Raw genomic sequence first — 93,333 nt, 5'->3', positions numbered from 1 at the left:
GAAAAGAAAATCCTGCATTTTTCACAGGACATATAAGCTGCCATACACTTCGGCACACAAAAGCAATGCATTTGCTTCAAGCCGGAGTTATACTCCATCATATAAGGGATATTCTTGGACATTCTTCTGTTATGACAACAGAAATATATGCACGTTCAGACTCAAAGCAAAAAAGAGAGGCAATAGAAAGAGCTTATTTACGACTAAGCCCCAATATTGAATCGGAAAATCTATGGGAAAAGGACAAGGGATTACTTGAAGAGTTGATGAGCTTCCGATAAAAATCTTATTTCATCCGTTCGCCAGTCAATACAAAGACGAGCGGATGAAATTTATTATGTAAAGAAAAAGCGTTAAGCAAATCCTCTAATTGATTGTAATATAGGATTTTTAAAAAGAGAAAAGCTGTTATCTAAACATAATGTATAGCTACGCATAATGTTGTACTTACATTTTAAACGAAGTAAAAAAAAGCGGTTGTAATGGCTTCACCGATGATGAAGTTTACTCAATGGCAGTACATTATTATCCAAAGTATATTTTTATCCGAAGTGTACAATTTATCATCATTGATATATAGCTAATTAACTTATTTACTTGTTAGATTGACTTTTGATAATGATAAGCTAATAATATAGAAACTGTCTATCCATTGAGGATGATTGATATGATTTACCTGATTGCGAAATAAAACTTCGTGATTAAGTGTTATCTTTGGTAATATCTTCAAAATCAAATCATCATGAGAGAATATTCAAAGAAATCCGAAAGTCAATCTCGTACACTGGATAGTAATCCCAAAGCATCCAGACAAGCGCCTATTGATGTGATTCTTCAACGATATAAAGAACGAAATATACAGCGATATGAAGAGGATGAAGAATTGATACAAGCCAAACTTGAGACAGCACAGCGTGAAAAAATAGACGAAGACGAGCTATTGCAAGGAAAGTTTGAATCTGTTCCTACAAGGGAACAAAAATCTATGCAGCGAGAGGAAAAGCCAAATAACACGGGGCTTCCCGACAACCTGAAAACTGGTATAGAAAACCTTTCGGGTTATAGCATGGATGATGTGCAGGTACATTACAATTCATCTAAGCCTGCACAATTGCAAGCCCTCGCTTATGCACAAGGAACGGATATTCATGTTGCACCAGGACAGGAACAGCACTTACCTCATGAGGCATGGCATGTAGTACAGCAAAAGCAAGGGCGGGTACAACCCACTGTGCAATTGCATGGAGTAAATGTGAATGATAATGAGGGATTGGAGAAGGAGGCTGATGTGATGGGAATTCAAGCTAATACAACACAAATGCAAAAAAACGATAGTTTATCTTATGGCAATATTGCAAACAGCACTCTTCAAAGACAAATCCAAATTTCAGGCTCACCTGAATATATTGCAAAAGTCTTATATCAAATAAATATTCTTCTGGATGAGAATTGGAAAGGCATAATACAAGGTGAAGAAACTCTTGAAATGGAAGATGCATACTTGGATAGAATTGAGGAGTTCATTTCTATTGGAGAGACCCCTGCCGCTAAGTTATTCCGGAGAAGAATTGCAAGTTTAGACAGCGCAGAATACGCAGAATGGGGCATGCAAACCATAATACAAGAAACAGATAAAGCATCTTCTACAGATGGAATGAGTACGGTCAGTTGGAATTCGGAAGAAAAAATGATTTGTTACACGAAAAATGGATTTGAAATAAATCCACCTGAAATTTTACTTGCTCACGAAATAGGACATGCCGATGGGTTTCTTTCAGGTGAAACAAATAGTGCATATAAGAAGGGTGATAAAAATGGTATGTTACCATATATATACTCTGAATCTCTTCAAATAGATGAATCTGCTGAAGAATTAAGAAATACTGGAATATCATCATCGAAACCAGATTCTACATTAGACAACCCTTTTTCTGAAAATGAAATAAGAGACTCGAAAGGTTTATCTAAGAGGTTAATATATAGTAAATTAATCAGTTGGTGGGTAAAAGAAGATACATTGACATTAGATCCTCCTGTAAATAAGGATATTTTAAAGTATTACAAAGAAAAGATTGGACTATTAGGAGTCAAAGAAATTGTCGAGAAAGAAATTCTTGAAGATTCGTCTCTGAATGCTAATAAAAAGCAGGGAATTATCGAAATAATAATCAATTATATCACAACAGAAGGAGCCGAAAGTAAAATAGTTGCCCTAAGCGAAATTCCAGATGATACTACCTCTCTACAAAGCGAGGATAGTACCCAGTTAAAAGAAGAAACAATTTCTAATCCGACATCAAAACCTATCCAATTTGATGATTGGACACTTAAAGGTACAGAAATCCCAAGAGAACCAGGTGGTTTTAACAAAGGAATCAGCGTTGAAGCTGATGCGAAATTATGTACAAGAATTGATCAATTAATTATAAGAGTACGAGAAGCAATAGATGGTGAGAAAAGCGTTTTATTGTATTTAGCAGTTGGAACCGCAAATAAATCTGCAAATGGGACAAATTTCAGTGGAGCTCTTGAACTTTTGGCTATAAGACAACAACAGAAACCTTCAATTATTGATACTGCACAAGAAAAAGGATATACAACTATTGTTCTCAATATTGATGATTTTAGCAGTTCAGAGAGTGATGAGAAATTTGATGGACTTTTTCCTATGTCAGGTAAAACTACAGATGAAAAAGAAGCTCAATCAATAGGAAAACTTAAAGAATTATTCGGTTTAGTATATTCAACAGAAGGTAAAACAACAGAAGGTAAAACAATAAAAGGGCAAGTTATTTTAGTTAATGCCGTTGAAGATACTAAACCTGCAAAAAGTGATACAGATACTTCTTTAGATCATTCGAAATTTAGAGGATACCTGGGTTTTACATCTTTGTTTCCTGGTCGTGATAAAAAGGATCAATTCACCTACGCGACATCCTATCTTGCTCAATATCAAAATTTTGATTTATATAAACCAACAGGACACTCAGTAATGGGATATCTTTATAAATCAGGAATTAGCCTAAGCCAATTAAGTGACTTAACTTTGGAATAATAACAACCATTATAGAAAGGAATCACAAAATGTTTCATTGTTTCGAAATGCTTTCCCCCTCAAATTATCTTCCTATTCCAAAAAATTATGGCTTAGAAAACCCAAATATACAAATCTGATAAATTTGCCCAACTGTCAGATTAAGTCTTAGCTATTACATCTGAACGGAAGAAAAGAAGCAAAAGACCAAAGTGAAAATCTATTTTCTTATTATGACATCCTCTATTTCTCCTTTCTCTACTCGAGCTTGGATAGGATCATCAACTAATATAGTTTTATATTCAATTTCAATTTTAGGCTTAACTATGATTGTTAATTCTCCCTCCTCCTTAAAATCACGGGCAATTAGCTTCCATATAAGAGGAATAGTATACTCTTGCGATAAAGGCTTGATATAAATATTATCTGAACGATCAATGTCATCCCCAACCAAAATTGGGTTATGCGGAATCATTTTTCCAGACATGGAATCCGATGACAATAATGTATTTGACTTTTTGAAAATATCAGTATTTAATCCGATGATGTTTTTTCTATTTGTGTCCTGTAAATCTTGTAAAACTGCACCAAAATTGAAATATAATTTATAATCTTCTATTGTTTCACTTCCAGTATTATGAATCAATAAACGTATACTTGCATAGCTTAGGTTAATTTCACACTCACTATATGTTAAACTAGAGGCAAATTGCATAGGAGAAATTGCATTTCTCAACTTGAGAGCTTGTTGCATTGGGATTATGAGATTCTTTGCATATGAAGAATTCTGAAATTCATCAAAAACTGCTTTATCTCTATAGTAAGTTGTTGTTGTTTTAAACTTTGGAGATAGAATTATTTCTTTTGAACCATTTTCAAAAGAGATCGCGATACTCTTATTTGATTTGAACTTTTGATTTTTGATATACCAATCATGAGTCGCTTTATTTTCATCAATTAATTCTACAATGTCTTCCCATGAAAAAAGATGAATTTCAAAAAGACCTTTACTTTGATGCTCTATATTTTTCATTCTAATAAACTCTTCTATTTTAGCATCTTTCACAGCAGTTGTGGCAAAATACAACTTTCTTAGAGGAGGCAAGAACTCTTTAGCTTTTGTAATTTCTTCAATAATTTCTTTTTCATCGAACTGCTTATTTGTATATTCATCTTTCCCTTTACATTGGATACCATAATAACCAATCTCACTAAAAGGGACTCCATATATATCAACACCATTCTGATTTTGTCCAGCCCTACCGTTTTTCTTAATTTCGGGACACATCCATATTTCACCCCAAAGTTTTTTACAAAGGGATTCGAAATCTTGCCAATTAGATGGTCTACGCAATGATTGAGATGCTTCCATATTTTAACAAATAACAAAAGAGATTAATTTATAAGTATATAGATTATCAATTATATTACTTCTTTGCTAGGAACCAATGGCAAAGAATCCTCCCAATTTACAACTATGTCACGCATTTTGTGTTTATCATTAAAATTACGTGATATATTCCTTATTAAATTACTATAATCATCGGAACCATTTTTAAACTGCCTGTAATAAACCTTGAGAGACACACAATTATTATGTTCAAACAGGGTATTTAATAAAGTCCTGTCTGAATTTCCGCATGAATGCCCCATAACAAAAACCTGATATATCCCAGATTCAATAAACTTTAACAGGGTTCTGTAATTTCGTGTCTGATGGTATTTTATAGATTTAATATTCTCCAAAAAATGGTTATCCTGTAATTTTTCTATCTCTGAGTAGCTATTATCTAGTTCATCACCATATCCAAATATTATGGGATTCTTGTTGCAGTTTAATTCTCCATGAATATTGATAAATTCATAATATGCTTCATCGTTTGTGTATAGCATTTCTGCCGTTTTCGTATAATTAAAGTTTAATAATAATGTATTTGGAAGGCAATAACGTTCCTTGAAAGAATTTCTTTTAATTTTTTTTCAATGAAATATATTTGGGATTCATCTTCAGTATTACATAAATTATATTGAGGATCATTCTTCTTATCCTCTTCGAATTCCATAGGATTGTCAAAACGGTAAATATCAGAAAAGATAGAATTAACAAATTCCTTTCGTTTAGATGTTGCAACATCTTCAATTTCAATCAAGCTTGAAAAAGCTTTCTGTATAGATTCATGTTTTTGTATTTTTTCGTTTTCAACGATACTTATCAAATACTCCTCCAACAGTTTTGTGATAGCAGAGAATTCTTCATTTAGCTTAATAACCTTTTCATTTCGTTTTATCCGGTCTTCCTCCGAAAGAAGCTTTTTCAACGTATCATAATACTCGTTTTCAATATCTAACCAGCTTGTTAAGTAGCATTGAGTGGTTATATGTTCAAAAAACTTATTCTCGAAATGTACAATAATTCTTTTTGTTTTAAACATTTCGTGGTATTCTTCAATTAGTCGAAGTAAATTATTATAAGGATTTTCATCCTCACACAGAAAAACAGATTTCTTATCAGAGATTGAAGTCTCATTCCTACTTTTCACTTCAATACGCACGTAGCCATCCGAATAAGGTCTAATTACCGTATCAATGCCATATGTTAATCCAATTTGATCTATTATTTGATTAGTGAAATTACTCCAATAATCATCTATAAACTCTCGATATCCTGTTTTTAGATTGTGTGCCCTATCAAATCCATTACCAATGATTATAATTCTATTCATGCTTAAATTTTTAATATAAAGATAAAATACCATTACTTCTTTAAGAACACAGGTATTGTTTTGGTTTGTAAGTAATAAGCAGCAATGGTTCGGTGGCGACCATCCTTAAATATATAAGAGTCGTTATTTCTTATTATTGTGGGAGGATCAACATCTAACCTTCTATTCCATCTTTCCAAGATATTCAGGATTCGACTATTACTTCGGACATCATCCTTGAAAATATTATTCAAATCAAAGCATCTTCCCAAATTGGTTACTTCTATTAGTTTTATTATATCTGCATTATATACAATATCGTTTTTCTCAGGTATATATGCCCATAATGGCTTTAAGTTACCAATAGGAGCTAGACTATATTTTGCCAGCCATTTCTTGTAAATATCACTTTTTGCATCTAACCCCTCTCTATCAAGTCCTTTGCACTCCATACAGTAGGGATAAACGTGGCTAGATAAACCTTTTTGTCCACAGATATGACAATAGCACCCTTTATTCATTAGGTAACTATATTGACTTCTACATTTACAACAAAAAACATCATCTATATTCTGAGGGATGATTTCTGCGCACATTATGCAATATCCTTTTCCTCCCTTACTTAGCATACTCATAAATATTCAATTACGCCTGTAATAAATCAAACTCTTTCTGAAATTGCTTTTTCAGGAGCTTTTTTAATTTTGGAATTTCATTGATTATTTCCTCGTCATATACAGAGATCGAGTTTTCTATTGATTTGGCCCAAGGCTCACTGCCTCTTGCTGTTTCCATAAATTTCATGGAATTATAGGATTTCCAAACCTTATCAAACCGATTTTTAATATCATTTATAAGGGTAATAGTATCATCTTCAAAGATTATTTCATTTTCTTGGTAATATTGAAATAGAGAAGTGTAATCACGATAAGCTTCATTTTCCAACTCTTCTTCTGGTTTTCTTTCTCCAATAGTAATAGGTCTCATGAGAATTTCAATGGAGTATTCTGCTTTTACTAATCTCCGATATACTTCACGTATGATATCAAGCCTATCTGTATATACCTTAGAAAAGCGGTAAATACTTTTTTCTTTATATAAGGATATCTGTTGCTCAAATATCTTTTTAAACAGATAAATAATAATTCCAGAGATACCTGTGGCACCAACTGCAAAGAAGCCTATATTTTCAAAGACATTTACCCAATTCATCTTGAACTCATCTAATTGTTATTTGTAATAAAAATACAAAAAAGCCAGAGAATTTATATTCTCCAGCTTTCTTTATTTTTTAGATACAGCAACTATTCCATTTCTTTGCCCCATAATTCAACATCACTTTTAGCCGTCACCAACGAATGAATAATATTTATCCAAGTGAACACATATGAAATAACCATCATTGTCATCATTCTTTGTCTCCTTCCGAATTATCATTATTAAATGAAAATGAAAGCTGATAAGTATTCTGATAATTATCCTCAAAGTAAATATCAATCACCTGCTGATCTTCCGACTTAGAAGTATAATATAGCCGAAACGTTTCTTTATTCAGTTCGTAAGTATCATTCGGTAAAAATACCGTTCCATCATCCATTCTTAATTCCCCTTTACCATCCGGTTGAAAATACCGCAGATAATATTTCGCATTATCGTATCTGACAGACCGTTCCAACTGACAGCGAATCTCAGCAGTCTCTCCAACCTTTAACTTTTTCGGCACAGGTAAGTGAGTAACCTTGAATTCATAACCTTGGCGAATATCAATATCGTCGCTACAGGCACATGCGATACATGCAATCAGTATCGTGTAAATTATATATGATGCTATTCTTCTCATGTCTATTTCTATTGTTTACTTTTGTTTCAAATTTGAATGTTATGTTTATTTTCGTTCTAACCTATCAGAAACCACTTAGTGAGGTTGAAAAGTATCTGGGTATGCACCGCACTTACCTGGATATAAATTATAAAGAAGGCTATTTCATCGCTTCAGGACGACAAGACCCCCGTACCGGAGGAGTTATCCTGTGCAGAGCTGCAACAAAAGAGCTTGCTTTGGAAATTATGAAAGCCGATCCGTTCTATATCAATAAGGTTGCAACATATGATATCATCGAATTTCTTCCTACCAAATATGCTGATGGTTTTGACCGATTTATCTAATTGATAATTATCTTAATTCCCATACCTATTTGCGTGTGGAATTTATTTATATCCGATCCGAGCAATACCCGCTCCCGTGCATTGAGCAGTAACACAAGCCGATCAGTCAGGTACGTTTCTATCTCAAAGCTGACCGCACCGCCATATAAGAAATTATCCTCTGTTGTGATGCTTGCCCCATCAGAGAGCAGCTCTTTACCCCAATTAATCGTTTCATAACCTGTAACAGCGGAAAGCCCCACTGAGAAGAATACTGTTTTACCTGGATCAGATAAGAATTTCAGATAATAACCACCTTCGGCTGTTATTTGAGATATGGGTATCAGCTTATCTTTATACTCATAAGACTTTTGCAGATATTCACCACCGAAAGTCCATCGGTTGCCATTCTTGGTATAAGTAGATAAAGCAATGCTGGAAAAGAATGCCTGTCCGTCTTTCTTTTCCGGATTAAATCCATCCACAAAACCACCTGTTACCTGAATACCCTTTTGTCCGGGTAAGTAACGTTGGGCATGAGCCTGCCCAATAAGGACAACGCTCAATATGAATATTAAAGCTATTTTATATCTATACATTTTGTTATTGTATTCGTGTGTAATAAAAGAGTCAATGACCCTGACCTTATTTAATCTTTAGCTCATTAATCTGCTCTGCCCGTATCAGGTCATCGTTCTCTATGACAAAGGTTTGATTGCGTCCACCGTTCTTTTCAAAGAGTTCAATAACCAATTGCTTATCATTCGGGATCGTTATCTTATCAATGGTAAAGACGGTTCGTTCTGTCTGATTAGCTCCAACCTGAGAAATGAAATTGTAAGCCCGAAGCGGATAGATAACCGTTTCCTGAACAGCCGTCTGTTTTACCATCTTCTTATCGATTATCTTGAATCGGATAAAATCAACATCAAAAGGAACATTCGTTGAATTTTTGATCTGTGTATGCAGATACAAAAGTCCATTGTGACTGTAAATACCTTTAAGTAGATACTGGATACCGAAACGTTTCGAGCCGATATGTTTTATAATTCGTTTATCGTTCTGATAAATGGATCGATTAATCAGATAAACGATGCGGGGCGATTCACTACCGAGTTCCTTCAAATAAATCTCCATCGAGTTATTAGGTCTATTCGTGGCTATACCATCGTGCATAAAGTCTTTCATTTCAATGTTTAGCTTCTCTGGCTCATCGGCATATTTAATATTGAAAGTATAGTAGCTGCCTTCTTCGGTTATTACAGCCATATTTGTCTCGGTTTCAAAACTGCGAACAGCTGCCTTTATTCGTAATACATTCTCCGAGCTTCCCGCTTTTCCTGCAATAATATTATTTGATCCCAAGTCCACATACCGAATCGCAGCAGGGAAGATAACATGCACGGTCTTCTCAAAAGTCACATCTAAACCATATGGCGGAATCATTCGATCAAAGGTTATTTTCTTGGAAAGCCCTTCATAATAATCCCCATAAGTAGGTTTCAATACCTGTTGCAGATCTTCCTGCATATCTTTTGACGTTGTTTCATTCTGTGCATGAGCCACAATTGTTGTCAGCACCAATACTAATGCAATAATATATTTCTTCATTGTTTTATTTCTCTGATTAATAAATACTTGTTTTTATTCAGTTGCAAACTCTTTACTGTTTGGGCATCAGCATGATCCGATAGCCCGATTTAAGGGTAACCTTGACCTGTCGTATTTTTTTCTGCATATATGCCGATACACCCTGTATGGCTCCCTTACTGAGATCGGATGCCAGTTGTGCTCCTGTACTCTGAGTCATCGTAAAACTTGTACCTACGCTATTTCCCATATTGGCTACAATTTCTTTGGCTGCATTCATCTCCAGTGATCCCGGTATATGAATACCTTTCTGTCCATCTGTATCGTAAGTGACCATTTCTACAGGAATGATTGTCCCATCATACTCGATAGAGGATATCAGTATATCCAACCGCTCACCTTGAATTTTGGCAATACCTGTCAGAATCGTGTTTTCGGGAATAAGAGTAGTTCCTGCCACTAATGGTTCGGTTAGTCGCAAACGGGTAGTTTGTCCATCAATTATCGTCTGGTCATCGTGGATAACTGCAGAGATGGTATTTTTACTACTTACTCCTATTTCTCCGTCCATTGTATTGAAGCCTGTGTTTCGTGGTTGGTCATACAGTTGATACAACTCTTCGTTATTGATATTCTGAACCAGTGATGAAACCGTATTCTTTTGCATCTGACGAACTGGGCTGATTATTGTCTTTCCATTTTTAGAAGAGTTATCTTTCCCATAATTATCAATCTTGCTTTTCAATGAATTGGAATTGTTTGATGGTGGATCGGATTGTGTCTGTGGCATATACTTGGCTGCCATCTCATAGGATTTTTCCATCAGGAGCAGTTGTTCATCGACAGCCGACTGTTTATTATCCTTATCCTGCATTTTGGCTTCCAGTTCTTCGAGTTTCTTTTTCATCTCTTCCTTTTCCGGATCGTCTTTGGGCTTTTCATAGAAATTTCCCAATGTCCGATTGATGTCTCTGTAGGCCGATACCGAATTATTAATCGGAGCTTTCTCTTTCTTAATAGCCTGCTGAGGCTCATCATCCAAATTAATGGTTACCTGTTCAGTTTTGGAACTTTCCAGCATATCGGCATAACCCTGTAAGGATTGCATCCGCTCTTTCTGACGTTCTTTCATTTGTTCCTGTTCGTAGGCATCTTGTTTATCTCCAATGATACCGTCTCCTTTGGGATCAGGTATATCGGCATTGAAGCACATACCTATCTGCTCTTTGGCTTTTTCTTTCTCCGATGGAGAGACAATCAGCCAAATACATCCTGCACAAACAATTGCCATCAATGCGAAAATCGCATATTTCTTCAGCTTTTGTTTTTGCTCTTCACTTAGTTTTGGTTTATCTGCCATATGATTGATCTGTTTTATTGTTAGTACTATCCGAAACATCAATATCTGAGTCCGGAATATCCGAATCAAATATTGCATCTGTCGGTTTGGTCTTTTCCAGTTCCAATTGTTTGATATGCTCTATCTTTAGCTGATCCCTGCGTTCCAGTTCCCTTCCCCAATTACTGATTGCCGTAAAAGTGAAATACAGGTTCAGTATTGTAAAGAATAAAAGTATAATGACAATTACAGTTAGTCTCTTATCAGGAGTAATTTCCCCACAGAGGTCTTTTAGCTTATCTTCCAGCCAGTAACCAAGTTCTTTAATTCGCTCTTTCATAGCTCAGCATCTTATCTGTCCAATACCCTTAAATCCTTATTTTCCCGTATCTCAAAAGCTTCGATACTAAACCCGTGCGGATTATTATCCGAACGGACAGAGTTCAGCATTTTACAGGTTGTCACAAGGCTTCGTTCGGTAATATTACTCTCTCTGATAATCATCTGACGGGCATAAGTAATAACCTGATAGGGGTAGACATCGAGATTACAGGAAATACTATCGACCTGTATGGTTTGATTGATATTCCCTGAGATGATCCGATTGTAATATCCCTTCTCTGATAAGTCTTTGTAATAATTGAAGGCTGACTTATCCGACAAGAGCAATGCCCGTTGGATATTACTTTCAATAGCAGACTTATCGGGAGAGAGCGTAAAGAACAATTCGTGAAAACGCCTGACATGTTCACGGGCTTCAACCGGTCTGTTTTGAGACAAGTCCTGAGAAAGTGCGAGCATCAAAGATTTTCCGTTATCCAAGACATATATCTTCTGGCGTTGTGCTTCTGCAAAATTGTAGGCACTCCAAATGGAGTAACCTGCAACAGCTGCACACAAACAGAGAAAGACAATGCCGAAGATGCGAAGTTGCTTAAAGCTCGATTCGATATTTTTTAGTGATTTGAATTCCATTTTTCTTTTTTTAATGTGCCAATTGTTGTTGATTAATATTTATGTAAGTAATAATAGGGAGCGGTGGCTCACCGCCCTTTTAATCGTCCTACAATATTTCCCGCAGCAGCACCTCCGGCACCACCAGCCATTGCTCCGGCTTTGGTTGCTGTATTATTGACATTCTTACCGAAATTGCCCATACCACCTGCAGATATAATCCATCCCGCAACAGTAGGTATCGTGAAATAACCGACAATACCGATAATGAGAAATACGATGTAAATGGCATCGGAACTATCCAGTGAGAAATTCGGATCGGTCTGCATCCGTTCAATATCCGATTGGAGCATCAGGGATTGAAGCCTTGCCAGTATTGTACTAAACAGATCGGAAACAGGCAGCCACAGGTAAACCGATATGTATCGTGTGATCCACTGTGTGAGTGTCGATTGAAAGCCATCCCAGACAGATATGGCAAAAGCCAGTGGTCCGAGAATAGAAAGGACAATCAGAAAGAAGGTACGTATCACATCAATAATTAATGCAGCAGCCTTAAAGACTATTTCCAATATCTCCCGAAAAGCTTCCCGTATCCACTTCTTTGCATTATACAATCCACGTTCAATATACATTCCTGCTATTTCTCCTACATCGGTAATTCCCAGTTGATCCAGCTTCTCTTCAAAGATCTCGTTATCTACTAAGTAGGCTGTCTCCGGATTACGCCTCATGGATTCGTATTCCAGCTTGTCTTTCATCTCCGCATATTTCTGCATATCCAGTGTTTCGGATTGCAGCATCCCGTTTGTACCTTGTACGACAGGACTCATAATACTGTTAATCGTTCCAAGCACTATAGATGGAAAGAACATAATACAAAGACCGATGGCAAAGGGACGAAGCAGAGGATAGACATCGATAGGTTCGGCTCTAGACAGGGATTGCCAAACTCTATATGCCACATAGAATAAGGCTCCCAATCCTGCTATTCCTTTAGCTATACCAATCATATTGCCACATAGGGGCATCATCTGATCATAAAGCGTCCGCAGGGTTTGATGAAATTGATCGAAATCCATGTTTTTTCTTATTTAGGATGTTACCAATAACGATCCGAAGGATTACCATACAAAGCATTCACACGGGCTGTTTCACCTTTTTTCTTGGCTCGCAAATAGGAAACACCGATATTCTTATTTGTATAGTACCGAACCAGATTACGGTAATCGAGCATTGCATCATAGCAGGAATTAACCACATCGATACGGTCTTTATCGGAAAGAGAAAGTGTACTGATATTAACCACTCCTTTTAGTTCGCTCAAAACGTCATTGCTTTGTTCCAACAAGCGGGTATATCCGTTGGCTATGGCATTGAGCTCTTCAATGGAGTAATTGGGATCGGACAGCATCTTTTGAAAACTGTGTACATAGATATCGGATATTTCGCCTACCATCAGAATGGTTCTTTGTACCTTCTTGGCATCTTTGACCAAGCCATTTACAGCTTTGAGTGCATCGTAGTATTGTTTACCCTGATTATACACCTTTTGAACTTCCTGAAAATTTTTGACCATATTACTGGCTGTCGTTGATGTCTGCACGATCTGTTTACTGGTATTGACAATACTCTGGGTGAAGTTACTCGGGTCCCATACCGTCCACTGAGCTGATATATTTGAAGTGAAAAGCACAAGGCTCACGCACAACATGAAGATTTTTATTTTCATATAACAATTATATTAAATGATGTAGATTGAATAAATAAGAGAGAGGTAACAGAGTAAGAACACTAATTCCTATTGTGTTCTTACTCCCTGTATGAGATTAGTCGGTAATGATTAGGTTTGCCGAAATACCACCTGTCCAATCCGAGATATTTACATTTCCAATCTTTAGACTTGAACCGCTGATTGTTACCGTATAGGTATTTTTAGTTCCACCTTTCCAAGCTGTGTTTGCAGGAACTTTCCATGTATAGATCCGTTCATCGATCGTAAACTTAAAAACAACATCTCCTTCAGCACCTGTTGAACTTACAGGAAGGACAAATACTTTCAGAAATTCGGCTTCCGATTGGGAAGGCTTTTCAGGAATAGTCAAAAGCGGATGAACATCCGAATAAGTTTGCAAGGTAGCAGGTCTATTCTTTCCTTCCGTATTCTTGATAATACCGGTTGAGATATCCATTGTCCCTTCGTTGTATATTATCGTTTTCTTATCGGTATTAGCTATTTCAATACGGGTAAGTTTTCCAGACCATGGATAATTGAACTTACTGATGTTAAACTGTACCAAAGCCATTGCATGCTTCATGGTCAGGCTTACTGCCGGATTATCCTTATTGATGGCAGATTGTCCCGGAGTATGCGTTCCGTACATGTAATCCTGTTGTGTTGCGTGATCCACAAAAACTGACCTGCCATCGGTATTGTTACTACTGTACGGATAATAAGCATAGACTGTAGCGTTATCCCCTGTAAGCCTGATCTCAGGTGTTTGATTCCATATTCCATTCCTAAAAACAGATAATGCATTGTCATTTTCTTTATACGAATTATTGTTATCACCCAGACTACCCGATGTAACAAACAAACCGATATTTGTTCCTTCAGGAAATGCGGATACAACTGATGCTTTTGTACCGCCAACATCTATTGCCGTGATGCCTGCCTGAATCTTTAAGACGGCATCTCTGCCACTTGGAGTTACCGGATCATCATCGTTACTACAACTGTTAAGACTAAATAGAGAGACAGCAATGGCTGTCAGAAAAAAGGACTTTTTCATATAATTTATTTTTTACGTTTGAGATTAATTTAAAATTGTCGATAAGCCTGCTTACTGAAGCGACTTATCCGAAGTGATTAGCTTGATAGCCTGTTCAATATCCCCGCCTAACTTTTCCGAGAGTTTTTGCACCAGCAATTTTTCTGTCTCTTCGGTAGTGTAAGTGTAATACTCGGAAGGACTGACTTCTGTAGCATAAACTGCCGATTGCATACCGCCTAATCCAATCCAGACTTCTTTGTAGATACGGCTTGGATTGTTAGACATATTGATGGAAAGTATCTGAGCTTTTTCTTTTTCGGTCAAGCCTAATAAAGCCTGTATCGAATCAAATTTGTTCATATACTTCCGCTGATCGAGCAGTATCTTACAATCGGAGTTATTAATGATCGCTTCCTTCACAATGGGTGATGAGATAATATCATCCACTTCCTGTGTAACAACGATGGCTTCTCCAAAAAACTTCCGAACAGTTTTATACAAATACTTCAGATATTCAGCCATATTGGGAGACGAAAGAGCTTTCCATGCCTCTTCCACAATCAGTTGTTTTCGGATACCTTTCAACCGACGCATTTTATTTATAAATGCTTCCATAATAATGATAGTCACTACAGGAAATAGGTCGCGATTCTCCTTAATAGCATCAATTTCGAAGACAATAAAGCGTTTGTTCAATAAATCCAGTTCCTTGTCAGAGTTTAGCAGAAAGTCAAAACGACCGCCCCGATAATACTGACGGAGCGTAGTCAGCATATTGTCGATGTTAAAATCGAATTTGCTGACCTCAATCTCTCTTTTCGCTAATGCAGTCTTGTACTCATCCCGCATAAACTCATAGAAGGTGTTGAAACTCGGAACAATATTCCGGTCAGTCTGAATCTTTTTAATGTATTCATCGACAGCACTACCCAGTTCTCCACTTTCTGTCTTGGATATCTTATCGTCTTCGCTTTTCCAAAGCGTCAGTAGCAAGGTTTTCAAGCTATCTTTTTTCTCTACATCGAATTGGTTATCGTCTGTATAGAATGGATTGAAAGAGATCGGCTTTTCTTCGGTATATGTAAAGTAAATTCCGTCTTCTCCTTTGGTTTTACTGCGGATCATTTCACACAAACCCTGATAAGAATTTCCTGTATCTACTAATACAACATGCGTGCCCTGTTCCCAATACTGGCGAACGAGATGGTTCATAAAGAAGGATTTTCCACTACCTGAAGGACCCAGCACAAACTTGTTTCGGTTGGTGATAATTCCTTTCTTCATGGGTAAGTCTGATATATCCACATGAAGCGGCTTACCTGTTACACGATCCACCATCTTGATACCAAATGGCGAAGGTGAACTCTTGTAGTTTGTTTCCTCCACAAAGAAGCATAAAGCTTGCTCTATAAAAGTATAGAAAGCTTCTTCCGATGGAAAATCACCCTGATTACCGGGAATACCTGCCCAAAACAGAGTCGGTGTATCGACTGTATTGTGTCGGGGCTTGCATTCCATCAGTGCTAACTGGCTACCGACATCGTTTTTGATTCGTGAAAGCTCTTCCTTATCTTCACTCCAGGCCATTACATTAACATGGCAACGGACAGATGTTAAGCCAAAACTATGAGCATCATTCAGGTAATCTTCGATCCATTGCTTGTTTATCTGATTACTTCTGCTATAACGGGATAAAGAGTGCATATTTCTGGCTTGTCTTTCAAAACGTTTCAGGTTCTCTGCATGATCATCAATAAAGATATACTGATTGACAATGTGGTTACAGGTCAAGAGTACTCCGATGGGTGCAGAAAAAGACAAACGGCAATCACTTCGATCCGTAGATAGTCTTTCATATCGGGTATCTGTCTCTACTTTACCCGGAAGATCATTCACATCAGAAAGCGTATGTAAACACAAATATTTATCACCGATTTTCATTTCACCTGGACCGAGTGACATATCCTGTAAGCAGGTGGTGTCATTCTGAGACAAGGAGAAATATTTTTCGATAATGCCTGCCTGATCTGCTGTTCCTACAATCTCATCAGTTGTTAGCCTGATCAGTTTGATAAATCCGCTATCGTTGATAATCCGTTCAAACTGGCTGACTGATTCCAGAAACTTCTGAGCCATCTCGCGATCCTGCATTTCTTTGGGAACGATGAAGCCACGGGTAAGAGCCGTAAAGCTGCTTTGTTGTCTGGCTCGTTCTTTGGTTGTCTTAGTCAGAAAGAGATAACAGGTGTGATTTAAGAAAGGACGTTCATTGAAATGACGCTCGAAACTGCGGGATAGAAAACTGATGTCTTCTTTCTGCAATTCGGGTTTGTAATCCTCTTCGATAAACCAATCCTGTTTACAGACAATCGAATAGTTGGGTAATACCTTCATAGCTTTTGCCCAGGCTGCATGGATTGCTTCATACTCAGGAGAAGTGACCGTAAAGAGTTCGGGCAGTTCTACCCTATAGGCTACTGTTATATCCGCATCTTTACTCAGGATACAGTCATGCTCAACTGCCAGTATGGGAAACTTGCTTTCCAGTGTAGCTGCACTTAGTGTATTCCTCATACAATATCCTCCTTTCTTTTGACATGACTAATGAGCTGTATGATCCGTTTGCGATTGATAATATAGCGGGGATGGTTACGGATAGCTTGTAACTTCATGAGCCCATGCTCTCCGTATTTGTCATTCAAGTGGAATGTTGCCCAGACCAATGTTCCGGCTGTAACTACTCCAAATCCGATACAGATAACCTGACTGATCCCGATCATATACATTATCACAAAGACAATAAATACAGTCAGTAGTCCACCTGCGAAAATAAAGAGATACTGACTTTTGAGTCCCCGAAATTCTGCTGGTTTGCCAATTCCTTTGTTGATTGAATATTCTGCCATTCTTCTCGTTATTAAAAGTAAAATAAGAGAGTTTGAGACTCTTATAAGAAGAATGAGCGAAGGATGGTGGCAGCAACAATCAGGAAAATACAGGCTCCGAACCACGAAGCGGCAGTCTTAGATGTGTCGGGATCACCTGAGCTGAACTTGGAGTACACCTTTACACCTCCGATCAGCCCTACAACAGCACCGATAGCATAGATCAGTTTGGTCGCTGGATCAAAGTAAGAGGTTACCATGTTTGTCGCATCGGTGATTCCCTGCATACCGTTTCCCTGAGCGAATGCAGAGGCTGATGCAGCCATTAGTATGGCTACAAAAAATAAAACTTTTTTGTACATAAAATTGATTTTAAGCTATGGGGAGTGGATAGTTCCCCATAGCGGGTTAAACTTGTAACGTTGGAAATTAGTGGCGGTCGAAGACCGTTTTATTAAAGATATTCTACAACTTTCTATCTCATAAGCAACCTCCTTTCTTTTACTGGTTATTATCTGACCTTAGAAATAATCGTCTGCTTTAAAATTTTTATACTCATCCGATTCATTTAGATGAAAAGCAAGCCCTGACTCAACATTCTGCGGATTCTCTTCGGCATGTTGTTGAAGACGGAGTCCGATGAGTGATGTTATCCTGACAGATAATTCTTTCTTTGCAGAAACCATCTTATCCACCAGTACCGTATCCCGGTTATCATACAAAACCTGTCCGGCTTTCTGTTCCTCTTCTTTGGTCGCAGTTTTGCTGTTTATAACCTTTACGGTATTCATCATTACCTCATAATCCATCCCTCCGGCTGTATAGACTTCTCCTTTTGTATAAGCAGCAATTTCGTCTTCCTCTTCATGATCAATTACTGTTTCTGTCGGATCGGCATCTATCACTAAGTCCTTCGGATCAGGCTCGCTTTCATCCTTTGACGAATCAAATATAGACGCTTTTTTCTGTGGATTATCTGATTCTAAAGAACTGTCATTCAATGTCATCATTTGTCTGATATCGGGCATACTTTTACCAACCCGTCCGACTCTTTTTTCTCTTTTCTGAGACTTTGCAATCTCTGATTTATAATCAGAAGAATTCTTCTTTATGGTTATCTTGTAATCTGACAGTTTAATTAGGATAATTCCCACAAGGCATAGGATAATAAGTAATTCTATCATCGTCTAGTCGATTAAATCGGTTCGGTCCTGTTTATACAATGTGTTTATCTCATCCTTGTATTTTTCAAGATGATGCTTCAGTACGTTATCAATATAACCACCCACTGATACGTCGTCTCCGGCTATCTGTTTTACGATCCGCATAATCGTTTGATATACCGATCTGCTGATATATGCACCCTGACGTAGCCGTATTTCATTACGGCATAGAAAAGTAGCTTCATAATCATCTGTACTGCTATTGCTTCGCTTATTCCGCTTACTACTATTCTCTTTAGGCTTTACTACTTCTTCGATATTTTCTTCGATCTCTTCTTCTTTTTTGGGTGGAGCTTTGCCTTCCTTTTGTTCTCCGATTGATGCCAAAAGAAAATCTTCATCAATTTCGTATTCGTTTTCCTTTTTAGCCATTAGCACCTCCTTTCACGATAGATAGAAATTCATCTGTAACCTGATCCAATTGGCTGCCTTTTATCAACCTCTTATCGGCAGGGAGTAATGTAGAGCGGAAGATCGGTTTATGTTCTGTTGTTATTTCATGACGAAAACGTTTGGTATCAGGAACAAAAGATCTCATGACCTGTAAACCCAATTCAGCTATTACTAATTCGTAGACTCCATACAGATGGTTACTTTCTCTTCCATCGACCATATTCCAGAGTAAGTGCAAACTTTTGATATTTCCTTTGCCTGTGGTTATAATCTGTTCATTGATCAGTCCGGCATATTCCAGTGAACTTTCCAGAACCATGCGGTCAGCAGTAATGGGTGTTATAATATGATCCATTTGAGCAAGGGTACTTAATACTCCTTTGGCATTCATTGTTCCGGGTAAGTCAAAGAAGATAAAATCCAAGGGAACTTCTGCTTCATGAATAATTCTTTCTGCTGTTTCTATTGCTTCAGTAGTCCTGCTCACTTCAATCGGATAAGCCTTTTTGTTCAGGCTCTTACATTGCTTATAAAAGAGTGATTTGTAATACGAATCTTCTGTTACAGACTGTTTATCCCGCAATCGCATACCATTAATACTGTATTGCGGATAGTCACAATCTACAATAGCTACATTGTAACCTTGTGAATAATGCAGATAGCTGGATAATAATACAGTCAAAGCTGTTTTTCCGGCTCCTCCCTTTTGGGTGGAGATAGCGATAAATAATGTTTTTCCTTTCATGTGATACTGTTTTAAATAAGTAATTCAATAATTCATTCGATCAATCAGGAATCAGAGAGTTCGTTCAGCTATTCACGAGTTACATAAGGATGTCATTACTTACTGAATGATGTAAATATGAAGTTCGTGAACTCCATATCAAATGAGTTATAGCCTGACGTCATGACTTAGTGAAGTCATTCATTCAAGAAGCCATAATGTCTGTCATTGTGGTCGTAGTGAAAGGCTTCATACATTCACTATACAGATCACTGCTGAGCAGATTATATACATCTTTCATTAAATAGTTTTTGAATGACAGAACTCTCCAATTCGTTAATTGATTCACACAAAAGAACATTGAAAATAGATAACCAATAGCGGTTTAAAAAGAACTGTCATCTAATGACATCTAGTGTCACCATTTGTCCGATAAGTCTATGATAACCTTTTGATTAATGGACTCTACCTTTGTAGCGTGATAATAATCTTCCGGATTTTGAATTGGCTAATTGTCGTTTCCGAAATTAGCTTCTCGGGCAATCCATCGGAGGATGGATTTTGGTATTCGTCAGAATACGGCAAGGTATGTTTTGAGCTGCCCGAAATACTTTCCGGCTGCTCAAAACCCTTGCCCCTTACAGGGGAGAAAATCATTCCGAAGTCATGATTTTGTTCATTAAATATTTATATAGTTATGATACCAGATAATCAATCAAACAGACGAAAAGGTGGCAGGAATCCCAAAGAGAAGCCTGCTGTATTTCGCTATTCTATCCGCATGAATGTAGATGAGAATAATAAATTTTTGTCCTTATTTGAACAGTCAGGAGAAGCAGTAAAAGCACATTTTATAACCTCCTGCATTTTCAACAGACCTATAAAAGTGGTCAAAATTGATAAAGGTGTACAGGATTATTATATGCGGATGACAACTTTCTTCGGACAGTACCGTGCTATCGGAACAAATTATAACCAGATAGTAAAGGCTTTGAAATCGAATTTTACAGAGAAGAAAGCGTTGGCTTTTCTCTATAAACTGGAAAAAGCAACACTTGAATTAGTCATTTTACAAAAACAGATGATGGAACTAACAGATGAGTTCGAGCGAAAATACAGGCATTTATGGTTGCAAAAATAAGTAAGGGAAGCTCATTACAGGGAGCATTGTTGTATAACCAGGAGAAGGTAAAAGAGCTACAAGCGAAGGTCCTTTTCAGTAATCGGATCATATTAAATCGGGATGGTTCACTGAATATGTATCTAGCTTATCAGTCGTTTACACCATATCTGAATGCAAATAAGAATACAGAAAAACCAGTCCTGCATATATCGATTAATCCTCATCCCGATGATATCGTTTCAGATGAAATGTATAGTGATATTGCACAAACCTATATGCGAAAAATGGGTTTAGGAGACCAACCTTATATTGTCTATAAGCATGAGGATTTAGAGCGAAAACACATTCATATCGTGACAGTAAATATAGATGGGAACGGAAGAAAGATTGGAGATTCTAATAATTTCTACCAGTCAAAGAAAATCACCCGTGAATTGGAAAAAGCTTATAACCTGCATACTGCTGAGAAAAAGAAACAGCTAGTAGAACTACCACAGATCAAACACATAGATTATAAATCAGGAGACATTAAGAAACAGATAGCTAATATTTCAAAAGCTCTCATAAAGAATTATCGTTTCCAATCCGTAAATGAGTTCCGTACTCTATTATCCCTTTATGGGGTAACAGTAGAGGACGTAAAGGGCGAAATTAAGGGAAAGAATTATTCAGGTCTGGTATATTCTGCCATAGATGAGAAAGGAGAAAAGGTTGGGAATCCGATAAAGTCTTCTGTGATTGGAAAAAGTGTTGGATATAATGCCTTACAAAGCCGACTGGAGTATTCAACTAAGTATATGAAAGAACACATGGTATTTGAGTCCCCGAAATTGATTGTCGGTTCGGCAATAGGTAACTATACCGATAAGCAGACTTTTTTGAATGACTTGGCTAAAAATAATATCAATGCAGTATTTCGCGAAAATATGAAGGGTCGTATCTATGGGGTAACATTTATAGATCATGAGAGCAGATGTGTTTTCAATGGCTCAAAAATGGGAAAGGAGTTCTCCGCTAATATCTTTAATGAGCTATTTAAAGATGATACTACAAATAAACATTCGCTAATCATAAATCCGACAGATAATACTACCAAAGAATCTGAAGCTGATAAACCAATCAACAGCTTTACCGAAAACGCCGAATATAACAGTAAACAAGAAGATTCGACAGTAGATCTTTCTTTATTGGAACAGCATGGAACAGACTATGCAGAAGAGGCTTTTACTCGCAGAATGGAAAATGAAGAGAAGAAGAGAAAACGAGCAAAGTTCAAAGGATTATAATAATAACTAAAATATAATTATATGCAAAACGAAGACGACTTGAGAGGACTCGCTAAAGTAATGGAATTCATGCGAGCCATTAGTATTTTATTTGTGGTTATCCATATATATTGGTTCTGTTATCAATCCATTTGGGAGATGGACATTAATATCGGCGTTGTAGATAAAATTCTGCTCAATTTTCAGAATACAGCAGGGCTATTTTCACACAATCTGTGGACAAAGCTATTCGCAGTGGTATTTCTGGCTCTATCCTGTTTAGGTACAAAAGGAGTAAAAGAGGAAAAAATTACATGGAACAAAATCTATGTATTCCTGTTCTTTGGGTTTATCTTTTTCTTTCTCAATTGGTGGATATTAGCTCTCCCTCTGCCATTAGTAGCCAACACAGCCTTGTATATATTCACAATGACAGTTGGCTATATTTTGCTACTGATGGGTGGATTGTGGATGAGTCGCTTACTGAAAACGAATCTGATGGAAGACGTTTTTAATATGGAGAACGAAAGTTTTATGCAGGAAACGCAGCTCATGGAAAATGAATATTCCGTTAATCTGCCTACATTATTTCAGTATCAGAAAAAGCAACACAAGGGTTGGATCAATGTGGTCAATCCATTTCGGGCAACGATTGTTTTGGGTACTCCCGGTAGTGGAAAGTCATTTGCGGTAGTCAATAATTATATAGACCAACAGATTAGCAAAGGCTTTGCCCTGTACTGTTATGATTTCAAATATCCCGATTTATCGACTATTGCCTACAATAAGATGTTACAGTATGCAGATAGATATGATGTTGATCCTCAATTTTACGTTATCAATTTTGATAACCCAGAGCGTAGCCACCGTTGCAATCCAATTGCTCCCGAATTTATGACGGACATATCAGATGCCTATGAATCAGCCTACACGATAATGTTGAACTTAAATAAAACATGGATTCAAAAGCAAGGCGACTTCTTTGTTGAATCTCCAATTATTCTGTTAGCTGCCATTATCTGGTATCTGAAATTATACGATGGCGGTAGATATTGCACCTTTCCTCATGCTATTGAATTTTTGAATAAACCGTATAAAGAAATATTTCCTATTTTGACATCCTATCCGCAATTAGAAAACTATCTTTCTCCTTTCATGGATGCATGGCATGGTAATGCACAGGAGCAGTTGCAGGGTCAGATTGCCAGTGCTAAGATACCATTATCAAGAATGATTTCTCCACAACTCTATTGGGTCATGTCGGGTAACGATTTTACATTAGATATCAATAATCCCGATGCACCTAAAATATTATGTGTTGGAAATAATCCTGATAGACAGAATATTTATGGGGCAGCTTTGGGGTTATATAATTCTCGTATTGTAAAGTTGATAAATAAAAAAGGCTTGCTTAAATCGTCTGTTATTATTGATGAGTTGCCAACGATCTACTTTCGGGGATTGGATAATCTGATAGCAACTGCCCGAAGCAACAAGGTAGCTGTTTGTCTGGGCTTTCAGGATATATCTCAATTGACTCGTGATTATGGACGTGAAGAAGCTGATGTTGTAATGAATACGGTTGGGAATATATTTTCAGGACAAGTTGTTGGTGATACTGCAAAAAATCTCTCAGATCGATTCGGGAAAGTATTGCAGAAGCGCCAATCGATGACTATCAATAAACAGGATAAGTCGACTACTATTAATACTCAATTAGATTCATTAATCCCTGCGTCTAAGATTTCAACACTCACTCAGGGCATGTTTGTCGGCTCTGTTTCTGACAATTTTGATGAACGAATTGAACAGAAGATGTTTCATGCTCAGATTGTTGTAGATACAGAAAAGGTATCTGCTGAAACTAAGGAGTTCAAACAGATACCTGTCGTTATGGATTTTCAAGAGGTTTATGATAAACCAATGAAAGATGTTATTGAGAACAATTACTACACTATTAAGAAAGATGTTACTAAAATTGTAGAAATTGAAATGGAGCGAATTATGAAAGACCCGAAGCTGAGTAAGTTGGTAAAGAAATAAGTTTCAATAATAATTTATCAGTTCTTTTACAGATTTATTGAGAATTTTTCTTTTTCATACATTAATAATTTATCTGACTCTTGAAGGGATTTGGCTTTTATATAAGCCAACACTTCGTCTTGTCCGATCTCTCTCGGAATATATCTTTCTAACTTTCTTATAGCACTAGTTGGAATACCATATTCTAAAAGAATAGTTAAGTTTTCAGGAATAAAATCATTTTCGAGAGTATTTGCATAGACTAAATAGTTTCCAGGCTTTAATTGATTGTCTATACAAACTATTTCTTGTAAAGAAGTCATTACAGATAGCCATTTAGGCACTTTATATTGAAACCAATGTTTCATTATTTGAAATATCTTTTGGATAGCCTCATTTAGTATATCATAATCTGTTTTGCTAGCGTTTTTATTATTCTTTTTGTCATATTTAAATGTATCATTAATTATAGAATTAATACTTCTTTCTATTCCATAATTAAAAGTCATATATGTTAACCGATTTGCTGTCATTGGTCTAGTTGTCTCTCCATCTAGAATGAGATTATTCCAAGCAAGGGAAAGAACATATTCTAGCTGTTTATATGTCGGAAAATTAGTCCAAGATAACAGACCATAATTTTGAGAAATTTCTTTTCTTAAAATTGAAAGTATATTTTTCTGGCCGTTAACACTTAATCCATTAAGTTTTATTACTTCTTTTTCTCTTAATGGTATTTTTTGTATTTCTAAAAATTGATTGGTGTTTTTATTCAGTACATGACTTTCGGATAATTGTATAAGAACTTCATCTTTTATTGGGTTTTGTTGATAAAAAGGTATGTCTATTATAATATCTTCCTTTTTAGGAGGAGGGTTGAAATTGTATATTTTACCTATATAATGCTCCATCATTCTACCAGCTCTCCCTTTTATATTTGAATAGTCAAAATAATCGACATCATTAGGGCCTTTCTTATCATCAAAATAAATAATATTTTTAGCACTTGTATTTACTCCTTCTATTATAGTAGATGTACAGAATAGGTATTTTATTAGTCCCTCATTAAAATAATCAATGATGGAAGTTGTAATATGTTTTTGTAAAGCACCATCATGTATTCCGATACCATATTGTAAGTTCTGTATTAATGACCATTTTGTAGAGATATTTTCTTCAATCCACTCTACTAAAGAATAATTAACCTTTACTGGAGATATACTTTTCTCTATTAAATAAGTCGTGAATTTATTGGCCAAAGACCGAACTTTAGGAGGAGCTGAACAATAAATAATTGTTTGTTCATCATTTAATGATAGCAATAAATCAAAAAGAGTCCGTTCTTTAAATTCTTTCTTTTTCCCGCTGGCTCCAAATTTCCCATCATAGTCTTTATAAATATTAAATTCACGTGTATCTACTAATGAATAATTACTTTTGTAAAAAATTGCATTATATTTCTTTGAAAAACCATCGCTAATTTTATCGATATTTGGTCCAAGTAGGTAAAATTTAGGACTAAATTTTTCTAGAATATGGTAGAATGCATTATTTAGAGATGCAGATCTTTCATCATCTCTCAGACCACTAAGTTTATAGAATTCATCTATAACAAGAAAATCTATTTTGGGGAAAAATTTATACTCATTTACACGTTCTGCTGTAAATAAATAGATATTCTTTTTTATTGTAGAAGGCTCTTGAGATGTCCTTATTATAAGCTTATATTTATCTCTATATTTTTGTAATTTTCTCCTTGTTTCATCGAGTAAAGCTAGTGTTGGTTGTATAACAACAATATTATTATATTTAGCTGATGCAACCACTTCTTCAATAAGAAGACTTTTTCCAAAACTTGTAGGTGCACTTACTATAACATTCTTATCACTATCTAATAATTCAAGCAGCTCAAATTGTTTATCATGGAAATATTTTTGAGGGATATATTCGGATAAATGTAATTCTTTTCTTATAGTACCAGATAGATTTTTTAAAATAATAGATTCCTTATTTTTTTCCAAATATGGATAAAATCCAGCAACTTCAATTATGTCTGTCCATAATTCAATTGTTTCTGTTGGTATTTTGTCCCAATTATTTAGAATATTAATAACCAGCCGATATCCATTTTCATCATATTTACTAATCAGATTATTTGCTAGTTGTGCATATTTGAAGCTTTCTGCTACAGATATATTTATCGCATGTTGATTATCCTCTAGAGATTTAATAATAAGATCAATATTATTATGCATTTTGTTGATTATATAGTTTTTGATGCAATAATTTAACCAAATCTTTTTTAGAAGGTATCGGAAACAGAATTAATACAATATTCAAATTAGATTTTACAATTTCCCCTTTTTCAGCTGGAATATTATTCAACTTATCGTCCAGAATTTTTCTTAGATTTTCCATTTCCTCATCGTAAGTTTTTTCAAAGTCTGGATGAGTATCATCTGTAAATTTTTTGAATATTTCAGATTCATATGTACATATTAAAGGGATTGTTACAGAGTCAATAAAATCTTGTATTTTATGGGTTCCAGAACCAACTTTTTCAAGAATATCTATCCAATAATCTTTTTGTTTAAGATAATTCGTAAACTCTTCTTTTGTATTCATATCTTCATAAGAATCTAGAAGCGGAAAAGCATTCTTTTTTTTAGATATTAAAATACATTCGCGTTGTAAAAAATCCCTATTAAAATGTTCTTTAATATCATTTACTAAGTCATTTATTCCAAATTCTCCAGCTTTACCTGTTTTACGATAATAAAGTTTAGATTCTCCTAGAAAAATAGATGATTTCTTGCTATCTATTAAATCTGATCCAATATGTATTGAATCAAAACCATGTACAGTAACCCCATCAGAATCTTTGAAAAAAATCTTTGATAATAGAGGAACTGTGTTAAAATAATCTCGTAAGATAAGGTGTAAAATTAATTCTCCGAATTCACCTCTTTTAAGATATTTGTTCTTTGCATCCAGTTCATCATCATCTAACATCGAATCTTCATCAACATATGTCCATTTTACTTCTTTGAATTCTTTTACGTTATATAATGCTTTAGCTGCTTCTTTCAAGATTCTACGATTGTAGGATTTTAAAATTCCAGAATGGTAACCAAATGCAAAATCAACTAAAGTATCCATTAAAATTTCAGCGAATTGCGACGTTTGGCAAAGACCTAAATCAAATCCAATATAGAATGTTTTAAGTTTTGATTTCGTGACTTTAGATACTAAGATATCATTACTGTTAAATTTCATAGTAATTCTTTACTTAAACATGTTCATCATAAGATAGATGCAACAAATATACAAATAATTCTCTCCAACTCAGACAAATGATGACACCAGATGTCATCAGATGACAGTTCTTTTATAATCAATTATATAGCGATCTTTTCATTCTAAATTAGTGAAGCATTGCTATTGATGCATCACTAATTTTAGTTTTATGAATGAAAAAGTAAATGACCAAGAAATTCTGCTAGTCACAGAAAAAAATAGTAACAACCTGAATGTTGTCAGCGGTATTAATGAAGACGGTACACCTAAAACGGTTAAAGCAACCAAAGAGAATGAACCCGCTTTCCTAAAAATCGACAAGAATGCCGATGTATTAGAAAACTTCTTCAAAAACTTCCTGAGCCAGAGTAAAGATCCTACACATTTTCATTTCTTTAAAATCCCGTTAGAGTTGTTTGAGAGTATTACGCCTGTTCTCAAAGAAATGCTGAAAGATCCTGATAATCCATCCAATAAAGAAGCATTAGATGCCTACAAAATCTTACCTGAAGCTTTTGCTCCAAAAGAATATCAAGCGCTGGATGAATCCCGAATTAATTGGGATCAGTTGGCAGAATTAGGTATCACCAAAGAAAAACTCGAAAAATCAGGTAGCTTAGAGCCGATGTTCAACTGGCAAAAATCCCCTGTACTGCTTACTATCAAAACCGAAGCTCTGGGAGAAGCCGTCTATTCCGATGCCCGTTTGTCTTTCAGAGAAGATGCGGAGGGTAATATCAAACTGCGTATTCACAATATACGTAATGCACCCGAACTCAATTATCCTTTTATGGGAGCAACATTCACAAAAGAAGATAAAGAGAATCTTCGCCAAACAGGTAATGCAGGAAGACTGATTGAGATTGAACCCAAAGAAGGTATGAAGATGAATGCTTTTGTCTCCATAGATAAACTGACCAATGAACTGGTAGCCCTTCGTGCCGACAGGATAAAAATACCGGATGAATTTAAAGGGATCAAACTAAGCGAGGAACAGAAGAAAGATTTGGCAGAAGGAAAAGGTGTTTATTTAGAAGATATGAAATCGAAGAAAGACACTCTGTTCAGTGGTACGGTTCAGATTAATGCCGACAGAAGAGGTCTTGAAATACATTTTGGGAATACCCCCAGGCAAAGCCAATCCCAACACCAATCCGAAAGCCAGCAAGAAGCCCCAAAGTCATTCCGCAAGAAAGAACTAACCGAAGATCAGCAGGCGAGCCTGAATGAAGGAAAAACCGTTTATGTCAGTGGTCTGACTGATCGCAACGGAAAAAACTACAATGGCTACATTACGTGGAAACCCGAAACGGGTAAAACCGACTTCATGTTTGCTACCGATTACAAGAAAGCATTGGAACAAGGTACAGTTAAGCCCGATAACCGCCATAAGGTTCAGATTGCCGTTAATTCGGAAGGAAAAACCAATGAAGCGACCAAGAAAGTAAGAGAGCCGTTAGAGCAAGGGCAGACCGTACCAACCGAAAAACAGAAAGAAAAGCAGGAGAATAAACAGGAACAGGAAGAGTCCCAGCAACAATCCCGGGGAATAAGAAGATAACAGATAAATCCCTATATTTACCGCTGATTTCTACAACTTTACTTCATAGGCTGCTTTGTATCGGGAGGTACTTTGGCCAGCTTGTAACTTTGAGAAATTAGTGGAGGCTCTCGGGGAAAGGAAAACCCGGGAGCCGTTCTGCTTTTATAAGCAATCCCCTATACTACATTATTAAAAACGGTCTACCGACCTCCACTAATTTCCACCACAATGAAAGCTAAAAATAACCGGCAGGAGTTGTCCTATTACGGACTACTTCTTCATTCCTATCTTCAGGAAAGCCATCCCGACAAAACAGAAGATTCCCAATTCATTAAAACAAGAGCAGATATTGCAGCTGAAGCCTATTCCAATGCAATAAAAGACGGTTACTCTCACGACCGGGCCGAAGAAATGGCTTGTAAAGCTTTATATGAAGGGCTTTTATTCTCCAAATTCGATACCGTCCGTTCGATTCTTTTAGAGGAATTTTCCTATATCCCCGAAAGCGAAGTCTTTCAGAAAACAATGTTACTACTCCCTCTCTGTGAAGAAGTCTTTACAGAATATACCCTGCATGATGAGTTTGCGTATTCTGCCGAATACAATCTACTCTATACGGAACTGGTTGGATTAATAGATATATGGGAGGATGAACATGAGCTATAATAAAAAGGCTCATCTGAGAGCCAATATCGATGCAGTTAAGGTCGTTTTTACCCTTGAAAAAGAACAACGCCCAGCTACCGAAATCGAGCAGGATATATTAATGGAATATACCGGATTCGGAGGCCTCAAATGTGTACTTAATCCTGTCAATAGTCTGGCAGATACAGCATCATGGGCAAAATCTGAACTGGAGTTATTTCCGATGGTCGCCGAACTGCATCGGGTAATCAGGGATAATACCGATTCTGCTATAGAGTATAAGCAATATATCAATAGTATAAAGAACTCGGTACTGACAGCTTTCTATACTCCGCCTTTAGTTGTTCAGGCTCTAGCCGATACATTCAGTGATAACGATGTACAGATAAATACCCTGTTGGACCCATCAGCAGGCATGGGTGGTTTTTCCTCTGCTTTTTCTTTCCGCTACCTCAAAGCTGATATCATTAATTTTGAAAAGGATCTTCTGACTGGTAAAATATTATCTCATATCAATCCTGATGATAAAGTTATTGTAGATGGCTTTGAAACTATTGAGAGCCGATATAATAATCATTTTGATGTGGTTACTTCCAATATTCCTTTTGGAGAGATGAGTGTATTCGATGCAGAATTTATGAAAACAGATAAACTGCATAGGGATTCTACTCGGGCCATTCACAATTATTTCTTTCTGAAAGGAGTTGAAACATTGCGTGAAGGAGGATTGATGGCATTTATTACCTCTCAGGGTGTATTAAACTCACCAAACAATCAAGCCGTAAGGCAATGGCTAATGAATAATACCAATCTGGTATCAGCTATCCGTTTACCGAATAACCTCTTTGTAGAAAATGCAGGAACAGAAGTCGGTAGCGATTTAATCGTTCTGCAAAAGAATACACTAAAGCAAGAACTAACCCGTCAAGAGAAAAAGTTCCTGACAACCTATGAGCTTTCATCGGGTATAACAATCAACAGCAGCTTTGAAAATCTACAACGAATAGTCCATACCAAAGGATTTAGAGATACCGATCCTTATGGAAAACCGGCACAGGTATTCTTACATGAAGGAGGAATGGAAGCTATTTCTTCTGATTTAAAGCAGATGTTAAATACCGATTTTAAACTGAATCTCGATCTGAACTTATACTATAAGTATTCATCACAAAATCAAAAGGCTGTTCAGAATACATCTGCAATAAATAACAAGTCTCAAGTAGCAGAAGAAAAAGCTAAAGTTAAAGTTATTGAGCTGAATGTATCACAACCAACCATGTCTTTATATGATTTGTTTGGGTTTACAGAAGCCGAGCGTACACAGATTAAACCGAACAAAAGAAAACGCACACCTCAACCCAATCAGAAACCTGTACAGTTAAGTTTGTTTTCCTCCAATGAGAGACAAAAGCCTGAACCCAGCCCCGAACAAGTTGTCAGAGAAGAGCAACCAAAACCACCGATGGAACTTCGACCCTTCTCCGGCATATTGGAAGAATACCATAAGCAAGGCTCATTAGTCAAAGATGACGGGCAGATCGGCTATCTGAAAGATCGTTACAGGACAGATGCTGTGTTTCAGCCCTTGGATCTGCCGACAATACAGCAATCAAAGGTTGACAGGTATATCCAATTACGGGATGCGTATCATAAGTTGTACGACTATGAAGCCAAGAATCTGACTGAAGAACCTGATTTACGAAAAGACCTGAATACCTCCTATGATTCTTTTTTCAGGCTCTATGGAAATCTGAACGATAAGAAGAATCTGGATATAATCAAGATGGATTCTTCCGGAACAGCGATTCTTGCATTAGAACGCAGGATAGACGGAAGATTGCAAAAGGCGGATATATTTCAGAGACCTGTAAGTTTTAATCCTGATGAGATAAAACATACAGAAACCTCTCGTGAAGCTTTAGTTGCATCATTAAACAAATATGGAGAGATTCATCTGGATTATATGCTCTCGCTATTGGATAATAAAAAGCGGGAAGAGGTTTTAAATGATCTGGAAGGGCAGATCTATTTCAATCCGATGATCCAAAACTTTGAGATACGGGATAAGTTTATTTCAGGAAATGTAATTGAAAAAGCAGAGCAAGTCAAAAATTATCTCACGAATCACCCGAATGATCCGGCATCACAAACCGCCCTTAAAGTATTAGAAGAATCTATTCCACAACCAATCCGCTATGCGGAACTTGATTTTAACTTCGGAGAACGCTGGATACCGATGCAAACCTATCGGGATTATGCCAGTACACTTTTTGAAACCAATGTAAATATTGAATATTATGCCTCTCGTGATGATTTTACTGTCAATTCCGAACGAAGTAACCTGATTATTAATGAAAAGTTTGCTATACAAAGTGAAAAGCAGCTTTTCACAGGCATCCATCTGATGAAGCATGCACTGCTTAACACAACTCCGAATATCACCAAGACAATTGAAGTATTGGATGAGAACGGAGAACGCAAAAGTATAAAAGTCGCAGACCCAGAAGCAATCCAATTAGCAAATTCCAAAATAGACGAGATACGAAACGGTTTTACCGACTGGCTCAACAACCAGTCTCCCGAATTTCAAAATAAGTTAGCAGATCTATATAATAAAAAATTCAACTGTTATGTCCGTCCTGAATACGATGGTTCACACCAGACATTCCCTGATCTTGACCTGAAAGCTTTAGGTATTGTCGATTTATATCCGAGTCAGAAGGACTGTATATGGATGCAAAAACTCATAGGCGGAGGCATAGCTGATCACGAAGTAGGTGGAGGAAAGACACTTATTATGTGTATTGCAGCCTATGAAATGAAACGATTAGGGTTAGCTAACAAACCGATGATATTAGGGCTAAAAGCCAATGTACACGAAATAGCTCATACCTTTAGAACAGCATATCCAAATGCAAAGATTCTCTATCCGGGAAAGGAAGACTTTACACCAAGTAAACGGGTAAAGATCTTCAATGATATAAAGAACAACAACTGGGATGCCGTTATCCTGACGCACGATCAATTTGGAAAGCTACCCCAATCTCCTGAAATGCAGCAACAGATATTCCAAACAGAACTGGATTCGGTCGAAGAGAATCTTCGTGTTATCGAACAGATTGAAGGTAAATCCGCTTCCAAACGCATGTTACGGGGATTGGAAATAAGAAAACAGAATCTGGAGGTAAAGCTGAGTGTGCTTGCCGATACGATAAAGAACCGCACGGATGATGTGGTAGATTTCAAAATGATGGGAATCGACCATTTGTTTGTAGACGAATCTCATCAATTTAAGAACCTGACTTTTACCACTCGACATGATCGTGTTGCAGGCTTAGGTAATCCTGAGGGAAGCCAACGAGCCTTGAATATGCTCTTTGCCGTTCGTACGATACAGGAGCGTACAGGTAAAGACTTAGGAGCTACATTCCTTTCGGGGACGACCATATCCAACTCCCTGACAGAATTATATCTGTTATTCAAATATCTTCGTCCGAAAGAATTGGAAAATCAGGGTATCAATTCTTTTGATGCATGGGCAGCAATCTATGCCAAAAAAACAACCGATTATGAATTTTCTGTTACCAACCAGATCGTACAGAAAGAACGTTTCCGTTATTTTATTAAAGTCCCTGAACTGGCGAACTTTTATGCAGAGATTACTGATTTTCGGACAGCAAAAGATATTGGCATAGACCGTCCCGAAAAGAATGAGATACTGTACAATATCCCACCAACACCGCAGCAGGAAATATTTATTCAAAAACTAATGGAATTTGCTAAAACAGGAGATGCGACATTACTAGGCCGAGTTCCACTGACTGAAAAAGAAGATAAAGCAAAGATGCTGATTGCGACCGACTATGCCCGTAAGATGTCATTGGATATGCGTATGATTAATCAGGCATATGGTGACCATGTCGATAACAAAGCATCTCATTGTGCAGCTAAAATAGCAGAGTATTACAATAAATATGAATCCAATAAAGGAACACAATTTGTATTCTCTGATTTAGGCACATATAAACCCAATGAATGGAATCCGTATTCAGAGATTAAGCGAAAGCTGGTAGAGGATCATGGTATTCCCGGACATGAGATACGCTTTATTCAGGAAGCTAAAACAGATAATGCCCGTAAAACATTGATTGAAGGAATGAATGAAGGGCGTATCCGAGTATTGTTTGGTTCTACTTCGATGTTGGGAACAGGAGTAAACGCTCAGCAAAGAGCTGTAGCTATCCATCATTTGGATACACCGTGGCGACCATCTGACTTGCAACAACGGGACGGGCGTGCTATTCGTAAAGGAAATGAAATCGCTAAACTATATGCAGATAACAAAGTCGATGTGGTTATCTATGCAGTTGAGAAAAGCCTTGATTCCTATAAGTTCAATCTGTTACAGAATAAACAGACATTTATCAATCAGCTAAAGAATAATAGTCTGGGCAGTCGTACTATTGATGAGGGCAGCATGGATGAAAGTGCAGGCATGAATTTCTCGGAGTATGTGGCTATTCTTTCAGGTAATACCGATTTATTGGAGAAAGCCAAGCTGGAGAAAAAGATCAATGCTTTGGAAAGTGAGAAGAAAGCATTTGTCAAGAGTAAATCTTCAGCGACTTTCAAATATGAGGATAGTACCCGAACCATCGAAGGAAATACCCAAATGATAAACCGCATGACAAAAGACTGGGATGCATTCAGTAATCGTGCTCAGACAGATAATGAGGGGAATAAACTGAATCCTGTAAAATTGGAAGGGATAAATTCATCTGATCTGAAAATTATCGGAGAAAAGTTAAATCACTTATCGGATAATGCCCGCACCAATAACGAGTATTTCACCATAGGTACACTCTATGATTTTAAACTTCTTGTAAAGACAGAGGACAGTCAAAAAGAAGGTTCGATCTTTAAAGATAACCGATTTTTTATAGAAGGGGAGGGTGGAATAAAGTACAACTACAATAACGGACATATCGCTACTGATCCGAAACTAGCCGCTATGAATTTTCTGAATGCTTTGGAGCGTATTCCTAAATTGATTGAGAAATACCACACCGATAATGAAAAACTATCTAAAGATCTACCCATACTAAAAGAAGTTATTGATTCTTCTTTCAAAAAAGAACCTCTATTAAAAGAATTGAAAACAGAATTGGTCGCTTTGGATCGACAAATTCAGCTTACTCTGACAACCAAAGATGAACCGAAAGAAGTTCAAAAAGTTACTCCTGTACAGTCTGTTGATTCTGTAAATAATGTTCGCTCAGGGAAACCAATGAGTATTAAGGAGATTATTGATGCAAACAGGGATCGTATATTGATCGGAAAAGTAGGTTCTGATACTAATAAGAAAGAAGAACAAATTTCTAGAGGAATTAAAATATAGAAATAATTAATTATACGATCGTATATTTTGGTTAATAAACTATTCTCTTATACTAATTTTGTATATTAGTGTCGGTAAATTAAAAATCTTATTTTATGCTGTCGAAAACTACAAATTTAGAAACTATACGTATAGTTGAAACATGGACTACTGCTGAATTAGAGCGGTTTGCTATTACAATGGATATTCCTTTGCAATCTCAACATAATGGATTAAACCTATCTAAGAGTATGAAAGCGAATCAAATACTTATAGCTTTAAATGATAATCAAATAACGGGTCCATATAGTGGAGATTTGCAAAAGGATGCTATAAAATACGTTTTTGATAAATTTGAATCAGAAAGGGATTCTACGACAAGTTCATCTCTAAGATATGACCCATTCTCTTTAACCGATTTAGTAGAAGAGGATAGCGATAATGAAAACATGGATGAATTATTTAATGAAGCGTATACAAGCTTAAGTATGAATTTGAAAAGAGATGGCTTTAAAATTAACAATGGAATAGTCGTATCCTTATTACCCGAAGAATTATTAGTAACAAATACAGAAAATGAATTGATCCGATTATTAGACCATTTTAATTTTTCAACATCAAAAGCTCATCTTGTACAAGCAATAAGTAATCATTCAAGTTCGAATTGGGCTGCAGCTAATGGACAATTTAGAACCTTTATTGAATCTTTATTGATTGAGATCGCACATAATTTAAACTCAACATCAACTTGCACTGATTTTGGTAGTGCACAAAATGAACTAAGCAATTTAAATCCGCCTTTTTTATTAAGAACTTTAAATGAAGTCTCAATATCGACAAATCCATTAGACAAATCGTATGTTGCTGGTTTGTGGAAAAGATTACACCCTACAGGTTCTCATCCAGGTATCTCAGATGAAGAAGATTCTACATTTAGATATCACACAGTTAGTGTATTTGCAAGATATCTATTAGCTCGTTTAGAGACTAGAATACCATAAAAGTATATTAAAAAAGAACCCTCGATATCCTCATGATAGAGAGGTTTTTTTAGTTATGAAATACAACATTGCTACTCGCTCTTACAATATTTTTTTCTTTTGCCATTTATCCTTATCTGTAAGTTTATCTTTGCCTCCGAAGTATTGATCTACAAAGATTTTGACATCCGATTCCCTATAATAGTTCCGCTTACAGATTGTTTTGAAAGGGAGTAATCCTAAATTGCGATAACGTTGTAAGGTACGTGGGGTGATTTTAAGGAAAAGGCATAAATCCTGATTATCAAGTAAACGCTCTCCCAATACACCACTGTTCTCAGAAACCAGGAGCTTATCAACTTTTTCATCTATGCGTTTGAGAAGCCTGACCAGTCCCTTTATATTGGATTCGAATATTTCATCGTCTATCATCATAACCTTACTTTTTAGGTTTGTTTCTTTTCCTGCGTTCAATATACTGTTGATGGCTATTTATCAGATCAGAAAGTGCTTCTTCACCGGTTTTAACCAAGTGTTCCTGTAGAATACGCTTTATTTCTCCTATAGTATAATAGGTTTTTCCTGACAGAATCGAATATGAGATAAGTTGATTGGAGCGAAGGCGTTGCAGAGTCCGTTCGCTTATCCGTAGAAAGGTACATACTTCATAACTATCGACCCATACTTCGTCCAATTCTTTAGATGTACTGGACGTATCATTATTTCGGATGTAGTCGGTAATCGAATCAATCTTTCTGATTAATTCTTTAAATGCTTCTGAATCTATTGTTATAACTTCCATATCATATTTGTTTGAAACAAAGGTCTGATATTTAGAAGTTTTAAAAGCCCAAGTTGGGATAACTATTTTCAGATAAGTGCCTAGTTTACTAATAGATAAGGTCCTTCATTTAATTATTTTAATTTATTTGAAAGAGAATCTGTGGTATAAGGTTTCAGTGAAGTATTTTATATTGTTGATGGCTATTTTCAGGACTGTTTCATGTAGAAAAGTATGAAAAAATAAATACCCAAGCTTGGGATAAACTTGGGTAATTGGAATTTTATTTTTATAGTATTTAAAGCTCAATATCTCGATGATATTCAACCTGTAATACATTATTACTGTATGAATGGGTGTTGTCTAACTTCCAAGTCAATTCCTTAGCTATATTGGGAAATAAAGGAATTCCTGATCCAAGCATCATAGGTATGATTGTAATTATCATTTCATCTATTAAATCATTGTCAAGAAGCATGGAAATAATTTCACCTCCACCTACGATCCAGATGTCTTTACCTTCTTGTTTTTTGATCTCTGATAAAGCTTCTATTATATTCTCAGAAACGAAATGAATATCCTCTTTCGGATTATTCATCTTATTTCGGGTAATTATATAGGATATCTTGTCCTTATATGGATAGATTACATCCATATTTAGAATATCCCGATAAGTTCTACCACCCATAATCACAGTATCAACAGAATTGAAGAATTCATCATACCCATAGTTTAATTCAGGTGTAATTGGATATGCTGAAAGCCAGTCTAGTCCGCCGCCTATATCAGCAATATATCCATCAATAGATGTGGCAATATATAATTTTATTTTTCTCATATTCAGTATGTTTTAGGTATATAATATACAAAAAAAAGCGTGGATCTCACAAGCTTCTACATAGAGGTACTGGCATACCCACAAGCGAAACAGGCGAATCCACGCTATACAACTGCATAGCATGAACATTGCATCTGTTGGTCTCGCTTAATTTTGAAAAGTGCCAGTTTCCTATGTAGAGACGTTACAGCGAACGTTATGTTATATATGTCAAGAAGTATTCAGAATACTCCTGCTTTTCTTTTTATTCATACAAATATAAGTTATTATTTCGATTCATTTATTGTCCAATTCGTTCATTCTTTCTTCGAGAAGCTTGATCAATTTATCTAAAAATAAAGTTCGGCTGCCTTTGCGCTCTCGTATTTCAAGAAATGTATGATAGAAGTCTCCTAAGTTGATATTAAAAACAGTTTCAATGTATTCCGCTAGCTCTTTAATATTTGTATTTCCATTGTTAAAACATCCTGCACTATCCCAAGCATAAATCTGTTCAACAAGCTCAGCTTTTTTTGCGGTCCAGGTTAGTTTTGTCTTAGGTAAACTTAGACCTTCAGGGATACTTTGCTGTAGATTACTTATATTCAATAGCTTATTGTTTATATAAACTGTTAATCTTTCATTAGCAATCATTTTTGCAACTTTGAAATCGAAACTTGTTGAAAATTTTGTATCTCTTTCAAAATAGAAACAATCCAAAATTAGCTGAATATCTGGTTTTCCTCTCAAAAAATAGTATTTATCAAGATGGGTACTTCCGGAACGGTAGTATTGATAAAAATCAGCATTATTATCAAAGAAATACTTAATTCTAGCTAATATTCCTTCTAAATAGTTCTTCTTATCTAAATTACTTCCCGTAGGCATTCTCATTTCTAAGTTATATACTTTTCGATAATATATCAGGATACTAAATAATTGAGGCTTAGTTTCCTTGAAAAAAGTAATTTCATCTTGTTGATCATCGAATTTATAATTTGAGACAAACTCTTTTAATTTATCAAATGTAGATTCCAATAAGGAAATAATACTAATTGATTTCTGAAAGATATTATTTTCTTCAGATTCGATTAGTAGAATCTCTTTGTTAATGCTTTCTTTTATATCTTTAATAAATTGCTTCATAGTACTAGTTTTACTCATATGTTTTTTGAAGAGTATAATATTCGCAAAACCTTTGAAAATAAAGAATGTAAATATTGTTAACTCCGATAGTATTCCATAACAGAGTCATATCCTATACAAAATATCTTTTCAGCATGTTCTAAATCAAACATAGTATACTCTTTTAATGTTGGTTCAATTAATATATCACAAGATATTTTATCTATTTCTATATTAGAATTCACTAAGTATTGAAGTGATCTTTCGGCTACTCCCTTGAACGAGTTAGAAAACTCTTTTTTGTAGATTGTATTTAAATTAACTGCAACTAATTGCTTGCAATATGGCCTTATCACTGTTGTCGGTAAATTCTTTAGTAATCCTCCATCAACATAATGGATACCGTCTATCACAACCGGGGTGAAGATAATTGGGACAGAGCATGATGCTATTACTGGTTCTATAAGTTTCCCTCTCGAGAAGCTGGCTATTTCTCCATTATCAAAATCCGTTGTAACAACATGCAGAGGAATCCTTAAATCTTCAAAGGATTTAGCTCTTATATATTTCTTTAATAAATTGGAGAGATGTGTCATTTTTGATATACCGCTATAGGGTATTGTAAAATCAACGAATTCTCTTTTCTTTTTAGATGTAAAGATCTTCATAACTTCTTCCGGGGTATAACCGTCAGCGATAAATACCCCCACTAATGCTCCGGCACTGGTTCCTGAAATAATATCCGGATTACCTCCCTTTTCAATTAGAGCCTGAATAACCCCTAAATGGGCAAAACCTTTCGCTCCACCCCCACTTAAAGCCAGGCCTAAATCATATTTCTTTTCCATATCTTTTAGCATTATAATAGACTTGCGACAAATCCACCTGATAGAGATCCTGCACAACAGTTGGTCCACATTTCTGCTGACATGGGATAGGTTCCCCAATAGCAGCCCCAGAAATACCAATGTAAGTATCCCAATATCAAACCTATAAGCATGGCGAGTAAAGTTGCCTTATTTTGAATTATTAAAGCCTGTAACCTTTTCATTATTTCTTGTTTTATGGTTGACTCCAATAAAAACCTGAGATATTCAGCATTTCAGCTTTTTGCCTTATATTTATATTCTTCCGGATTTCTCTTGCAAAAATATTATTGATAGTATGTCCTGGGCGGTTTGCTACTATTTCTCCTTTTATAAAATAACCGACTAGTGCAATGTCCCCTATTATATCTAATAATTTATGCCTGGCAGGCTCATCCGGAGTTCTCAGTGAAGTATTCATCACATATCCGAGATGATTTGCATGCCTTTTCTTTACACATAACATATCACAAAGTTTATCTAGTTTCTTTTGTTCCATAATCTGATCATAAATAATAATGGCATTATCCATATCCCCTCCTTTTATGAGGTTCTTATCTATCAAAGATTCTATTTCTCTGACAAAAACGAAGGTTCTGGCAGAAGCAAAATCTTTTATGAATGAAGATAATCCCGGCAGATATGCTTCTTGCTGTTTTAATAATACCGAGTCAAAAGAAATACTGCTTTTAATACTGAACGAGTCACTGGGCCTCAAGATCAGTGAGGCTCCTGTAACTTCATCTCTTACCTTTATTCTTTTTCGAGGGAAACTAATATATATCCTTCTTGCATTTTGAATAGTAATTCCTGTTTCTAATATTTTTTGTACAAAAGAAATTGAACTGCCATCCATTATCGGAAATTCAGGTGCGTCCACATCGATCAGACAGTTGTCTATTTCGCAGGCATATAAGGCTGCCAATGCGTGTTCTACTGTTCCAATTTGTATTGTTGCGGAGCCTATTACAGTACTTCTTTCCGTGGAGACTACATTTTCGGCAACAGCATCGAGAATGGGACCTCCCGGTAAATCGATACGTCTGATCTTATAACCATGATCTTCCGGAGCAGGATTAAATTTTATTTTCACATTAAGCCCTGAATGTAATCCTTTCCCCATTAGGGTAAAGCTGTTTTTTAATGTTCGTTGTTTTATAATCATTTCTTTATCTTTTAATTATCCTTTCTTAAGTAAGCATGCCCCACAGGAATATCCTCCGCCAAAGACTGAAATACAAACTAAATCTCCGGTCTTTAATTGCTCGTAGTGTTGAGCTAATACCAGTAAGGTGCTGGCGGATCCCGTGTTACCTAGTTCCTGTATATTCGACATTGTTTTATTTTCCGGTATATTTAATTGTTTAATCACATTTTCTAAAATTCGGCTATTGGCCTGATGCCCGATAAAGTATGCCAGATCTGAAATATCGTATCTATTCTTACTGGTAATTTCTTCTACACTTTTAGCCATATATTTACACGCCTGTAAAAAAACATCCCGGCCTATAGGCATCTGCAGCTTCCCTCTCTTCAGATTCAGTGTAATGGCTTGCGTACCCATTCCGATATGCCCCAAACCTTGAGAGGTTACATCTAATACTTGTATTTCTTCATTAGAAAAACGATCCTTTGAGAAAAAATACGCGACGGCTCCGTCTCCCCACAAATGTCCCGATATCTTGTCGGAGTCATCCGAATAAGAAGAATTCTTCTCTGCACAGACAAGTAGAGCTTTGGATGCTTTACCCGATATAAAAAAAGATTGTATTATTTCTATGGCATTGATAGACGAAGAGCAGGCTGATGAAACATAGAATACCTTAGCCAGGTTTATATTATATACGCGTTGGATGATATGCCCGGTTGTGACTACCGTATCAGTTGGTGTATAAGAGGCAAAAACAACCAGGTCTACGTCTTCAATAGGATAAGGCAACCTGGGCAATGCATGCTTTACGGCTGTAAAACACATAAACTCCGATGTTTCTTTTTCAGACGCCCTTGCCCGGGAACGTATGCCTGTACGTTGGCGAATCCACTCATCGGTAAGCCCGTTGGTTTGAGTGAAATACTCATTATTAATTCTTTTTGTCGGAATATAGTATCCCACAGCATTTATATACATATTTGTTCTTTTTATAGACTGTTTTTACTTTCGTTTTGCTTGATGCTTAACTTCAGGATGCTTAAATAAAAACATTTTCCAGAATAAGACATTATAAGAATATATCAGAAAAAAACATGGAGCTGTATGGTATCCACAGAGCCATGAGTATGTTTCTGCGATGTTTCGTATGTCTTGTTTGTTTAACTTTAAACGTCTGAAACTTCTGCACCGGGAAATAATATTACATTTACCCAATCTCATACGGTTCAAGTCTACAAGTAAAAACTGATATTTTCCTGCTTTTTCCCTATACAATATATTGCCTGGAGAATAATCCTTATGAAGAATATTATTATTGTGTAAATTAGCAGTAAATTGAATGAAATCTCTCAGTAACCTGTCATTTATGATTTCTGATCCATAGCCTAATATATTGCGGATTGTTCCATCTGTATTCTCATGTATAGAAATATAATAGGACTCTTCAAAAAGATAACCTTTAAATATTTCAATATAAGCAATCGGGTCAGGTGTTCCAATACCTTTTGTTTTTAAATATATAGCATGATCGTAAGAGCGCTTAGCCTTTGAGTCTCGCAGATAACAATAGGCAAATTTATTTATCAATGAAGGTACTTTAAAACTCTTGACATTTATTGCAAGGCCCTTGTAATTATACTTCTTTATTACGTTCCTATCCACATAAAGTATTTCTCCGGATTCTTTAAAAATACCAGGTATCGATAAAACAAACTCATCCAATATTTTATATTTCGGATTAATATGAATATTTGTTTTCATTTTATATCACGTTCATAGATCATTTTCAGATTATATGCAGGTATAACACCCATAATCCGCTTGTATTCTTTTCCGTTTCTAAATAAAACTATACTAGGTACCCCCGATATATTATATTTATCTACGGCTTTTATTTCATTATCCACATTGATAGCATAAAAAGGAATAGTTTCATCTTTACTCATGGCCAAATGGTTCAGTTTATACTCCATATTTTTGCAAACATCAGAGTTTGAAATATAAAAAAGTACGATGCATGTTTTCCCGGAGATACTATCCGAAATATTATCCGGTGTAAGATGTATCAAATACGAATTATCAACGGACATGTTATTTTCATCAAGCTGACTATTTCCTACAAAGTAGCATACCGCGATAAGTATGGCTAATGCTAATACAAAATATATAGGTTTGATCCGCATGATGTTTATATTATAACCGGAAGGGAGAACCGGGCTTTTTTAGTGTATAGGTATAGGTATGATGGTTCTTGTCCAGCCCTCCTCCGGTCAGATTATGTATGAAAAAAGTTAACGTCCCGTTACTTGTAAATATTCAATTCGTTTTTTCTGATAATCGGCATACGATTCCACATATTTATCCCGGTTTTGCTGCAATAGTGTCTGGGCATCCAATACATCCGTGAGTGTTACCGTTCCTACTTTATAGTAGTTGCTGTTTAGACGTAAATTCTCAGTTGCCTGCTCTACTCCGTCTTTTGCCAGCAAAATCTGTTTATAAGCATTATCCAGTTCATTTTTTACATTCTGCATTTGCAACAATAGTTTCTCTTCTGTATCACTTTTATTGTTCACGGCTATCTGTTCTTGTATTTTCTGTCGTTTTATGGCATGTGACCCTCCCCACCAACCGGATATAGGAATACTGACAGAAGCAAAGGCCATACTATTATCTCTCCATTTATCAACAATGTTTTCGCCATAATAAGAAGCACCAATTGCAATAGTAGGCAAATATTCTCCCCATTTCATTTTTGTCTGTAATTTTGTCGCTTCTATATTTTTATCAAGAAGTTTACTCTCCATTCTGTCCGTTAAAGCCGTTTTATGATCCACATAATAATTTACAGGAGACTCTAGACTCTCTATATCCGGCGTAGCAATCTTAAACTGATCAGCTTCTATCAGATCCAGATTCATCTCTTGGCATAAAGACATCTTTACCAATTTTATCCCGTTTTCCAGATTGATACGTGCACTTTTCACCTCATTCTTTTTTAATTTTACTTTCAGTACATCATTATGTGTTATCAGTCCTGTTTTATAAGAAAGTTCTACATCCTTTAACAAGGTATCTAACTGTGTATCTATTATATCCAGAGTTTGGCCTTTCTCATACAAGGATACCAGTTGCCAATACAGACTTTCTGTATTCAATAGAACTTCGTTTTCTGAAAGTTTAGCCTGAAACCGGCTGACCTCAGTACCTAGATTTGCTAGTTTATTTCCGATTATAATCCGGCCACCAGTAAATATGGGCTGTGTAACGGTTATTCCTGTTTGAAATCCTTTATCGAACAAGCCTAATGACATTCCGGCAAGATTCATCGAAACTAATGGGTCTTTGGGTAGTATCCCCGTTCCTGATGCACTAATAGAAGGGAAGTAATTTGTAAGAGCTTCTTTTTTTAATTGTTCAGAAGCTTGGATTTCCAGCCGGCTGTTTTTCAGCTTACGATTATTCTCTATCGCAATCCTCTTACAATCTTCCAATCCGTACTGACTCTGAGCCTTTATTTGTAAAGAACAGGAAAAAAGAACAAGACCTAGTATCGCTTGTATATAATATATTTTCATAATTTTTCTATTTCCGGGTTAAGTTTATTATCAGCACCTCTGTAACTATACCAATATATCAATGGCAACATGGTCAGGATAAAAATCATAGAGATCATTGTTCCGAAACAAATTACCGTACCCATCGGACACCAAAGGGGACTTTTACTGATAATCATCGGAATAACCCCCATTGAGGCAGCAGCAGAGGTTAAGAATATTGGGCGCATCCGTCGTTTTCCGGCTTGTATACAAGCTTCTAAGACCGAGTGTCCTTCTTTATACCTTAATTCTTCAATATAGTCGTACATAATAATACCGTTACGAACAATAATACCGATCAGGCTGATAACTCCAAGTACGGCTGTCACACTGAAATCCATCCCCAAAATTTTCAATCCGAGCGTAGCTCCGAATATGCTGAGCAGGGTTGAGCCTAATATCAGTATAGTTAGTTTTATCTTTCTGAAATGGAACACGAGTATGAAGAAAATAATAAAGATTGAGCCTAATAATCCCTTTGCAATTTTAGGGATGGTCTCGTCATTGAAATCTTTCACCCCTCCGTACGATATACTGATATTGTTCGACAGAGATTTGTTCACTTGCATATCATTGACCAATTCCTCAACCCTTGATTGGACCTTACTGACTTTTTCGCCTCGTTTAAGATCCACATAAACAGACAATGTCCTTATTCCGTTTCGGTGAGCTATCTGTCCTTCGTTCCAATCAGTGGAAATATTTGCTATCTGTCTTAAAGGTACTGCCGGAGAGACAAGCCCCGATACATATTCGTTGGCTACATCTTCGGCTACAGGATCTTTCTTTTCCCACGCCGACTTCAGCACTACCGGTACAGAATAATCCCCTTCCCAAACCGTTGTAATAGGCATTCCCCCAAACCGCGAAGCCAGCCCTAGTCCCAGCATGGTTTCATTAACCCCCAATCGGTTTGATTCAACCGGGTCAAGCGTGATATTAACCCCCGGCAACATTTCTTCAAAGTTGGTATATACACGCAAAGGTTCGTCCATTTTCTTTAGCTCTATCATCAGACTGTCTGCAAAATATTTCAAATCACGAATACTATCTCCTGATATCCGGACCTCAATGTCTGCATCGACTCCTAACTGATAATCTAATTGTTTGAATTTGACAAAGGCATTGGGATAATGATAAGCATATTTTGAAGCATATTCGTCCAGTATATCTTCGGTATCGCTATTAAACTCCGTATTTACAATGAACTGGGCAAAATTAGTTCCTCCCAGTTTTGGGGCGTATACTGTATGAAAACGGGGAGAGCCCATTCCCATAAATGTAGTTACTGATAGTACTCGTTCATCCTTTTGGAGTATCGCTTCCATATCTTTGGCTATCGTTTCTGTCTGTTCCAGGGAGCTGCCTTGAGGCAGATATATTTCTACGGCAAATTGGTTCCGCTCGGCTACAGGCATCAGCTTTAAAGGTAAGGTAAGGGCGAATGCAATACCTCCGACAATGGAAGCAATCCCTATACAGAGTGTCAATTTCGGATATTTGAATACTTTCTCTATCAGCCGGTTATAACCGGATTGTATCTTGCCAAGCAACGATTTTTTATGCGGTTTATCCGGATCTTGTACTGCATCACTTTTTAATCCTTTTTTGATAAAAAAGTAGAGCATATAAGGAATTAACATAATAGCGACACCAAGGGATACGCTCAAAGTGACGAGTACCGTCCATGGAAAAGTGACGACAAAATCATATATCTGTCCGCTGAATGTCAATAGAAAAGGAAAAAATGTAATACTGATAGCCAGTGTTGCGGAAAAGATTGCCTTGGCATATTCCTTAGCACTGGATATGGCTGCTTCCCAACGGGAAATACCGTGATCCAGCTTTTCGAGATAACTGTCGACAATTACAATCGAATTATCAACAATCATACCTAAGACGACTACCAGGGCAGCCAGAGTAACGGTATTCAACTCGATACCGAATGCGAACATTAAGCCTATAGAGATAAAAATAGTTATTGGAATAGAGGATGCGGCAACTCCGGCTACCCGTAATGGCAAAAGTGTCATTGTAACCAATATTACGGCGATAATGGCAATTAATAATTCTTTCAGGAAGGTATTGGTTGAAGCATCTACGACTTGTGGTTGGTCTGCAATCCTGTTAATACGGATATCATCAGGGATTGTTTTCTCGAAATCTGTAATAACCGCATCTACATCTTTACCGTATTGAACAATGTTATATCCGTTACGCATTTCTGTTGATAAGATCAGGCAGTTTTTACCATTATTGGTCGTATAGCTTTCCGGTGACGGATATTCCCTGACAACCCGTGCCACATCCTTTAAGCGGATATGGTTTCCCTGTATATCTGAATAAACGATCTGCTCCTCAATATCGGTTTCCGACTGGTAAGGACGAGTAATGTGAATGGGAACCACCATCTCATCATTGTCCACTTTTCCCGATGCAGTGATGAAGCCTTTTGTCAGTAATGTTTGATATAAATTCAGGATATTAATGCCGTAACTGGCAACTTTTTCTTTTTCTATATAGATGCTTATTTGTTCCTTCTGCACTCCGTAACGGCGTAGATTTGAAACCGATTCCACAGAACGTAGTTTATCTTCGAGGCTTTCCATATAGACCTGTAGTTGCCTGTGGTTTTTAGTCTCGGATTCCATCGTTATAAGCAAGGCTGATGTATCTCCAAAGTCATCATTTGCAATTAAAGCTATGACTCCACCGGGCAATTGCATTTTAAATAGTGATAAGCCATGTTTTATTTTAGACCAGACCTCATCCTTATTATTGACATTGTCATTAAGTTCCACAAAGACATAGGTAATTCCGTCTTTGGAATAAGAGTAAGTTTTCGACTTTTTTACTTCCTTGAAAGTAAACAGATAACGTTCCAATGGTTTAGTCAGTTGCTGCTCTACTTCTGCCGATGTTGCACCCGGATATACCCCGACAACGACTCCCTGGCGTATTGTGAATATAGGAAACTCCTGTTTAGGCATTACTTTCAGAGCCACAATACCGAATACTACCAGTATGCTGACTATCAGTATAACGATCTTATTGTATTTCATAGTCCAGGCTATGAGACCTTTTTCTTCCTTCATAATCTATCTTTCTATTGTTTTTCAGATACAGTAACTATCGAGTTTGGGCTTATATTCTGGTAACCTTCGGTAATCAGAATATCCCCTTTTTGAAGGCCTTGTTCGATAATTACTCCGTTACCTATCAATTTACCTGGGATAATTTCCCGGTATACCGCTTTATCTTGTGCATCTTTTAGCCAGACGAAATGTTTTCCGGAAGCATCAGACTGGATTGATTTCAAAGGGACAATGATCAGATCATCGGCTGTATCTCCATTGGATAAATAAGCTTTGCAAACCATCCCCGGCATAATCTGTAAATTTTTATTGAGGATTTGTACCTTAATATCATACGTGTGAGATATGGGATGTGCAGATATTCCTTTTTCAACAATCTTTCCTCCAACAATCTGATTGTTCAATGCTGAGATCTTAACAGAACATGTTTGTCCTAGCTTTATCGCGGATATTTCTTTTTCAGGTATTGCAACTTTTATTTTGACCGTATTTATAGTCACCATATTATACACGGGAGATCCCGGAAATATATTAGCTCCTGCATCTGAATATCGCTTTGCAATGACTCCCGAGAAGGGAGCATACAGGTTGCAGTCCGAGAGACTTTTCCGGGCAATACGTTCAGCCGATTGAGCCTGAGTTAAAGCTGTTTTAACTTCGATGTATTTAATTTCAGGCAAACTATTGTTCTCATGCAATACCGTTAGCCTGTTATAAGCATCCTGTGCCTGGTTCAATGTGGCTTTAGATGCATCATACATACTTTGCAAAGAGGTTGTATTTAATCGAGCCAAGAGCTGTCCTTTTTGGACAAATTGCCCTTCCTGAAAGTATACCTGCTCTATATTACCTGCTGTCTGAAAGCTTATATCCACCGCATTCTCACCTTCAACAGAGCCTATATACTCTTGTTTATAATTACTGTTCTCTGAACTTATTTCCTGTATCTTTACAGGTATCTTCCGTTCTTCTTTTTTATCCTCTTTATTCACAGAGCAAGATATCACTCCAATGAGCAGCAAGCAATAGAAACATTGTTTTAAAACCAGTTTTTTCATACCTTAAATATGTTCTTATTATTATTTAATTTCAATGGCAAAGTTCTGTTTATTCCAATAAAAAGTTTTTATCAAAATTTAGGAAAACATGTTCAAAATTTTGTATTTCCCCAGTCGAGCCTAACTTTATTTATAACCAATTAAATCATAAGCCTTTCATAAAATACTGAACATCAAACCTATCCTGTTAAGTTTACTCGGTCGATCTGTTTGATGTCAGACTATTTAATACTGATGTCTTCTCAAAATAAGGTTGATTCCTTTTGTTATACTCGTAAATACTATTTCTTGTTGCAGTTCTTCCTTTTTGTATCAATTCTTTTGCTTTGTAGAACTCAAAAGTTCCGGCTGAATTTATTGGAATATCGATTATGATATCCGGCTTATTTAATTCAATAGTATTATTCGCATTCTTTTGAAGCATCAAACCAACAACCCTATTAATAATTGAGATATATCCCTGACTTTGTTCATTGCTTTTAGGGATAAAAGCAACAATCCTTTTTTTTATACTAATACTGATATTATATATATTCAGAAGCCTGCGAATATGAAAATCGTCATCCGGCTTATTCTCACCTATTTCTTGTTCATTTTTGATTGTTTCTTTTTCGAATCCATATAAATTGACTACAACAAGTATATCTCCTTCCTTTCGTTCTATCTGACTGATAGGGAGAGGATTCAAAACACCGCCGTCAACTAAAATCCTATTTTTTTCATCGACTGAAGTTATGATGGTTGGTATAGCAATTGAAGCTCTTATAGCCTTATAAAAACTTCCTGTTGTGAATGCTATTTCTTTATTATTAACAATATCGGTAGCCATTGCTACAAAAGGAATGTTCATATCTTCAATAAGCACGTCCTGGATATTCCGCTCCAGCTTCTTGAACACTTTATTAGCCTTGAGTACGCCACAATTACTCAATGTGAAATCCATCAAGTTAAAAACATCCAGCCGATTCAATGTACATATCCAGTCTGAAAATTCTTTTAATCTGCCCATTGCATGCATACCGCCCACAAAAGCTCCTATTGAAGACCCTGAAACAGAAGTTATAGTATAACCGTGTTTTTCTAATTCTTCAATTACACCAATATGAATCAATCCTCGGGCTCCTCCGCTTGACAGGACTAATGCTACTTTTTTTCCCATTAAAAATCTATTGAAACAAATCAGACGTTGTTATTATTTGCTTAATCTTTTGTCAAGTGCAAAATTTTCAGGATATTTCCCCTTGACATCTTTATACATATTATTAATTTTCAGCATAGCTTCATTAAAATTACCGATGTCTTCAATGATTCCTTTAACGCCAATTTCTTTTTTTGTATAATCCATATATCCGACAACAATCGGAACTTTTGCTTTGGTTGCCATATAATAAAAACCTTTTTTCCAGCGATCGGTTTTAGCCAATTGTCCTTCAGGTGATATGAGTATATGTAACTCCGGGCTGTCAAGAAATAGTTCAACAATCTGATTAATATATTTGCTGCTCCCATCAACCGGGATAGAGCCGTAAGCTCTAAAAAAGTATTTTAACGGAAACCTGAACAATTCTTTTTTTGATAAAAATTTGTAATGAACTCCTACCTTCATCATATAAAGTTTCCCAAACAGACCATCATAATAGCTGGTATGGGGAGCAAATATTAGTACACTCTTTTTGAAATCAGGAAAGTCTCCTATTATTTTCCATCCAAAGACATTGACTAAAATAAGTCTGGCAATTCTTTTCATCTTATTTCTTTTTCTGCACTAGTTATATAAAACCATCTAACTTTTATTGGGTTTTCTGTATTCTCGAGGGCTTAACCCTGTCCTTTTTTTGAAGAAGAAGCGAAAACAATTTGAATCCCGGAAGTTTAGTTTTCTTGAAATTGAAGTAATTGTCGCATTGGTTTCAGTTAATAAAGACTTGGCTTGCTGTAATATAAGCTCATCCAGCCATTCGGATATAGATTTTCCACTGGTTTCTTTAATTATTTTTGACAGATAGGCCGGAGTATAGGATAACTTTTCTGCATAAAATGAGGGCTCCCGTATTGGATAATATTGAATAAGCAATTTCCGGAAGCGAAGAAAAATAGCTTCATTCTCGGCAAGAGGAGTTGCAGATTCCTCATTTTTAATATATAAATCCTGGATTGCATATATCAAAGCATATAACATTTTTTTAGTCATCTCTATATGGTATGGATGATCTATCTTTATATATGGCTTAATTATAAAAGATCCGAATTCCAGTATATCTGTGGCTTCTTCTCTGTGAATCGAAAAAGATGGAGTAGAATTGAACCTTTCGATTCCTTCTACTTCTGAGAGAAATGCGTTAAGAACATCCCTGCTGAAGGTTACATGTAAAAATACGGTCAATAAATCCTGGCTTTTTTCAAGTACAAAAAGCTTCCTGTCTGGTAGGATTATACATATCGAATAAGGGTTAAGTATATACTGTTTCTTATCGATTTTTAGTTGAAGATTACCGTTTACACATAGAATAAACAAAATACCCTGGGAAATTGTAATTATCTTTTTTTCTATATTTTCTTTATGATTTATATTTATAACTGCACTTTTTTTTATATCCGGAAAATCCAATATCCGAAAAATTTCGGATACAGGGTAGACACTTGCTCCTGTATTGGTTATAAACCCGGATTGGAGTTGTATTTGTGATGTTGTATTCGCCATATTCAAATAAGTTGAATTTTATTAATAGTCACACTCTGTTTAATTGTCAAAAAATGATGATTTGTTTATTCCCAGCATCTTTTTTATCCAATGGCTATTCATTTCGGCGCGGCTTTCCATAAAAAGGTCGAAAACAAATATTTCTTTGATAGCTGCACTTTGCAAAGAAAGACTGCCTAATAAATAAGGGAAGACGCATAAACAAATGATATGGACAAATAAATCATAAGGAGATTGCTCGTCTCGCAGATTTCTTAATACATCGTCCTCCATCATTTTAAAATATTGATTCAGTAATGATTCTCTGGAATTCGTATATTCCTGATATTGTACAAAAAAGACAGAGGAAGGTAACTCACCCCCTAAATGCTTAAGATAAAATTGATTCACTTTTTCCGGATTATTCTCTATGTCATTAAGTATATACAGAGGTAGGTTACGGTTACCTGAGAGCATCTTATTAGAAAAAGCGCATATAAGGTCTATTTTTTGTTCGAAATTTGTATTCGGGTTATTGATTATATCCTTGACGCCTTCCAGAAGTTTTATTGTTGAATCTTTCATGACCGCCTCGAAAAGAGATTCTTTACTCTCAAAATATATGTTTATTACGGATGTGTCGATATTAACGGCATCCGCAAGATCTTCAATTCTTGTCATTTTCAGTCCTTTCTGGTGAAAGACTTCACGTGCAATATCTATTATTTTATTTTTTATGCTATCATTATATTCCATGAGCTGATTTTTTATATACATGAAATTTCCATATAATTAGTAGTACCTTTCATTGAATGAATTTACAAGTTCGACATAGGTTATGTCTTCCCGGATCAGAAACTTAATTTTATGTTCCCTTGCCAACCATCCCAATGCATAGAAAATCATTACATCTTTGTAATTTGTTAACTCACCAATCTCTCTAAGGGAAAGTTGTTCCTGCTCTGATAATATCTGCCAGATTACTCCGGCATTGATTCCAATATCATTTTTCAACATACGCTTGTAAATTTAAATGTCTCTTAAACCTGTTTGTTTTATAATTGATATCGATTATATATTTGTTGATTTCATATCTGGCACAAAGGTCGGATATTTAGATAAATAACTAATATTCATTTTTTGTGCATATATGTTCAAAATCTTGTTTTATTTAATATCTTCGTATTTTATTAAGAGATACATTCTAATTAATATGAATGAGATGAAATATGCAAAAATATCCATGGAGGATATTGTATGTCAAAATTCAATACCGGGGATACAGAATTTTATCATATCAGAAGAAAAAATATATGTTAAGAACTCTTCTGTCAATTTTCAAAATTCGTTCTTCGATCTGAAGTATCCGCATGTTTGCGAAGGGATTGGTTTTGCTATTTGTACAAAAGGAAAAGCAAGGGTCAGGATTAACCTTCGCGAATACCAATTAGAATCAAGCTCGATTATTGCATTGTTACCTAATTACATTATCCAGATTTTAGAGCAGGATGAGAATTTGGAAATTGAGTTTCTATTTTTCTCTTTTGATTTTGTTTCCGATATCAAAATGATTACCGAAGTTGAGTTTATTGAGAAAGTGCAACGGGCTACTTATTTGAGAATTGATGAAGAAACAGCTCTGGATCTTCTGGAATTTCATGCTTTCATTGTAAGGCAGTATAAAAAAACAAATTATGATGAAGCAATTATGAAGAACCTGCTGGTTGCCTTGATGAATAAAGTTTTGCTTATTCATCATGAATCAGGAAAGGGAGAAAAAATGGAGTCTTTGACACATAAAGAGGCGATATTTCAACGCTTTTTGGGACTATTATTCAGATGTTATAAAAAAGAACGTACAATTAAATTCTATGCCGGGGAGTTATTCCTTACACCCAGTCATCTAACAAAAGTGATTAAAGAAGCGAGCCGGAAATCTGTTTCCCAGTGGATTGACGAGATGGTTATTATGTCTGCTAAAGCCATGCTCAAAAGTTCGGACATGACTGTATCGCAAATATCAGAAGATTTAAATTTTTCAAATCCCTCTTTTTTCGGTACATATTTTAAAAAGAGAACAGGATATACTCCTTTACAATATAAAGAAAGCTAATGTTATAATATTTAGTCTATACTATAAAATATATTAATGGTTGGGTGCAGAAAGACGAAGATATAGATACTGCTCTGAGGATATTGAAAGGACGAACAGGGTTAGGCAGTGTATACCTTATGCAATTTAACGGCTTCGGAAAAGGAAACCAAACTAATAAAGAAGGAAATAAAATGATACCTGAAAATTTAGGTAAACATACAGATAAAATATTTCAGCTATTTGTCACCCGTTTTATTTCTACTTTACACTTGTAAGATATAAAGATATCATTATTGAAGATCATAAAAGTGATATTTACCCCTGAGTGATTTAGATCGTATTCCAAAACTTTACACCGGCCATAATGGTATGATAGAAAAGTCTATAAGTATTATTCAATCACTTATCGACTATTAGCTATTATCTAAAAAAATTATTCTTCCCGATTTGAGAGCAATTTATGGAGGCATACTTGGAGAACCAATAAATAAAGGCAACTTTTATAAAAAAAATGCTTTCTTTCAGTCTGATAAAAAACTTGATGAATGGAAAGTTCTGAACACGTATCCAAATCCTTATTTTCAATATGGAACTTATCTATTATAAGGATAAGTAAGATTGTCAATGCTTATATCAATAAATACTTTTCTTACAATTTAAAATTTACCTTAAGTCTAGGCTATGAACACACTACAATATTAGAAGACAATAAAGACTATTCAATAAACATTAAACATTGTCGATTTTCTATTATTCTCTATGTCAATCCCTATTGTATTTTGATGAGAATTGGAATAGTTTTAAGGAAAAATAGATCAGTAGTTTAACTCTGAATCATTATTTCTTTGCATTTAGAAAAATGATTTGCAGATGTATATAAATGCTATCGGATATTACAGAAGAGAAGATTGCTTGAAAAACAATATCAAGCACGAAATGCAGACTCGGGAAGAAGACATCCGATCTTACCACAATGCGATAATCCATTCGTTGCCACACCTTCCATATGATCTGACAGCAATAGATCTGATCATATTCATGTCGGATACAGGAGCCGATGAGATCCTCTGTTTTATAAAACAAGAGTTTAACTCATTGAATATAAATATATTAACAGCACTTCCAGACTCCACCATAATCAATTCTATTGAATTGATTAATTCATATTTTTTATCTAAGTTGTCAAACAAAGCATTACTGATTTACGTAGCAGAAGAGGTTGTCACTTGTTTCTTCTCGAATGAAAAGGTTGCAGCGAAAGAAGGTCGGGTGATCAGTATTTCTCATGCCCCTATCGAGCACAAACGATCAAGATCTTTATACATGAGTTATGCCAAGTCGATGTTGGAAATGAATGGATACTTTCTTTCCGATTTATCTTACTTAATATTTAATGATTCGACGGATAAAGTAATCAGAAATGCCATTAATTCTTTAAATATTCCGGAAGATAAGGTTTTAGTAAATACAGATAAACCAATAAGTAAACCCATTGACTCATTTTTAGCTTTAGCCCAAAACTATAAAAACTTTAAAACAAATGATCTTATTTATATCCTCGTTTTCAGGGAGCGTATCCTCATGGGTTCGTTCCTGTTGGAAATAGAATAAACATTATATTTTGAAATATGCATAGAATAAAAAATATGAAAAGATTATCACTATTTATTGTTACCACACTATTCTTCAATACATTTATTATGGCACAAGATAATATACTGACGCTGGATGAATGTATTAGGATAGGAATAGAGAATAACTTGTCGCTTAAAAGCCAATCGGAAGAAATCCGAAAAGCCGGCTACGAACACTCCGCAAGCCGGACCAAATTATTACCTGTAATCAACGGCTTTGGAAATTTTACAAATAATGTAGATGTAGGTACCAGTGTTACTGATGGATCCCGGATGGGAACCATGTTAGGGGTAGATATGCCCTATATGACAACACAAGGCTTGAGATACAATACCTCGGTAGGGGCACAACTCTCAATGCCTTTATATAACCAAACCCTCTATACGAGTATCTCTATAGCTGAAAAGATGAAAGAACTGACACACTATTCATACGAAAAGGCGAAAGAAGATATTACCATCGAAATATGCAAAATATATTATTTGGCACAAACAACCGTTGAGCAAATCCGTCTGACGGATGAAAATATAGCTCGCCTGAAAGCATTGGCCGATATAACCCGTGCTTTCTTTGACAACGGTATGGCGATGGATGTGGATCTGAAACGTGTTAATATCAATATAGAGAACCTGACCGTACAGCGCGAAAATGCAAAAGCAATGTACCAACAGCAACTGAATTTGCTGAAATATATTCTGGATCTGCCTTTAGAGTCTGATTTTGGACTCGTATATGTCAGTGCAGACGAAATGACTGTGCCTGAATTGTCCGGTTTATCGAAAGATCTGAACGAATTTAAAATACTCTACTCACAAAAAGATATAGTCGAAAAACAAAAGAAAGCTATTAATCAGGGCTACATTCCCACATTATCATTAGTGGGGCAGTTATCTTATACGAACTATACTGATCATTTTGATAATTATTTCCATTCCAATAACTCTAACAGCCTGAATAAATGGTACAATTCTTTTTATTGGGGCGTATCTCTCAATATCCCGATTTTTGACGGATTCAGCAAACAGTTGAATCGAAAAAAAGCAAATTCGGATTATATAAAAATAAGATTTCAGATTGAAGATACAGAGAAAAAAATGCAAACACAATATGATAATACAATTAATGACTGGTTGAATAATTATAGGAATTACACCAAACAAAAAGACAATTATTCGTTGGCCGGGGATGTATATAAAGTTACAGCCGACAGATATAAAGAAGGAATAGTATCCATGACTGAATTATTGCAGGATGAGATGAGGCTGACCGATGCGCAGAATAATTTTATCAATGCACATTATAGTTGTAGGATCACCGAGTTGCAGCTGTTGAAGTTAACAGGCAAACTGGACGAGCTTTCAAACAAATAAATTCCGTTTAATAATATTAAAAAAGAAATCATATGTCAGAGTCAAGCAATCATAAAAAGGAATTGAGAAAATTAAGGATACTACGTACCACCCGTTGGTTTATGAGTGCAATAGGATTAGTTATTATAGCCGTGGGAATCTATTTTGCAATTGATGTATTTCTCCATTTTAAAAGCAATGAGGTAACAAATGATGCCCAGGTAGAGCAATATGTTTCGCCTATTAATGTAAAAGTTCCCGGATATATCCATAAAATTTATTTTATCGAACATCAGTTTGTAAAAAAAGGAGATACGCTGCTTGTCATAGACGATCGCGAATACCAAATAAGGCTAAAAGAAGCCGAAGCTTCTTTGCAAGATGCAATGGCAGGCTCACAGGTTATAGATGCCAGTGTAAATACATCGAAAAGTAATATTATAGTTTTCGATTCGAACATCGAAGAAACGGAAGCAAGATTGAGAAAATTAGAAACCGATTATACGAGGTATCGGAATCTATTGTCTCGGAATGCAACTACACCGATACAAGTGGAACAAATAAAAACAGATTTAGATGCTACAACTGCTCGTTTGAATGCACTCAAACAACAGAAAAGGACAGCAGAATCGTCTTCTGACGAAGTCCGGAAACGGAGAGGAAACTCAGAGGCTTCTATCCTGCGGGCCTCGGCAGCATTGGATATGGCTAAGCTCAACTTGTCATATACAGTTATTACTGCTCCCTGTGACGGGTTTTTAGGACGCAGGGCATTAGAGGAAGGGCAACTGGTCAATGCCGGGCAAAATATGACATACATCATTCCCAATACCCAAAAGTGGATAGTGGCAAATTTTAAAGAAACACAAATTAAGAATCTGTATATTGGACAAGATGTGACTATTACGATTGATGCATTTGACAAGAAAGAGTTTAAAGGAAAAGTTACAGAAATATCTAATGCTACCGGAGCAAAATATTCGCTGGTGCCGGCAGATAATTCGACGGGTAATTTCGTGAAAATACAACAACGGATTCCGATACGTATCGAATTTGACAATCTGTCGTCCGAAGATAATATGAAGTTAGCCGCCGGAATGATGGCCGTAGTAAATGCAAAAGTAAAGAAATGAAAAGATCGAATTTCCCTTTTCATAGCTGGGTTCCCAAACCGCTGGGCATATTTATTTATATTCTCATGTTTGTCCCCGCTTTATTTATCAGTGGAGCTTATACAAGTAATGTAGGCGAAATGGTAGGTAGCCTGGGCATCATGACCGAACATATACAGTATGCCAATTTTGCCACAGCCGTGGGGATGGTTGTTTTTACGCCGTTCACAATTCTGTTTCTGGAAATAAGGCGTTCCAAAATGACTTATCTGCTGGGACTAACGGTTTTGGTCATAATAAGTTATATCTGTGCCCGAACAACTTCGATACCAATGCTTATGATATGTAGTTTTTTCACGGGATTCATCCGTATAATACTTATATTCAATACATTGTTCGGTCTATTGGGCTATATAGCGGGAAGAGACATCGTACCATTGCTGAAACCTTCGACAGAGCAGAGACCTGAAGAAATGGAAGAGAAATTCGAAAAAATAAAGGCGATGGCATTGCCTTTTTTATACTTGTTTTTTCTGACGGTAGGCCAGCTCGGCTCATTTGTTACAGCATGGCTAGCCTTTAGCTTTCAGTGGCAGTATGTGTACTATTTTATGATTGCAATAGCCCTTATTAGCCTCTTATTGGTAGAGGTCACCATGGTCTATCAGAAAAGAATAAAGCCCATACGCCTGACTCTGATTAAATTTGGAGATACCGTATGTGCGTCACTGTTATTATTATCATTTAGTTTCATTTTTATATATGGCAAAACACTGGATTGGTTCGACAGCCCGCTGATAAATTACTCTTTAATTATATTATTTATATCTACTGGTGTATTTCTCATTTTAGAAATGTATGGTAAGAGACCTTATTTAGACTTAAAGATATTCTCTTTCCGGAATGTCATCATTGCATTGTCTGTGTTTGTTATGCTCATGGTATTGAATTCTAGCTCGATGCTTGTGAGTACATTTGTCGGCATATCGATGAAAATTGATAATTGGCAGAATGCAGTATTAAGCAATTATAGTTTGGTGGGGTATATGATTGGAGCCATAATTGCTTTTTTGATGGCAAAATGGAACATGCACTTCAAATACATCTTTAGCATAGGTTTCCTGTGTATAACAATTGCTGCGGCATACATGTATTTTCAGGTACAAAGCATGGGATTATACGAAAATATGATTTTTCCTGTTATTATTCGTTCAGCAGGCATGCTTATTCTTTATGCTATGGCCGGCATTTGGGGGATGCGCAAATTGAATATGGCATATCTCACCACCTGGATATTTGTAATGTTAGCCTTCCGTTCGGTTATAGGACCTGTTTTAGGTACATCTTTATACACAAATGTATTGAATGAAAAGCAGTTGTATTATGCCAGCCGGTTATCTCAAAACGTAGACATGCTCAATCCTGAAATTGCAGGAACGTTTACGCAAACCCAAATGGGCAGTATGCTGCAAGGCAAAAGTGTAGAAGATGCTCAGATAATGGCGACACAATCGGTAAAAGGGCGAATACAGATTCAAACCACTTTGGCGGCGTTAAAGGAGATATCGGGCTGGACTATTTACGGTGGAGTTGTCTGTATCGTTGTCGTTCTCCTGATACCTTATTCACATCACAGGCACGGCAAGAAAAATGATAAAAAAAAGGCGGAAGTTAACTGATACGGTATTCCTTAGGTGTCATGCCTGTATGTTTTTTGAAATATTTGGCAAAGAAAGACGGATTGGTGAAATTAAGTGTATCTGAGATTTGCAATATAGTTAAATCAGAATTCTTCAGTTGTGCTTTGGCATCCAAGATTACTGCTTCATTTATCAGATTCAGAGCAGACTTACCTCTGATATCTTTTATTACAACACTGAGATATTTGGCTGATATACATAGTTTATCGGCATAGAAGGAGATTACTCTTTCTTCTCTGTAGTTCTTCAATAGACATTGTATAAATTGATGGCATATTGTTTCCTTTCGGTTTCGTATTCCTTTGTCATCCCCGGGTTTTACTGTTTTTTTCAGTTTGATTTCCCATATCCGTAATAGTCCGTAAATGAGAGTTGACATTAGCCCTTGAATGACTTCTGTTGCAGGACTAGACCGCTGTCTTTCGTATATCCTCTGAAATATTTTACAATAATCCAAGAATAAATCCCGGTCTATTTTCGATTCGATATTTAATACGGGATTATCCATAATAGTAGATAAATGAGGCATAATCGATTGGATCAGGCCTATATTATTCATATATCCCGGTATCATGACCAAATAGTATGCATCGAACTCATCACTATAGTTATTCATCTGAATGATACTATTCGGAAAAACAGTGACTATCGATTCTTCAGTAATTGTGTAATTCTCTAAATTAATAGACATCTCACATCTACCTTTAAGGATAATCATAAATAATCCGGCGTTTAATCTGGCGGGGTATTTATATTTCTCTATTTGCTCTTTCTTCAGGTTGGAATAAAAAGAAAACTCTTTAGGTAATACCACAGAGCGTATATTCTGAATTTTCATTATTAGAAATTTGAATTAATCATCAAAGATATATTTTCTTCTCATAATAATTTACATCAATTATGTAAAGAACCTTTGCATATACAAAATATACCCAGCAAAGAATAGAAACATCTAAATCAAAAATCGGTAATTAACTGCAAAATCAATAATAAGTAAAAGACAAAATTTAATGTCGTATTTTAAAATTATAACTAACAGAGCTATATTTGGATGGACCATAAATAGTTCTGCAGACTTAAAAATTCAAATATTTATATTTCCGCCTTTATATTATTTTTTTTTAATAAGTAGGAGCCTACTCCCGATAAGCTGTCCGGTTATAGCCAATCCTATAAAAAGCGGAATTGCTATTTTAGGTGTATCTAACCAAATTCGCAAAGGTATAATTAATGGTATGGAGGCGTGTATCATAACCCACCACATGATTGTCATTTTTTTGAATCGTGTCCTATACTTTCCAAGGATTATATTGATACTCAATGCTGAGACAGCAACAATTAATATATTCACTTTGATTTATTTTTGTAAGTAAAAAAAGCTAGATCATACATCTCCGAATCCCAGGAAAAAATAAACCGGAATAAGTATATAACCGACCATAATCAGATGGGAATAAATTACGGCAATTGTTTTTAGGCGGGGAATCCATTTGTTGTTGGTTACCCCGATTGATTGGAACATACTCCAGAATCCGTGAGTTATATGGAAACACCTGGCTATCAGTGAGATTGAGAAAAAAAATGGACTCAGCCTGTTTGGTACTGGAGGATTATTTTTAATCAGTTTTTGGTTATCTTTGGAGAAAGAATGAACCGATAAAAGAAAAATTCCTTCAAACTCCTCCGCTTTTTTTTGGGGGGGAGATTTGAAAGAATTTATATGATAAAGCTTCAACCTTGTAGTTGACCCTTACACAAAATTAGGGATAGTCCCAAGTAGGAGGGATGTCCCCCCTCTCCAAAACAAAGTTTTTCTCTAATACCTTTTCTGTAACCTATTTCACCACCAATCATCATTCTTATCTACGAATTGCACAGGAGATGATTCAGGCTTTTTTACATCTATAATTTCCTGTTCTTTCGTCAAAGTATTAATGCTGGGAATAAAAGCACTTTTTAACGGGATGTCTGCTTCTGAACTAAAAATCTCCTGAATTTCGGATATATCCCTCTTTAATATAATCTTTTCAGCTTCTATTATTTTAGCAACTAATGTTGAAACTTCTACTTTCGGTGCTAATAACACAGCTCCATTAACTTTGCATCCAGTTTCCATAACAGCTTTTTGGGCCATGATTGAACCTTTGATAATGGCCGAGCTTCCTAGCCATAAATTATTTGCGCAACGCACATTTCCTTCAACTACACCATTGATGCAACAGTCCATAGCAGTTACGTCTCCTTCCACGCTCGCAGAAAGATCTATCGTTGCTGTACCCTTTACAAAGAAGTCCCCCGTTTGCATTCCTGTAAAACGAAATGCACCCAAAACAATTATATCCTTATATAATACAACTACTTCTGCAACATCTTCTTTAATTATTTTGACTTTCTTTCGTTTGATTAGAAACATTTTTTATGCTCTGTATTTATACTATTCACCTACAAAATTCGTCACGATTGTAGTTGCATTCCCTATATCAATACCAATTGCTGATTTGGGTTTGCCACTTGCTCGTAATGAATTAAGAGCATACCCTTTACTTGCCAATGTTTCTGGATTATCCAATACAGTTATTTCAGTAAAATGCCCAAACTCTGCGATAAAACAGTCGACTAACTCTTGATAATACATAGCACCGCCACATAAGTAGATACGATTCGTTTTCACAAGATTGGAATCATTAATAATATTACGGAGATTAGGAGAGACGACTTCTTGATAGTACGTCTGAATCACATTTTTACGAATTTCTCTTAAATCTATATTCTGACGATTTAGAAAAATGTATCCACGTTGGAAGGCATCGTCAAGCTGGTGTACATTTCTCAGTTCCAGATAATACTTACTCCTTAATTCGTTTATCATCAGATTTACAGCATAACGAATTCCATGTGTACTTACCATCGTCTGTTCTATGATCCCCGAATCTGTACTTAAAATAGACTCGAATGTTCCAAAACCACAACTAAAAACAAAGAAACTACCTGAAGCTTTAGGCTCTCCTTTACGTATTGCGATTGTACATCCTACAATCTCTGGAATAACTTCGACCTTCTGTACATCCAGTACAACTTTTTTCTTATTCCCCGCATTATGAGTAGATGCATCATAATCTAGTAAATGGGTTCTTTTAAAGAATTCAATCGCTTTATCTTTATAGATATAGTAAGTTGAATAAGGAAAGCCAGTCGTAATTATTATCGGCTGTTCTACTCGATCTTGAACTAATAAGATTGACGCTTTCGCAAGAAGTTGAAAATCAGTATCATCAGGGGAAGAATTTATCAGTTTATGAGGTAGCTGCCCTTCACTCAAGGCTAAATCTCCGCAAATATACCATTTGTCATTATGCAGAACCTTCAAACCATGGAGTAGATCTTTGGAGGTTTGGGATAAGACAGTGTTATTGATTTCAACTAAACTCGGAAAGGATTGGATTTCGTACATAGTTTTTTTTATAAAAGTGTTTAACAATTAAAAATTTACAATACTAGAATTATATACTATTATATATTTTCAGGAGAGGATGGACCCATTATTATTTCGCCATCATATATAGCGCCATGATCCAGATTCAAGCTATGGGTCATAAGTTTGCCTGTTATCTGGCCTGAAGATCTTATAGACACAGATTCAGATGCTAGAATATCACCCTCAATATGACCAAAAACAATAAGTTTTTTTGTAGTAACATTTCCCTGTATTCTCCCTGTCTCTCCTACGAGAACAGTATCCGCTTGCCGTATATCTCCTATTATCATTCCTTCTATACGAATAGCCTTTGCGTTATCAATAGATCCATGAATAACAGAATGCTCGCTAATAACTGATATCATTAGAGCCTGATCTGGTATATTTTCTCCGTAATTTTCGTTTGAACTCATGGTTAATTGTTTCAACAAAATCATATATAAATGCAATGTTTCATTCAGACGCTACAATTAAGAAGACAGTTTCTTTGTAGCTCTAATCTTCGTTTGATAAAAGTATAGATACTCAATCTGTCCTGCAAATAGACTATTTGCTATGCATAAAAAAGTATTTGCTCTTGGTAAAAAGATTACTGCTTTCGTTTTTATAGTATTCTCAACCTGTATTTAGATACTCTCAATTACCATTTGAAGACAGATCAGTAAAGATGTTTATATAATATGGAAAATGATGCTTTGTTATGAAAACCTCAGAAATTGCCTTTAGCTGTTGTAAGTAGGACAGCTTCATTGTGTGATAATTGTGAAAATATATTGATTCTGTAAAGATAAATAGGCAATTGAAAACTATCTGTTTAAATTAGAGTTGAGATATGACAGCAATCTATTTAATGTGGTATAGAGTAAATTTATAATTAGAATGAAGGCTCATTATATTTTTCCGCCATTTCTTTGTTGCGCCATTGCATAGGACTACAATTTGTTTCCCGAGTAAAAGCTCTACCAAATACAGAAAGAGAACTAAATCCTGACAGATCTGCAATAGAAGTGATGTTCAAATCGGGACGGGACAACAACAAATTTTTACTCTCCGCAATACGATAACGCATTACAAATTGATAAAAGCTCTCGCCGTATCCTTCATTAAATAAACGTGAGAGATAGCTACGATTCAGTGGTAGTATTGCCATTGCATCCGTCAATTTAAAGTCTTTGCGCAAATACGGCTTTTCAGTCTGCATCCATAATTCCAATTTACACATATACTCTGGTAGTTTATTGACAAATAAAAGTTTTGTACTTAAGTCATTCTCTGATATATCGATCTGGATATCCTTACACTTGCATTCCTCATCAAGCTCCATTGCCTCTCTGGCCCCAAGTTTAGCCTCATCTAAGCTCTCTTTGAAATAACCTTCGGGATAAGGGCTTTTGCGTAATAGAACACGATAAAAACCATACAAGAAAAAGAATAGAAAAATAATATTATGCATCAAAATACTACGAACATCATTGCTAAATACAATGATCCCGCATGAAAGTGTAATGACAAAATTGCTAAAAATATAATCACTTAACCATTTTACATCCATGTCTTCTATTGATGCGTAGTTATTTTCGCACCATTCTTTATATTTATTCTGATATCGAAGCATAATCGTTAATCCTAAAATTGGATAAGCAAGTATAAGTAATCCGAACCACACATTAAAGTTCCAAAAATTATGAATCAAGAATATCCAATTGTTAATCGCTGGTACTGGCATCGGCACATTCTGTATTCTTGACACAAACAGATACACTCCTACGACAACAATGATAGGAAGAAACAGTAATAGCGCTCGCCTCAACGTAAGCCATCCTGGGCGAAAGGATTCTATAGGATACAAGAGGAATATATAAGCATAAATGGCTCCGTAAATAAGCATGGGAATCGACATAAATTTATATTCGACTACCCCTACATATCCGGTGATTAGGCCATTGATAAGAGAAAGTAAATTGGTCAAACCAACCATGAACATCAAAAAGGCAAACAGTATCCGAGCTCGCCCCCCGTTTGTTCTTATCATGAGCATCATCACCCCACCTAAGCATAGGATACATAACATCGACATTATTGACCGACGGGTATATCGAAAAGATTCCAATGAAATTTGCATTAGAAAGTAATGCCCAATAACGACAAGGACTAAAATTAAGATATAACTAATAATCCGCTTATATTTCGAAGAATATTTTAATTTACCGTTTACCTGCAAAAAACAATGAGACATAGCTTCGTTTTTTTATGCAAATATAAGAGAATTTCACTATCCCTGTAATAGCTTTTCCTCTTGTATTAAGGAAATGAAATTAAATAGGTATTGAAATTAATTCCATATCGTTTTATAAAATGAATAAAGAGTTTAATTCGGGTCAGGTATGCAATCAAAAATACTGTTTTTTTATAAATGAAGCATGTTTGTATGCAAACTCTGGGAAGTTGGGAAGATCAAAAGACCCGAGACAAAAATGAAGAGATAGATCAGGATGCAAAAAAGATGTACTTTGCGGTCATATCTCCTATTAAGTCGGATAAGAAAAAGCTACAAGTGGCGTTGTATCAATACCGTTATGGAAAGCATTCCCTAAAAGATAGCAAAGAAATAAATCGATAAGATCCCAGCTTCAACAAGATTATCCACGCCAAGCGTTTCTTTCTTCTAGAGGAAAAGTACTTCGGATAGATATCTAAAATTAGAGTAAAAGCTTGCAGTATCGGCTTTAGCAAGTATTTCATTATTAAGTTCTTGCTTTTTCAACAGTGAATAGTCATATTTACATATAATTTTTTGAATAACATTATGTTGCCACACATATGGCTGAGTCTTTTTCATATGCTGCCTAATCGCTACCTGCGTTATATTGAAAGAATAATAAACACCGATAATAAGCTATTTAGGCAAAAAAATGACGGTCTTGCTCAGATCACTTTAAGTTCTTCCCTCGGTTCTTAAATTGTTGTGTTCTGAGATTAATCAATTCAGTAAACTATATCCTTCATAATTTCCTACTATTTTGATAGTTTTTACTAAAAAACTTTCCTTCTAAGATGGTCAAATCTCATTCGTTTCTAATTTAAAAAAGTCTACAGAAACTCTATTAACATGTTGATAATTTCGTTTGTAAATCTCTATATTTATAATAGTTTTGATTATTTTTATGGTGTAACAATCTAAAATCTAATTATGTATAGTTTATTTCCAGACGAACACGTATATATTGATTTTTCCGTCAAGATTTCTATTCCAGTCGGAAAAAACAAAAAGAGCTACTATATCGGTAAAGAAAAAGGTATCCTTAAAAAGTATATAGGCGAAGACTTTCTAGGCTATGATTTTCGTACGATGAATGGATTTATCTATTTTCTTTCAAAGAATAAAGATAAATATCCAAAAGAAGGTTTTGATGCTGTATTTTATCTTCAATTAGATGAGAATCAAAAACTATCTTTAGAAATTATTCAAAATTGTAAGAAGAAACTTCTTATAGGCAAACATCCATCTTATTCTAAGATAGCCTCGTCATGGCATAATGCATTTCAATACAAACAAGAGAAACGAAATGAAATAGGTGACATTGTACAATATGGGCTACGCCCACCACAAATCGGTGCATTACATTCCATTTTAGCACATTGGAGTATTTCAAGTAAACCAGCTTTGGTTATAATGCCAACAGGAACAGGGAAAACAGAGACAATGATTTGTCTATCAATAGCAAATCAAAATGAAAGAACACTAGTTATTGTTCCAACAGATTCTTTACGGACACAAATTTCCAATAAATATATAGGGTTGGGTATTCTGAAAATTGAACCATTTGAGGTTGTAAATGATTCAGCTCTCTATCCTAAAGTATCTGTACTTAAAACAACCATTGATACGATTGAAGATGCAAAGAAAATATTAGATGCTAATGTAATTATTTCTACACCTCAAATCTTGACTAATCTTCTTAAAAATGGAAAAAGTGATATTTTCAAGTTGATTGTTCAGCAATGCAATAATTTGATTGTAGATGAAGCCCATCATATTGCAGCAAAAACATGGAAAGAAATAAAATTAAATTTTGAGGCTGAGGGAAAACCAGTATTACTATTCACCGCGACACCATTCAGAAATGATGGAGGCCGGATTGAAGGAGAAACTATATATAACTATCCTCTATCTTTAGCGCAAAGAGACAAATATTATGAGAAAATCATATTTAGCCCTATTGTAGATTTCAATCCCGCTACAGCTGATGAAAAAATTGCAGAAAAGGCTATTGAAACACTAAAAAGAGACCTTGAAGCTGGATATGACCATATCTTAATGGCTCGTGTAGATGAGAGATCGAAAGCAGAAGAAGTTTACGAGCAGATATATAAAAAATACTCGGAGTATTCTCCTGTATTTATCCATAGTGGTATATCAAAAACTTTGCAGCGGGAAATACTTGAAGGTATTAAAGAAAAAAGACATCGAATTATTGTTTGTGTAGACATGCTTGGAGAAGGGTTTGATCTTCCTCAATTAAAAATTTGCGCAATGCATGAGATGCATAAAAACATTACCACGTCATTTCAGTTTATTGGAAGGTTCACAAGAACAACTGGAAGTAACCTTGGTCCGGCTACTATTATAGCTAACATCGTCGATAATAGCTTTAAAGGAGTGCTAAGCGAATTGTATCGTAAAGATTCGGATTGGGACAAAATCATAAGCCAATCAAATGAAGATATTATTGGAAATATTGTCAAGGAAGAAAATTTCTTTAAAAATTTTTCTGATGTGCCAATACCATACAAAATTCCAATACGAAACATTATGCCTGCTATGAGTACTGTCGTTTTTAAATTATATGACAGTAATGTCCTGTGGCACCCTGAAAAATATATTGAATATTTCAAAAATAAAAAATATGAAACAATTGCAGTTGAGCATAATAAAAAGAATTTACAGATAATTATAGCACGAAGTACGGAAAAAGTTCCTTGGGGAAAAATCGACGACTTAATTAATACCGAATATGACCTATACATTGCATATTTGAATCCTGAACAGAAACTTTTATATATTAACAGTTCTAATAATGGTTCTACTCATGATAAACTCGCAGAAGCACTAGTTGGTAAAAATATTTCTCTTTACAATGAAGGTGACATATATCGGGTTTTGCATAATGTATTTCAATTAGAGTTGTTTAATCTTGGATTAAAATCCCATTTGGATGGTCCGATTAGTTTTACAATGTATGCCGGAAATGGAATAGTCAAAGGACTGAGTGAAATTGATAAAGGAATGCATAGTTCGAATTTATTTGGTACAGGTTATGAGGATGGAGAAAAAATAACGATTGGCTGCTCAAATAAAGGGCGTGTTTGGACAAAGTTGGTTAAATCAATTCCTGATTATTGTGAATGGTGTGATAAGACTGGAGTTAAACTGTTAGATGAAACGATTGATACAAAAAATATATTCGATTTTATTCAAAAACCTGAAAGAATATCTAAATTCCCGGAGGCGAAAATTCCAATATCTATTAAATGGCATGAGAAATTTTATTATGATCCACAATCAGCAGTTTGCGGATCTAGTTTACTAATAGACCATAGTATTCAGTTGATGGACTATACCTCTAATACTGTTGAATTTGATATTATTATAGGAACTGGGGCTTCTTCATATAGGTTGGAATTAGATGAGGATAAGAATGGACGTGGATATAGATATACCCTCATTAAAGGTAATCCAATTATTGTAAATCAAAGAAAAGAAAGCAAAAACATTACTGATTTGTTTTTTGAATACCCTCCTACAGTATGGTTTCAAGATAACTCGAAAATGTACAATGACTTATTCTTCTTGTTCAATTATAAATCATCAATTTTTGATACAGATAAGATAATTCCATATAATTGGGATGGTATTGATATTACGAAGGAATCTCAGAAGAAAATCAAGCGAGAAGATTCAATACAGCATCGAATACTTGAAGGATTGAAAGATGAACCAGAGTATAATATCATTTTTGATGACGACGATGCAAATGAAGCAAGTGATATTATTGCAATCAAAGGATATGAGTCAGAACATAATAAGCTCATTTTTGAATTATATCATTGCAAATTTTCATCTAAAGATGAAGCTGGAGGACGTTTAAAAGATTTATATGAAGTATGTGGGCAAGCTCAACGAAGTTATCATTGGAGACACAATGCAATAGAATTGTTGAACCACATGAACCGCAGGAATAGCAACCGGCTTGCACAAGGAAATCCGTCAAGATACGAGAAAGGTGGAGACGATGAATTACTTATAATCCAAAATATGTTGCTTTCTAATTATTGCGATATTGAGTTTCATATATATGTTGTTCAGCCAGGGATAGAGAAGACTAAATTGGCTAATAGTTCGGAGTTACTATCATTACTTGGTGCAACCGATTTGCTTTTAAAGAGAACAGGGAACGGATTTTATATAATCACGAATGAATAATTGGCTATGACTGATAATAATAAAGTTATTTGTCAATTATGTAAACACAGCCAAAGCCACTAAAATAAGTTCCTATATAAGTTGTATTGAATAAATACTCAATCATCTTTTTTTCTATTCTTTGTACTCTTACAGATTAAAATATTGCAGTGTGCTATGAAAGATAAATGTTACCTTATAAAAAGCATCTCTCCCTATATTAGAAGAGGAGATACATTAGAACTTGTCAATAAGTACCTCTATGTATCTATTAATGAGGATTGGGAATACGCTCCCAATATTGAAATTAGTTATAGTGAGGAATATAAATCAGAAGTAACTTTAGCTAGTGAATATGCGAAGGTGAAACGTATCATTCCTGAAATATTCAATTCATATTATACAAGTACAATTCGTAAATTGAGTGAATCTTTTTCAGAAAATGGAGAGTATTACTTTAAATATAGCATAAAAGCCTGTAATCTATATCTTTTTACAGATTCTAAGCACGTAACTATAGATATTAATAATGATATAGATAATTTTTATTGTAATTTTTCCCGATATAGGGGAATTCGAGGACGAAATACAGCAAGGAAAGAATTAGATACTTTGCCGGAAGAGGTGATGAGGCAACTCTTCAATCTAACAATAGAATTATTGCATGATCCGCAAAATCTCAAGAATTTGAAAGACGAATATTACAAGCAATTAAGTTTGTTAATAGAAAATAGAGAACCTATTAAGGGTCTTATTCTAAATGCAGATATTGTTTTTAATGAAGTACGAACCCAGATTATTGATAGAATAGAATCTATTGAAAATAGGATGATTAATTTTGATGATACAGTAGGCAATCGGAATGAATTAAGAGGAGAATTGAAAGGATTAAAATATTGTCTTAAAATTCTTGATAGCAATAGATAATATATGGGCCTATTCGACACTGTCTAACATGAAAAAGATATAAAGATGAAGTAGATAAGTCATTATTTCTCACTATCTTTGTTCCTAGAGATAAGGCGGACGATTCATAGACATGAACTGCTTTGAATGCTGTGAAAAAGCGTTACTAATTAGTAACCAATAGCTTCTTTGAAATTATAAAACACTGTATAGTATGACATAAGGAGAAAGGTTCACAAACCTCTCTCTCCGCTGAAAGGTCTGGACAAAAACAGACAGAAAACGGACAAAACCCTACAAGTCAATAACTTGTAGGGTTTTTTATTTGTTATATGTCCTTCCTAAAGGACACGAAAAAGCCTTAAAAAGACACACTTTTGTGCCTAAATCGTTACCCTTTCTTCTCTGGACAAAATAGGTAACGATTTGTCTGAAAATGACCTCTTGCTGTCCAAAATTGGACAGTCTGTATATATCTCACTATTAATTCATTAAAAGTAATTTTGTAACATTAAAAAGTGAGATTATGAAGAGTACATTCAAAGTCCTTTTTTACCTAAAAAAAGGTGCTGAAAAGCGAAATGGAGAGGTTATGATTATGGCAAGAGTTACCGTTGACGGAAAAATTAGCCAATTCAGCACAAAACAAAGCATCCTCCCCGATAACTGGAGTGTAAAGGCTGGCAAGGCAAGCGGAAAGTCTGCCGGAAAAATCAACGAACTGCTGGATAATATTAAAGCATCCCTGAATCGAATCTATCACGAACAACAAAGGCGTGATAACTATGTAACTGCCGAGAAGGTTAAGAACGAGTTCTTAGGGCATACTGAGAATCATGAAACTGTATTAAACCTGTTTGAAAGGCATAACAACGATGTCAAACAGCTTATTGACATATCCAAATCAGCATCTACTTATCAGAAGTATGAAGTAACCCGAAAACATTTAGAAAGCTTCATCCAACACAGATACCGCCTGTCTGACGTTGCCTTGAAGGAAATCAACCTGATGTTTATCACTGATTTTGAAGTTTATCTAAAAACGATTGGAAAGTGCAATGCTAATACCACAGCCAAGTTCATGCAATTCTTCAAGAGGATTATCCTGATTGCCCGAAATAATGGTTTACTTGTTGGTGACCCGTTTGCCAACTATAAAATCCGCTTGAGCAAAGTGGATAGAGGCTACCTGACAGAAGATGAAATCAAAAAGATTCTTGAACTAAACCTTGTCTCTGAAAGGCTCGAACATGTCAGGGATTTATTTATTTTTTCATGTTTTTGCGGTTTATCCTACATAGATGTAGCCGGACTTAAAGAAGAACACATCCGCAAATCATTTGACGGGAATCTGTGGATTATGACCAAACGGAAGAAAACTGGAGTTGATGTAAATGTACCTTTACTAGAAATCCCTAAAATGATTCTGAATAAGTATAAAGGGAAACTTCCATATGGAAAAATACTTCCTGTTATCAGTAATCAGAAGTTGAATTCATATCTGAAGGAAATCGGCGACCTATGCGGGATACAGAAGAATCTTACGTTTCACACAGCAAGACATAATAAAGCCCATTATTATCTATTAATCAATCGATTACGTAGCATTCGCCTTTCGACAGGTAACGATTTAGAAACCAGCTTAGTTCTTAGATATGCTTAATTTCCTCACTATACAAAGAGCGACTTATTCTTTGCAAAGATATAAAATGCTTTATTCTAATGTTTCTTTTTCTGTACTTTTTTCTAATTTTCACTTGAAGAAGTTGGTCGCAAACTATAGATAAGAATTCTGTTGTATATGAACAAGCATTTCTATACAATTTCCATTTCTTCAAAAGGTATTCTGCATGTCTTTTGGGGTTTTCTAAGAATATATACTTTCATATGCTCCCTTATTATTTCAGAATTTTATTACTTTCAGCGAGATTCAGGTTGAGAGTATTACTAAAATGATCGAATATATCAATGTTTATGCTAAAGTTATAAATAAAAAAATGAAAATATTTTAATAAGATATTACAAAACAACAAATAAGTCGATTTGTTTCCGTATCTTACATGTCTAACAATATAGTTTTTATTGTATCTTTTCTTCACAATGATTTGCTCCGCCTCTGTTTGCGGATCTTCCCATCGTCAAAATCGACAACAAAATCAACTCGCTTGTTTATAGTATTAATCAGTTATGAGAGCCTATAATGCGGTTGATCATGACACATTTTTGTAAATAAGATGAAATCATTTTTTATAGGGAATATGGAAGTAAAACTTCCGGTTGTCCAAGGTGGAATGGGTGTAGGTGTGTCTTTATCCGGTTTAGCATCGGCGATGGCTAATGAAGGAGGTATAGGTGTTATATCATGTGCTGGTTTAGGCCTCATTCATAAAGGTCACGGAAATTTCATAAAGAATAGTATTTGGGGACTGAAAGAAGAATTGCGTTTAGCCAGAGAAAAGACAAAAGGTATAATTGGTGTCAATATAATGGTTGCCTTATCTAATTTTGCAGATATGGCACGTACCGCCATCGCTGAAAAAGCAGATATAATATTTGCAGGTGCAGGCCTTCCGTTGGATTTACCATCCTATCAAACTGCCGATAGCAAAACTAAATTAGTGCCTATTGTTTCCTCATCCCGTGCCGCAAAGATAATTTGTGAGAAATGGTATAATAACTACAGTTATTTGCCGGATGCGATAGTTGTAGAGGGACCAAAAGCCGGAGGGCATTTAGGATTTAAAAGAGACCAACTTGATGATGAGCAGTATTCTCTTGAACAAATAATTCCAGAAGTTATAAAAACGGTAGCTTCATATAAAGAAATAAAAACGATATCAGTTATTGCCGCAGGTGGGATATCTTCAGGAGGGGATATATACCGTTTTATCGAAATGGGAGCATCAGCTGTACAGATGGGAACAATATTTGTTACTACAGAGGAATGCGATGCTTCAGAAGCCTTCAAGCAGGTCTATCTTACAGCTAAAGAAGACGACTTAATGATAATCAACAGTCCCGTAGGGATGCCCGGGCGTGCCATCAAAGGAGAATTTCTCAAACGTGTTGCCGAAGGATTAGAAGTTCCTAAAAACTGTCCGGTACATTGTATAAAAACTTGTGACTATACTAAGAGCCCCTATTGTATAATGAAAGCATTATTCAATGCATCTAAAGGCGATATGAAAAAAGGATATGCTTTTGCCGGAATAAATGCTCATCTGGCCCAGAAAATAAGTAGCGTTAAAGAAGTTGTGTGCAAATTGAAAGAAGAATTTGCTATAGCAGAAAAAGTAGCATTATCAGCAATAGTTCTATCTCATGGATGATAATTTGATAGAAGAAACCGTCAAAAGATACATCAGAGAATATGATCGTTATAAAAAACTGGCCGATATAGTTTTTGATATATGCCAGATCATAGTCGAAAAGAATCTGACTGTCAGAGCTACTGTTCAACACAGAGCTAAAAGTCCGACAAGTCTGACAGAGAAATTAAGGAAAAGCAGCAAATACCAAACTGTAAACAGTGTATTTGATGGAATTAGCGACCTTGCAGGTGTGCGTATTATAACTTATCAGGAAACAGACAGGCCGAAAGTCGTAGAGGAGATTCGGCGAACTTTTATTGGTAAGGGTAATGATAAAATCAGAATTGAAGTTAAAGACAAGAATGGCGATAATGGCAAATACTATAAAGCGACTCACTGTCAGGTAGCTTTACCTTCCGAATATCTTATCGATAATCTTAATTTAAAAAATACGACGTGTGAAATTCAGGTTTGCAGCCTATTGTCACATGTATATAATGAAATTGAACATGACTTGCAATATAAGCCCCGGAAAGGAAATTTATCAAAAGATGAAAAGCTTTTGATCGATCAGTTAGGGCTTATAACAAAATCGGGAGATATAACTATTCAACGGTTATTGGAAGCTACAAATGAAAGATTGAAACTTCAGGAAGGTGAGTTTGTCGATGTACATGATTTTACTGTGAGAATGGGAGAATTACTGAATGTTGGAGAACTATTTGCAAATAATGCGGGGTTATTATACGATGAGTTTTTAAACTTAAAATTGGATTCTCCCGAAACAATTATCTCTGAGCTCCTTACTAAAGGGGAAACTCTGATTGATGTTGCAAAATATGAATATGACAAACTGACCCAATATATAGCAAGAAGAAATATAAATATAACAATAGATAAAACATCTTCAGACCTCTTGTTATTAGTTCTATTAAGAAAAAAAATTATAACTATACTTAAAGATCACCCTGTTATTTCGGAAAATGATCGTTCATCCCGCTTATTGCGAATAGCTCAAATATATAAAGATATGGTTTCTGAAAAACAGATGAAATGATAGCTATTGAACAACTCTTTCGTATTTGTAAAAATAGAAAAGGCAGATTTTAAAAAAACAAAAATGGCAGCAAAACAAAGCTCTTCGATAAACAGGAAAGAGGGAGAGATAACTCGCTCTGAAAGAACTTCGGCCACTCAGCAGGCTGAATCTGTATTGAAAAATGTAAAGGAAAAAAATGGGTCTGTTATTCATGTCATAATTAGCGAAAGGACAACAATTGAACTGCCGGCGCATTTGTCTCAGGAGGAAATAGATGCCCGAGTGGATAAATATATCAGATTGCATAAATCAAAGATATAAATCGCAGAACAGCTATTTCTATATAAACAAAGATATTTTAGCAATAATATGGTAACATCCAATTTGAAAAGTGGTCTAAGAGGCATGATGAATGCTGTAAGGATCGGCCTAACCAATAAGGATGTCTCCAATAATAATTAATAATAAAAAGAATGAACATTTACGTATCGAATCTAAACTTTAGCACAACAAGCGAGAGTTTGCAAGAATTATTTACAGCCTATGGCGAAGTAGAATCTACTAAGATTATTACAGACAGAGAAACTGGAAGATCGCGTGGATTCGGCTTTGTTGAAATGCCTAATGATGCAGAAGGCCAAAAAGCTATCGATGAGCTAAACAATGCTGATTATGAAGGCAAGACGATCACTGTAACTATTGCTCGTCCTAAAACGGATAGAGCTAGCGGAGGTTATAACAACCGTGGTGGAAATCGTTACTAATCAAACGAACTGATGTATAATTTCAAACGGGTAGGTGTAATTACTTACCCGTTTTTTGTACTCATTTAGAATATAAAACAATATATTTTATATCCTCCTTCAAATAAGCCTGAATAAATCAGCATATTACAATCAAATAAACACTCCAATGAAGATATATATCAAATATATGGTTAGTCGCCGTTGTATAATGATGGTGAAATCCAATCTTGAGGAGATTGGAATCAAATATTCTAGCGTTCAGTTAGGCGAAATAGAGACTTTAGAGAAAATTTCAATTGAACAGCAAGAGCAGCTTCGTACAATACTATTGAAATCGGGACTTGAATTGATGGATGATAAAAAGGCAATCCAGATAGAACAAATAAAAACTATAATTATAGAACTTATACATCACTATAGAGAAGAATTAAAAGTAAACTTTTCTGATTATCTGAGTAAAAAATTAAATAACAACTACACTTATCTAGCCAATTTATTTTCGGAGGCTGAAGGTATTACGATAGAACATTTTATTATTATACATAAAATAGAAAAAGTTAAAGAATTAATTCTTTATGATGAATTGAACCTTGCCGAAATTTCCTACAAATTACATTATAGTAGTGCTGCTCACTTATCCAATCAATTTAAAAAAGTGACCGGATTAACTCCTACTTTTTACAAAAACCTTAAAAATAAACGTCGCAATAATATTGAGAATTTATAAAAGCCTCCTCCAAAGGCTTTTATTTGACCGTTGAATGAAGCTTTTATGTTTATACCTTCTAGAGGCTCTATAATTCACATATTGTTACTTTCTAATCCACATGTCCACAAAATGTTCTGTACAATCATTCTTCATATGTAGAGTGTTTAAATCATTCTGCTTCTGCCCATCTAAAATAAGATAGGGTTCTATAGAATCTTCGACTTGATTGAACGTAATATGATAAACAGTCTCTTGAAAACGATAATGTACTTTGTAATTATTCCATTCTTTCTTCAAATGGGGAGTTAGAAGTAGTTTATCTCCCACACGATTGATGCCTAACAATATTTCTATCAACAAACGATACATCCATGATGCTGAACCGGTGTACCACGTCCAGCCTCCTCGTCCGAGATGCTGAGGGTTTGTGTACACATCGGCAGCTACCACATAAGGCTCAACTTTATAAATGGCAATATCTTCTGCAGTAGCGCCATGTTGTATAGGATTCAGTAAATCGAAAAGTTCCCATGCTTTATCCGTTTCTCCCATCATAGCAAAAGCCAACGCTGTCCAGATAGCTGCGTGAGTATATTGCCCTCCGTTTTCACGGACTCCCGGAATATATCCTTTTATATAACCCGGACTTAGAGATGATTTGTCAAATGAAGGAGTAAACAATCGGATGAGTTTGGCTTCTCTTTCAACTAACTGCATATCAACTTCATTCATAGCCATTACCGAACGCTCCTTATCTCCTGCACCACTAATTACCGACCAACTTTGAGCAATAGAGTCAATCTGGCATTCTTCATTCAAGACAGAACCGAGAGGACTACCGTCATCAAAAAAGGCTCGACGATACCATTTGCCATCCCAAGCATGTAACCTGATGTTTTTTTGCAATTCTTTTGCTTGATCTACACAGTACTGAGCAAAAGGTTCATCATTGCGAAGCCTTGCCACATCCGAAAACTTGACTAATACATCGTACAAAAAGAAACCGAGCCAAACGCTTTCACCTTTTCCTTCTTTTCCTACCAGATTCATACCATCGTTCCAATCACCGCATCCCATGAGAGGTAAACCATGTACGCCGAATTTAAGACCGTACTTAATACTCCTCACACAATGCTCGTAAAGGGATGCCGATTCGGCTGAATGATTGGGCTGATCGTAATATGATTCTTCGTCTGCCCGTAGCTCTCGACCTTCGATAAACGATACAATCTCACCTAAAATGTCATTATCCCCAACACTCGAAATATATTGACATACAACATAAGGCAACCACAAATAATCGTCCGAAAAATGCGTTCGAACCCCTCTGTTCATTGGTGGATGCCACCAATGTTGCACATCACCTTCCGTAAACTGATGTGCGGCTGCACGAAGTATTTGTCTTCGGGTTATATCGGGTTCAACATGAACCAGAGCCATTACATCCTGTAATTGATCGCGGAAACCATATGCTCCGCCTGATTGGTAGAATCCCGAACGTGCCCAAATACGGCTACTCAATGTTTGATACAACAACCAACCGTTAGCCATTACATTGATCGAAGAATCAGGAGTATCTACTTTGATTCCACCAAGTGTTTGATTCCAATAATTACGAACATTATCCAATGTTTGTTGTGAAGATCCGATTTGTCGATAACGACGGACTAATTGTTTCATCTCCTCTTTATTCTGAGCAAAACCTAATTTGAAACGAGTTTCTTTAGTTTTCCCTTCTGCTAAATCAAAAACAATTTGAACGGCTCCACAAGCATCTATGCCTGCTCCTGTTTTTCCTGATAGACGAGTATGCTTCATCGCTTCAGGATCAGATAAACTTCCATTTTGCCCAATAAATTCTTTTCGATCGCCTGTCACCGTTCGGGTCTCATTGACATCTATAAAAGCAATCTTTCCTGCGAAATCTGAGTTATAGAAATTATGAGCAAAAAGCACCCCTGTTTCTATATCGACCTCCGTCTGAGTATGTAAAAGACTTTTGGATTTTTTCTCTGCCAACGCCCATTCATAATAGCCGGTAACAGATAAGTTCCGCGGACGATTGGAGATATTCTTTATTTTTAAGATTGTGAATTTTATAGATGTGTCCAAAGCCACATACATCCACAGTTCTGATTTTATTCCATTTTCAGTATGCTCAAAGACAGTATAGCCAAAACCATGTCGAATAACATAAGGGGTATTTCCTCTTGCGGGATATGGTGTTGGAGACCAATACTGTCCGGTTTCTTCGTCGCGAATATAAAAGGCTTCACCCGATGAGTCCAGAATTGTATCGTTATGCCAAGGTGTAATACGGAACTCATGTGCATTTTCGCCCCAGGTATAAGCGCTACCGCTTTCAGATACCACCGTTCCAAAATGTTCATTTGCCAATACATTACACCAAGGAGCGGGTGTCGATTCTCCCGGTTTTAATGTAATAACATACTCCTGCCCATCGGGCGTAAATCCTCCAAAACCATTAGAGAAAATTAAATTACGCTGAGCTAATTCAGTTTCTACTGTTGTGTTTACAGTACGTGTTGGTTTTAATATCGAAGTCTGAACATCTGTAGTTAACTTACCTTCCATTTGGTCGAATAATGTCCCTTGCTCATCATCTATTACAATTCGGGCAACGGACTGAAGAAGCAATATATCTTCATGTGGCATATGCTCTATCCGTCGAACATAAATGCCACCTTGCTTTTCTAAAAACGTAGCATCTACGCCACTATGTATCAGGTTTATTATCTCATCATACAATGATTGGCGATACACCGATGTGTCTTCATTCAATATAACAAGATCAACTATTAACCCCTTCATTCGCCAGTAAGCATGTGCCAAAACCAATTGACGTACCAGCTCTATATTTGTTATATCCTTTATTCGCAATAACACTAACGGAATATCACCAGAAATACCATAACTCCACAATCCGTTTTGTCCGCGTCTGTTGTTTTTTAGGATATTCGGATCTGTCCTGAACAAAGGGTTAGCATAAACCAAAGCTCCTGCCATTTTAGCAAAAACCTGAGCTTCGGTCTCGGTAATATTAAGTTGATAAAGAACCACCTGACTGTGAGTCCATGCCAATTCGAAAGCACGATCGGTCATACGGATGTTCTGGTATTTATCCGATAGGGACAATGCCCCCAGATGCGTGTCGGACATGCCAAGTAGCACATATACTTTTACACTCTTTCGGGCTGGAATAATGATCGACCGTCGCAATGCAATACAGGGGTCAAGAACAGAACCCTCGCTGTTTGATAAGGTTCCGGATTGCCTCATTGCCAAAGGCTTTGCCAATGAATGTCCACGACCAATAAAAGAAGCCCTGTCTGTTTCGCATGAAACGTCATTTTCCTGATCTTGCCCGGATAACAACAAATGCAGCAAATATGGTGGGGTTTCCTCCTGCGAACGAGGACGCCGGGTACATAATATAGACGAGGCTGCTGCATTAAATTCGGTTTGTACAAACAAGTTATTGAACGCCGGGTGCGCTTCATCAGCATCTTGCGATGATATAACCACTTCGCTGTATGTAGTCAATTCTACTCTCCGAGGCTTATTCGTATGGTTGGTTAAGGTTATTCGCCTCAGTTCCATATCATCCTCGGGTGAAACACATATGGTTGTTCTTACTTCCAATTTAGAATGTTGTTGCTTAAATTCGGCATAAGCCTGAGTGAATTTTACGCTATAATCATCAGAAGAACTTGGTATCGGTTGGTTCCCGATCGACCAGTATTCTCCTGTATCAACATCGCACAAGTAAACAAACAAGCCATGACAACCTGTCGTTGCATCTTCACGCCAACGGGTGACTGCTAAATTATTCCATCGACTATAGCCTCCGCCACCGTTATTTATCATTATCTGATAACGTCCGTTAGACAATAAGTTAACTTCAGGCGGTATGTTTTTATTGTCAAAAACTCGAGTGTAATATACACTATTGGATAACAGTGGATTAATTCCTTCAATCTCAAACTTAGAATCATCCGATATAACATCGATCTTTATATTATGAGGATTTTTCTCCTGTAACAGAGGTTCAAAAGCCTTAATCATAGGGCAAGACATAAAACGCTCCTGCATCTTATTTCCTTTCATTATGTTGGATATCGAGACAAGTCCCATACCTTGATGATGTGCCATATAGGAATGAACAGCTATGCTTGTTGCATTTAACGGCAGATGAGATGGGGTATAATCTACAGCCTCATAATAACCATACATACCTTCAAAGCCGTTATCGGCAAGCCGTTCCAAGTTTTCGCATGCTTTCCGCGAATTAACCATCAGTGCCAGAAGAGTGGCATAAGGAGCAATCACCAGATCTTTTGACAGACCTCGCTTCAATCCCAAACTTGGTATTCCGAAAGCTTTATATTGATAATTGAATTGAGTATCTGTGCGATTTAATCCTGATTCTGAAATTCCCCAAGGAATATCGAATTTCTTGCCGTATTCTATTTGCTCATAGATGACTCCTTTGTAGGTTTGATCGAGCAATGTTTGCTCATAATTTGGCATAACTAACAGTGGCATCAGATATTCGAACATAGAGCCACTCCATGAAACCAATATAGGTTTGCCCTGCGAAAAAATCAGTAATCTGCTTAGCGAAAACCAATGCTCTAACGGAATTTGTCCTTGAGCTATGGCTACATAACTACACAAGCGTGCTTCGGAAGCTAACATATCGTACGAACCTTGATCCATCCGTTGTTCGATGACATTATATCCGATCGAGAATAACTTCTTTATTGGATCATATAAAAAGGCAAAATCCATTTTGGCAAAACTATCACTTTGCAGTGCCAATACATTGAGAATTTGTATTCTTTGTTTTGCATTCTTTATTGCGTTTTTCAGGTAAGCCTGCCATTGTGTAAAGCATTTTATTTCTCTATCAGCAGATAGATTCTCTTTGCCGGACAATTGGTCTAATACAGATTGAATTTGTGAACAAATACCGGTAGCTTCTAAATTGGCTATTTGTGTTAACGTAAGCACATAATCTAGAGCTTCCAGTGTAGAAATTACATGATTCATCTGTTCATCTGCAATACTTTCTCCCAATCTTTCAACAGGAACAGGAAGTGATATGGCAAGCCAAGGGGCAAGAAAAAGCATTTCATCAACATATTCCTTGCAGTTTTTCTTTAATACCGCACCCCATGAGTTCAGTATGGCATCGTCGGATGATAAAGTATTATTGATCTGTCCGATTTGTTGTTCTGCCGATTTTAAAAGGGCAAACGCAGCAGTTAATGTTTCGGGCAAAGGCTTAGACAAATCCTTTTCGAATAAAATCAAAGCCTTGTTTTTGCAGTCAATGTTTCTCATTGTCTGTACAGTGTCAAGCATCCCTTCGAAAATAACAGGCTTGTAAATATTGTCTTTTTCTAATTCCCTTAGCCCTTGGGTGAGTGTAAGCAAATGCCCTGCCAGATTACCACTATCGACACTCGAAACATACAGCGGGAACATAGGCTCAAGTGTTTCAGTATTATACCAATTATACAGATGCCCCCTGTGTTTTTGCAGTTTTGTCATAGTATTAAAGGTCAGCTTAGTTCGCTCTACAAACTTTCCGGCTGTCAGGTATCCTAAATCAAAAGCGGATAAATTGGCTAATAACGACAGACCTATATTGGTAGGAGAAGTCCGGGAAGCAATAGCAGGATTAGGTGTCTCCTGAAAATTGTCGGGTGCTAACCAATTCTCTTTTTCATTAACGAAAACTTCGAAAAAATGCCAGGTTTTACGGGCTATACGGTGTAATAGAAGATATTGCTCATTTGTTATTTTAGATATTTTGGGGATTATAGGACAACTTGCACGCCAAGCGATATATGGCGCAATTATCCATATAAATAAAAACGGAGAAACGTATAGTAAGATCGGGTTGTATATACCTAACGATATTCCGCACAGAATAGCCATTACAGGCGAAAACCACATCCTGTTATAGAATCCCGATAGTGTATTAACTGCTTTTTTCTCTACATCGGCAGAGGTTTGCCATTCCATCAGATGTTTATGAGATATAGTCAGTCGCCAAAGAGTGACAATAATTGCTTTTACACATAGATAGGCTTCGTATGGGAGGACAACTAATGCAAATAAAACCTGTTTAAATTGATGCATACTTTTTTCTAAGACCTCCCATAAATGGAGTTTCCACGATTGGTCCTTTGCTTTGCGTAAAGAGTTGGTTATATTCTCCAATACAAAAGGAAGAGCGGTAATGAGAAGAATCAACAATAGACCTGACCAAAGTTTTTGAGGAAACAATGTTGCAAATCCGATCAAGAATAACAATGTTGCAGGCGAGACTATACTTCGGCGTAAATTATCAAGTATTTTCCATTTGCTTAAACTCGAAATAGGATTTCGGGAAAAACCTTTACCCGAATTAGGAACGTAAGGCAATACCCATTGTAAGATTTGCCAGTCGCCCCGTATCCAGCGAAAATGACGGTTTGCATCTATATTATAACCCGAAGGAAATGATTCGGAAACTTCTATATCACTAACAAGTCCGGAACGTATATAGGATGATTCCAACAAATCGTGGCTAAGTATTTTGTTCTCAGGAAAACGGTTATTTAAGCTGGTTTCAAAAGCATCTACATCATAAATACCTTTGCCCATATAAGAACCTTCGTGAAACACATCCTGATAGACATCGGATACAGTTTGTGTGTAAATATCAATACCCGAGTCGCCTGTAAACAAGCGTGAGAAGGGGGAACATTGACTGCTTACAAGATTGGACGAAACACGGGGTTGAAGAATACCATAACCCCCGACTACAACATTTCGTTTCACATCAAGTTCTGCCTGATTCAGTGGGTGAGCCATTGTTCCTATCAGCTTATGAGCAGTGTCAGGAGACAATTGTGTATCTGCATCTAAGGTTATCACATACTTAAAGCTCGGCAATATAGACCGGTCTCCTTCAATGTGTGAGAAGCAATTGTTTTCTTTCCCTCTTAGTAGTGAATTAAATTCCATTAGCTTACCCCTTTTTCGCTCATGTCCCATCCATGTTTTTTCTTTCGGATTCCGTTGACGAGGACGGTGAAATAGATAGAACAAAGTGCCGTTATCAATCCTGTACTTTTTATTGAGATTTTCAATTCCCAAACGTGCCAGATTGAGCAAAAGATCATCGGAGGCCTCTTTCTCTTTAGGAGCATCCGGAAAGTCTGTCAATAATCCAAAATGAAGATTGGTATTTCTATTCGACAGATAATGAAGTTCCAATTGGGAAATTAGACTATCAACATTTTCTTCATTCGAAATGATAGTTGGAATAACCACCATCGTGCGGCATTCGACCGGTATCGATTTGGAAAAATCGAGCCGGGCTAGAATATCCGGTTTTGCAAAAAGGGTAATTATCCAATTGACAAAGAATACAACAAATTGGCTAATGAAAATAAAGAAAAGGAATGCTAAGATCAAGAAATGCCAATGTGTTATTGGTATTTCTTTGGATTGAAAAACAGAAACAAATAAGATAAATCCAAGTAGGGACAATATAGTTATAGATCCGGCATAAATAGCTAAAGGAGCACCTCTGAATACATTTTTTATTCTTGTAGTGATAGTCTTTTTTACATCAATTTCTTTTTTGAGTAAATATTTTCCATTACCTATTAAAAAATAGCCCACATGAGCTTGTTGTGTGCCTGTATCTTTATACAATTGGGTTAATGTAATTGCAGATTGAGCGATTTCAATCTCTGATCTAAGACTGTTTTGTACTAATGATTCTATAATATGTCGATAATGATCACGAGTATTAAAGTCCATAGATCCATAAATTCCAGCTGGATCTTTAAGTAAAATTTGCTCTACAATACTTTGTCTTTCAACAAATATTTTCCAGTCGGTTGTATTTATAAACCGGAGACTATTTATGATATGACTGACAGATAATTGATTTACTGCCTGATTTTGATTTTCCTGATAAATCAGCTCGTCTATGAAAAGTCCATCTTCTGCCAGTTTTTGTTCGAGCCAATTGCGGGCTATTTGTAATGCCGAATTTTGAGACGATAACCGTTGACTGAATTCTGAGACAAAAGAACCGGATGTCGGGATATCGGAATGTGCCATATCAGCTACTATCTCAATCAATTTAGAAGGCTTTTTGAGAGCAATATCCTCCAGCTTGTCGACCCACATTTTTGCTATATCGCGATGTTTCGTATTTAACTGTAATCGAGTTGCAATACGTTGCAAATTTTCGATTAACGCTAACCGTAACATAATAGGGATTGCCCACAGTTCTCCTATCTTGAGGGCAGATTTTATTTGGTATGCCTTATAAAAAGCAGAAAGTGATTCTATATCAATCTGAGAATCTGTATGGGAGATGAGTTCTATGACTGAAGAATATATACGGGGTATCCCTTTATATTCACCTTTCAAGAGGCAAGGAAGTTCTTGGTTATATTCCTTGGGGTAGTGATGTCGGGCTAATAAAATATGCTCTTCAATTAAATAGAAATTGTCAATCATCCATTCGATAGCGGGAGTTACATAACTTCGATTGCTGCTTGTTAACATTTCATTATTGAAATCGTGCAGAATAACATCATTATAATCTAATTGCTCTCGCAGATAATTACTCTGTGTACTCCCTGTTGCCTGATGATCCTCTCCAAGCGCTTTCGAATACTCTGCCAACTGTTCTGTATTAAACAATTCACCGTAAAAAGGTTTATTATTGACTTTGTGTTGGGATTTCTTATAACCTCTAAAATCTAACATATTTGTTTTTTCTGTTTATTTTAAAAGGTATGCCGATTTATGGGAATTTGTGTTACATAACATTTTCAATAAGTTACATAATTCATAGATAAAGCCATGAAAACGGTTGAAACTATTAATTATGTAACTTATAGTTTTAATTATGTAATATATTTTCGATAAGAAATCCTGATCTTGAAAAATTATTTAAAACAAAAAAACTATGTCAAAAGAAGAAAAAGGAAAAGATAGAGCAGACAGAAAAGCTCCTCAAAAGAATCTAAAAGAGAAACGAGCGGATAAGGCTAATAAGCGAGCAGAAAAGAATCGCAAAGGGTTGGATGACTTGAAAAAATAACGATTAGGGTCTGGGCATTGTTTATAGTTGGGAACAATTATACTTCTTCGTTTTGCGCTATTCTGCTAACTACAATTCTAAGCGAATCGACGTATTTTAACATTTATACATGATGGAATTCTTTAATATGCTCTTATCTGTGTTTAATTGACTTTATTTATTCAAATTCGACTTTCTGTAATAACTTCTTAAATAAGAGTTTATCTTTCACCTGTATTGCCACGAATAATGACAATACTTCGTCCAATGGTATTATTTCACAGCGGGTTGTACCCATTTGAAAATATACGAATCAACTGGAATAATCAATCGTTCTGATATTTTAGACATACGTACAGGAAGCTTCATCAAAAAATCACGGGCACGTTCAGCTTCGTCTGTTAATCCCGTAATTTTATCTATCTGCCATTTGTCTATCAGCTTTTGCATAATATCCACATAATCGGCAGCTGTATATACCCCTATACGCTGTGCAGCATTTGAAAATTGTTCGAAGGCTGTGCTTATTTTCTCCTTAGATTCTCTAAGGAAGTGAGCAGGCATAACTATCTTTTGTTTCATCATATACTGGAACGCGAGCATCATTTCACTCGGGTCTACCTCAAATATACGCCTGACAAATTCGCTGTAAGCATGGTGATGCCGCATTTCGTCACTTGCAATACGTTTACACATCCTTGACAATTTTTCGTTGCTCATTTTTTTAGCTATTTCTGCTACACGATTGTGCGAAATGAAGGTCGCTAACTCCTGAAAGCTGGTATATACAAAGTTTTTGTACGGATCTCTTCCTGTACCAATATCAAAACCGTCATTGATGAGATGTTGTGTAGTTTGCTCAATCTCTCTCATATTCACTCTGCCGGATAAATAAAGATATTTGTTTAATAAATCGCCGTGACGGTTTTCCTCACCTGTCCAATGTCTGATCCATTTTGACCAACCGTTACGCTTTTCGCCATCTACATTGTCTATACCTTCTACGTCCATTAACCACGATTCATAAGTGGGTAAAGCCTCTTCTGTGATGGTGTCCCCGACCAATACGACCCAGAAATCGTAAGGAAGCTCTTTGGCCAGTTCGCGTAATTCTTTTACATCTTCAAAGAAAGTTTCTTTCTCTGAGTCAGGAAGATAATCAGTCGGTTGCCATATTTTTTCAACAGGAACCAGAAACTGGGTAATAAAATTATCTACATTCTTTTCTAAGAAGTGCATGACTTCTAAACGGATATTTGTAATTGACATTGTACTATATTAATTAATGCCTTCTACCACTGATCTTTTTTTTTCTCAAAAACTTTCGAGAAGGGTAATCTTTTACAGTAAAAAGCTGGTGTATTGTAAAGGTAGAATTATTTTCAAGTACTAATAGTAAATTGCTTTATTTTGTCATTTTCTACAAGTTATTAATAGTTAAATGCTTATTATATAAGTGGATGAGATGAATTTCCATAAATTTTATTTTACTCGTTTCTTTATGAAAGATTTATAGTGAATTACTCTGTTGAATAAGGTTATAAACTATTTGTACTTCAATCTAGAACTGATAAACAATATTCGTTAATTTGTTGTGAAATAACCAACTAATAATTCTTTCAAATGTTTATTATAATAGGAATATATTATTCAAAACAAAAACAAATGAAAAAAATTATCATTTTTACAATTATGCTGATAGGCATATCGCTACCTGTTTTTCTTCACGGGCAAAATGTGGTAATCAGTGAAAAGACATCATCTGAAATAACTAAAATTAAGGAGAAAGAAGCAAAAGAAATTAAGAATGCAGAGGAACAACAAGAAAAAAATATTGAAAAGGCGAAGAAACAACAAGAAAAGAACAATAAAAAATCATCTGAAAAAGCGAGAAAAGATGCAAGTAATGATGTAGAGAAAAGAGCCAATAAAGATCAACAAAAATTAGAAAAATCTACTCTCAAGGCTATCGAAAAAGCAGAAAAGTCAAAAATGAAAGCCCGACAAAAAGCTGATCGTAAAATAAAAGAAATTCAAATCAAGGAAGGTGTCGTTCTTTAAGAAGTTTAAATTATTAGTAGGTTAATTAACAGTAATTTATTAAACGAAATATATGTAATTACTGTTTTAATATAGCGAGTGTAAGATGTTTGCATAATATTACATTTCGTAGAGAGAGGCCCGCCGGAAGACGATCACCTCTCTCATCTATTAAAAGCGTTTTCTTCATCACGTTTTCCTATATCTTTTTAAATTAGGTTATGACCAGTACTCCTCCTGATCTGACAAATAAACAAAAAATCAGGATCGGAAATATAGTTGTTTCTACACCTAAAAAAGTGTGGTATTGTAGATCAATATACAGCTCTACTTATAAAAAACAGAGTTCAAAATATTGGAGTACATATTGTTCAATGTTGTATCTCTACGCTGAAAGATCTTATCTAAAATCCATCTATCAGCAACTTATTTTCTATAGATATTTTTTACTAAGATAAAAATATGATCGAGAGTAAATAAAATAAGGTAGCCCGATTGAGCTACCTTATTTTTATATTGAATCTGTAAAATATTTGTCAATATCTGTTGTTATAACCTCCTCTATTGTTACCATAAGAGTTGTTATTTCTTTCCTGACGAGGTCTTGCTTCTGAGACTGAGATAGTTCTTCCATCATATTCAACTCCGTTCAGTTTTGAAATTGCTTTATTTGCATCTTCGTTGTTGTCCATTTCAACAAACCCGTAGCCTTTAGACCTGCTGGTACTACGATCCATAATAACTTTAGCTGAATTAATAACTCCATACTCCTTAAAAAAAGTGTTTAAATCGGCATCGTTAACATCGTAACTCAAACCTGCGATAAAAATGTTCATTGTAAAAAAATTATAAAATAAATAATCAGAAGAGAATTACGGCAAATAAGCACTTTAAACTCAAAATCTGCGGAATTAAAGGATAAGTATGAAATTTGTAATAAAAACTCAAATCTTTAATACAAAGATACGTCTAAGTATTTAAAGATCACTGCCCTTTTGCTATAAAATACTGACATATAGTTAATTATTGTTTTTTTTATACGAATAACAAATATTTTAACTAACAAACACAACCCCATTTTATATCTATAGAAATTTTTCGGTATTTGTGCCTGCTAAGAGATTACATCCGAATGAGAATTCAATGGATTGGGGATAAAAACATTTATAAGTATTTTACTTATGCTTCCTTTCATTCTACTTTTCATTGTAGATTCCTTATTGTGGTTTAAACGATTAAAATATGACAGATGGAGTAAATAAGCATTAAATGAAAGTATTTATTGTATCCAATAACAGGGTAAAGCAATAGGAAGCTCTATGTAGGTATATTACAGATATACCATTGTGTGATTATATACCTTTATGGACTCGTTAGATGTGTAATTCCTATTATATATGTATATGAAATTTGATCGTATGGGTATAGATCAGAGGTCTCTAGCTTTATTCCTAATCTTTGTAAAACATACGGCAAATACCATTTAAGGAATAATTTCCCTAAATGGTATTTTTATTTACCGTATTTCATTTACCGGAAGAATCGAAAAAACATTCTTTTTTATTTTTCAGTTTTCACCTCTACTCGATCTTTTAAATATCCGGCTTCGTTTTTAACAATATCGGTTATATTCTTTAAATCTTTCTTTGATTTCCTGAAAAATTTGTTAGCATTGTCATAAATACAGTCAAATTGCCCATCGTCTTGCAGCTTACGAATTAAATACCCTGCTAAAGAGCCAATTACTAGACCAAATAATACTTTTTTCATAACTATTTTTTATTTATTTGAGATAATATTTTAATATACCTGCCGAATATATGACCATCGAACGTGTTTGGGGTGAGGCTGCTAACCCATTCAATAGCCCGAAATCATGAATTACACCATTGTAACGGATAGTTGTAACATCGACTCCTGCTTCATCGAGCTTACGCCCAAACGCTTCGCCCTCATCCCTCAATATATCATTTTCTGCCACCTGTACGATGGTAGGTGGTAATCCCCTAAGTTCATCAATAGAAGCCAAAAGAGGTGAAAGGTAAATCTCTTTACGTTGTTTTAAATCGGCTGTATACTGATCGAACATCCATTTCATCATTGATGCAGTCAAAAATCTTTGTTCACCATACATTTTGTACGATTCTGTATCGAAATCAGTGTTTGTCACGGGCCATAATAAAATCTGAACTTTGATAAATGAATCATTATTTTTCTTTGCCAATAAGCTGGTAGCAATAGCCATATTTCCTCCGGCACTATTTCCGACCAGAGCCAGACGTTTACTGTCTATATTTATTTCGTCTCCATGCTTTGATACCCACTTGGTAGCTGCATAAATTTCATTGATAGCCTGTGGATACTTAGCTTCTGGCGAAGGGTTATAATTTATGAAAACAGCGGCATATCCCGATTCTATGACTAAGTCGCGTACCATCCGTTTATACGTATTATAGTCACCTAAAATCCACCCACCTCCATGTATAAAAATAAAAGCGGGTAGTTTTTTTGTTATTCCCTTAGGACGAACAATCGTTAGTTTTACCGGATAATCTTTATCTGTAATTATTTTTTCAGATTCTTCAATCCCTGATAAATCTACTTTCACTCCATTCTGTGCTGTTACAAGAACATTGCGGGCATCCTCTTTCGATAATGTTTCAACAGGAACTCCATCATTCAGCACTTTTAAATATTTTTTTACTCCAACACTCAGATGATTATCTTTCTGATAATCATCTTCTTTTTCTATTTGTTCTTCCATGTATTTCTTCTTTTTAGATTGGAATTATAAGATTCAGTTTTTTCTCATCATTTCTCTTTACAGTCACACTAGTACTGCCCGGAGCAATAAATTCAACACCTCCAACCTCATAAAAGACGGCAAAAGACAGAGTCGTTTTGGATTCAAATAGATTTAATTCTGTAAAATTTAAACTGAATGTCGCAACACCATTCTGATCTGTTACAACATGTTTGTCCGCGTCAGCACTTTTTGTAGAACTATCTACTTCCGTATCCTTGTATAAGTAAACAGTAGTATTGGGTTGGATAGTACCCACTAAGTTCTTTACTGTAACCTGCACATTGGCACCTAATGCCGGAGCATCGTCGTCATCGTTTCCGCAAGACATAAAACCAACAACCGTTAATATCATTATACTTAGAATCAGTAACTTTTTCATATTATATTCATCTTTGAGATAAGCCAACCTTTTTATTTATTGTGATCGGTTGGCATTTTCACATAGTCCGGATATAATACTATTTTACCGGAACATCTTTCTTTATAACAGTTTTGATGGTATCCGACTTTGTATTATTCCATGAATCTTTTACATTGCCGACACCCTCTTTTGTTTTATCAACGGCTTTATCGACAGATTCAGTGACCGATTCTTTTGCGTTTTCATAATCTTTCCCGGCGCCTCTTGTTGTATTGCATGAAACGAATACAAATACTGAGATAGACAGTATACTTATAATCTTTTTCATTTTTCTTTGTTTAATTTGAAATAAGCCGACCTCTTTATTTATTCTGATCGGTCGGCATTTTCACCGTGTTGGGATGTCAATCTAATTTTTTCTTAACATCTTCCTTTATATCTTTGACGTCTTTCTTTATATTGCTCTTGATTGTATCTGCTTTTTTATCAACAGCATCTTTTGTCTGATTCCAGGAATCTTTTACCTCCCCGGCATCCTCTTTTGTTTTATCAGCCGCTTTATCAATAGACTTATTTACAGAATCTTTCATATTCTCAAAATCTTTGTCTGCTCCAGTTTTTGTATTGCATGAGGAGAGTATTAACACGCATCCTGAAATAAAAAGTATATTTAAAATCTTTTTCATCTTTCCTTATTCTTTAATTATTCAATATATAAAATTACGGCACGGTTCCACTCCATTACATCGAAAGGAGGGTTGGTCTGACCTTCCCATTCAACAATAACACGGTCCTGATTTATTCCGTATTTGCCGGTGATGACATCAGCCACATTTTGAGCCCTTTGTCTGGATAGTTTTTCATTTATGACGGCTGTTCCTGTTTCTTTATCAGTATAGCCGATGACCCTGACTTTCTTATCCGGATTTTCTTTCAGATATTTGGCTACATTATAAACATTGACTTCCTGGTGGGATTCAACCTTTACCTTGTTAATACCGAACAGGACAACATTATTGACAGGTTCTTCGCTAACCTGGACTTCCCTGATAACTTCTTTTACAACGACGGTAGGTTCTGCCTGTTCAACCGGGCGCTGCGCTAATCTTGCCATATCGGCACGCTGCATATTGATCGTGTTGTTCAAATTGTCTATTTCCGACTGATCCCTTAGTATGGCTTCGGTAAATACCGCTTTCTTTCCGACTGTGAAGACAAGACTGGCAGAGGCTGTTCCCAAAAGATCATAACCTCTTTTGCTTCCTGTGCGTTGGTCAAAATCATCTTTGAGCAATTTACCTGATAGTTCAATATCAAGGGCAACACGTGGAGAAAATCTGAAACGGTTAATGATACCTGCATCAAATGTTACACTGTTTACGTGATTGCTGTTGCTTGCATACTCAGGGAGTTTTTTGTAGTCCCAACCATATGCCCACCCCACACCGATATATGGGATGAAAGCGTAAACACGGTCGGCATTATAAGGCATCAGGTAATCGGTCACATTCAACATATAATTTAGTTCAGCGCTCACGTACCTGTTGCGGGTCATCAGCGATGCATCATTATTGAAAGTATGTATGTTTGTTCCTCCCGATAGTTTGATACGAGCTCCGGAATAAGGATTAAACCATTTTCCGAATTGAAAATTAGGCGTTACCGTCATTCGTCTCCAAAAAGTAGCATCTACATCTTTGTCTCCGAAATAGATATTTGCCCCGGCTCCGGCTCCGATAAACCAGTTATCCCAGAAACCGTTATCAACAAATGTAGTATTACTACCCGCTTGGGCACTTTGGCCTTCTTTTTGCTGAGCTGATAAGGTAACCGCTGAAAGTGTAATAATAAAAAGTAGTATAATCTTTTTCATAATTGTATTTGTATAATTTTTTATTTAAAATTTGTATCCGTATCCAATCAGGATTACAGCACAGTCGTTGTCTCCTAATATAAATCGAGCCTCAGCATTCAAAAAGAACCTGTCATCTACTTGGTAGGTAATACCTCCTCCCAGATTGAATGCTAAATCTGTTTCTGTATGAGAATCTGTTTTTTGTTCTGTTCCCCCGATTGTAACTGATTGTCTTCCATAAAAATTATTTTGTATACCCAAGCCGGCTAAAGGGAAGACTGATATTCTTTCTTGTGGAAGTTTGAAGACATAATGCACATTTAACATAACGTCCAATCCTGTTACTTTATCTTTGGGGAAATAAAATGTAATATCGGGAGCTATACGTACATTATCCAGGATGTTATATCGTCCCTGTACACCGATTGCAAAACGTTTATAATCGGTTTGATAACCTAAACTGCCAATAGCAGCTTTGTCTCCTTTTTGGGCGGAAAGACTAAGTCCTGTAGCTATGCAAGCAAGTAATAATATGATTTTTTTCATAATTTATTTTTTATTATTTACAACTAAATAATCTAACCGTTAGATTTACCTCCGGACTTATTATTGCGATTATACCCGCCAAATAAAGATAGTATCCATAAAAAGACAACTGCACCGACAACTGACACAATCAGCATTCCTACAATCCCACCCCAATTTATACCTAGTACGCTGAAAAGAAATCCGCCTAAGACCGCTCCGATTAAACCCACTATCAGGTTTACAATTAAACCGAAACCACGTCCTTTTGTAATGTAACCGGCTATAAAACCTGCAAGGACGCCAATGACTATTGAACCAATGATACCTAATTCCATTTTCTTTGTTTTTAATTATTATTTGATTTTCAGTCAACCGGAAGTGATGGAGCATAGCGGTGTTGACAATCCGGCGAATGCTTTTATTTTTTCATACATAATACTCAGATTATGCTTTAAATTGTATCTGACAGATATCTGTCTTTCTATAGTTAAAACAATTGAAAAATAGATATGACTTGTTAATCTGTGAATTATGTAATTAATAAGCAAAAATGTATAACAAAATATATTAGGCAAATTATTTCCTTTATAAGCTATTCAATACATTTTGCATATGAATGGAAGGATGAGAATCGGGTCTCCAAATCAGAAAAAGAAGACAGCTTTAATTACAGAAGGAAATAGAGTCATAGGTTATAATATAGCTACTAGCCTGGAATCTACTGGAAATTGGAATGTTATCATCATATCTTCCCAAAAGCTTTCTTATACAGGAACATTCAAATTTATCTTCCTGAATTGTCGATCGTATTACACAATCGATCTATAGAAGGATAACAATAAAAAGTTAGTTAATAAATAAAAAAGAGTATTAATACTCTTTACTTTTATTTA

General features: G+C 35.7%; 84 protein-coding genes and 1 pseudogene. 29 read left to right on the top strand and 56 right to left on the bottom strand.

The window, feature by feature from the left end; all coding sequences use genetic code 11:
* The 3 genes and pseudogenes from HMPREF9456_RS14645 to HMPREF9456_RS14640 all read left to right on the top strand — a co-directional run.
* Positions 1-281, top strand: a 281-nt coding sequence (locus tag HMPREF9456_RS14645; protein WP_006844335.1) for a tyrosine-type recombinase/integrase, incomplete at its 5' end; no start/stop codon positions are given.
* Positions 282-439: 158 nt separating this feature from the next.
* Positions 440-529 (top strand): annotated as a pseudogene (locus HMPREF9456_RS17110) (Cas9 inhibitor AcrIIA9 family protein); the annotation flags it as partial.
* A gap of 213 nt (positions 530-742) precedes the next feature.
* Entirely contained in the window at positions 743-3,055 is a 2,313-nt protein-coding gene (locus tag HMPREF9456_RS14640) for an eCIS core domain-containing protein (protein WP_006844334.1), read from the top strand.
* A gap of 199 nt (positions 3,056-3,254) precedes the next feature.
* Here the strand turns inward: HMPREF9456_RS14640 and HMPREF9456_RS14635 are convergent, their stop codons facing one another.
* From HMPREF9456_RS14635 to HMPREF9456_RS14610, 6 genes are all read right to left on the bottom strand, one after another.
* A complete protein-coding gene (locus HMPREF9456_RS14635) occupies positions 3,255-4,406 on the bottom strand; it encodes a hypothetical protein (RefSeq protein ID WP_006844333.1) in 1,152 nt (383 codons plus the stop codon).
* A gap of 50 nt (positions 4,407-4,456) precedes the next feature.
* The gene (locus HMPREF9456_RS17630; protein ID WP_081462095.1) at positions 4,457-5,008 is read right to left on the bottom strand and encodes an AbiH family protein; all 552 of its coding nucleotides are present in this window, start codon (positions 5,006-5,008) and stop codon (positions 4,457-4,459) included.
* Positions 4,954-5,757: an AbiH family protein gene (locus HMPREF9456_RS17625; protein WP_006844331.1), complete on the bottom strand. Its 804-nt coding sequence runs from the start codon at positions 5,755-5,757 to the stop codon at positions 4,954-4,956. The genes HMPREF9456_RS17630 and HMPREF9456_RS17625 overlap by 55 nt, the downstream gene beginning before the upstream one ends.
* Before the next feature lie 32 nt (positions 5,758-5,789).
* Complete coding sequence (locus tag HMPREF9456_RS14620) at positions 5,790-6,188, bottom strand: hypothetical protein (protein WP_018075071.1); 399 nt, start codon at positions 6,186-6,188, stop codon at positions 5,790-5,792.
* A gap of 193 nt (positions 6,189-6,381) precedes the next feature.
* A complete protein-coding gene (locus HMPREF9456_RS14615) occupies positions 6,382-6,948 on the bottom strand; it encodes a hypothetical protein (protein WP_006844329.1) in 567 nt (188 codons plus the stop codon).
* Positions 6,949-7,144: 196 nt separating this feature from the next.
* A complete protein-coding gene (locus HMPREF9456_RS14610; RefSeq protein ID WP_006844327.1) occupies positions 7,145-7,576 on the bottom strand; it encodes a DUF3872 domain-containing protein in 432 nt (143 codons plus the stop codon).
* Between the two features lie 41 nt (positions 7,577-7,617).
* On the opposite strand from HMPREF9456_RS14610, the gene HMPREF9456_RS14605 reads away from it, so the two are divergent.
* Positions 7,618-7,902 carry a YciI family protein gene (locus HMPREF9456_RS14605; protein WP_006844326.1) on the top strand — a complete coding sequence of 95 codons (285 nt, stop codon included), beginning with the start codon at positions 7,618-7,620 and terminating at the stop codon, positions 7,900-7,902.
* Here the strand turns inward: HMPREF9456_RS14605 and HMPREF9456_RS14600 are convergent.
* The 14 genes from HMPREF9456_RS14600 to HMPREF9456_RS14535 all read right to left on the bottom strand — a co-directional run bounded on the left by HMPREF9456_RS14600 (position 7,899) and on the right by HMPREF9456_RS14535 (position 19,784).
* Positions 7,899-8,480 (bottom strand): conjugal transfer protein TraO, encoded by a 582-nt coding sequence (locus tag HMPREF9456_RS14600; RefSeq protein ID WP_006844325.1) that lies wholly within the window; start codon positions 8,478-8,480, stop codon positions 7,899-7,901. The two genes, HMPREF9456_RS14605 and HMPREF9456_RS14600, sit on opposite strands and share 4 nt — an antisense overlap.
* Positions 8,481-8,526: 46 nt before the next feature.
* A complete protein-coding gene (gene traN, locus HMPREF9456_RS14595) occupies positions 8,527-9,492 on the bottom strand; it encodes a conjugative transposon protein TraN (RefSeq protein ID WP_006844324.1) in 966 nt (321 codons plus the stop codon).
* 52 nt (positions 9,493-9,544) lie between these two features.
* Positions 9,545-10,831, bottom strand: a complete 1,287-nt coding sequence (gene traM, locus HMPREF9456_RS14590; RefSeq protein WP_006844323.1) for a conjugative transposon protein TraM — start codon at positions 10,829-10,831, stop codon at positions 9,545-9,547.
* Entirely contained in the window at positions 10,821-11,150 is a 330-nt protein-coding gene (locus tag HMPREF9456_RS14585; protein ID WP_006844322.1) for a TraL conjugative transposon family protein, read from the bottom strand. The genes traM and HMPREF9456_RS14585 overlap by 11 nt, the downstream gene beginning before the upstream one ends.
* 11 nt (positions 11,151-11,161) lie before the next feature.
* The gene (gene traK / locus HMPREF9456_RS14580; protein ID WP_006844321.1) at positions 11,162-11,785 is read right to left on the bottom strand and encodes a conjugative transposon protein TraK; all 624 of its coding nucleotides are present in this window, start codon (positions 11,783-11,785) and stop codon (positions 11,162-11,164) included.
* Positions 11,786-11,853: 68 nt separating this feature from the next.
* A complete protein-coding gene (gene traJ, locus HMPREF9456_RS14575; protein ID WP_006844320.1) occupies positions 11,854-12,846 on the bottom strand; it encodes a conjugative transposon protein TraJ in 993 nt (330 codons plus the stop codon).
* A gap of 20 nt (positions 12,847-12,866) precedes the next feature.
* Complete coding sequence (locus HMPREF9456_RS14570) at positions 12,867-13,496, bottom strand: DUF4141 domain-containing protein (protein WP_018075073.1); 630 nt, start codon at positions 13,494-13,496, stop codon at positions 12,867-12,869.
* A 97-nt stretch (positions 13,497-13,593) separates the two neighbouring features.
* The gene (locus HMPREF9456_RS14565; RefSeq protein ID WP_006844318.1) at positions 13,594-14,556 is read right to left on the bottom strand and encodes a fimbrillin family protein; all 963 of its coding nucleotides are present in this window, start codon (positions 14,554-14,556) and stop codon (positions 13,594-13,596) included.
* Between the two features lie 51 nt (positions 14,557-14,607).
* Entirely contained in the window at positions 14,608-17,112 is a 2,505-nt protein-coding gene (locus HMPREF9456_RS14560; protein WP_006844317.1) for a TraG family conjugative transposon ATPase, read from the bottom strand.
* On the bottom strand, positions 17,109-17,444 hold the full coding sequence (locus tag HMPREF9456_RS14555; RefSeq protein ID WP_006844316.1) for a DUF4133 domain-containing protein: 336 nt from the start codon (positions 17,442-17,444) through the stop codon (positions 17,109-17,111). The genes HMPREF9456_RS14560 and HMPREF9456_RS14555 overlap by 4 nt, the downstream gene beginning before the upstream one ends.
* Positions 17,445-17,485: 41 nt before the next feature.
* A complete protein-coding gene (locus HMPREF9456_RS14550) occupies positions 17,486-17,785 on the bottom strand; it encodes a DUF4134 domain-containing protein (RefSeq protein WP_006844315.1) in 300 nt (99 codons plus the stop codon).
* A gap of 159 nt (positions 17,786-17,944) precedes the next feature.
* Positions 17,945-18,607: a hypothetical protein gene (locus HMPREF9456_RS14545; protein WP_006844314.1), complete on the bottom strand. Its 663-nt coding sequence runs from the start codon at positions 18,605-18,607 to the stop codon at positions 17,945-17,947.
* A 3-nt stretch (positions 18,608-18,610) separates the two neighbouring features.
* A complete protein-coding gene (locus tag HMPREF9456_RS14540; RefSeq protein ID WP_006844313.1) occupies positions 18,611-19,018 on the bottom strand; it encodes a DUF3408 domain-containing protein in 408 nt (135 codons plus the stop codon).
* On the bottom strand, positions 19,011-19,784 hold the full coding sequence (locus HMPREF9456_RS14535; RefSeq protein ID WP_006844312.1) for a ParA family protein: 774 nt from the start codon (positions 19,782-19,784) through the stop codon (positions 19,011-19,013). Before HMPREF9456_RS14535 ends, HMPREF9456_RS14540 begins: the two co-directional genes overlap by 8 nt.
* Before the next feature lie 478 nt (positions 19,785-20,262).
* On the opposite strand from HMPREF9456_RS14535, the gene HMPREF9456_RS17265 reads away from it, so the two are divergent.
* Genes HMPREF9456_RS17265 through mobC form a run of 4 tightly spaced genes read left to right on the top strand, consistent with a single transcriptional unit; the run spans position 20,263 to position 24,194 of the window.
* Positions 20,263-20,433 carry a hypothetical protein gene (locus HMPREF9456_RS17265; RefSeq protein WP_157182002.1) on the top strand — a complete coding sequence of 57 codons (171 nt, stop codon included), beginning with the start codon at positions 20,263-20,265 and terminating at the stop codon, positions 20,431-20,433.
* A 27-nt stretch (positions 20,434-20,460) separates the two neighbouring features.
* Positions 20,461-20,904, top strand: coding sequence for a conjugal transfer protein MobA (gene mobA / locus HMPREF9456_RS14530; protein ID WP_006844311.1), 444 nt, complete (start codon positions 20,461-20,463; stop codon positions 20,902-20,904).
* Complete coding sequence (gene mobB, locus HMPREF9456_RS14525) at positions 20,889-22,172, top strand: conjugal transfer protein MobB (RefSeq protein WP_006844310.1); 1,284 nt, start codon at positions 20,889-20,891, stop codon at positions 22,170-22,172. The genes mobA and mobB overlap by 16 nt, the downstream gene beginning before the upstream one ends.
* A gap of 21 nt (positions 22,173-22,193) precedes the next feature.
* Positions 22,194-24,194: a conjugal transfer protein MobC gene (gene mobC / locus HMPREF9456_RS14520; protein ID WP_006844309.1), complete on the top strand. Its 2,001-nt coding sequence runs from the start codon at positions 22,194-22,196 to the stop codon at positions 24,192-24,194.
* Between the two features lie 26 nt (positions 24,195-24,220).
* Here the strand turns inward: mobC and HMPREF9456_RS14515 are convergent, their stop codons facing one another.
* Together HMPREF9456_RS14515 and HMPREF9456_RS14510 are read right to left on the bottom strand one after the other, a co-directional pair.
* Positions 24,221-26,428: a DEAD/DEAH box helicase gene (locus tag HMPREF9456_RS14515; protein WP_006844308.1), complete on the bottom strand. Its 2,208-nt coding sequence runs from the start codon at positions 26,426-26,428 to the stop codon at positions 24,221-24,223.
* Positions 26,421-27,449 carry a HamA C-terminal domain-containing protein gene (locus tag HMPREF9456_RS14510; protein ID WP_006844307.1) on the bottom strand — a complete coding sequence of 343 codons (1,029 nt, stop codon included), beginning with the start codon at positions 27,447-27,449 and terminating at the stop codon, positions 26,421-26,423. Before HMPREF9456_RS14510 ends, HMPREF9456_RS14515 begins: the two co-directional genes overlap by 8 nt.
* Positions 27,450-27,639: 190 nt before the next feature.
* Between HMPREF9456_RS14510 and HMPREF9456_RS14505 the strand changes: the two genes are divergently transcribed.
* The 4 genes from HMPREF9456_RS14505 (at position 27,640) to HMPREF9456_RS14490 (ending at position 36,036) form a co-directional block, all read left to right on the top strand.
* On the top strand, positions 27,640-29,031 hold the full coding sequence (locus tag HMPREF9456_RS14505; RefSeq protein WP_006844306.1) for a DUF3945 domain-containing protein: 1,392 nt from the start codon (positions 27,640-27,642) through the stop codon (positions 29,029-29,031).
* A gap of 210 nt (positions 29,032-29,241) precedes the next feature.
* Positions 29,242-29,679: a DUF1896 family protein gene (locus HMPREF9456_RS14500; protein ID WP_006844305.1), complete on the top strand. Its 438-nt coding sequence runs from the start codon at positions 29,242-29,244 to the stop codon at positions 29,677-29,679.
* Positions 29,669-35,056: a helicase-related protein gene (locus HMPREF9456_RS14495; RefSeq protein WP_026177129.1), complete on the top strand. Its 5,388-nt coding sequence runs from the start codon at positions 29,669-29,671 to the stop codon at positions 35,054-35,056. The genes HMPREF9456_RS14500 and HMPREF9456_RS14495 overlap by 11 nt, the downstream gene beginning before the upstream one ends.
* A 95-nt stretch (positions 35,057-35,151) precedes the next feature.
* The gene (locus HMPREF9456_RS14490) at positions 35,152-36,036 is read left to right on the top strand and encodes a hypothetical protein (RefSeq protein ID WP_006844303.1); all 885 of its coding nucleotides are present in this window, start codon (positions 35,152-35,154) and stop codon (positions 36,034-36,036) included.
* A gap of 81 nt (positions 36,037-36,117) precedes the next feature.
* On the opposite strand, the gene HMPREF9456_RS14485 is transcribed toward HMPREF9456_RS14490, so the two are convergent.
* The 18 genes from HMPREF9456_RS14485 to HMPREF9456_RS14400 form a co-directional block, all read right to left on the bottom strand.
* On the bottom strand, positions 36,118-36,450 hold the full coding sequence (locus HMPREF9456_RS14485; protein WP_006844302.1) for a helix-turn-helix domain-containing protein: 333 nt from the start codon (positions 36,448-36,450) through the stop codon (positions 36,118-36,120).
* A gap of 4 nt (positions 36,451-36,454) precedes the next feature.
* The gene (locus HMPREF9456_RS14480; RefSeq protein WP_006844301.1) at positions 36,455-36,817 is read right to left on the bottom strand and encodes a MerR family transcriptional regulator; all 363 of its coding nucleotides are present in this window, start codon (positions 36,815-36,817) and stop codon (positions 36,455-36,457) included.
* A gap of 277 nt (positions 36,818-37,094) precedes the next feature.
* The gene (locus HMPREF9456_RS14475; RefSeq protein WP_006844300.1) at positions 37,095-37,634 is read right to left on the bottom strand and encodes a dihydrofolate reductase family protein; all 540 of its coding nucleotides are present in this window, start codon (positions 37,632-37,634) and stop codon (positions 37,095-37,097) included.
* Between the two features lie 276 nt (positions 37,635-37,910).
* Positions 37,911-38,759 carry an RteC domain-containing protein gene (locus HMPREF9456_RS14470; RefSeq protein WP_006844299.1) on the bottom strand — a complete coding sequence of 283 codons (849 nt, stop codon included), beginning with the start codon at positions 38,757-38,759 and terminating at the stop codon, positions 37,911-37,913.
* 77 nt (positions 38,760-38,836) lie between these two features.
* On the bottom strand, positions 38,837-39,586 hold the full coding sequence (locus HMPREF9456_RS14465) for a patatin-like phospholipase family protein (protein ID WP_006844298.1): 750 nt from the start codon (positions 39,584-39,586) through the stop codon (positions 38,837-38,839).
* An 11-nt stretch (positions 39,587-39,597) separates the two neighbouring features.
* Complete coding sequence (locus tag HMPREF9456_RS14460) at positions 39,598-39,789, bottom strand: hypothetical protein (RefSeq protein WP_006844297.1); 192 nt, start codon at positions 39,787-39,789, stop codon at positions 39,598-39,600.
* Between the two features lie 11 nt (positions 39,790-39,800).
* Positions 39,801-40,769 (bottom strand): UDP-3-O-acyl-N-acetylglucosamine deacetylase, encoded by a 969-nt coding sequence (locus HMPREF9456_RS14455; protein ID WP_081462093.1) that lies wholly within the window; start codon positions 40,767-40,769, stop codon positions 39,801-39,803.
* A 15-nt stretch (positions 40,770-40,784) separates the two neighbouring features.
* Complete coding sequence (locus HMPREF9456_RS14450) at positions 40,785-41,732, bottom strand: 3-oxoacyl-ACP synthase III family protein (protein ID WP_006844295.1); 948 nt, start codon at positions 41,730-41,732, stop codon at positions 40,785-40,787.
* A 24-nt stretch (positions 41,733-41,756) separates the two neighbouring features.
* Complete coding sequence (locus HMPREF9456_RS14445; RefSeq protein WP_006844294.1) at positions 41,757-42,515, bottom strand: BUD32 family EKC/KEOPS complex subunit; 759 nt, start codon at positions 42,513-42,515, stop codon at positions 41,757-41,759.
* Positions 42,512-42,937: a thioredoxin family protein gene (locus HMPREF9456_RS14440; protein WP_006844293.1), complete on the bottom strand. Its 426-nt coding sequence runs from the start codon at positions 42,935-42,937 to the stop codon at positions 42,512-42,514. The genes HMPREF9456_RS14445 and HMPREF9456_RS14440 overlap by 4 nt, the downstream gene beginning before the upstream one ends.
* A gap of 108 nt (positions 42,938-43,045) precedes the next feature.
* Positions 43,046-44,332, bottom strand: a complete 1,287-nt coding sequence (locus HMPREF9456_RS14435; RefSeq protein WP_006844292.1) for a TolC family protein — start codon at positions 44,330-44,332, stop codon at positions 43,046-43,048.
* A complete protein-coding gene (locus HMPREF9456_RS14430) occupies positions 44,329-47,448 on the bottom strand; it encodes an efflux RND transporter permease subunit (protein ID WP_006844291.1) in 3,120 nt (1,039 codons plus the stop codon). The genes HMPREF9456_RS14435 and HMPREF9456_RS14430 overlap by 4 nt, the downstream gene beginning before the upstream one ends.
* A gap of 11 nt (positions 47,449-47,459) precedes the next feature.
* Complete coding sequence (locus HMPREF9456_RS14425) at positions 47,460-48,506, bottom strand: efflux RND transporter periplasmic adaptor subunit (RefSeq protein ID WP_006844290.1); 1,047 nt, start codon at positions 48,504-48,506, stop codon at positions 47,460-47,462.
* A gap of 193 nt (positions 48,507-48,699) precedes the next feature.
* Positions 48,700-49,665, bottom strand: a complete 966-nt coding sequence (locus HMPREF9456_RS14420; protein ID WP_006844289.1) for a patatin-like phospholipase family protein — start codon at positions 49,663-49,665, stop codon at positions 48,700-48,702.
* A gap of 33 nt (positions 49,666-49,698) precedes the next feature.
* Positions 49,699-50,253, bottom strand: a complete 555-nt coding sequence (locus tag HMPREF9456_RS14415; protein ID WP_006844288.1) for a 1-acyl-sn-glycerol-3-phosphate acyltransferase — start codon at positions 50,251-50,253, stop codon at positions 49,699-49,701.
* A 36-nt stretch (positions 50,254-50,289) separates the two neighbouring features.
* Positions 50,290-51,114: a helix-turn-helix domain-containing protein gene (locus tag HMPREF9456_RS14410; protein ID WP_245531036.1), complete on the bottom strand. Its 825-nt coding sequence runs from the start codon at positions 51,112-51,114 to the stop codon at positions 50,290-50,292.
* A 132-nt stretch (positions 51,115-51,246) separates the two neighbouring features.
* The gene (locus tag HMPREF9456_RS14405) at positions 51,247-51,942 is read right to left on the bottom strand and encodes a TetR/AcrR family transcriptional regulator (protein WP_006844286.1); all 696 of its coding nucleotides are present in this window, start codon (positions 51,940-51,942) and stop codon (positions 51,247-51,249) included.
* 36 nt (positions 51,943-51,978) lie between these two features.
* Positions 51,979-52,203 carry a winged helix-turn-helix domain-containing protein gene (locus HMPREF9456_RS14400; protein ID WP_006844285.1) on the bottom strand — a complete coding sequence of 75 codons (225 nt, stop codon included), beginning with the start codon at positions 52,201-52,203 and terminating at the stop codon, positions 51,979-51,981.
* A 196-nt stretch (positions 52,204-52,399) separates the two neighbouring features.
* Between HMPREF9456_RS14400 and HMPREF9456_RS14395 the strand changes: the two genes are divergently transcribed.
* The 6 genes from HMPREF9456_RS14395 to HMPREF9456_RS14370 all read left to right on the top strand — a co-directional run bounded on the left by HMPREF9456_RS14395 (position 52,400) and on the right by HMPREF9456_RS14370 (position 59,056).
* A complete protein-coding gene (locus HMPREF9456_RS14395) occupies positions 52,400-53,299 on the top strand; it encodes a helix-turn-helix domain-containing protein (protein WP_006844284.1) in 900 nt (299 codons plus the stop codon).
* A gap of 44 nt (positions 53,300-53,343) precedes the next feature.
* Entirely contained in the window at positions 53,344-53,556 is a 213-nt protein-coding gene (locus HMPREF9456_RS14390; protein ID WP_006844283.1) for an NUDIX hydrolase, read from the top strand.
* 595 nt (positions 53,557-54,151) lie between these two features.
* Positions 54,152-54,892 carry a hypothetical protein gene (locus tag HMPREF9456_RS14385; RefSeq protein ID WP_006844281.1) on the top strand — a complete coding sequence of 247 codons (741 nt, stop codon included), beginning with the start codon at positions 54,152-54,154 and terminating at the stop codon, positions 54,890-54,892.
* A 35-nt stretch (positions 54,893-54,927) separates the two neighbouring features.
* Positions 54,928-56,286 carry a TolC family protein gene (locus HMPREF9456_RS14380; RefSeq protein ID WP_006844280.1) on the top strand — a complete coding sequence of 453 codons (1,359 nt, stop codon included), beginning with the start codon at positions 54,928-54,930 and terminating at the stop codon, positions 56,284-56,286.
* A 32-nt stretch (positions 56,287-56,318) separates the two neighbouring features.
* On the top strand, positions 56,319-57,398 hold the full coding sequence (locus tag HMPREF9456_RS14375) for an HlyD family secretion protein (protein ID WP_006844279.1): 1,080 nt from the start codon (positions 56,319-56,321) through the stop codon (positions 57,396-57,398).
* A complete protein-coding gene (locus tag HMPREF9456_RS14370) occupies positions 57,395-59,056 on the top strand; it encodes an MFS transporter (protein WP_006844278.1) in 1,662 nt (553 codons plus the stop codon). Before HMPREF9456_RS14375 ends, HMPREF9456_RS14370 begins: the two co-directional genes overlap by 4 nt.
* On the opposite strand, the gene HMPREF9456_RS14365 is transcribed toward HMPREF9456_RS14370, so the two are convergent.
* The 5 genes from HMPREF9456_RS14365 to HMPREF9456_RS14335 form a co-directional block, all read right to left on the bottom strand.
* Positions 59,049-59,915 carry an AraC family transcriptional regulator gene (locus HMPREF9456_RS14365; RefSeq protein ID WP_006844277.1) on the bottom strand — a complete coding sequence of 289 codons (867 nt, stop codon included), beginning with the start codon at positions 59,913-59,915 and terminating at the stop codon, positions 59,049-59,051. The two genes, HMPREF9456_RS14370 and HMPREF9456_RS14365, sit on opposite strands and share 8 nt — an antisense overlap.
* A gap of 1,002 nt (positions 59,916-60,917) precedes the next feature.
* A complete protein-coding gene (locus HMPREF9456_RS14350; RefSeq protein ID WP_006844275.1) occupies positions 60,918-61,490 on the bottom strand; it encodes a polymer-forming cytoskeletal protein in 573 nt (190 codons plus the stop codon).
* 21 nt (positions 61,491-61,511) lie between these two features.
* Complete coding sequence (locus tag HMPREF9456_RS14345; RefSeq protein ID WP_006844274.1) at positions 61,512-62,528, bottom strand: ParM/StbA family protein; 1,017 nt, start codon at positions 62,526-62,528, stop codon at positions 61,512-61,514.
* A 59-nt stretch (positions 62,529-62,587) separates the two neighbouring features.
* A complete protein-coding gene (locus HMPREF9456_RS14340) occupies positions 62,588-62,965 on the bottom strand; it encodes a bactofilin family protein (protein ID WP_006844273.1) in 378 nt (125 codons plus the stop codon).
* 461 nt (positions 62,966-63,426) lie between these two features.
* The gene (locus HMPREF9456_RS14335) at positions 63,427-64,788 is read right to left on the bottom strand and encodes a helix-turn-helix domain-containing protein (protein ID WP_006844272.1); all 1,362 of its coding nucleotides are present in this window, start codon (positions 64,786-64,788) and stop codon (positions 63,427-63,429) included.
* Between the two features lie 177 nt (positions 64,789-64,965).
* On the opposite strand from HMPREF9456_RS14335, the gene HMPREF9456_RS14330 reads away from it, so the two are divergent.
* The 9 genes from HMPREF9456_RS14330 to HMPREF9456_RS14290 all read left to right on the top strand — a co-directional run bounded on the left by HMPREF9456_RS14330 (position 64,966) and on the right by HMPREF9456_RS14290 (position 75,744).
* A complete protein-coding gene (locus tag HMPREF9456_RS14330) occupies positions 64,966-65,172 on the top strand; it encodes a hypothetical protein (RefSeq protein ID WP_245531035.1) in 207 nt (68 codons plus the stop codon).
* A gap of 570 nt (positions 65,173-65,742) precedes the next feature.
* The gene (locus HMPREF9456_RS14325) at positions 65,743-69,036 is read left to right on the top strand and encodes a DEAD/DEAH box helicase (protein ID WP_006844269.1); all 3,294 of its coding nucleotides are present in this window, start codon (positions 65,743-65,745) and stop codon (positions 69,034-69,036) included.
* A 156-nt stretch (positions 69,037-69,192) separates the two neighbouring features.
* Positions 69,193-69,942, top strand: a complete 750-nt coding sequence (locus HMPREF9456_RS14320; RefSeq protein ID WP_006844268.1) for a hypothetical protein — start codon at positions 69,193-69,195, stop codon at positions 69,940-69,942.
* A 505-nt stretch (positions 69,943-70,447) separates the two neighbouring features.
* Entirely contained in the window at positions 70,448-71,584 is a 1,137-nt protein-coding gene (locus HMPREF9456_RS14315) for a site-specific integrase (protein ID WP_006844267.1), read from the top strand.
* A 571-nt stretch (positions 71,585-72,155) separates the two neighbouring features.
* A complete protein-coding gene (locus HMPREF9456_RS14310) occupies positions 72,156-73,250 on the top strand; it encodes an NAD(P)H-dependent flavin oxidoreductase (RefSeq protein ID WP_006844266.1) in 1,095 nt (364 codons plus the stop codon).
* On the top strand, positions 73,243-74,289 hold the full coding sequence (locus tag HMPREF9456_RS14305; protein ID WP_006844265.1) for a GTP pyrophosphokinase: 1,047 nt from the start codon (positions 73,243-73,245) through the stop codon (positions 74,287-74,289). The genes HMPREF9456_RS14310 and HMPREF9456_RS14305 overlap by 8 nt, the downstream gene beginning before the upstream one ends.
* A gap of 63 nt (positions 74,290-74,352) precedes the next feature.
* Complete coding sequence (locus tag HMPREF9456_RS14300; protein WP_006844264.1) at positions 74,353-74,592, top strand: hypothetical protein; 240 nt, start codon at positions 74,353-74,355, stop codon at positions 74,590-74,592.
* Between the two features lie 152 nt (positions 74,593-74,744).
* Positions 74,745-75,035: an RNA recognition motif domain-containing protein gene (locus tag HMPREF9456_RS14295; protein ID WP_006844263.1), complete on the top strand. Its 291-nt coding sequence runs from the start codon at positions 74,745-74,747 to the stop codon at positions 75,033-75,035.
* 148 nt (positions 75,036-75,183) lie between these two features.
* Positions 75,184-75,744, top strand: coding sequence for a helix-turn-helix domain-containing protein (locus HMPREF9456_RS14290; protein ID WP_006844262.1), 561 nt, complete (start codon positions 75,184-75,186; stop codon positions 75,742-75,744).
* A gap of 84 nt (positions 75,745-75,828) precedes the next feature.
* On the opposite strand, the gene HMPREF9456_RS14285 is transcribed toward HMPREF9456_RS14290, so the two are convergent.
* Complete coding sequence (locus tag HMPREF9456_RS14285; protein WP_006844261.1) at positions 75,829-84,534, bottom strand: GH36-type glycosyl hydrolase domain-containing protein; 8,706 nt, start codon at positions 84,532-84,534, stop codon at positions 75,829-75,831.
* Between the two features lie 202 nt (positions 84,535-84,736).
* Between HMPREF9456_RS14285 and HMPREF9456_RS17620 the strand changes: the two genes are divergently transcribed.
* The gene (locus HMPREF9456_RS17620; RefSeq protein WP_006844260.1) at positions 84,737-84,871 is read left to right on the top strand and encodes a hypothetical protein; all 135 of its coding nucleotides are present in this window, start codon (positions 84,737-84,739) and stop codon (positions 84,869-84,871) included.
* 252 nt (positions 84,872-85,123) lie between these two features.
* Here the strand turns inward: HMPREF9456_RS17620 and HMPREF9456_RS14280 are convergent, their stop codons facing one another.
* A complete protein-coding gene (locus HMPREF9456_RS14280; RefSeq protein ID WP_006844259.1) occupies positions 85,124-86,119 on the bottom strand; it encodes an acyl-ACP desaturase in 996 nt (331 codons plus the stop codon).
* Between the two features lie 396 nt (positions 86,120-86,515).
* Between HMPREF9456_RS14280 and HMPREF9456_RS14275 the strand changes: the two genes are divergently transcribed.
* A complete protein-coding gene (locus HMPREF9456_RS14275; RefSeq protein WP_245531034.1) occupies positions 86,516-86,911 on the top strand; it encodes a hypothetical protein in 396 nt (131 codons plus the stop codon).
* Positions 86,912-87,426: 515 nt separating this feature from the next.
* Here HMPREF9456_RS14275 and HMPREF9456_RS14270 read toward each other — a convergent pair.
* The 9 genes from HMPREF9456_RS14270 to HMPREF9456_RS14230 form a co-directional block, all read right to left on the bottom strand.
* On the bottom strand, positions 87,427-87,726 hold the full coding sequence (locus HMPREF9456_RS14270; protein WP_006844257.1) for an RNA recognition motif domain-containing protein: 300 nt from the start codon (positions 87,724-87,726) through the stop codon (positions 87,427-87,429).
* 724 nt (positions 87,727-88,450) lie between these two features.
* A complete protein-coding gene (locus HMPREF9456_RS14265; protein ID WP_006844256.1) occupies positions 88,451-88,660 on the bottom strand; it encodes a hypothetical protein in 210 nt (69 codons plus the stop codon).
* Positions 88,661-88,673: 13 nt separating this feature from the next.
* Positions 88,674-89,654 (bottom strand): alpha/beta hydrolase, encoded by a 981-nt coding sequence (locus tag HMPREF9456_RS14260; RefSeq protein ID WP_006844255.1) that lies wholly within the window; start codon positions 89,652-89,654, stop codon positions 88,674-88,676.
* A 13-nt stretch (positions 89,655-89,667) separates the two neighbouring features.
* On the bottom strand, positions 89,668-90,075 hold the full coding sequence (locus tag HMPREF9456_RS14255) for a hypothetical protein (protein ID WP_006844254.1): 408 nt from the start codon (positions 90,073-90,075) through the stop codon (positions 89,668-89,670).
* Between the two features lie 79 nt (positions 90,076-90,154).
* Complete coding sequence (locus HMPREF9456_RS14250) at positions 90,155-90,385, bottom strand: hypothetical protein (protein ID WP_006844253.1); 231 nt, start codon at positions 90,383-90,385, stop codon at positions 90,155-90,157.
* Between the two features lie 76 nt (positions 90,386-90,461).
* Positions 90,462-90,743 (bottom strand): hypothetical protein, encoded by a 282-nt coding sequence (locus tag HMPREF9456_RS14245; RefSeq protein WP_006844252.1) that lies wholly within the window; start codon positions 90,741-90,743, stop codon positions 90,462-90,464.
* A 17-nt stretch (positions 90,744-90,760) separates the two neighbouring features.
* A complete protein-coding gene (locus HMPREF9456_RS14240; protein ID WP_006844251.1) occupies positions 90,761-91,930 on the bottom strand; it encodes an OmpA family protein in 1,170 nt (389 codons plus the stop codon).
* Positions 91,931-91,954: 24 nt separating this feature from the next.
* Positions 91,955-92,458, bottom strand: coding sequence for an outer membrane beta-barrel protein (locus HMPREF9456_RS14235; protein WP_006844250.1), 504 nt, complete (start codon positions 92,456-92,458; stop codon positions 91,955-91,957).
* Positions 92,459-92,490: 32 nt separating this feature from the next.
* A complete protein-coding gene (locus HMPREF9456_RS14230; protein ID WP_006844249.1) occupies positions 92,491-92,775 on the bottom strand; it encodes a GlsB/YeaQ/YmgE family stress response membrane protein in 285 nt (94 codons plus the stop codon).
* Positions 92,776-93,333: the final 558 nt, after the last annotated feature.

It is taken from the genome of Dysgonomonas mossii DSM 22836, from assembly GCF_000213575.1.
Taxonomy (GTDB): Bacteria; Bacteroidota; Bacteroidia; order Bacteroidales; family Dysgonomonadaceae; genus Dysgonomonas; species Dysgonomonas mossii.
Note: the sequence above shows the minus strand (reverse complement) of the source record. Positions and strands in the feature narration are given on the sequence as shown.

Excerpts from the sequence above, each read along its gene's own strand:
- HMPREF9456_RS14455 (WP_081462093.1), bottom strand. The coding sequence starts at position 40,769 with ATGATTATAAAACAACGAACATTAAAAAACAGCTTTACCCTAATGGGG.
- HMPREF9456_RS14350 (WP_006844275.1), bottom strand. The coding sequence starts at position 61,490 with ATGTTTCTAATCAAACGAAAGAAAGTCAAAATAATTAAAGAAGATGTT.
- HMPREF9456_RS14335 (WP_006844272.1), bottom strand. The coding sequence starts at position 64,788 with ATGTCTCATTGTTTTTTGCAGGTAAACGGTAAATTAAAATATTCTTCG.
- HMPREF9456_RS14425 (WP_006844290.1), bottom strand. The coding sequence starts at position 48,506 with ATGAAAAAACTGGTTTTAAAACAATGTTTCTATTGCTTGCTGCTCATT.
- HMPREF9456_RS14540 (WP_006844313.1), bottom strand. The coding sequence starts at position 19,018 with ATGGCTAAAAAGGAAAACGAATACGAAATTGATGAAGATTTTCTTTTG.
- HMPREF9456_RS14400 (WP_006844285.1), bottom strand. The coding sequence starts at position 52,203 with ATGTTGAAAAATGATATTGGAATCAATGCCGGAGTAATCTGGCAGATA.
- HMPREF9456_RS14600 (WP_006844325.1), bottom strand. The coding sequence starts at position 8,480 with ATGTATAGATATAAAATAGCTTTAATATTCATATTGAGCGTTGTCCTT.
- HMPREF9456_RS14320 (WP_006844268.1), top strand. The coding sequence starts at position 69,193 with ATGAAAGATAAATGTTACCTTATAAAAAGCATCTCTCCCTATATTAGA.
- HMPREF9456_RS14260 (WP_006844255.1), bottom strand. The coding sequence starts at position 89,654 with ATGGAAGAACAAATAGAAAAAGAAGATGATTATCAGAAAGATAATCAT.
- HMPREF9456_RS14310 (WP_006844266.1), top strand. The coding sequence starts at position 72,156 with ATGAAATCATTTTTTATAGGGAATATGGAAGTAAAACTTCCGGTTGTC.
- HMPREF9456_RS14405 (WP_006844286.1), bottom strand. The coding sequence starts at position 51,942 with ATGGAATATAATGATAGCATAAAAAATAAAATAATAGATATTGCACGT.
- HMPREF9456_RS14640 (WP_006844334.1), top strand. The coding sequence starts at position 743 with ATGAGAGAATATTCAAAGAAATCCGAAAGTCAATCTCGTACACTGGAT.
- HMPREF9456_RS14480 (WP_006844301.1), bottom strand. The coding sequence starts at position 36,817 with ATGGAAGTTATAACAATAGATTCAGAAGCATTTAAAGAATTAATCAGA.
- HMPREF9456_RS14415 (WP_006844288.1), bottom strand. The coding sequence starts at position 50,253 with ATGAAAAGAATTGCCAGACTTATTTTAGTCAATGTCTTTGGATGGAAA.
- HMPREF9456_RS14325 (WP_006844269.1), top strand. The coding sequence starts at position 65,743 with ATGTATAGTTTATTTCCAGACGAACACGTATATATTGATTTTTCCGTC.
- HMPREF9456_RS14485 (WP_006844302.1), bottom strand. The coding sequence starts at position 36,450 with ATGATGATAGACGATGAAATATTCGAATCCAATATAAAGGGACTGGTC.
- HMPREF9456_RS14265 (WP_006844256.1), bottom strand. The coding sequence starts at position 88,660 with ATGAAAAAAGTATTATTTGGTCTAGTAATTGGCTCTTTAGCAGGGTAT.
- HMPREF9456_RS14300 (WP_006844264.1), top strand. The coding sequence starts at position 74,353 with ATGGCAGCAAAACAAAGCTCTTCGATAAACAGGAAAGAGGGAGAGATA.
- HMPREF9456_RS14605 (WP_006844326.1), top strand. The coding sequence starts at position 7,618 with ATGTTTATTTTCGTTCTAACCTATCAGAAACCACTTAGTGAGGTTGAA.
- HMPREF9456_RS14475 (WP_006844300.1), bottom strand. The coding sequence starts at position 37,634 with ATGAGAAAAATAAAATTATATATTGCCACATCTATTGATGGATATATT.
- HMPREF9456_RS14370 (WP_006844278.1), top strand. The coding sequence starts at position 57,395 with ATGAAAAGATCGAATTTCCCTTTTCATAGCTGGGTTCCCAAACCGCTG.
- mobA (WP_006844311.1), top strand. The coding sequence starts at position 20,461 with ATGATACCAGATAATCAATCAAACAGACGAAAAGGTGGCAGGAATCCC.
- HMPREF9456_RS14505 (WP_006844306.1), top strand. The coding sequence starts at position 27,640 with ATGAATGAAAAAGTAAATGACCAAGAAATTCTGCTAGTCACAGAAAAA.
- HMPREF9456_RS14250 (WP_006844253.1), bottom strand. The coding sequence starts at position 90,385 with ATGAAAAAGATTATAAGTATACTGTCTATCTCAGTATTTGTATTCGTT.
- traK (WP_006844321.1), bottom strand. The coding sequence starts at position 11,785 with ATGGAATTCAAATCACTAAAAAATATCGAATCGAGCTTTAAGCAACTT.
- mobC (WP_006844309.1), top strand. The coding sequence starts at position 22,194 with ATGCAAAACGAAGACGACTTGAGAGGACTCGCTAAAGTAATGGAATTC.
- traM (WP_006844323.1), bottom strand. The coding sequence starts at position 10,831 with ATGGCAGATAAACCAAAACTAAGTGAAGAGCAAAAACAAAAGCTGAAG.
- HMPREF9456_RS14515 (WP_006844308.1), bottom strand. The coding sequence starts at position 26,428 with ATGCATAATAATATTGATCTTATTATTAAATCTCTAGAGGATAATCAA.
- HMPREF9456_RS14245 (WP_006844252.1), bottom strand. The coding sequence starts at position 90,743 with ATGAAAAAGATTTTAAATATACTTTTTATTTCAGGATGCGTGTTAATA.
- HMPREF9456_RS14565 (WP_006844318.1), bottom strand. The coding sequence starts at position 14,556 with ATGAAAAAGTCCTTTTTTCTGACAGCCATTGCTGTCTCTCTATTTAGT.
- HMPREF9456_RS17620 (WP_006844260.1), top strand. The coding sequence starts at position 84,737 with ATGTCAAAAGAAGAAAAAGGAAAAGATAGAGCAGACAGAAAAGCTCCT.
- HMPREF9456_RS14395 (WP_006844284.1), top strand. The coding sequence starts at position 52,400 with ATGAATGAGATGAAATATGCAAAAATATCCATGGAGGATATTGTATGT.
- HMPREF9456_RS14545 (WP_006844314.1), bottom strand. The coding sequence starts at position 18,607 with ATGATAGAATTACTTATTATCCTATGCCTTGTGGGAATTATCCTAATT.
- HMPREF9456_RS14255 (WP_006844254.1), bottom strand. The coding sequence starts at position 90,075 with ATGAAAAAGTTACTGATTCTAAGTATAATGATATTAACGGTTGTTGGT.
- HMPREF9456_RS14490 (WP_006844303.1), top strand. The coding sequence starts at position 35,152 with ATGCTGTCGAAAACTACAAATTTAGAAACTATACGTATAGTTGAAACA.
- HMPREF9456_RS14615 (WP_006844329.1), bottom strand. The coding sequence starts at position 6,948 with ATGAATTGGGTAAATGTCTTTGAAAATATAGGCTTCTTTGCAGTTGGT.
- HMPREF9456_RS14500 (WP_006844305.1), top strand. The coding sequence starts at position 29,242 with ATGAAAGCTAAAAATAACCGGCAGGAGTTGTCCTATTACGGACTACTT.
- HMPREF9456_RS14275 (WP_245531034.1), top strand. The coding sequence starts at position 86,516 with ATGAAAAAAATTATCATTTTTACAATTATGCTGATAGGCATATCGCTA.
- HMPREF9456_RS14510 (WP_006844307.1), bottom strand. The coding sequence starts at position 27,449 with ATGAAATTTAACAGTAATGATATCTTAGTATCTAAAGTCACGAAATCA.
- HMPREF9456_RS14440 (WP_006844293.1), bottom strand. The coding sequence starts at position 42,937 with ATGCGGATCAAACCTATATATTTTGTATTAGCATTAGCCATACTTATC.
- HMPREF9456_RS14460 (WP_006844297.1), bottom strand. The coding sequence starts at position 39,789 with ATGAAAAGGTTACAGGCTTTAATAATTCAAAATAAGGCAACTTTACTC.
- HMPREF9456_RS14235 (WP_006844250.1), bottom strand. The coding sequence starts at position 92,458 with ATGAAAAAAATCATATTATTACTTGCTTGCATAGCTACAGGACTTAGT.
- HMPREF9456_RS14385 (WP_006844281.1), top strand. The coding sequence starts at position 54,152 with ATGTATATAAATGCTATCGGATATTACAGAAGAGAAGATTGCTTGAAA.
- HMPREF9456_RS14280 (WP_006844259.1), bottom strand. The coding sequence starts at position 86,119 with ATGTCAATTACAAATATCCGTTTAGAAGTCATGCACTTCTTAGAAAAG.
- HMPREF9456_RS14285 (WP_006844261.1), bottom strand. The coding sequence starts at position 84,534 with ATGTTAGATTTTAGAGGTTATAAGAAATCCCAACACAAAGTCAATAAT.
- HMPREF9456_RS14315 (WP_006844267.1), top strand. The coding sequence starts at position 70,448 with ATGAAGAGTACATTCAAAGTCCTTTTTTACCTAAAAAAAGGTGCTGAA.
- HMPREF9456_RS14340 (WP_006844273.1), bottom strand. The coding sequence starts at position 62,965 with ATGAGTTCAAACGAAAATTACGGAGAAAATATACCAGATCAGGCTCTA.
- traN (WP_006844324.1), bottom strand. The coding sequence starts at position 9,492 with ATGAAGAAATATATTATTGCATTAGTATTGGTGCTGACAACAATTGTG.
- HMPREF9456_RS14555 (WP_006844316.1), bottom strand. The coding sequence starts at position 17,444 with ATGGCAGAATATTCAATCAACAAAGGAATTGGCAAACCAGCAGAATTT.
- HMPREF9456_RS14465 (WP_006844298.1), bottom strand. The coding sequence starts at position 39,586 with ATGGAAAAGAAATATGATTTAGGCCTGGCTTTAAGTGGGGGTGGAGCG.
- HMPREF9456_RS14365 (WP_006844277.1), bottom strand. The coding sequence starts at position 59,915 with ATGAAAATTCAGAATATACGCTCTGTGGTATTACCTAAAGAGTTTTCT.
- HMPREF9456_RS14635 (WP_006844333.1), bottom strand. The coding sequence starts at position 4,406 with ATGGAAGCATCTCAATCATTGCGTAGACCATCTAATTGGCAAGATTTC.
- HMPREF9456_RS17625 (WP_006844331.1), bottom strand. The coding sequence starts at position 5,757 with ATGAATAGAATTATAATCATTGGTAATGGATTTGATAGGGCACACAAT.
- HMPREF9456_RS14535 (WP_006844312.1), bottom strand. The coding sequence starts at position 19,784 with ATGAAAGGAAAAACATTATTTATCGCTATCTCCACCCAAAAGGGAGGA.
- HMPREF9456_RS14435 (WP_006844292.1), bottom strand. The coding sequence starts at position 44,332 with ATGAAAATATATTATATACAAGCGATACTAGGTCTTGTTCTTTTTTCC.
- HMPREF9456_RS14270 (WP_006844257.1), bottom strand. The coding sequence starts at position 87,726 with ATGAACATTTTTATCGCAGGTTTGAGTTACGATGTTAACGATGCCGAT.
- HMPREF9456_RS14345 (WP_006844274.1), bottom strand. The coding sequence starts at position 62,528 with ATGTACGAAATCCAATCCTTTCCGAGTTTAGTTGAAATCAATAACACT.
- HMPREF9456_RS14550 (WP_006844315.1), bottom strand. The coding sequence starts at position 17,785 with ATGTACAAAAAAGTTTTATTTTTTGTAGCCATACTAATGGCTGCATCA.
- HMPREF9456_RS14295 (WP_006844263.1), top strand. The coding sequence starts at position 74,745 with ATGAACATTTACGTATCGAATCTAAACTTTAGCACAACAAGCGAGAGT.
- HMPREF9456_RS14570 (WP_018075073.1), bottom strand. The coding sequence starts at position 13,496 with ATGAAAATAAAAATCTTCATGTTGTGCGTGAGCCTTGTGCTTTTCACT.
- HMPREF9456_RS14430 (WP_006844291.1), bottom strand. The coding sequence starts at position 47,448 with ATGAAGGAAGAAAAAGGTCTCATAGCCTGGACTATGAAATACAATAAG.
- HMPREF9456_RS14240 (WP_006844251.1), bottom strand. The coding sequence starts at position 91,930 with ATGAAAAAGATTATACTACTTTTTATTATTACACTTTCAGCGGTTACC.
- HMPREF9456_RS14495 (WP_026177129.1), top strand. The coding sequence starts at position 29,669 with ATGAGCTATAATAAAAAGGCTCATCTGAGAGCCAATATCGATGCAGTT.
- HMPREF9456_RS14610 (WP_006844327.1), bottom strand. The coding sequence starts at position 7,576 with ATGAGAAGAATAGCATCATATATAATTTACACGATACTGATTGCATGT.
- HMPREF9456_RS14230 (WP_006844249.1), bottom strand. The coding sequence starts at position 92,775 with ATGGAATTAGGTATCATTGGTTCAATAGTCATTGGCGTCCTTGCAGGT.
- HMPREF9456_RS14620 (WP_018075071.1), bottom strand. The coding sequence starts at position 6,188 with ATGGAGTGCAAAGGACTTGATAGAGAGGGGTTAGATGCAAAAAGTGAT.
- HMPREF9456_RS14305 (WP_006844265.1), top strand. The coding sequence starts at position 73,243 with ATGGATGATAATTTGATAGAAGAAACCGTCAAAAGATACATCAGAGAA.
- HMPREF9456_RS14290 (WP_006844262.1), top strand. The coding sequence starts at position 75,184 with ATGAAGATATATATCAAATATATGGTTAGTCGCCGTTGTATAATGATG.
- HMPREF9456_RS14380 (WP_006844280.1), top strand. The coding sequence starts at position 54,928 with ATGAAAAGATTATCACTATTTATTGTTACCACACTATTCTTCAATACA.
- HMPREF9456_RS14470 (WP_006844299.1), bottom strand. The coding sequence starts at position 38,759 with ATGAAGCAATTTATTAAAGATATAAAAGAAAGCATTAACAAAGAGATT.
- HMPREF9456_RS14420 (WP_006844289.1), bottom strand. The coding sequence starts at position 49,665 with ATGGGAAAAAAAGTAGCATTAGTCCTGTCAAGCGGAGGAGCCCGAGGA.
- HMPREF9456_RS14450 (WP_006844295.1), bottom strand. The coding sequence starts at position 41,732 with ATGTATATAAATGCTGTGGGATACTATATTCCGACAAAAAGAATTAAT.
- HMPREF9456_RS14445 (WP_006844294.1), bottom strand. The coding sequence starts at position 42,515 with ATGAAAACAAATATTCATATTAATCCGAAATATAAAATATTGGATGAG.
- HMPREF9456_RS14585 (WP_006844322.1), bottom strand. The coding sequence starts at position 11,150 with ATGAAAGAGCGAATTAAAGAACTTGGTTACTGGCTGGAAGATAAGCTA.
- traJ (WP_006844320.1), bottom strand. The coding sequence starts at position 12,846 with ATGGATTTCGATCAATTTCATCAAACCCTGCGGACGCTTTATGATCAG.
- HMPREF9456_RS14330 (WP_245531035.1), top strand. The coding sequence starts at position 64,966 with ATGAAGCATGTTTGTATGCAAACTCTGGGAAGTTGGGAAGATCAAAAG.
- mobB (WP_006844310.1), top strand. The coding sequence starts at position 20,889 with ATGGTTGCAAAAATAAGTAAGGGAAGCTCATTACAGGGAGCATTGTTG.
- HMPREF9456_RS14560 (WP_006844317.1), bottom strand. The coding sequence starts at position 17,112 with ATGAGGAATACACTAAGTGCAGCTACACTGGAAAGCAAGTTTCCCATA.
- HMPREF9456_RS14375 (WP_006844279.1), top strand. The coding sequence starts at position 56,319 with ATGTCAGAGTCAAGCAATCATAAAAAGGAATTGAGAAAATTAAGGATA.